Raw genomic sequence first — 114965 nt, forward strand, 5'->3', positions numbered from 1 at the left:
ACGCGACGGTGTCCAGCGCCGGCGGCAGCCCCATCCGTACCCCGAGCCTGGGCAGCGGCAGGTCCCAGTCGCCCTCCGGCGTCACCTGGACGTCCAGCCGCAGCCGGTCACCGGTCGCCGACCACGAGTAGACGGTAAGCAGCCCCAGCCCGGAGGCGGCGGGCGCGACGCGGGTGGCCACGGTCAAAGTATCCCCGCCGAAACCGACCCGCGCGATCCGGTGCCGCATCCGGTGCAGCCCCGACTCCCGCCACCGCCGGTCGAGTTGACCGTCCGGATGGATGTCCCGGCCGCGGTCGTTGTCGATCGGCGCCCGCCACACGTCCAGCACCGGACCCTGCACCGGAAGGCCGGCCAGCCGCGTCAGCCTGCCGCTCGCCGCGTCGAAGGCGCCGGGCCCCAGCACGATCACCCCGTCCCCGGCCCGCCGCGGGGTGTGCGGTCCGCCCCGGCCGGCCGTGGTCCGCCTGACGGGCGCAGGCCGGGGGGCCGCTTCGAACTGCGTCCAGGCCACCTCGTGCCCGGCGGGCGCCCACGCGGTGTCCTCCGCGAGCACCGCCCGTACCGTCCACCACGCCTCCGACGCGTCATCGGCGCCCGGTAGCCCTGACAGCCCCGGCAGCCCCAACTCCGCGCTCCCGCCCGGCCCGAGCGGTGGCACGGTCAGCCGCCCGCCGTCGCGGGCCACGCCGTCCTCCTCGTACACCCATCGGAACGCCAGCCCCGAAAGATCGGCGAAGTCATGGCGGTTGGTGACCGTCACGGTGCCGCGCCCGCAGTCCCCGGTCAGCCGTACCGGCTCGATCACCTTCTTGTACTCGACCAGCCTCGGCGAGGGCGTCCGGTCGGGGAAGACCAGGCCGTCGCAGACGAAGTTCCCGTCGTGCACCTCCTCGCCGAAGTCCCCGCCGTAGGCGTAGTACGCCGTCCCGTCCGCGGCCCTGCGCCGCAGCCCGTGGTCGATCCACTCCCAGACGAAGCCGCCCTGGCAGCGCTCGTAGGTCTCGAAGATCCGCTGATACTCCGTCAGACCGCCGGGCCCGTTGCCCATCGCGTGCGCGTACTCGCACAGCAGGAACGGCATGCCGCGCCGCCGCCGGTCCAACTCCGCGTCCGCCAGGGGTGGTTCGGCCCGCTGCCCGATCAACTCGGTCTCGGCGTGGTCGGTGTACATCCGCGAGTAGACGTCCACGTCGGCGCAGGACCAGTCCCCCTCGTAGTGGATCGGCCGGTCCGCGTCCCGCCCGCGGATCCACGACGCCATCGCGGCCAGCCCCCGCCCGGTGCCGCACTCGTTGCCCAGCGACCACATGACCACCGACGGGTGGTTCTTGTCCCGCTCCACCATCCGGGCCGCCCGGTCCAGCAGCGCGGGCGTCCACCGCTCGTCGTCCACCGGGTTGCCGCGCCAGCCCACCTCCAGGAAGCCGTGCGTCTCCAGGTCGCACTCGTCGACCACCCACATCCCGAGCTCGTCGCACAGGTCGAGGAAGGCCGGATGCGGCGGATAGTGGCTGGTACGGACCGCGTTGACGTTGTGCTGCTTCATCAGCAGCAGGTCGCGGCGCATCGTCTCCAGGTCCACCACCCGGCCGTGATCGGGGTCGAACTCGTGCCGGTTCACCCCGCGGAACAGGATCCGCCGCCCGTTGACCTTCAGTACCCCGTCCTGGACCGCCACGGTACGGAAGCCGATCCGCAGCGGAATCCGCTCGCCCTCGGTCGCCAACTCCGCGTCGTACAGCCGTGGCAGCTCCGCCGACCACGGCTCGACGGGCACCGTCACCGGCTCACCGGTCGGGATGTCCAGGCCCAACTCCGGTACGGTAACCGTCCCCCGGGGCTCGCAGTCGACCCGCAGCGTGCCGGTGCCGGTGGTGTGGTCGTAGTCGCAGTGCACGAAGAAGTCGGTGACCGAGCCCTCGGGCCGCTCGATCAGCGTCACGTCCCGGAAGATGCCCGGCAGCCACCACATGTCCTGGTCCTCCAGATAACTGCCCGACGACCACTGGTGCACCCGGACCGCCAGTACGTTGCCGCGCGGCCGCAGCTGCTCGCCCACCGCGAACTCCACCGGCAGCCGGCTGCCCTTGAACGTCCCCAACTCCACGCCGTTGAGCCAGACCCGGGCGCAGGAGTCCACCCCGTCGAACCGCAGCACCGCCGCCCCGCCCGGCCAGTCGTCCGGCAGGTCGAACATCCGCAGGTGGTCGCCGGTCGGGTTCTCCGTCGGCACCCGCGGCGGCTCGACCGGGAAGGGATAGCGCACATTGGTGTACGCGGGCCGCCCGTACCCCTGGAGCGGCCAGTGCGCTGGCACCGTCAGCACGTCCCAGCGCGAGGCGTCGTACCCGGGCCGCGCGAAGGAGTCGTCCTCGGCGGTCGCGGTCGCCGACAGCCGGAACCGCCAGGTCCCGCCGAGGTTCACCCGCCGCGCGTCCGACACCGACCACCAGGCCCGCGCGGGCACCGCTCCCGTGCCGGGCGACACGTCCTCGTAGTAGGGAAGTGTCCCGTCCGGCGGCGCCTGCTGCATCGTGCTGCTCCTCGGGTCCGCGGCCCCCGCGGCCTGCGGCTGCGCCGGCTCGGGGTGCCTTCTTGGGGAATTCTGGTGGTTCACGTCCGATTTTGCTCGGCTCCGCCCCGGATGGCCAGGCCGACGATCGGCGAATCGGCCCGCCGTCCGTACATTCTTTCGCAGGACGAAGGGGGAGGGGCGCACGGACCGGGTCCGCCGTTCGTGTGGGTGTGGGTGTGGGTGTGGGTGCGGGTGCGGCGAGCGGCGTGCGGGGTGGCGGGCGCGCGGCTGCCGCGGTTCGGGACGGGGCGGCGGTACGGCGCGAGGTCCGGCGCCTGTACGGTCCGGCGGGCGGCGGTCACCGCGGCTCGGAGCGCTCCGCACCTTGCGGGAGCCGAACCGCCCCGCCGGGCCGGGTACTTGACCCGCTGACCGGCCCGCTGGGACCATGCCCGCCCTGGAGCTTTCGGGGGGATTCCGAGATGGCGCACACTCTTGTCCACGGCGTGGCGACGACCGCCGCCGGACCGATCTCCGGCCTCGGCGGCCGGTCGTCCTTCGTACTGATCGCGGCCGTGGTGGTGATCGTCGCCGGCATCGCCGTCCTCCCGCTGATCCTGGACATCCGCCAGGCCACCGCCTGGCGGCGGCAGATCACCGACCGGCTGATCGACCAGGCCGCCGCCGACCAGGACGTCCGGGACTTCCTGCGGGACCTGCGGGAGCCGCGCGGTGTCCGCGGCCTGACCCGCAGCGTCATCGCCCTGCTCATCCTGGCACTGGTCGGCTTCGCGCTCGCCGTGACGATGCTGTCCTCCGGCTCGGACTCGGGCGACCTGCGCAAGACCATCGTGACCTCGCTCATGACCGTGCTCGCCACCGTGGCCGGCTTCTACTTCGGCAGCCTCGGCGCCCAGAACAGCGCGGAGGACGCCCGTCGCCACACCGCGTCCCGCAGCGTGGCGACGGTGACCGGCGTCCCGGGCGCCCAGGGTGAGGCGTCCACGGTCTCCGCCGGCGCGGGCACGGACCCGTCGGGCGACACGATGGCCGGCGCTTCCCTGGACCCGTCCACCCTGCCATCGCCACCCGCAGCGGACCCGGACTGAGCGCGGCGGGCGAGCGGGGTGGGGGAGCGGGGGAGGCTGGCGGGCGGACCGCCGACCAGGGGCGAGCTGCCGCCAGGGGCGGCCGGAGCAGGGGCCGCGTGAACGGCGCCGTGAGCGGGGCCCCGCGAACCGGAGTCTGTGCGGGGCCCCGCGAACCGGAGCCGCGAGCGGGACGGCGTGAACCGGAGCCGCGTGGCGGAGCCGCGCGGCACGGTCTCGGGGCGCCGAGCACACTCCTGCGGGCCCTCGGCGCGGGCGATGGCGCGATCCTGGAACCGGACCCTTCCCGTATCGGATCAGCCCCACCGTCGCCGGATCGCACCCGTCCCGAAGCATCCCGCCGACGGGACCCCACACCCCACATCCCACATCACACACCCCACCCACGGCCCGGCCGCGGACGGGGCCCCGGACGCGGCCCCGAAGCCGCGCACGGACCCGAGCTCGGGTCTCCCCGCCAAGGGGGCGCGGACCGGGGGCCGGGGGCCGAACCCGGACGCGGCCCCGAGCGGGTCTTTCCGCCGGGGCCGCGTCCGGGCCGCCCGGGATCAGAGCCCGTCCACCTTGAACGGATCATGCTCCGTGAGCAGCTTGTCCAGCCGGGCCTGGTCTACCCGGCTCACCACCTGCCCGACCTCCTGCCGGTCCCGCACCACCTTCGCCAGCGTGAACGCGGCTGTCACCACGTACAGCAACCCCACCCCCAAGAACGCCCGGACCCATCCCTCCACGGGCAGATAGGCCACCCCCACCACCATCGCCCCGAGCGCCAGCCCGAACGAGATCGCGGCCTGCGCGGCATACGCCGCCGTCGTCTGCTGCTGAGCAATCACCTTCGACATAGCCCCACGATCCCCCGCCCGGCCCGCCCCCACATGAGTACCCCTACTCATCCCCTCTGAGCCCCCGGCCTCTGAGCCCCCGGCCCACCCCCGCGCCCCGCGAGCAACCACCCCTCGAGGTGCGCTACTCTTCTCATGCACGGTCACCCGGACCCACCACCCCGGGCCGACCAAGCACCGGGACGTGGCGCAGTTTGGTAGCGCACTTGACTGGGGGTCAAGGGGTCGCAGGTTCAAATCCTGTCGTCCCGACGGTGCACGAAGCCCGCTGGCGGAGATCGTATCTCCAGCTCAGCGGGCTTCTTCACGTCTGGGGACGCCTTCAGCGGACGACTCGCAGGTGCCGTCTCGGTGCCTCGCTTGGGACCACTTTGGGACCACTGGGAGCCATCTGGGAGTGGATCTTGTCACCGCTGAGGTGCGCGGAGAGCGCGGCGCCGGCAAGGTCGATCGAGCGCCGGCTCGGGTGAAGGTACCGCTGTGTGGTGGTGAGCGAGCCGTGTCCGGCGATCTTCCGCAGGACGTGCACGGGGACTCCCGCGTCAGCCATCCAGGTCAGGCCCGTGTGCCGTAGATCGTGCCGGCGTAGGTGCTCATATCCGAGCCGCGACACCACGTCGTCCCAGTGCGTGGCGTCACGGAGTACCGCCGTGCTGATACGCCCGCCGCGGGGGCCGGTGAAAAGTCGGGCCATAGGATCGCGGCCGGCCGCGTCGAGCCGCCGGGCGACCATGGGGCGGATCTCCGGGATGATTGGCACGGTGCGGCGCCGCTTGCCCTTGGTGCCCTTGTCGATCAGTCCACCGGGCCCGGGGGTGGTCTGCCGGCAGACTTCCCAGGTCCATTCCTCGCGGTTGATGTCGCCCGCCCGGACCCCGGAGACTTCGCCGATCCGAGTAGCCGTACAAGCCTCGAACCGCACCACATCGGCCCAGCCCTCGAACTCGCCGGCCGACCGTGCGACAAGAGCCACGGCGAGCCGATCCAGCGCGTCCCAGTCCGGCAGGGCGAGCGATCGCGGGTCGTCCAACTCGTCTTCGGCCCGCTTGTACTCCTGTTGCCAGCCGACGACCCGGGCCGGGTTGAGGTCGATGATCCCGTCTCGCACCGCCTGTTCCATCACCCGGACCAGCACGGCAAGGCTGTTCTTGACAGTCGAGCGGCTGCACTCGTCGGCGATCCAGGCGTACACCGCGCGGTCCACCACGCCGTTGGTGATTACCTGCACGGGGATGTGTCCGAGCGACGGCACGACGCGCAGGCGCCAGCCGGCCCGGTAGGGGTCCATGGTCTTGGCCTCCAGCCCGCGCATGGCCAGGTCCCATTCCTCATCTCCGTACTCGGCCAGCGTCATGGTGGCGGTTGCCGGCGTGATGCCACGGTTAGCGGCCCGCTCCATCCGGTCGATCCAGGCTTGGGCGGCTTTCTCGTCCGGCAGCATCTCCGACCGCGACAGGCGCCTCTTGGTCTGGGGGTCGAACCAGCGCACACGCGCGCGGTGGGGATTGGGATTGCCGGGCCGGTACTCGATGTCCGTCGAGAGCTTCACGCCCTGCGGAGGCGTCTGCGCGGCCATCAGGCAGCCGTCCCGGGAACGACCCGGCGGGAGGACAGCCACGCTTCCACGTCCGGCACGCTGTACATGGTCACGCGGGAAGTCAGCCGCACGAACGGCGGTCCCTGCAAGGGCGTCGAGGTGCGCCAGCGCCGCAGCGTCGAGGGGTCCACACCGATCAGGTCCGCTACGTCCTCCGTGGTGTACCACCCGCCGTGCAGCAGGTCCGGAGCGGCGTCACCGGCAACCTGTGTGCCCGGCAGCACTCGCAGCAGGCCGGAAACCTGAGTGGTCGTCAGAAGTCGCTTCACGTCCAGTCCCCCTCTTCGCTGATCTCGGCGCGTGCTTGGCGTGCGGTTTCGCGTGCTTGGGTGATGTCGCGGTGGATCTGTTCGGCGAGCCAGGATTCGCCGGGGGTGTGGCCGTGTCCGGCGTAGGCCCAGTGGGCTATGACGAGCGTGGAGGCGTCCGGATCGGCGTCGAGGTCGGGCAGTCCGCGTTCGTGTCGTTCCTGGTCGGCGCGGTAGTCGGCGCGGGCTTGGCGGAGTGCTCCGAGGGTGGTGGAGTACCGACGCGCCTTGGTCGAGAAGTGGCCGCGGAAGCCGAGCATGTGGGCCCAGGCCCATAGCCGCCTGTCGGGGTACAGGGCGTCGAGGTCGAAGCAGGCTTGGATGAGCCGGCGGGTGTGGTCGGGCAGGTCGGGGAGCTTGTCGAGTTCGGCGGGTTCCCCGATGCGGCGGTCTACGGTGCCGGTGGTCTCGGCGGCTTTGGTGGCGTACTTGGCGACGTAGGATGCGACGGCCTGCTCGGTGAGGTCTTCGCCGTGCCCGAAGGCTCCGATGGGCTGGACATCGAGCTGTGTGCCCCAGCGCAGGACGCGGGGCGGCTGGTCGCCGGCGGCGGGAACGGTGACCGTGGCGCGGGCGGCGGCGCGTAAGGCGTCTTCGAGCAGCGTGGTGGTGGCCCATGCCGGGGGCGGGGTGTCGGGTCCGTCGGGTCCGTCGAAGCGGATGACGGCGTGGAAGTGGATGGCGCCGCGCTTCTGGTACTCGGCGACCTTCCCGTAGGAGACGCGCAGCCGGTTGCGGAGTTCCTTCTGGGTGAGGCCGGCGCGGGCCGCCAGCTCACGGGGCAGGTAGATGGTGACGTAGCGCCACAGGTTCGAGGCGTGGTTGTTCCACAGGACCGCGCCGGCGTAGTCGTAGGTGTCGGGGTCGAGCGGTGTGCCGAGTTCGGGGGCGTTGTCGGGGTGGGTGGTTCCGCAGCGGCAGCGGCCGGTATGGGGCCGTTGTGGACGGGGCCGAAGCTGGGTGCGGTGAGGGTGGCGAAGACCCGGGGGTGGTCGGCCACGGTGGTGGGGACGCCTTTGCCGCCGGTCAGGCCGGAGAGGATGAGCTGGTAGGTGTCGCCGGCGTAGGTCCAGGCGCAGGCGGGGCAGCGCGAGGCGCGGCGGTTGCCGCACGCGACGCGGAGTCGGCCGCCGGGTTCACCGGTCGTGTCGTAGGAGTAGAGGACTTGACCGGTTGCCGGGTCGAGGGTGGTGGTCGAGCCGACGAGGTGGATCGGGTCGGCGCAGCCTCCGGTGCGGGTGATCTGGTCTTGCCAGCGGTCGAAGCCCGGTTGCCCGGCCACATCCGCAGGAGGTCCTGCCAGGCGACCGGGTCCAGGCCCGCCGGAAGGTCGGCGGTCAGGGTCACGGGCGTTCCTCCCCGTTGACCGGATGAGCGTCGATCCAGTTCTCTGCGCAGACCTTGTGGACGGGCTTGCCCCGGTCGGAGCGGAGCAAGGTGGGCTTGTCGCAGATGACGCAGGGCTTGTCGGCGGTGTGGTCGAAGTGCTGGCTGCCGCGCCAGTCGAGGAGGGCCACGGCCGTCACCGGCTGGTGGTGGTGAGGATGCGGCGGGCCGGGGTGGTGGTGCCAGTGCCCTTGCAGGCGGGGCAGGCCACCGTGATCGTGCGGCGGGTGCCGTCGGGGTTGCGGCTGCCGGTGGTGATGGCGGCCGACGGGAAGCCGTCGCAGTGGGCGCAGACGTGTCCTGGGGCGTGGCGGTGCTGGGGCATGATGGTGAGTCCCTTTCGGGTCCGTTGGATCTCGGATGGGGTGAGGCGCCCGGGGCGGCGGAAACTTGGCGGTAGAAGCCGCCCCGGAGGCCGGTCAGCGCTTGCGCGCGAGGTTGAGCGAGATGCTGGCGCCGCCCACGGTCGGGACGGCAGCGGCGAAGGCGGCGGCGGCCGCCTGGAGCGCGTAGGCCAGGACGACGATGACGAAGGCCGTGCCGGCGGTGATCGTGATGGTGAGCAGGATGCGGCCGGCGACCGGGGTAGCCGGGGCCTGGATGACGACAACCTGTCCGGGGTGGACGCCGGGCGGGATCAGTTCGGCCGGGCGGTGGTTGGCCCGGAGCTGAGCGTCGGGGTACTGGATGAGGTTCACCCCCCTTCGCGGGGTCAGGTGGTGCAGGTGTGGGTGCGGGCGGCGAGTTCGGCGGCGGAGCGGGTGGCGTAGTCGTTGGACCAGCCGCAGCGCGGGGCGGTGCAGGCGGCGATGGTGGCGTTGCGGCCGTGCCGGTCGCGGTGGTCGGCGACCTTGACGGGGCCGATCCGGGCGACGTTGCGGAAGCGCTCGAAGCGGGCCACCGGTCAGCTCTCCGGGTCGCGCAGGAAGTCGTCGGCGTGGTCGTGAAGCCACTGGGTGACTTCGGGTGCCTCGTTGTCGGTGGCGCCGGTAATGGCGCGTTCTCCGGTTTCCAGACCTTCGACCAGGCGGTCGGATCGGGTGAGTTCGGCGGACCGTTCCAGAGCGGCGCGGGTGGACGGACGCATGATGGTTCCTCCAGTTCAGGCGAGTTGTGCGGCGATGGCGTCGGCGAGAGCCGGGGGGACGCCGAGGCGGGTGCGCAGGGTGTCGGTGTCGATCGGGTGGCCGGTCGCGGTGTGGTGGGCGTCGGCGAGCTTGCGGGCGTGAGCGACCAGGGCGGCCGGCACGGTCACGGCAGGGGCCGCGGGCGGTGGGGCCGGTTGTGCGGCGGGCAGTTCGGGAACAGGCGCCGGGTCCGCGTCGGGCAGGCGTTCCACGGTGACCTGCTCAGGGGGCTGCACGGCTTGTGCCTGTGCTGGGGTGCTGGTGAGCGAGGGTTCCGCATCGGGGATGAGTCCGTGGACCTGTCGCATGAGGGCGCCGAAGGCGAGCAGGGCGGCGAAGGGTGGTACGGCGGCGACGACGTAATGCAGGAGGGGCTGCCCGTTGCCGACGCCGGCGACGTTGAGGCCGATGGAGCCGAGCGAGCCGGTGACGGTCAGGCCGATGGCCCACCAGTCGGTACGCGAGCGCAGCGCGGCGAGGAACATGAGGACTTCGCCGGCGACGATGAACAGGTCGAGCGTGGCGGGCCAGGCCCAGCGGCGTTCGGGTGATGCGGCAAGGCCGTTGTGCCGGGCGACATCGGCGAGGTGGGCGTAGGACAGCCAGAACGCGGCGGTGGTCAGGATGACGATCACCACCCCGGCGACGATCACGGCGGTGCGTTCGGCTTCCGGCTTGGTCATGGCGTTTGCTCCCTTCTCGGTTCAGGCGGTGCCGGTGCCGAAGCAGGCCAGGCACATGCCTTCCTGGCTTCCGACAACGCGGTGGCGGCGGCCGACACGGACGGTCACGGCGACCTGGCCGGTGCCGTCGCAGGGCTCACACGGCGGCGGTGTGGCCGGCGCGGCGGGTTTGGCGGTGCGGGTGGTGGGTTTGCGTGCGGCCATCGGACCGGGCTCCTTTCAGGCATGGGGCGGGTAGGGACCTGGCGCGTGGCGTGGTCGCGCCGACCAGAGGTGCGGGGAGGGTTCAGGCGGTGGCGGGGACCGGCTTGGTCACGGTCGCGCCGGGGGCCAGGGGTGCCAGGTGCGGGCGGAAGTTGGCGAGCGCGGGCACGAGTGGCGTGAGGCCGGCGTGTTCGGTGCAGACGCTTACCGCGTCGCGCAGGGTGGTGTTGGGTGTGCGGATGCGGGACCAGCCGCCGGAGGTGTCGGCGGCGACCGCTACCCCGGGCTGATCGGGGACGATCGCGAGCACGGAGGACAGGGCTTCGGGAGAGATGTCGCCGAACGCCATCTTCGCGGAGGCTTCATCGTTGACGCGGTGACAGACACGGCCGGTGAGCTGCGCCCGCAGCGCGGTCACGCCGTCGCCGAGTTCGGAGCCGAAACGCTGCCCGCAGATCTCCAGATAGATGCCGGCGGCTCGCGCGAGCTGACCCAGCCGGATCAGGCTGGTGATGATCCGCTCCCGCCGCTTCTTCTGCGCGGCGGACGAGATCAGCAGCAGTTCGGCAACCTCATCGACCACCACCACGATCGGCACGGGCCGTATCGCTTCGGGCAGGCCCCAGATGTCGGAGGTGATCTCCGCGTCGGGGGTGTCCGCGCTGACCCGCTGGGCGGCCCGGATGACCTGGAACCGGTCGGTCATCTCCGTCACCAACGCGTCCAGGAGATCAGCGGCGGTGTCGGGGTTGTCGGCCATGGCGGTAAACCGGCGGGCCAGCGGGGCCAGTTCAACCCCCTTGCAGTCGATGCCCACCAGCGCGACCGGCTGCGAGGCCAGTTCCTTGACCAGGCCGCGCTGATAGACCGACTTGCCTGACTCGGTGGCGCCCACGGTCAGGCAGTGCGGAACCTTCCGGAAGTCCCGGTAATGCAGCGTGCCGTCTTCCCGCATCGCCACCGGGACCCGCAGCGCCGAACGCTTCGCACGGGCCGGCACCCGCACCCGAGCCAGCACGTCATACCCGGTCATGGTCAGTTCCAGGATGCCGGAGCGCAGCTCCTTGACCGTGACCTGGTGCAGGTGCCAGGAGTGCCGCAGCCGGTCGGCGGCCGAGGCCACATCGAACGCGTCCTGCCCCGCCTGCAACCGAATCCGGGCCACCAGACCGGTCCGGGTGGTGCGCAGCCGCAGCAGCTTGGGCGGACGGTTCGCCGGCATCTCCCGACGTAACGCCTTGGCGACCGCGATCCGGGCACGGGACGGAGGAACCGCCAACCCGCACGCGTCCATCACCGACCCGTACGACCAACCCACCCGCACCCGGGCCACCGGACCCCCGACCAGCATCCAGTACAGATTCGGCCGGACCCGGCGCAGGATCAGCACACCCGCGACCCCCGCACCGGTCAGCACCAGAACCGTCACCACGGCGATCAGCCCCGGCCGTTCGAAGCAGCCGCCGGCATCAGCGAGGTGACCGCGACCGCGCGGAAGCTAATCCCGTGGCGCTTCTGCCCGTTGAACTCGTTCTCCCAGTCCCGCGCCCGCAGCCCCGTCACCGCGACCGGCGTGCCCGGGGTCAGCGTCGCATCGACACCCGTGTTCGGCACGGTCACCTGGTACAGGTCGCCCTGCCCCTCATCCGACACCAGCAGACCCACGGTCATCAGCGGGGCACCGGTCTCCCGGTCCATCGCCACCTCACCGGTCTGCTTGTTGACCAGCTTGGACACCGGCGGCGTCGCCACGAACACCGTGGCCGTCGAAAGATCGATCTTGAACGAAGCCATTTGGGTTCCCCTTGAGCGAGGCATCCCCCACTGGGACGACCTCTCTAGAGATGACTCCAGTGAACGCCACATCTCTAGAGATGTCAACACGTCTCTAGAGATGACTGCTGGGCCAGGTCGGGGACACGTGTTCTTCCCGCGGGACGTACCTGCGTTCCGCGGGAAGAACAAAGCCCCTAGGCTGTCTAGAGAAGAAGAGGAGAGATCATTCATGGGCACCCCTGACGCTGGGCGTCAGCCGAAGTACCAGCGGATCGCCGACGCGCTGCGCGACGCGATCCAATCGGGCGAGTACGGCCCGGGTGACCGGTTGCCTGGAGAGAACGACCTCATGGCTACCTACGAGGTCGCCCGGATGACGGCCCGGCAGGCGCTTGGCGTGCTCCAGACCGAAGGCGTGGCCGAATCCCGTAAGGGAGCCGGCGTCTTTGTGCGATCTTTCCGCCCGCTTCGCCGACGTGGCATCCAGCGGCTTGCTCGGTCGCAGTGGGGCGAAGGGCGTTCGATCTGGGAAATCGACACCGAAGACCGAACGCTGGTGGTTGATCAGCTCAAGGTGACGGAGGAAGAGTCGCCGGAGCGCATTGCCGAAGTGCTCGGCATGATGACGGGTGACCCGATGTGCGTACGGAGCCGACGGTTCGTCTTGGACGGGAAGCCCATTCTGCTGGCGAAGTCCTACCTGTCCGCGAGCTTGGTAGCAGGCTCGGCCATTACCCAAGAAGACACTGGACCAGGCGGAATGTATGCGCGACTCGCCGAACTTGGCTTCAAGCCAGTGCACTTCCGCGAAGAGATCCGCAGCCGCATGCCGTCCTCTGACGAGGCGCAGCGACTCGGCCTGGCCATGGGTACACCGGTCATCCTGATCGTGCGTACCGCCTTCGCCGACGAGGGCCGCGCAGTCGAGGTGAACGAGATGACGCTCGACTCCGCGTCGTACATCTTGGAGTACGACTTCGACGCGTAGCGGCTCAAGCGGTCTCCCACGATCGGCGGTCGCGAGCCACTGCGTACGCCGTCTCAATCTGCGCGGCGGTCAGCACGCCGGTCATCGGAGTCATCGCGGCCAACTCGCGGTCGCGCAAGACGCCTACGTCGTGAAGCGTCGGAACCTTCGTGAGAGTCGCCGGCGCGACGAAGACCAAGAGCGCGTTCGCCTGGACAGGGAACGGGCAACGCTCAGAGAGCACGTGGCTCACGCGGGCCGCCTCCCGGCGGATCTTTCGAACGTAGGGATGCGGGTCACCGCCGTTCACCCGCGCCGAGTCGTCCCCCACCCACACCTTCGCTCCTCGGTGGTTCTTGGTGTTGATCGTGAAGACGCCGCCAGGGCCGATCAGGAGATGATCTATGTCCGCGTCGAGGCGGGGTAGTGGTATCGAGTGCAGAGTGCGCCACCCGTGGCGCGAGAGCTGACCGAGTTCCTTGCCGACGATCCGTTCACCGACCAGCCCGGCCCGCCAGGGATCTGCCTCCGTGCGACGGTGCAGCAGGTGTGCGAGCACTCGGCCCAAGGCGCCGGGCGACAACTCTCGTACCTTGACGCGCAGAGCTTCGCCGGGCCGGTTCGAGGCTAGATCGAACTCAGGGGAAAGTGTGGAGGGCCCGCCGAGCGAAGCCCTCGGCGGATGGAGCGCCGAGGGTGGTGGGGAGGCTGGCGAAGCGGCGACATGCGGGGCCAGGGCGTCCAGTGCAGCGTCCCGATAGCCGTCGACCAGGACTTCGAGGTGCCCTATCCGCCGGTCGAACCAGGCGACAGCCTCTCCGTCTGCCCGGTTCACGTAAAGCCGGTCCTGCCCGTACCGCTTCCACTCCGACACCTGTAAGTCGCTCATGTCCGCTCCCAACAGCCGCGATCCCGTTTCGCCGCCTATCGGAGCAGTCCGCAGGCCAGCCGCACAAGAACGCGTCTTCAGTCGACAGCGCCGGTTGTTACAGGTTTCCCTACCTCATCAAGCTCCGCCCGTGCCGGGCGGAGGAGGGGAGAGGGGGACCGCTGTGGGGTCCACCAGGAGGGACCGCAGCAGAGCGGGGCGGCCGTTCGGCCGGCCACAGACGTACAGCACGGCAGGAACACAGGGCACGGGGTCAGGCCCGTGGGGCAACGCCGCCGGATTGCCAGAGTACGAGGGACAGTTGACCGGTCGGCCGGGGGTGTTCTCACCCAGCCCGTGCCGGGGTCGCAGTCCGATGGGCCAGGGTGGGTCTGCCCTTCCGGGCATCCGGCAGCGGTGGGGCAATCGGCCCCAAGGCCGTCGCTACGTAAACCACCAGTCGGCCGGCCAATGCCGGCCACCCGGGGCTCGGGGGCTCGGGCGACGCTCCTGCCTCCGGCCCGCTCCGCCCGGCCCCCGGCCCCATGCCCGCAGAGCAGACACGGGATCCCCGCTACACGCTTTGCCCTGCCCTCCACCTACCGGATCCTGGACCAATTCCACCCGCCCAGAACACGAACCCCCAGCCAGGCAGCACCACAACCCGGACACCAGCACACTCCCCGAACCCCGCCACCACAGCCAGCACCCACGACGAACCCAGGCCAGCACCCCCGACCACGCCAGGGCAACAACCCACGCGCGGTCGGAACGGGAGGAAGAAGAAAGCGGCAGGTGAGTGGTGGGTGGTGCCTCCGGCGGGGGCGCTCAGGCTCCGAGATGGAGGGGGGACCGCCGGCGGGTGCACGTTCGTGGGGGTGCAGGAGGTGGCTTCCATCCCACCTGCCATCGACCCGGGCAAGCCGAGCAGTCGCGGCCCAGGGCGTCAAGGTCGTACGTCCAGCAGGGCGCTCCACCTTGACGCCCTGAACCACGCCCGCTCCACAGAAGTGCGGGCCGACGGCAGACGGGATGGAAGCGGGGGAGGGTGGTGGAGGTGATAGCGGACGCGCGGCTTACCCCCTGGCCCGGCTTGAACGCGGCTGGCCCCCTCCACAACGGGTGGGTGCTGTGGGGTCGCAACACCCACCGACCCAGGGCGTGCTCAGCCTATGCGGCACATTGGCAGTGCGAAAAGCTGATTGTCAGTGCGCGGTGGCAGGCTATGGCCATGATTGGCGAGATACCCAACGTCGAGGTCGGTCAACTGTACGAGAGTCGCCGACTTGCCCACGAGGCCGGCGTTCATCGGCCGCTTCAGGCCGGGATCTGCGGGACGAAGAAGACCGGCGCCGAGTCGATCGTCGTGTCTGGTGGCTACAAAGATGACGACGACTACGGCAAAGTCATCATCTACACCGGGCACGGCGGCCAGGACGGCTCAAGGAACCAGGTCAGCGATCAGACCCTTGACGACCCAGGCAACGCAGCCCTGGTAACGAGCCACTTGGAGGGCCTGCCCGTCCGCGTGATCCGCGGAGCACATAGCGGCTCCAGTTACGCTCCCACCAGCGGGTACCGGTACGACGGGCTGTACCGGGTCACCAGTTACGGCAGCAAGCCAGGCATAGACGGCTTCCTCATCTGGCAATTCAGGCTCGAAGCTTATGACGACACCCCACCTCCCGAAGCGGTGCAGCAGGAGCTACGTGAGCCATCCGAACCGCGCCCCGGGCCTGTGCCGGAGCAGCCATCCCCGGGGACAGAGGTCCCCGAGCGCGTGACCACGAGCGTGCAGCGCATCGTTCGCAGCACAGCAGTAACTCGGCAGGTAAAGAGCTGGTACGACGGCGCCTGCCAGATCTGTGCCACAACGGTTCAGCTCCCCGGGGGGAACTACAGCGAGGGAGCGCACGTACAGGCCCTTGGTAGCCCGCACAACGGGCCGGACATCACCGGCAACGTGCTCTGCCTATGCCCCACTTGTCACGTCATGTTCGACGGAGGAGCAATCGTCCTGCTGGACGACCTCACGATCGTTCGGCACGGTGAGCCCGCCGGCCGGCTCCGCACTCACCCGAAGCACGTCATCAACTTTGCCTGCGTAGCGAAGCACCGCGATCGGTGGCGTCAGTAACCCTCGGATCCGGTCCTGCGCTTGGGACCACTTTGGGACCACACGCTATACGCGCAGCCGAACAACACCAGCTCAGGTGCGCGGCTGATTGTGACCCATGATGGGTCTGACCTGCGAAAACCCTTGAACCTATAATCTGGGGGTCAAGGGGTCGCAGGTTCAAATCCTGTCGTCCCGACGGTGTGGAAGGGCCCGCTGACTGGCATTCGGCCAGGTCAGCGGGCCCTTCGCTGTTGTCAGGAATGATATTCATCTGATGACGCGTCAGTACCCGGGGACCGCGCAGGGACGGTTACTCAAGAAAAGCCGCAGGTCAGCGGTCGTTTTCCTGGGGACCAGGATCACTGCTCCGTGGTACGGATTGTGCACTCCCTACAACTGCCTGAGGGCTGCGGACAGAGCCGGCGGTGGCGGGGGAGGTGCGCGGACTCCGGTGAGGTGGGTGCTGAGGTCGTGTCCGGCGCGGACGACGCTTTGCAGGTCGGGGTGGAGGTAGCGCTGGGTGGTCTGCAGTGATCCGTGGCCGGCGATCATTCGCAGGACGTGCAGGGGTACTCCGGCGTCGGCCAGCCAGGTCAGGCCGGTGTGGCGCAGGTCATGGCGGCCCAGGTGCTCGTAGCCGAGCTTGTTGACCACCTCGTCCCAGTGGGTGGCGTCGCGCAGGACGGCGGTGGTGATGCGTCCGCCGCGGGGTCCGGTGAACAGCCGGGCGTCGGGGTTGTCGCCGACAACGAGCAGGCGCCGGGCGATCATTGGGCGGACTTCTTCGATAGGGAGTGTCTAAGCTTGATCTTTATGGTCGACGGCCGTAGTGCTGGTCGAGCGTTTCGGCGTGTTTGGCGGTCTTTCCCGGCGTGTGGCGGGGTGCTTGAGGTGCCCCGAAGCTTCCGGACAGGGACCCAATAGGGTTGTCCTGTGAAGGAAACGAGGAAGCACGAAGTGGCGCCACCCGGTAAGTACACCCCGGAGTTCCGTGAGGAAGCTGTCCGGGTCGCACTCCAGTCCAGTAGGACCATCTCTGAGACGGCCCGCGAGCTCGAATTGAACCCGGAGGCGCTCCGGGGCTGGGTGAAGAAGTACCAGAAGCAGAACGAGCCAGCGGCAGGTTCGCCGTTGACGCTGGATGAGCGGGCACGCCTGAAGGAACAGGACCGGCGTATCCGTGAACTGGAGATGGAGAACGTTTTCCTGAAAAAATGCGCGGCGTACTTCGCGAAGGATCCCCGGTAGTGAGCAGGTACGGGTTCATCGAGACGATGCGGCTCGACACCACGGAGTACGCGCATCCCGTCGAGTTCATGTGTGAACGGCTCGACGTGTCCAAGTCCGGCTATTACGAATGGCGGAACCGCCCGGATTCTGCCACAGCCCATCGGCGTGAGGAATTGAAACTGCTCATCAAGAAGGCATTCGACATGTCGGACAGCACCTACGGATACCGGCGCGTCCACGCCCAGCTCGTCCGCTGGGGCTGCCCCGCCGGCCTGGAGCTGGTCCGCCTGCTGATGCGTGAGCTGGCTCTGGTGCCCTGCCAGCCCGAGCCGAAGCGGTGGTCGCTCACCCAGGCCGCAGCCAGCGGCGTGCCGGACCTTGTCAGCCGGAACTTCACTGCCGACGCGCCCGGCGAAAAACTCGTCGGCGACATAACCTACGTAAAAACCGGAGAAGGATGGCTTTATCTCGCGACCGTCATCGACTGCTGCACGAAGGAAGTCATCGGCTACGCGATGGACGACCACTACCAAACTCCTCTCATATCCCAGGCCATCCGCAACGCGGCGCGGAACAGGAAACTCGCCGACGGTGCAATATTCCACTCCGATCGCGGATCGAACTACATGTCCGCCGAGTTCGCGGCGACGCTGAAACAGTTCGGGCTCCGCCGGTCATCCGGACGTACCGGCGTCTGCTGGGATAACGCGATGGCGGAATCATTCTTCGGCGCTCTGAAGAACGAGCGGGTTTCCCGCGTGACGTACCCGACCCGAGAGGACGCCCGACAGGACATCACCCGATACATCGAACTCTGGTACAATCACAAACGCCTCCACTCGGCTGTCGGATACCGCCCACCGCGAGAAGTTCACGCCGAATACATGGAGTTTCGTATAGCCGCGTGAAATAAACTGTCAGATCACTGTCCGGAAAATGCGAGGCCCCTCAGCTCTCACACGGTTGTTCGATCCGAGGGGGCGTCCGGGGTTGGGGCGGGAGGGTTTCGGCGCAGCCGCGGGGCGGGCAGTCTTCGCGCGGATGTTGCGAAACCCCCGCCGGACCCGGGCGGGTGTCAACTTGCGGGAGGGAAGTGGGCGTTCCCATGGGCGGCGCAGGTCCTGCGCGGCTGGTCTGGCGAGCCACGGCTGGGTATGTGCGGCGATGATGAGCGTCGTCCACAGGTCCGCGCTGGTCGGGTCCCGGAGCTTGGGCACGGTCCAGCCCAATGTCTGCTTCATCAGCCGGAAGGTGTGTTCCAGGTCGAATCTGCGCAGGTAGGTGCGCCACAGTTGGTCGACGTGGCCAGGGTCGGCTCCGGGGCGTGAGGACCACAGCCACACGGGGTCAGGATCCCGTCCGCCGGGCAGGCGCTCGACGGTGAGGCGGACTACGAGGCCGTGCAGGACGGGAAGTTCGGCGTTCTGGTCGGTGATCCAGGCTGAGCGGCGGGTGAGTCGGGGGTGGAGCCGGTCCCATGCCTGGGCGGTTGCGGTGCCATAGCGGGTGGTGTCGGTAAGGGTCTCGGTCTGCGGATCGCCCCAGGTGGTGGCCCTGGCCAGTGCGAACGGAGCACCGTGCATGCGCGGGCGGCCCGATCGTGGCCGGGCATTGTGCGGGGCCGGGTCGCGGGCCATCACGCGGTCCGAGCGCAGTCGGCCGCATACCTCCACCGGCAGGTCGGCGAGCAGATGGGCCAGACGTGCCAGGTCGTAGCCGGCGTCGGCGACGATCAGCAGTTCGGGGGCACCCTCGCTCCAGTGGCCCGCGGCGATGATCCGCTCGATGACGTCGCGCAGTTGGGCAGCGGTGACGGCCGCGGCGTCATCGGCCGGGCCGAGACGCAGTGCGTCCAGCAGGCGGCACCAGGAGGTCCGGCCCGATTCCAGAACGGCCACGAAGGAGTAGGGCCAGCCGGGGATGAACTGGTCCTTGCTGCGGCCGCGTCCGTAGACGTGGCAGAACAGCCGGTCGGGGCTGGTCTCGGCATCGGGGCGCAACCAGGTGGAGACGTCCACGGCCAGCACGATCCGGCCGTCGACCGCACGCGGCACGGGCAGCAAGGCCAGCAGGCTCCGCAGCCGTGCCGGCTCGGCCCAGCCGGTGTTCAGCGCCTGGTAGAGGGCGCCGTGCCCGCGTCGGTGCTCGGCCTTTAGACTCAGGTCGACCAAGGTCTGCACGGGCCCGTCCTTGCACAGGATCGCGTCGGTGAGCTCGAAGAGAGAGTCGGCGCGGGCGTACAGACACTCGTAGAACTCGACCCGAAAGCGGGACAGGACTCCCAACGCATCACCGACGGCCCCGGGGACAGGCAGACTCATATGCAGCGGCCGTTCTCTCGTGCTTCGTGACTCGACATCTCGAAGCGTGGAGAACGGCCGCCCCTGTTGTCCCGGAAAGATCCGCAGATCAGCAGGTCGGGTGACGTGCGAGGTTAAACACCAAGCTGAGCGCCGCCACCAGGAGCAACCCGCGACCGTGTTCGGCGTCTTCGTCCGGGACTTGGAGCGCCGGCTGTTCGGCGGCGCTGTCCTGCACGGCGATGTGCAGGACGCCCTCGTTCAGGAGAAGTGCAAGGCTCACCGGGGTGGGGCTGGCAAGCCTGCCTGTGTCCTGGCTGCTTCGCAGGGTGGCTTTGACGGCGTTGGTGACCAGCTCGCTCACGACGGCCTCGGCCTGCTCAATGAGGGCCTGCCGTCCCCGCGCCCGCAAGGTGACCCGGGCAAAGGCGCGGGCGGCGCGGGGCGTGCAGGCGACGGAGGCGAAGGCGGCGCGAGTGCTTTGCGGGGGTGTGGTTTGTTCAGGCGTCACCATGGGCCGCCATTTCGCTGGTCGCCGCGGTCTCGGTCACCAGGCGAACCGTGCCCTGGATGGTGGTGGCCAGCTCTTCACGCATTGAGCTTGTTCCGCTTTGACGGGCACCATTGGTGTGGTGGTCAGGCTGCGTGTGTGGTCTCGTAGTCGGCGGGGCTGAGGTAGCCGAGGCTGCTGTGCAGGCGGTGCAAGTTGTACCAGCCCTCGATGAAGTCGAAGATCGCGATGCGTGCGGCTGCCCGGGTGGGCCAGGTGCGCGTGTCGAGCAGTTCCCGTTTGATGGTGGCGAAGAACGATTCGGCCAGTGCATTGTCCCGGCATTGCCCGGTGCGGCCGACCGACAGACGAACCCCGAACTGGTCTGCCAGGGCGGCGAATTGCCGGCTGGTGTACTGGCTTCCGCGGTCCGAGTGAAAGATCACCGGTCGCATCGGGCGACGCTGCCGGCAGGCGGCGGTCAGGGCGTCGGCCACAAGATCGGTGCGCATGTGGTCGGCGGTCTCCCAGCCGACGATTCGGCGTGAGGCGATGTCGATGACGGTGGCCAGATAGAGCCAGCCCTCGTCGGTCGGGAGGTAGGTGATGTCACCGCACCAGCGTGTATCCAGCCCAGTGGGGTCGGGCTGGAAGCCCCGGGCGATGAGGTCGGGACGGGCGGCGGCCCGCGGATCGGGAACGGTGGTCAGGTGCCGTCGTCGGCGATGCACGCCTGCCAGCCCGGCCGCCCGCATCAGCCGGGCGGCACGGCGACGCCCGCACACGGCACCGTCGTGCTGCAGCGCGGCGTGGACCCGCGGGGCACCGTAAGTTCCCCGCGACCTCGTGTGGACGGCGGTGATCTGCCCGGTCAGTCCGGCGTCGCGGACGGCGCGGGGACCGGGTGCCGCGGTACGGCGGGCGTAGTAGGTGGCTCGGGAGACCTTCAAGAGCTCACAGGCGCGTTTGACGCTGTGACCTGCGTGTTTCTCCGCCTCGATGAACGGGTGAACCGTCACCGGGTCTCCTTCGCGAAGAAAGCCGTGGCCCGCTTGAGGATGTCGACGTCCTCGCGCGGTCGGCGGTTCTCCCGCCGCGGTGCGGCCAGTTCCCCGCGTTCGCCGCTGGTCAGGCCGTCCCGCTCGCCGGCGTCGACCTCAGCCTGCTTGACCCAGTCACGCACCGCGGTCTCGGTCAGATCGAAGTCCTTCGCGATCTGACCCATCGAGCGGTCACCGCGCTGGCAAAGCTCGACGATCTCGGCCTTGAACTGCGGCGTGAACGAGCGGCGAGAGCGAGGCTTCTTCTTCCCCATGCTCTCCATGATGGACATCCTCCCGGGGCAGAACCCCTGATCTCGAATGTCCGTCAAAGCGGATCAAGCGCAGTCCAGCGGAACGGGCGGGCGTGTTCGTTCCGCTGGATCATCCAGGTGTCCATCTTTGCGATCAGGTCGTCCCGGCTGGTGAAGTCGCCGTAGCGCAGGACCGCGCGGGTCAGCGCGGAGAAGACGAGTTCGGCCTGGTTGAGCCAGGAGGCATGGGGCGGGGTCCAGTGGACGTGCCAGCGCGGGTGGGCGGCGAGCCACTCCTTGGTGTGTTTGGCGGTGTGCGAGGAGCCGTTGTCGAGGACGACGTGGACGTCCTTGTCACGGGGCAGGAGCCGGTCGAGCCGGTTCAGGAACGCGGTGAAGGTCGCGGCGTTGTTGCGCTGGATCGTCTCGATCAGGGTCTGCCCGGTGGTGACGTCGAGGGCGGCGACGATCGAGGCGGTGCCGTGCCGGCGGTATTCAAATTCGCGGCGGGGGGTTCGGCCCGGTGCCGGTGGCTGGGAGGGATAGCGGCGTTCGCGGGCCTGGATGGCGGTCTTCTCATCGATGGACAGCACGACCGCCCCGCTCGGCGGGTCGCGGTAGAGGCCGCAGATGTCTGTGACGCGTTCCCAGAAGTCGGGGGTGTCGCGGCGGGTGAGCCAGCCGGTGACTTTGTGCGGCTTGAGGTCCAGGTCGGCCAGGATCCGGCCGACCTGGGATGCGGAGATCGGCGCGAACACGGTGCCCGCGACCTGGTCGGCGATCGCCGCGTGGGTCCAGGCCGCGGCCGGGCCGGCGGGGCGCTGGTGGCCGCGGCGACCACTGCGACACGCACCATGTCGTCGTAGATACGGGGGCGGCCCGATCGGGCGGTGTCCTCCAGGCCGTCCAGACCCTGCTCGGCGAACCGACCACGCCACTTGCGGACGGTGTTCACACTCGCCGTCAGGCGGCGGGCGATCATCGCGTTGCCCGTCCCGTCGCCGGCCGCGAGCACTATTCGTGCCCGAAGTACCTGTCTGACCTGGGACTTCGGGGAAGATACCGTCCGCTGCAACACTCCGCGCGTCTGTTCGTCGATGTCCACGGCCACTGCCGCACTCCGCCCCGCGTCCTCCGCCATGATCCGTGATCATGGCGGAGGACCCGCCCGGGCGGCAGGATAAGGGCTGTGCCGAAGAACCCTCCCGAGTCCATGCAGCACCACCTGCGCGAACGGCTGAACACCCGCGCCGGCGAGCGCTGGCCGCAGCTGGCCAAGGTTCACGTCCGCTTCCGGGCCGGATTCGCCTATGTGGATGGCGAGCTGAAAGACGGCGAACGTCTTCCGCTGTGCCGCCTGCGCTTCACCGGAGTCCTGCACACCTGGGGCTTCGCGCTCTACCTCGCCAGCCGAGACGGCTACCAGGACAACGTGCTGCCCAGCGGGCTTCCCGCAGCCAGCCCCGAAGACTGCCTGGACTGCGCGTGCGGCCTCTACCTCGGCCCCTCAGCGATCTGACCCCTCCACGAACTTCCGCGGCGCAGCACTAACCCCTACAAAAACTGGATCAGCCGTCTTCTGGACACACCCGAACCGCACTGGGGTCGGGTTACCTCCGCTCGCGCAGAGAGCACTCCGGGCCGCGTCCCGCGAACCACCCCGGTCCAGGGTTACCTCCGCTCGCGCAGAGAGCACGGCACCAACGCCCAGGCGTGGCCGTACCCCAGCGGGTTACCTCCGCTCGCGCAGAGAGCACCGCTCGGCGATGATCCGACCGGCGAACTGCGCCGGGTTACCTCCGCTCGCGCAGAGAGCACCGCCGCACCCTCGGCCGGACCGGACGCCGCGCCGGGTTACCTCCGCTCGCGCAGAGAGCACTGTTCGGCGACCGGTTGGCCTTCACCGGCCATCGGGTTACCTCCGCTCGCGCAGAGAGCACTCTGCGACCACTGCGCCGGCGCCTTGCCGATCCGGGTTACCTCCGCTCGCGCAGAGAGCACCGAGGAGCCCACCCCGTGACCGCCGTCCCGTACGGGTTACCTCCGCTCGCGCAGAGAGCACGCCGTTCGGCGAACCATCGCGGTCGCAGACGACGGGTTACCTCCGCTCGCGCAGAGAGCACACCCCCAGCGCCACCGGCAAGCGACTGCTGATCGGGTTACCTCCGCTCGCGCAGAGAGCACGGCATTCACCAAGTCGCCCGAGGCTTCGGCGACGGGTTACCTCCGCTCGCGCAGAGAGCACCGCGTCGATGTGGCGGAGGAACCGTGTATCGACGGGTTACCTCCGCTCGCGCAGAGAGCACGGCCAGATCTTCGCAGTCGGAGCAGCCGACGGCGGGTTACCTCCGCTCGCGCAGAGAGCACAGGCCCGCCGCAGGGGTCCCTGCCGCGAACACCGGGTTACCTCCGCTCGCGCAGAGAGCACACCGCCAGCGCACCTCCGGCGACCCACGTCCCCGGGTTACCTCCGCTCGCGCAGAGAGCACACAGTGGGCTCCCGCGCGAAGGTCGGGCAGACCGGGTTACCTCCGCTCGCGCAGAGAGCACGCACTGACCTCGCCGCCCGCCTCGCTGATGACCGGGTTACCTCCGCTCGCGCAGAGAGCACCCTTCCTGATCTGGCCCTCTAGAGGGGCTTTGCTCTTTCTTGACCGTCTCCGCGGAAGCCGATGAGTGTCATCCCGTCGAAGTCGAGGGGTTCGCGGCGTTGGGGGCCGGCGGTTTGGAGGGTGAAGCCTTGTTCGTTGTCGGTGGGGTAGATGAGGACGGCTGTGCCGTGGCCGGTGGAGGCGGCTACGGAGGTCCAGAGTTCATCGCGGACTTTGGCGGAGACGGTGCCGACGTAGAGGTCGGGGGTCACTTCGAGGAGCCAGCGGGTGAGGGCGCCGCGGAGGTGGTCGGGGACGGCGGTTGCGGAGATGGCAATCATTGAAGGCACGGGGGGCTCCGGCACTGGGGGTTAGGGTGTGGCGTGGTTGGTGCCGCCGGGGATGGCGCCGGCTACGGGGTCCCAGAGGTCGACGAGTTGTTCGTCGGGGTCAGGAATTTGGAGGTCGGTGTCGGGGTCGAGGAGGTGCTGGATGTCGGTGACGATGCGCGGGAGGAGTTTGAACAGGCGCAGGCCGTCGCGGAATGAGCGGCGGGCTTCGGCTTCGGGGTTGGTGGAGGCGTGGAGGGAGAAGGCGAGCGGGATGGTGAGCTGGGCTTTGTAGAGGTCGGCGATGTCGTAGACGAAAGCCTGCTGGTTTCCGCTGTGGACGTAGCCGAGGGCGGGTGAGCAGCCGAGGGCGAGGATCGCGGCGTGGACGATGCCGTAAAGGCAGGTGTTGGCTGCGGACAGGGCGAGGTTGACGGGATCCTGGGTGTCCCAGGAGGCGGGGTCGTAGGAGCGGCGGAAGCGGCCGATCTTGTACTGGCGGGCGAGGAGTTGGTAGTGGGCCTTGACGCGTTGGCCTTCGAATCCGCGCAGTTGCTGGAGGTTCGCGCCGGTCGGGGCGGTGCTCGGGCCGAAGCGTTTTTCGTACATCGCGGTGGCGACGGCAAGGCGCCCGTCGTCGTCGGCCCATGCGCGGGCCTGGCGTTCGAGCCAGCCGGTGGTGAGGGAGTCGGGGAGGGTGGCGGCGTAGCACCGGACTCCGCCGGAGCCGGTGATGAGGACGGTGGTGCCGTGGCGGGCGAAGGTGGCCAGGGCGCGGGCGGTGATGGAGGTGCCGGGGCCGAGCAGGACGCAGGCGAGTGCGGCAGTGGGGAGGTAGACGGTCTCGGGGCCGCGGCGTTCGCTGGTGATTTCGGCGCAGATTCCGGTGTCGTCTTGGTGGATGCGGACGATGTCGAGGTAGAGGAAGGACAGGGAGTCGGCGATGCGCGGGAGCATCGCGACGGTGGGGGCGGCGAGTCGCCGCCGGGCGTCGGCCGGGGTGCGTTCTTTGCGTGGTGGTGGCGGCGGTGGGGTCATTCGGTGTTCCGTGCGGGGGCGATGCTGAGCAGGCCGCAGCCGTACGCCTTGCCCCGGCCGATGCCCTCGGTGATCTTCGTCCGGAGCAGGTCGGGGTCGATGATGGCGGCGGTGCCGTCGAACTGGGTTCGGGCGTGGCGGAGTTGCTGTTCGGCGGCGGGGCCGTGAGTGCCGCGGCGGCCGCGGACGGCGTCGAGCGGCTGGGATCGGACGTGGAGGGGTTTGAGGCCGGCGGATTCGGCCTGGCGGGACCACCACTCGTCGGCCGGCGCGCCGCGGAGCGCGACGACGGCGGGCAGGTCGTACAGCTCCCGTGTGGTGGCGCCGGGTTTGCGGACGGCGCTGGCCACGCAGCGGTAGCGGATGGTGAGTCCGGCTGCCAGGGCGTCGAGGAGCTGGTCGAGCGGGCGGGTGACGGCGGTGCCGTATCCGGCCGGAAGGCGGTCCGGGTCGGGCTGGTGGCTGCTCTGGAGAAGGATCTGGGTTCCGGTGGGGGTGTCCTCCGTACGGAAGAGGACGCCGAGCTGGGCGCGTGAGTCGGCGCCGATGCCGTCAGGGAAGAGGGACATCAGGCGGCGGTGCAGGTTGATGGCCCCCCCGGGGCCTTGGGTGTCGTGGCGGGCGTCGTGGGAGCGCGGGTCGGGGACGATGCGGGTCAGCCAGACGGTCAACTCAGGCTCCCTTCCTCATTGTTCAAATACGTGCTGAGCCGTGTGAGGGCGTCGGTGCCGAGTCCGGCGTACTGAACCGGGGATAGATGCACGGAGCGGCGGTACAGCGGCCGGGCGCGGTGGCTGCGGCGGCGTGGGTGGAAGGAGACCGGGTCGTCTTTGACGTCGCCGGTGGTGTGGGTGCCGTCGTCGCTGTTCACGGCGTTAAGGTGTACGGGCACCGGCAGCCGGTCGAGCGGCCGGTCGGAGAGGAACTCCACCGGCTGCGGCGCGCCGCGCGGCGGCCACCCGGTGAGAGGAAGGTGCACCAGGTGGTGCAGGGCGTCACGGCTCGCGCCGAGCAGCACCGGGCCTTCGGGCGGGCATGAGCGTCTGCCGAGGAACAAGGGCCACTGCGGTGACCGCAGCGCCTGTGCGTACCGTCTCAGCAGGGCTGCACTGTCGGCTGCTTGGGCATCGGCGGGGATGGTGAGCGCAACGGTGAAGGTGGCGTCGGCGAGGTAGTAGCGGTGGGTGAGCAGCGTGCCGGTGTCGCCGGTGCGCTTCTTGCCCTCGGCTGTGGTGACGGTGGCTTTGGCAGGCAGTCCGCCGCCGACGGTGTGCAGGTCACGCAAGATCACGCCGGGCCGGTCCGTTCGGACGGTCAGTGACAGCCGGGTCAGGTCGTCCACGGGCTCGTCGCGCCCTCGGCCGAGTCCGGCGGCCAGCAGGCCCAGCACCCCGGAGCGGGTGGGGAATCCGGCGGTGTCCCGCTCGTTGAAGTGGCTGTGCTCGCCCCAGGACTGCAAGGGTCCGGCCAGCCGGAGCAGCAGGCCGGGTTCGGCGGCAACAGCGTCCGGGGCAGGGAGAGTTGCTGTGCTCATACGGTGGCCCCGGCGTGCTCCTGGCCGAGAGCGGTGTCCAGTGCTTCGGTGATCAGTTCGCCGAAGGAATCGCGCCGCGTGCCGAGGCCGGTCAGCTTCTGGGCTTCGACGGCAGCCCAGCCGGAGGCCAGGGTGCGGCCGGCGCCGAGCAGCTTGTTGGCGGCCTGGGCGTAGGTGTCGAGCTGACGGATGGAGCCGTCGACGAAACCGCCTTCGGTGGCGCCCCGGACGGGCTTTTCGAAGGCGGCGGCGTAGGAAAGGGGGCGGTCGCTGCGGACCGACAGGTGCACAAGGTCGGGGATGGTGTGCGGGGCGGTGGAGTTCATTTTGGCCTGCGGCAGCGACTCGATGAACGCGGCGAGGAACGCGGTCAGCAATTCCCTTGCGGCGGCGGGCTCGTCGCCGATGTTCGCGGCGAGGTCGCGCAGGTCGACGGTGGCGTAGCGGTAGAAGGTGCCGGCGCTGTACTCGGTGTGGCCCATGTGTCCGCTGCCGGTGGAGTCCCGCCAGGCGGCGGTGATGTCGTCGACGGCGGAGAAGTAGTCGAGTTCGACGTCCGTCTCGTGGGTGGTGAGAGCGTGCGCGACCTGCACGGAGCCGTCCACCCCCGCGTCGTCCACCTCGGCCAGCATCCGCCCGAACAGGTTGATCACCCCGTTGCGGGAGCGCAGCACCCGTTCGATGGCGTCCTTGGGCAGGACGCTCTTGTCGGCCGGCTTCTTGATCTCCCCGGCCGCTTCCAGCGCAGCGCGGTGCTCATCGGCCAGGTCGGCGAGCTCGGTGACGGCCGCCTCGGGGACGTAGACCATCGCGTTGGTGAGAACCTTGTTGGGGACGGTCTGCGCCGGGTCGTCCTTCTTCTTGGCGAGCTCGAACTTGATGCTGCTGCCCGCGGCGATGTGCCCGCCGGCCCGCCGGGCGAGCGCGGCGGGCCAGCCCCGCCCCTCCAGTTCGAGGGTGACCCGCTCCCCGATCCGCCGGGTCCGCAGCGCGGCCTGGCCGATACGCTCCTGGAAGACCTCGCGCACCGCGCGCTTCCACGACTGGCTGCTCACCCGAGTCCGCAGCACATTGCCGTATTGCACGGTTTTAACAGAATTTGTGTCATCGCGATTGAGATTGGCGAAGGGGACGGACTGAATAACGTGGATGTCGATGAAGCGAGCAGGCGTGATGGTCACGAGGGTTTCTCCGTACGGGGTGCGGTCAGCGGTAAGCGGTAAGCGGGAGGGTGGTAGGCGCGCGGCCGACGGGCGAGGTCAGCAGGCGAGCGTTGATCACGGGGGCGGTGATCACGTAAGTACGCGTCAGATGAGCTTCACGACAGGCGTCCTACAGTGAGCGGCGGTCATTCCGGCGGGCCGGCTGCCTCCTCGGCAGCCGCCTCCTCACCGTCTGCCTTGGCCGCCTTATCCCGGTCCGACTGGGCGCACGACCAGTAGAAGTCCTGGAGCCAGCGGCGCGAGATCCGCCCCGACCCGGCCTGCCACCCGATCAGGTCCCCCAGCAGCCGCGCCCAGTCCACCGGTACGTCGAGGCCGCGCAAGTAGCCGACGCTGGCGGGCAGATGCCGGTGCAGACCGTTGACGCTCTGCCGGGTGAGCAGGTTCAGCCGGCTCTCCGCAGTGGACAGCCGCATCTCCCGCTCCCGGCCCGGCGCCTCAGCGACGGCACGTGCGAAAGCGATACCGAGACTGCTCCCGGAGGATCTGCGCCGAGCCTGGGCCGACCCGGGGGGAGATGCCGCCGGGTCGATGACGGCCGCCGCCGGTTCGGACTCACCGTCGGCATCCTGGCCCGGATCATTCTGAGGCTCTGCGGCGGGCTGGTTCCCGGCCTCCGCGGCAGGCTCATCCTCGGGCCCGTCGGCGGCGAAGCTGTAGCGGGGCTGGGCGGCGATCAGCGCGGCGATCGTGTAATACGCCCGCTGCTCGGTCTCCGGAGTCTCCGCGCCCTGAGGCAGCCAGGGCGTGATCAGCCGGTGCATGCCGCGGGTGTGGGCCCCATCGTCCAGGGCGCGCCGCAGCCCTTTGCGCAAGGCGATGCGGGCGCCCGGGTCGGTGCGGCAGAGGTTCTCGATCCGCCGCACGTATTTCTGATGCAGAGTGAGACGAAGGGCGGGGCGGTCTGGCTCGGTCTGGGTGGTCATACGGAGGCTCTCTGCCGATCGGAAATGAGGAGACGGCTGGTCCGGCAAGTCGGCGGGAACTGTGGGATCGGCTAACGGGTGCGGTGGCGCCCGCCGTAGAGCTCGATCCGCGCCTCAGACACCGCCTTCGCACCGCGCAGGGTCCGCGTCACCGAAGTGGTGACCGTGTCGTACGACGCTTCGGCCAGCCGCAGGAACGCCGAGCGGGTCGCATCCAAGTTGAGACCCCCGCCCAGCGCCCTGCCCGTACGGTCCAGCCGCCGGAAACGCGCCCAGAACTCGGTCTCCGCACCCGGCCAGTAACGGGCCGCCGCCTCGGCCGACCACGTGCCGGTGTCGGCCTTCGCGTCGTCGACGTATGCCGCCCACGCCCGCTTCACCGCACGGTCCAGCCGCCGTCCGTACACCTCGCCGTACTGCCGCAGCCGCGCCACCGCCGGCCGGGAGGATGCCGCCAGTTCCTCAGCAAGCCCCAGCACAGGCGGTGTGGACCCCTCCATGAACTGGGTGTCCTTCGCCTGGCCCTCCTGCTCGAAACCCAGCGCCCGCACCCGCAGCGGCAACTTCCCCAGATCCTCGGCCGACTCGAAGACCAGCGGACGCTGTGGACCGTCACCCTCATTCACCCGGTGCAGCAGCAGCGCGTCCAGATCCCGCCACAGTGCGCGCTGGGAATCGGCGGGACGCGGGTAGCGGTTGCCCTGCTTGCTGATCTGCCAGATCAGATAGTCGTCGTCGCGGGCGACACGGCCGCTGCGGTACGCCCAGGTGATGAAGGCATCCTCGACCAATTCGCCGTGCTCACCGCCCGGTTTGAGCAGCAGCGCATGCTGCGAGCACGCCGTCAGCCGGGCGCAGGGGCCGACCGGCGGCGCGGGAAGCTTCTCCGGATCGGGCAACTCGTTCCATTCCCACGGGCACAAGTCCTCGGTACGGCGCACCGCCACCTTGGGCGGAACCAGACCGGCGAGCAGCGTCTCGAACAGCGAAGCACCCTCGGGGTGGTACGACAGCGCGGTACGCAGCGGACCCGCCGTCGTACTGGCACTCTTCACGCCGTTCACCTCACGGGCCGAACAGCGCCCGGACGGACCGTAGTAGTGCCACACCAAAAGATTCAGCACAGCCTCAGGCGCCTCCGGCAGGTCGGGCCGGGCATCGCTGCCATGCCGGAACCAGGCGTGATTATTTCCCGAAGGGCGGGTCACGATCAGCTTGTTGACACCCGCAGTGTTGTCCGGGTCGCACTGTTCGGCCAGCCGGATATCCTGCATCCACGGACGTCCGCCGTCAGGGTCGTAGAGGAAGAACCGGTCGGCGTACCGGGCGAAGTACGCCTCGACCCCGCTTTCGGGAAGCCGGCCCGCCTCCGCGATCGCCTCCCGACGCCGGTACCAATTGCCGGGGCCTGCTTCGTCCAGGCCCGTCCCTCGGGCGGTGAGGGCATACAGGATTCTCAACAGGGCTGCGTGGGCCGGAGGTTCGGGGACGGCCAGGCCGGCGATGTCCTGGCTGCGGAGCAGAGCCTCGCGTAAGCCGACGCGGTCGGGCAGCTTGTCGCCGTGGGAACCGGGGGCCCACCGCACGGGTATCCACGCTTCGTTGAGCAGGTTGTACATGCTGGGCACTGAGGGTGGCTTCCTTCGATGGGACACAATGGGGGTGAGGTCTCCGCGCGAGCGGAGGTGACCCGCATGTCACGTCGGAGGACAGGACAGGTCTCTCCTCATGCCCGTTGGTGCGGGCGAGCCCAGCGTGGCCGCTTGGGGCCTCCCAAGCAACCTTGCGGCCACGGTGGGTGACGGGGCAGGGGTCATTCCATGCTCCAAAGCATGTCACGTCAGAGGTAATGACATGACGCCTTGTCAGTCCGTCAGGTACAGCGTACTCGACCGGAGGCTCAGGCAACCTCCAAACCGACAGCCGAGATCGTGATCGTCCGCCCGCCGTGCCGCCCCCGCCACACACCCGGACCGTCAGGCTGCATTCGCAGCGGGACCACGTCCCGCAGCATCGAACGCTCCTCCCAGCTCTGCGGTACGAGACCGGCCTCGCCCTCCCCCAGCAGCCACTTGCCGGGCACAGGCGCCACGCGGGTCATGATCTGGGCGAGTTCGGCACGAGACGGGCCGTGTGCGCGGTCCTTCGGTAGGCCCTCCTTGCCGTCCTCGTCGAGGGTCAACTTGCCGTCGGGCTGTTCGTACAGGCAGAGAAGCCGGCCGGTGTCCGCGCCGAGCCGGGTGGTCAGCAGTTCCTCGGTGACACCGGCCTCGCGGCGGCTGAGCCGGTGCAGATCATCGGCCACGTCCGCGGGGGCGTCGATGCCGACCATGGTGGCGAGGTGTTCCTGGACCATCTCGTCCGCCTGGCGTTCGGAGTCCATCTGTCGGAGTTCGCGCTGGGATGCGGCGTCGAGCAGGTCGACGAAGTCCTCGGCGTAGACGAAGTCGACCAGTTCCTGGACGTCACCGGGTACGGCGATCCCGGCTGCGGGGGTCGCGTGCAGGAGACCGGCGGTACGGGTGAGCAGGCCGGCGTCGTAAACTGATCCCCAGGTGCGCGGGCGATCCGTCCTGCCTTGTGCGTCCACAGGTTCGAGGACCACCAGCTGGGGCCGATCTTCCGACCGGGCCCAGGCCGGGCGTCCTTGAGGGCCGCGGGCATGCCGGCGGGCGCGGCCGGCACGCTGGAGCAACTGGGCCAGCGGGGCGAGATCGCTGACAATCAGGTCGAAGTCAAAATCGAGCGATTGTTCCACTACTTGGGTGGCGACGAGGATGGATGCAGACCGCGGCCTGGACGCGTCCTCCGGCGTCCGCGACTTCCCGTACGCCGCCTGGCATTCGTCGGTGATGCGCTGTCTGATGTCGGCCCGATAGCGGGAGTGGAGCAGCCGCAACCCGCCTTCTGTCGCGGCCAGTTCCGGGTACCCCGTGCACAGGTCCCGGTAGGTGGCCTGTGCTTCGGCAACCGTGGTGCAGCACACCAGCGCGGTACCGCCGTCCTCGGCGAGTGGGCTCAGCGCCTCCCGCAGGGCGCGGCGCCGGCCGCCGGTACGCGGTGGGGTCTGCGGAGCGTCGCCAATGTCCCAGGTGACCTGTCGTACCGTCACTTCGAGAGCGCGGGCACGTTCGCTGTCCGTGGCCCGGGGCTTGGAGACCTCGCCCGTCGCGCCGTCGACGAAGAGCCAGCTTGGATAGCACGGTTCGACAGCTGACGGTTCCAGGAAGCCCGCGCCGCGCCGGTAGGCGTCCACCAGCGAGCCGGCCGTACGGCCCGAGAGCGTCGCCGACAGCAGGACGACCGGGGCACGGAAGGCGCCCAGCCACTCCAGCAGGATGGTAAGCAGTTTGTGCATCCACGGCCCGTACGCGTGCGCCTCGTCGACGACGAAGACCTTGTCGGACAGGGCGAACAGGCGAAGGGCATTGTACGTGAGGGGCAGGACCGCGGCGAGTGCCTGGTCGATGGTGCCGACCCCGAGCGGGGCGAGCAGCCCCCGTTTCGCGCCACGCAGCCATGCCTCGGCCTCCAGCGCGGTGGTGTGCGCGGCGCTGATCTCGCCGCCCGTCTCTTCGCCGCCCCCGCTTTCACCTGTGTAGAGGGGGCTAAGCCAGGCCATGGAGTGCAGGAGCGTCAGGGCCCGTTCACCGGTCAGCGCGTTTTCCGCGAACTCCCGCACCCGGGGGTACATGCCGTTGGCGGTCGCCATGGTGGGCAGCGCGAAGTACAGCCCGCGGGCCCCCGCGGCCCGGCCCAGCAACGAGGCCGCGAACAGGGCCGCTTCGGTCTTGCCGTCACCGGTCGGCGCGGTGACGAGCACCAGGCCCGTGCCGCGCCCGGCGACCAGCTCCGGGAGATGGCCGACGAGGTCGCGCTGCAAAGCATTGGGGGTGAAGGGGAACATCGCGCCGAACTCGTCGGCTTGGAACGTGGCGCGCCCGAGGCGGGCGCCTGTCACCCGGCCTGCGGCCGTCGCCCGGGTGCGCCGCCAGTGGGCATCGATCTCCCCGGGAGTTCCCTGCCAGTCCGCCGGGGGCATCAGCGGCACAATCGCATCCGTCTGGCTGGCCAGCCAGTCGGCCACAACCACCAAACCGCTGACCACGACGGCCAGTTCGGCAGGCAGCCCCGCCTCCGGTACGGCGTCGCCGCCCGTCACCCGGCGCAGCTCCGCGAAGTGCGCGCGGCGCTGCCTCGCCCACCCCCCCTCCCCCAGCCCCGCCTGGTACTCACTCGCCCGCGCCAGCTCCCGGGCTTTGAGCACATCGCCGTACCGGCCGTGGTGACCGCCCAGGAGCTGTGCGATCTGATGGCTCACCGCCCCCCGCAGCGACCTGCCGCCTCCTCCCGGATAACCCGCCTCGGCAAACAGGCTGGCCAGTGCCCAATGTGTCCCCCTCTCATGCCGGAACTGCCACTCCTTATCCGCCCCCGGCACAAACCAGTACACCTCTTCCGCCCGCACCCCGGCGAACGCCGCGGGCACCTGCGCCTGGAATGGCGGCGTGATCTTCCCCAGATCGTGCAGCCCGGCCCAGAACGACAACACCGCCCGCGCCTCGGCCGCCCCCAGCCCCAGCGCGCCACCGACGCGTTCCCGGGTCCCCTCCCCCACCAGCCCATCCCACAAAGCCAGGAACACAGCAGCCGTATCAAGCATGTGGCAGACCACCGGGTACACCCTGGGCAGCCCCTTCTTTTTCCCCCACATCCGGCAGTCCACTCGACCCACCGGCCACGCCCCACCAGCGCCACTCATCATGCTCAAGGGATAGCAGGCCCCACTGACAACCACCCCCAGCCCCGGCGATCCCCGCCTCCCCCAACCCACGGGCCCTACAATCCCGTTCATGCGCCCGACAGGTACGGCCCGAGGCTCCGCCGTAGGCAGTCACCCACAAGGGTAAAGAAATTACAAGGCCCCTCTAGGGCCGCAGGTCAGGGAGCCTGCTCTCCGCGCCAGCGGAGGTGACCCGGCCGCGCACCGGTGGCTGAGCGAGCACGGCTACTGCTCTCCGCGCCAGCGGAGGTGACCCGCGACCGGACTGCTTGCCGCCTACCGCGCCGAGCTGCTCTCCGCGCCAGCGGAGGTGACCCGGGCCTGGGCCTGGTCGACCAGCCGCTCGTGCACTGCTCTCCGCGCCAGCGGAGGTGACCCGCTGGTCGAGGAGGCCGGAGAGGTCGCGTCCGCCTGCTCTCCGCGCCAGCGGAGGTGACCCGCCCGCACCGCCGCCCATCACCGCGTGCCTGCTCTGCTCTCCGCGCCAGCGGAGGTGACCCGCTCGGCCTGCTCGGCAAGGGCGAGTGGAAGAACTGCTCTCCGCGCCAGCGGAGGTGACCCGCCACGATGACGTGCGACGCCTTGATACTGCGCCTGCTCTCCGCGCCAGCGGAGGTGACCCGTCGTCGGTCCAGTCCCGGACGGTCGGTGTCCGCTGCTCTCCGCGCCAGCGGAGGTGACCCGCTGGGACTGGCCCGTCTCCGAGGACCTCCGGACTGCTCTCCGCGCCAGCGGAGGTGACCCGGCACAGCGGGGGCTGGCAGGTGACGGAGCCAGCTGCTCTCCGCGCCAGCGGAGGTGACCCGCGGTCCAGGAGGAAGTTCAGATCGCTGAGGTCCTGCTCTCCGCGCCAGCGGAGGTGACCCGTTGACCATGGCCCAGGGCTGGCCGGCCGCCTCCTGCTCTCCGCGCCAGCGGAGGTGACCCGCTCCGTCTCAGCGCGCTCGGACTCTTCCCAGGCTGCTCTCCGCGCCAGCGGAGGTGACCCGTCGCCGCAGTCCTCGTCGTCGTGTCCGGGCGGCAGCGTGCACTGCTCTCCGCGCCAGCGGAGGTGACCCGGCGTGACCGAAGACGAATCGTTGGAGGCGGTGCTGCTCTCCGCGCCAGCGGAGGTGACCCGCCGCACGACTGCAAAGAGTACGGCCACGCGAACTGCTCTCCGCGCCAGCGGAGGTGACCCGTACAGCTGCGCCGTGCTCAGCCGGTCCCGTTCCTGCTCTCCGCGCCAGCGGAGGTGACCCGCCCCTCCCCGACGCGCTGGGTGGTGCGGCGTGCTGCTCTCCGCGCCAGCGGAGGTGACCCCCCTGCGGCATGGCCGAGGTCAGGGGCGCGATCCTGCTCTCCGCGCCAGCGGAGGTGACCCGGCGAGATGCCCGAGCTGGCCGACGACCCGTGCCTGCTCTCCGCGCCAGCGGAGGTGACCCGACCGGCCTTGCCCGGCCGGTATCCGGGGTCTGCTGCTCTCCGCGCCAGCGGAGGTGACCCGGCGACGGATCAGGTCGCCTGGCCGTTGGTGGCCTGCTCTCCGCGCCAGCGGAGGTGACCCGGAGAGTGTTAACGATCATGAGGGAAAGGCACCCTGCTCTCCGCGCCAGCGGAGGTGACCCGCGCTCCAGCAGGGCACCCCGGTTGAGGAGGCACTGCTCTCCGCGCCAGCGGAGGTGACCCGTCGCTCAAGCGGTGCGTGGCGAGGACCTGGATCTGCTCTCCGCGCCAGCGGAGGTGACCCGTGGTGGACCGAAGAGCGAGGCCGTAAGCCGGTCTGCTATCCGCGCCAGCGGAGGTGACCCGTGGCGCCCACGGTCTGCGACTCGAAATTGGGACTGCTCTCCGCCCCAGCGGAGGTGACCCGTTGGAACGCGGCGGCACCGGGCGCCTCGACACCTGCTCTCCGCGCCAGCGGAGGTGACCCGTGGTGGACCGAAGAGCGAGGCCGTAAGCCGGTCTGCTATCCGCGCCAGCGGAGGTGACCCGTGGCGCCCACGGTCTGCGACTCGAAATTGGGACTGCTCTCCGCGCCAGCGGAGGTGACCCGTTGGAACGCGGCGGCACCGGGCGCCTCGACACCTGCTCTCCGCGCCAGCGGAGGTGACCCGTAACCCGCCTCCGCCGGCCGACGACGGCCGTGCTGCTCTCCGCGCCAGCGGAGGTGACCCGGCCGTCTGACCACATCGCACAGCACAACGCCCCTGCTCTCCGCGCCAGCGGAGGTGACCCACTCCAAGCCCGACTGTGCCGTGCTGTCATCTTCTGCCCTCCGCGCCAGCGGAGGTGACCCGCGGCAGGCCGCCGGAGACGCCGATGTAGACGCCTGCTCTCCGCGCCAGCGGAGGTGACCCCTTGAGCCCGTTCGGCCGCTGCCAGTGGTGGGGCTGCTCTCCGCGCCAGCGGAGGTGACCCGTATTCCGGCCAGGCTCGTCGTACGCCAGCCCACTGCTCTCCGCGCCAGCGGAGGTGACCCGGAAGGCCACGTCTTCCTGCTCCGCACCGCGTCCTGCTCTCCGCGCCAGCGGAGGTGACCCGATCGCCGGTCTGATCGGTGACGTGGAGCCAGCCTGCTCTCCGCGCCAGCGGAGGTGACCCGCACAGCGCCCAGGCCAGGGCCAGGAACATGCCCTGCTCTCCGCGCCAGCGGAGGTGACCCATACAGGCAGGCGCGGTACCAGCCGCTGACCTGCTGCTCTCCTACCCGCACTGGATTTTCCCCGGCGAGTGCCCGCTGCCGGTCCTGGACCAGATCGCCGACCATCCGCACCGCGCCCACTGCAGCCGGATCGGACCCTTCGGGATACGGGTCATGGACCAGGTCCCGCACGCCGTTCTGCGTAGCGCGGGCGTGGTCGACATCGGATCCCACCTCGCGCAGACCACCGGTGACACGGGCGCGGCGGCACCCACGATGCTCGCCTACCCCACGCACGGTCCCGATGCCCGGGTCGACTGGCTCGTGGCCTGCCATCACCTCCTGCCCGTCTTCCACCACGTGGAGGTCATCGACGCCCAAAACATCTCCGACCAGAACATCGTCCTGGCCCGGACCTCCCGCGGCAGGCTCAAGGCCCTGCTCTCCGGTGCCTTCGACTCCACCGCATCCGCGGCCTGAGCTTGTTTTTTAACCGGATCGGGTCGCTGGTACGGCTCGCTGCCGGTGAGGACTCGTCCCACGTCGTGGCGGCCTGCGGGTCGCCGGTTCTTCAAGCCCGGCGGGCGTCCGGGGCCGGGTGCGGTGGGTTTCGGTGCACCAGCCGGTGAGCCGGTCGTCGTGCGCAGGTTCCTGAACCCGCGCCGGACGCGGGCGGGGGTGAGTTTGTGCGGGGGCGCCGGCTTCTCCCACGGCCAGCGCCGGTCGGCTGCGAGGGGCCGGGCGAGGCGGAGTTGGGTGCGGGCGGCGAGGATCAGCCAGGTCAGGCAGTCGGCGGCTGCGGAGTCTCGCAGGCGAGGCCGGGTCCAGCCGAGGGTCTGCTTGAGCATGCGGAAGGTGTGCTCGATGTCGAAACGCCGGAGGAACGCCTGCCAGCAGCATGCCCGTCACCGACGAGGTGATCCGCCTGAACCTCCACAAGGCAGGTCTGCTGATCCGGCGGACGTTCGAGACAGTCTGCACCACGCGAAGCATCGGGAGCTGGCCTCGGAGCCCTTGCGTGCTCCCGGCCGGGGAGTGGGACTGCCGTTCCTACCGACGGATGTTCCCTGGTCGCGGCGGCCACATACCTACGGTCGGGCCGTGAGCATTTCCTTCCGCGGCAGCCCCGTTATGTTTTTCGCGGTCCTGTAAGAGGGCCGCTGGCCTCCGGGCCCGGTATGACTTTTGCCCCCTGTCGATCGGATGACCTGGGGGGTGGTGTCACCGGGCCCGAGGGATGCCGTCGGAGACGCTGATGAGAGGTCCGGCCATCGCCCGACCGGGCGCGATGCCCGGCCATCTGCGGGCGGCAGGTCTGCATAACGTGGACGCGCGAGAACAACACCCCCACCCAGGCCGGCACCTGTTGAGCGAGTGGGGACACGATGATCGACACAGGCAGCGTGAGCGTCTTCCTCGGGTTGGACGTCGGGAAAAGCACCCACCACGGCCACGGGCCGACCCCGGCCGGAAAGAAGGTCCTCGACAAGCAGCTGCCGAACAGCGAGCCCAAGCTGCGGGCCGTCTTCCAGAAACTGGCCGCGAGGTTCGGCACCGTCCTGGTGGTCGTTGACCAGGCCTTCTCCGCCGCGATGAACCGGTAGACCTCGCTCACCGGTCGCTCTCCCGCGCGAAGAAGGCCGTCGCTCTTTTCAGGACCTCGATGGTCTTCTGCTGTTGGAGGTTCTGTCGGCGCAGACGACGCAGTTCCTCGTGCCCGGCACTCCCAGTCTCCAGGTGTCCAGGTTTACGGAGAAGCTTCACCGCACCGGTCGTGGAGACACTCGGATCACATCATGAAAAAGTAGTGCCCCCGCTCCCAAACCTGAGCCCGGATCCACGGGCTTGATGCTGGTGGATGGTTCACCCAGAAACGAAGAAGTGCCTTGCGACCTGCGATGATGGGGTTTGTCTAGGACCACATCAGGCACGATCGACAAGGCACTTCCGAGATGCAGTCTTCCCATGCCGCGGCGGCAGTCTCATCCGCGTTCGATGATCCGAACCTGATCGCGTACGGCGGGCTGGAGCCGGTGGTGCGGCTGGCCGAGCGGTGCGGTCTGCCCAAGCTGGCCGGCGAGCACGTCCGGCTGCCCGATTCGAAGGACGGCACCGGCGCCCTCCCAGCGGCGAAACTGATGTCGCTGGTGGGCGGCATGGCCGCGGGCGCCGACAGCATCGACGACATGGACCGGCTGCGGCACGGCGCCATGGGCCGCCTGTTCTCCGGAGTGCGGGCCCCGTCTACGCTGGGGTCGTTCCTGCGCTCCTTCACCCACGGGCATGTGAAGCAACCGCACGCCGTGGCCCGCCGGTTCCTGCACGAACTGGCCCGTCACACCCCGCTGTTGCCCGGCGCGGACCAGGCCGCCTACGTGGACATCGACGACACCGTCCGCCGCACCCACGGCTACGCCAAACAGGGCGCCGGATACGGATACAGCAAGGTCAAGGGCCTGAATGCACTGCTCGGCGTCGTCTCCACACCCCTGTCCGCCCCCGTGACCGCCGCCACCAGGCTGCGCAAGGGCCCCTCGAACTCCGCGCGCGGGGCGGCAGCGTTCGTCGCTGAGACCATCCGCACCGCACGCGCCTGCGGCGCCAGCGGCCTGCTGGTGCTGCGGGCGGACTCCGCGTTCTACGGCGCCGACGTTGTCAACGCCTGCCGGGCCCTGGGTGCCCGCTTCTCCATCACCATGCGGATGAACGCCTCCGTAAAAGCCACCATCGCCCGCATCGACGAGGACGCCTGGACACCGATCAAATATCCCCAAGCGGTCTGGGACGAGGAGGGCCAGTGCCCGATCTCCGACGCCGAGATAGCCGAGATCCGCTACACCGCTTTCACTTCCAAGCCGAAGAAACAGCAGGTTACCGCCCGACTGATCACGCGCCGCGTCAAGCGCCTGAGCGCCGGTACCGTCCCCGCCGGGCAGGGCACGCTCTTCGATACCCGGCGCTACCACGCCGCGTTCACCGACTCCCCGCTCGCCTTGAGGGATGCCGAGCGTGATCACCGCCGGCACGCTGTCGTCGAGCAGGTGATCGCCGATGTCAAGAACAGCGGCTTCGCCCACGCGCCGTCCGGTCATTTCCAGGCCAATGCCGCGTGGCTCGCCCTGGCGGCCCTGGCACACAACCTGACCCGCGCCGCTGGCGCCCCGGCCTCCGCGTTCCATGCCAGGGCGACCACCGCCACCATCCGTGATCGCCTGATCAACGTGCCCGCCCGCCTGGCCCGCTCCGCCCGCCGCTTCACCCTGCACCTGCCTGAGCGCTGGCCCTGGAGCGAGGACTTCACCCAGCTGTTCAGCACGGTGCATGCACCACCGGCCCTCTGACGCTCCCCGACCGACCTGCCCGAAAGGGCCCGAGACCTGTGGACAGAGTGGAAGAGCTGGACAGACCAGCGGCCACCCCATGCCCGAATCCGCAACTCAGCCCCAACACGGCCGGCACGACCCCGAAACAATCAACCGGGAATCAAGCCGGTGGATCCGGGCTGAGCGAGGGCACTTTGTCGTTTGTCTGGCGGGCCATAGGGCCTAAGTGCGTTGTGGCAAACCGAATTTCGTTCGAGGTGGCGGCAGGGGGTGATCCTCTGGACGGAGGTTCGAGTGCGGCCACGGGCATGAAAGAACGGGCCCCTTGGTAGTGACGCGGTTACGACACCAGCACGACCAAGGGAGCCCGTTGCCTGACCAGTTGAGCAGGGCTGCCGGGCTTGCGTCCACCTCGCTCACTCCTGGGTGTGACTGCTACGTTCACCGGTTCGGTTCGATCGCGGCGGGGCGGCGGGCAGGCTGTTATCCCAGTGACATGACAGATGTGGAATGGGCCGAGGTCAGCTCCGCGATGCCGGTGCCGGCCTGGCTCCTCAAGCGAGGCGGGCGCCCGGAGGCGTATTGCCACCGCGAGATACTCGACGCGGTGCGCTACCTCGTCGACAACGGCGTGAAGTGGATGGCGCTGCCGGTCGACTTCCCGCACTGGCGGGCGGTCTACGACTTCTTCCGCCGCTGGCGGTCCTACGACTACGCGCGTGAACTGTACGAACGCCTGCGCCGCACAGCGCGGGAACGCGCAGGCCGCAACGGCGAACCCAGTGCGGGGATCATCGACAGCCAGTCGGTGGACGCCTCCGAGACCGTCGGTGAGGACAGTCGCGGATACGACGGCGGCAAGTCACGCGACGGGCGCAAGCGTCACATCCTGACCGACACCGAGGGCCTCCTCCTGGAGGTCACCGTGACCACGGCTGATGTGCACGACTCCAAGGCCGCTCCCGCACTGCTGGAGACGTTCATGGACGAGCCGGGCCGACTGCTGAAACTGGTGTGGGTCGACAGCGCCTATCAGGGCCCGGCGCTCGCGGCGGCGTTCGCCCGCCACGGAGTGAGGATCGAGGTCGTACGCCGGTCCGACGGACAACGCGGATTTGTCGTACTGGCCCGCAGGTGGGTGGTGGAACGCACGCTGAGCTGGCTTTCCCGCTCCCGCCGCCTGAACCGTGACCACGAACGCCGCCCCGACCACCACCAGCAGATGGTGTGGTGGGCAGCCATGATCAGGCTGTCCCGGCGCCTGGCCGAAGACGCCCCGCGCTGGCCGGAGAAGCGCCCCGACCGACAGCCCCCGGCGCGGGCATGAACCGTCCGTCCTCCGCCCGTACCAGCCAGCCCCGCTTCTCCAGCACGTAGGCACGGTGACGGATCTTCTCCACCTCGTTCTTGATCTCCGCCTCCCGGCCCACCGCCCGTGTCAACTCCACCCCGTTCACCGGCCCCGAAGCGGCCACCGCAGCGGCGAACACCTCCCTATACACACCGCTGAGCACCTCCTCGCCCATGCCCGACCGCCACACCGGCGGCCGCTCACCGTGGCCCGCACCGGAGCCGCCCGATCCCCCAACCGCAGCGCCTCGCCACCGGACGGTACGGAAACCGGCGTATTCACCGTGCTCTCCTCGGCCAGCACCGACACGAGTTCCTCACGCCCCACCCGGGCCCGCTCGACCCGCTCCCGCGCAGCGTGAACCGTTCCGGGTTCTGTGGAGGCTCGATTCTTTGAGAGGATCGAGTCATGGCACGTCCCTCCCCTTATCCCGCTGAGCTGCGGCGTCGTGCGGTGCGCATGGTCGCCGAGGTGCGCCCGGACTACGAGACCGAGTGGGCCGCGATGAAGGCCGTCGCGAGCAAGCTCGGCATCGGCACGGCCGAGACGGTGCGCCAGTGGGTCCGCCGGGACCAGATCGACTCCGGGACCCGGCCCGGGACGACAACGGAGGAATCCGCCCAGGTCAAAGCCTTGAAGAAGGAAGTCGCCGAGCTCAAGCGGGCGAACGAGATCCTCAAGGCGGCCTCGGCTTTCTTCGCGGCCGAGCTCGACCGGCCACATCTTCGCTCGTGACCTTCATCGACGAGCACCGCGACCGCTTCAGCGGCGTCGAGCCGATATGCACCGTGCTCACCGAGCACGGTGTCAGCATCGCGCCCTCCACCTACTACGCCGCCAAGGCCCGCCCGCCTTCCGCCAGGGCGGTGCGGGACGCGGAACTGAAAGTCCTGGTCCAGGAGGTGTTCGAGGCCAACTACCGCGTCTATGGGGCCCGCAAGATCTGGCACCATCTTCGCCGGCAGGGCCACCAGGTCGCCCGCTGCACGGTCGAACGGCTGATGCGCGAACTCGGTATCACCGGCGCCGTCCGCGGGAAGAAGATCGTCACCACCGTCCAGGACCGTGCCGCCGAACGTGCCCCGGACCTGGTCGACCGTGACTTCGTCGCCCAGGCGCCGAACCGGACCTGGGTCGCGGACTTCACCCATGTCGCGGCCTGGGCCGGCACGGTCTACGTGGCGTTCGTCGTCGACACCTTCTCCCGCCGCATCGTCGGCTGGTCCGCGGCCACCACCAAACACACCGAACTCGTCCTTTCCGCAGTCGAGATGGGCCTGTGGCAGCGCGACCGCGAAGGCCACCGCCACCGGCCCGGCCAACTGGTCCATCACAGCGACGCCGGGTCGCAGTACACCTCCTTCGCCCTCGCGGAGCACCTTCAGCGGGAGGGCATCGCGGCCTCCATCGGATCCGTCGGCGACGCGTACGACAACGCGTTGATGGAATCCACGATCGGCCTGTTCAAGACCGAGCTGATCAAGCCCCGCCGACCCTGGCGAACCCTGTCCGACGTCGAACTGGCCACCGCCGAGTGGATCGACTGGTACAACCACCACCGCCTGCACGGTGAAATAGGCCACATCCCACCCGCAGAATACGAAGCCAACTACCACCTGACCGACAAGAAACCCCAGGTCACCGTCAAGATCTAGAGTCTCCACCAGAACCGGAACGGTTCAGCGTCCACCTCCGTCTGAGCCTGCTCCAGAACCTCCGTCCAGGACTCCAACTCCTGCCTCGCCCGCGCCTCACGCCGTTCCATCAACCCCAGCACCGACGTCATCGCACCCTCCTCGATCAACAACAGGCCGTCCGCTGCATGCCCCTACCCCTGCCCGGTCATGCCCGCCACACGAAGAAGCCCCTGCTCATCGAACAGGGACTCCCTTTGCCACAACGCACTAAGTCGCTGTTGTCGTTCCGAACTTGAGGGCGGCGTTTTCGCTGGTCAGGCATGGGTTCGGTGATTTCGTGGGAGTTGTGGCCTGTCGGGTTGTTACTCGCCGGGGAGGCCGGGATGCCGTCGGTTGTCGGACTGCTGGAACAGCACGAGCTCGCTGCTCGTCGTCGCGTTGGCCGGCTGCGGGAGGAGGCCGACCGGATCCAGGCCGAGCTGGCCGCGGCCGAGCTGGAATGGCAGGAGTGGACGATCGCCCGCAGGCGCGTCGATACGGTGCTGGCACCCGGCAGCGCCGAGACCATCAGCACGAAGACCACCCCGGATCCGCCGGGCGAGCACGTGCCGGCGGTGCCGGCGGATGCGGTGAAGCCGGGATCGCAGGTGCCGGTGTGGCGTGAGGGCCTCGGCTGGTCGGTTCTGTCGGTGGACTACCAGCGCATCGTGCAGCTCCTCGCGGACCGTGTCCGGCTTCATCAAGGGCCGCTGACCTGCCAGGAGATGGCCGCATCGTTCGGTATGGACGCGGTGCCGGCGCGGGTGGAGGGCTTGCGGGCGAAGGCGAAACGCCTGGTCGCCCGTGGCTGGCTGGCCGAGCCCGGCCCGGGCCGGTTCACGCCTGCTGCGGGTGTGTCCGGGCCAGGCGGCGGGTCATGAGCAGGGTCATCGACCAGTAGACCATCGCCTCGGCGGTGGTGGTGCGGCGCTCGTAGTCGCGGGCCAGCCGGCGGGTGCGCATCAGCCAGGCGTTCGTGCGCTCCACAATCCACCGTTTGGGCAGCACCACGAAGCCCTTCTGGTTGTCGCTGCGTTTGACGACCTGCAGGACCAGGGCGAGTACGGCCAGGCAGTGCTCGACGAGGCTTCCGGTGTAGCCGCTGTCGGCCCAGACCAGGGCCAGGCGGTGGTGCGCGTCGGCCACCCGCTGGAGCAGGACCGTCGCGGCGGTGCGATCGCCGATATCCGCGGCGGTGACCATCACGCCAAGCAGCAGGCCGAGCGTGTCGACGACGATGTGCCGCTTTCGGCCGTTGATCAGCTTGCCGCCGTCGAAGCCGCGGCTGTCGGTGCCGACGACGGCATCGGCCTTGACCGACTGTGAGTCGATCACCCCGGCCGTCGGCTCGCTGTCCCGGCCGACACGGGTACGGACCTGCCCGCGCAGCCGGTCGTGGAACTCCCGGGCCAGGCCATGGTCGCGCCAGCGGCGGAAGAACGCGTAGACCCGGTCCCACGGCGGGAAATCAGCCGGCATCGCACGCCACTTGATTCCGTTGTTGACCAGATAGCGGACCGCGTCCAGTATTGCCCGGTGGCAGTACGCCTCCGGCTGCCCGCCCCGCCCGCGCATCCAGCCCGGTACCGGCAGCAGTGGCCGAACAGCAGCCCACTCGGCGTCCGTCATGTCCGACGGATAACACTGCTGACGCGTTCCGTTGTCGGCGGCGTTTCCGAACCGGTGAGCCAGACAGTCACACTCCCGGGCGACCCAACTGGACTGTGCTGCCGTCGAGACGGAACACTGCGGCACCGGGGCCTCCTGATGTTGCTCGGTGATTCGACACCAACGAGCTGTTCAGGAGGCCCCACCTCTATGCGCCCAAGCCTCCGAGACCACCCAATCGGGACTCCCGTTCGACACGCATCTCTCAGGACCGGAACGACAACAGCGACTAATACTCCAGCAGCACTTCGCTATTCCTGCTGGTCAGGTGCCTGATTGTGAGTGTAGTGGGGTGGCGTTTCGCCGGGTGCGGGATCGGTGGATCCCTGTAGTGTTTGGGTTCGGCTCCGGTAATGGCAGTGGCGGGCGACGGCTTGGTGGTGGCGTCGCCATCTCGACCATCTCAGCGCGTGAACAGCCCTCTGGTGTTGGGGTGTTGGGTGGGGATGGCAAGTTGCCAGCAATTTCCGGACTTCTGCCACGGTGAAGGGCGCGAGGGTGCAGTGATCGTTTCTTCGGTCCCCCTTTCGATGGCCGCTGCGGCCATCGCGGCGAGGAAGGCGTGGGCGAGCATTGCCAGGGTGATGTGGCGGTACCAGCCCGGATACCGACGGACTTCGTACTCGTCCAGGCCGCACTCGTTCTTCGCGGCCTGGAAGCACTCCTCGATCGCCCAGCGCGATCCGGCGATCCGCACCAGCTCGGCGACCGTGACGGCGGTCGGCGCGTAGGCCAGGTAGTAGGCGATCTCCTGGGGCCGCTTGATGCTGCGGCGAGCCAGCACCCAGCGGCGATGCGTGGGCAGATCGCCGTCGAAGAAGTCGATGACCGGAAGTCTTGCCGAGGCCCAGTCGTAGACGCGAGGGCCCTTGGCGCCGTCGCCGGCTGACACGCGCTGCCAGGCATCCTCGGGGGCTTCGGTGATGAGCTGGTCGATGCGCCAGATCCCAGCCAGCGACTTGACCTGCTGTGATTTCGGAACGGCGAGGACATAGCCGACGCCGGCTTCCTCCAGGAAGCGCCGGAATCCCCATTCCTGACCGTAGGCGGAATCGGCGGTCACCCAGCCGATAGGGAGGTCTGAGGCGAGCGCCCGCAGCACCAGACGGCGGGCGAGTTCACCCTTCGTCGCGAACGCCCGGTCTTCGGGGATCTTGGCAGCGCGGCAGCGGTCCGCATCGGCCGTCCAGGACTTGGGCAAGTACAGCTCCCGGTCCACCAGCGCACGGCCTCTGGAGGAGGCATAGGCGGCGAATACCCCGATCTGACAGTTCTCGGTCCGCCCGGCCGTGCCGGAGTACTGCCGTTGCACCCCGGCCGAGGTGACGCCCTTCTTCAGGAACCCAGTGTCGTCGATGATCAGCACACCGTCTGGCCGGCCGAGCTTCTCAGCGACGTATTCCTGCAGGTCATCGCGGATCTCCTCGGGATCCCACCGGGCCCCGGCCAGGAGCCGCTGCAAGCCGTCGGGGTATTGTGGCCGGCGAACTCGGCGAGCTGCCACCCGTTCTTACGGCCGACCGGTCCCAGCAGGCCGCGAACATAGTCCCGCATCCGCCGCCGTGGCTCCACGCGCGAGAACCTGCCGCCCACACGCAGAAACAGATCCTCAAGTTCCGCTGCCCACAGGCCCGTTCCAAGATCCTCGATCACGCTCAGACCCTGCCCACCCCGGGCTGCCGATCAGCACAAACCCCTCCTTCGGATGAGACTCCCACCGATCCCGCACCCGGCGAAACGCCACCCCACTACACTCACAATCAGGCACCTGACCAGCAGGAATAGCGAAGTGCTGCTGGAGTACTAATACTGCAACGGCCTTTGTCGTGACGGGTGGGCAGGCCAGGGCGGCGTGTCCGAGAGGTTCTGCTTGGCGCGGCGGGTCCGTTCCTGGAAGGCGTCTTCCTCGGTCAGCAGGTCTCGGTCGCGGGTCTCGGGTGTGCACAGCGTGGCCACGAAGCTGATGCCCGCCATCGCCGCCATGTAGACGGCGATCGGCCACCAGGATCCCGAGGCCCAGGCCAGCAGCGACGACGCGATGAGCGGAGCGAACGCGCCTCCGAGGACGGCGGCGATCTCCCGCCCCATGGTCGTGCCGGCGTAACGGAACCGGGACCCGAAGATCTCGGGCAGGAACGCCGAGTGCAGGCCGTTGGTTCCGGTGACCGCGACGGCAGACCCGATGACCACAGCGACGTAGGTCAGGAATGTCGATCCGGTGGTGAGCAGCAGGAACGCGATCGGGGCGAACAACACCATGATGCCGGTCATGACCAGTCCGACCGGCCTCCGACCGATAACGTCGGACAGGCGGCCCACCAGCCATGGTGCGATGGACGCGGCGACGGCACCGGCGAACAGCACCCTCGTCACCAGGCCGGAGTCGGTGTCCAGGTGGTGGAGCAGGTACGAACCCAGGAAGGTGAGGAACACGTATGCGTTCGTCATCTGTCCGATGACGATCAGAGCCACGCTGACCAGGGGTTTGCGGCCCACTGTCACGAGACCTCTCAACGGGGCGTCCTGTGCTGCCGTCCGCTGCTGTCTCAGAGCGGTGAAGACGGGGGACTCCCTGAGCTTGCGGCGCACGACGAAGCCGGTCAGGGTGACGAACACGCTGCTCAGGAAGACCACGCGCCAGCCCCAGTCGAGCACCTGCTGGTGGGTGAGCAGCAGATCGATCAGTGCCCACACGGCCGAGGCGAGCACGATGCCGAGCCCGGAGCCGACGGGCACGCTGGAGGCGTAGCGGCCGCGCTGCCCCAGTGGTGCGGTCTCGGCAAGGAGGGTCATGCCGCCGCTCTGCTCCGCGCCGGCCCCCAGTCCCTGCAGCAGGCGCAGAAGCACCAGCAGGATCGGCGAGAGGATTCCGGCCTGCGCGTAGGTCGGCAGCAGTCCCATGCAGGCAGTCGCGGTGCCCATGACGAACAGCGTCATCATCATGACCCACTTGCGGCCGAGACGCTCACCGAGGGCCGAGAAGAAGAGCCCCCCGAAGGGGCGGGCGAGGAAGCCGACGCCGTAGACGCCGAACGACGCGATCACTCCGAGAGTGGGGCTGGCCTTGGGAAAGATCAGAGTGCTGAAGACGAGTGACGACGCAGTTCCGAAGATCACCAGATCGAACTGTTCGAGCGTCGTGCCGACGACGGACCCCCAGACGGCCCGGCGCAGTGAGTGCCGGTCGACAGGCAACACCTCGTCGGCCGTACTCCCGCCGCGGTGAGGACGTTCGTTCTCGTGCATGGCAGTCTCCTTTGAATGTCAGCAGTGAGAGTGGCCGCTCCCGCCGCATGGGCGGAACGGGTATCGGTGTGCGGGGTTGACCGGGACAGTGGGGAAGCGTGCTGGTCGCACGGCTGTTCCTCGGCCGGTGGGAAACGGCGCGTACTGGGGTGTCCGGACGCCGGTTTGCAGGTCAGTGGGAACTATGTGCGGAAGCAGGGGCGGTGCTCCCGCCGAGGTGGTCACGTTCCAGGGCGAAGTCGAGACGGTACTGGCCCACCAGAGCGTTAGGAGCCGCTCCGGCTCGTTCGAGTGCCGGGGACGAAAGGGGTCCGTCGAGCTGAACGCCGACGGACCCGGCGTCGGACGTACTGACGACGACAACCCAGTCGGCCGTCTGGTCCGGCACTGTGCGCAGGTCGCGCTCAGTGCTGTGGATCATGGTCAGACCCGGGTCGCTCTCCCACAGTTGGGTACTCAGCACAGCCCTCCGGTCGTGCAGTTCCGGGAAGACTGTCTGGACGAGGTGGTTGCGTAGCTCGGCCTCGCGTCCCGGCAGAGGACGCAGCCGGACGGTACCCGCATAGGCGCCGTCCGGTCCGCAGGAGCGGTGGGTCACCCGGCAGGCCGAGCGGACGTTGCCGCGGAAGTGCCGCATCGTGCGACGCGTCCACTCGGTGGGTGAGTCGACCCGGCCGAGGTAGTCGGGTGACCCGAGGACCTCGGGCGACTCGGTCTCGTAGTAGATGAACAACTCGGGCTCACCGCTGAGCGCGCTGTGCCTGCGGGCACGGACGAAACCGGGGACGCGGACCCTTTCGGTGTGATGCTCGTGGTCGTACCACTGAAGCACCTCGGCACGGTGGCCCTGCTCGATGTCGTGCCAGATAGCCAGCACACCAGGATGCTGTGACATCTGCCTCCTCCTCGTCGAGATGGGATGACGAAACAGAGCCGTCATCCGGCAGTGATTTCCGGCAATGTAGCATCGCATCCCAAAATTGCGACAGCCTTGAGACGCTCCCTGTTGGCCCCTTGTCGCGGCCTCCTCGGGAGCCGTCCGATCGATCGTGTGCGGAGTCGGATGGCGCGGTCGGCGGTGGTGGTGACGGGGGGTATGCGGCCGCACCTGTCATGGACGGCTGGCACCCGTTGGTTCTCACCCTTGCCGAAGGCTCGTTCGACGGTGTCGCGTTTCCGCTGTGGTCTTCGTCAGACCCTGGCGGCAGACCATCCGGAGGTCCTTGCGCAGGTTGGCGACCCGCCGATCCACTCCGCGACGCCGGTGCGCCGCCTTTCACGGCCCGGCCCGCCACGGCGGCCCCAGCCGCCGCGCCCCGACCCGCGCCGGCCGCAGCCGTTCCCGTGCGGCATCCGGCAGTTCACCGTGCGGATTCCGCCCCGGTCCGGAGGTAGAGCCACGGGCGACGAGTCGTGTGACCGGCCAGGCCCCTCCCGGTGCGGACATCTTGACGTTACTTCCAGAGTCATGCATGCTCGAAATCCGGCATAGCCGGATCGCATGCCAAAAATAATCGACGCGACGGGAGCAGTAGCGTGAAACCCCTCCGCCTGGGCGTGGTCGGTACTGGCTACTTCAGCCAGTACCACTACGAGGCGTGGTCCCGGATGGAAGACGTGGAGTACGCCGGCCTTGCCTACGGCTCGAACGCGGACCGTGCTCGCGCGGTCGCCGAGGCGCACGGTGTACCGCAAATCTTCACGGACGTCGAGGACATGCTGGACAAGGGTGATGTCGACCTTCTCGACGTGATCTCGCCGCCCGAGACCCACCTGGCGATCATCGACGCGGCTGTTCGCCGGGGAGTCCCGGTGATCACGCAGAAGCCGGTCGCGACGAGCCTCGCCGAGGCCGTCTCCCTCGCGGATCGCGTCAGGGCGGCCGACGGGTTCGTCGTCGTTCACGACAACTGGCGGTTCAAGCCCTGGTTCAGGGAGGCCCGTCGGCTGATCACCGGGGGAGCCCTGGGCGAGGTGCACAACGTGCAGTTCCGGCTCCGGCCGGGTGACGGCCAGGGTGACTCGGCCTACGCGGACCGGCAGGCGTACTTCCGGGACATGCCGCGTTTCCTGATCCACGAGACCGGTATCCACCTCATCGACAGCTTCCGCTACCTGCTGGGAGAAGTCAGCGCTGTCAGCGCCCGTCTGCGACGGCTCAACCCCGGGATCGCCGGGGAGGACGCGGGACACGTGCTCGTCGAGTTCCTGTCGGGTGCGGCGGGCCTGATTGATGGCAACCGGCTGATCGACTTCCCGGCTGAGAGACCGCGGCTCACCATGGGCGAACTGCTGGTGGAGGGTACGGCCGGCCAGCTCCGGTTGACCGGTGACGGGCGACTGCACCTTCATTCGCACGGCGGTGAGCAGCGTGAGCACTCCTACCGCTGGACCGACCGCAACTACGGCGGCGACTGCGTGTACGCGTTGCAGCGTCACGTCGTCGACCATCTCCGCCACGACGGTCCGGTGGAGAACCCCATCTCCGACTATTTGCGCAACCTCGAAGTGGAGGAAGCAGTGTACGAATCCGACCGTACGGGATGCAGGATCGAACTCGACGCAGACCGCTCTCCGGCAGTCTCACCGACGTCCACCGGAGCACGGGCGTGACATTTCCCGCCAGAGTCGCCGTGACGGGCGGCAACGGCCGGCTCGGCCGATATGTCGTGCGGGAGATCCGTCCGCACGCGGAGGTGACCGTCGTCGACGTTGCGGGCAGCGCCCCCGACCAACTGCGGCAGATCTCCGCCAACACGCTCGACGAGGTGGCACTGACCGAAGCGTTCACGGACCAGCAGGCCGTGCTGCACCTCGCCGCGATACCCAATCCGCGGACCGCGCCGCCGGAGGTCACCTTCAGGACCAATGTGGAGGGCACCTGGCACGTGCTGCGTGCCGCGCAGCGAGCCGGGGTGCGGCGGGTCGTCCTTGCCTCCTCCGACTCGGTGCTCGGCCTGCACTTCAACCCGCCCGGCTGGCGCCCTCAGTACCTGCCCGTCGACGAGCACCACCCGGTGCGTCCCACCGAGGTCTACTCGCTGTCGAAGTTGCTCGCCGAGGACGTGGGCCGCTCTTTCGCCGACAGCGGCGAACTGGAGGTGATCGCGCTGCGTCCCACGCACATCGTCTTCCCGCCCGAGTGGCCCGAGCTGGAAGACCGGGGCCGCGACGTCAAGAACTATCATCTGTGGGCATACGTGCGGCCCGAGGACGTGGCGCAGGCGTTCCGGCTCGCTCTCGCCGCGCCGGCCGGGCCGTTCCGGAGCTATGTGATCTCCGCGCCCGACACGTTGTGCGCTGAGCCGACTCTGGACATGGTGCGTCGGCGCTGGGGCGCCGTGCCCGAGGTACGCGATCCGGCTGTGTACGAGGCGAACCCTTATGCCTCGCTTCTGGGCATCGCCGCAGCACGCACCGACCTTGGCTACGCGCCGGAGGAGAAGTGGAGCCGTCTGACATGGCGCTGAGCCTCACCGTTCCGACCGGGCGAGACGCGTCCGGACATCCGCGCAAGGGAGGGCGGGCGTGAAGGACGCCACGAAGTACATCGTCAACACCTACTCGTACACGATCCGCGGCGGCGTCGAGCCCTGTCTGGAGGAGCTGTCGGACGCCGGGTTCACCGCGATCGAGCTGATGACCCACCCCGGTCACGGCTGGCCCTCCGAACTCGACAGCGCCGGGCGCCGGAGGCTGGCGGCGGCTCTGCGCCGCACGGGAATCGAGGTCGCTTCGATCAGCCAGCCCAACATCGACCTCAACCTCACCGCGTCCGCTCCGGAGATGCGGGAGCACTCGCTGACCCGGCTGCTGCAGTTGGCCGAGTTGGGCGGCGAGATCGGCGCACCCGCGGTCCAGGTCGGGCCGGGCAAGATCAGCCCGCTGCTGCCCGACCCGCCGCAGGAGGTCCGCGGACGCCTGTTCCGCGCCCTGGACGCCCTCGTCGAGGCGGGCCGGAAGACAGGAGTGCGGGTCCTGCTGGAGAACATGCCGGTGTCGTTCCTGGCCAAGTGCGCGGACCTGCGCGCGATGATCGACGATTACGGCTCGGACGCCATCGGGATGACCTACGACATCGCCAACGCCGAGTTCGTCGGCGACGAGCACGCCGCGGCCATCCAGGTCTGCGGGGACCTGCTCGAGATGGTGCATATCAGCGACACCGGCCATCAGGAATACCGACACGACCCCGTCGGCCAGGGAGTCATCGACTTCCCGGCGGTCGGCGCCGCGCTCGCCGCCTCCTCCTGGGCCGGACGGCCGGTCATCGAAGTCATCGGACGGTCGGCGAACCCGCTGGCCGAGATCGTAGAAAGCATCGAACGCCTTGAGGCGATGGACTGGCTCGGCCGGTCCTTGCCCGGCACGAACCAGCAGGAGGTGCGGGGATGACCCGCCGCAAGGGCGCCGACGTCATCGCCCAGAGCCTGATCGACGAGCGTATTCCCTACGTCTTCGGGATCTGCGGGCACGGCAACGTGGGAATGCTCGACGCTCTCTACGAACGCGGGGACGAGATCAAGCTGATCTCCCCCCGGCACGAACAGATCGCCGGTCACATGGCCGACGCCTACTTCCGCGTCGCGCACCGGCCCGTCGCGACACTGACCTCCTGCGGTCCCGGATCCGCGAACCTTCCGATGTCCCTGGCGTGTGCCCAGGCGGATTCCTCGGCGTTTCTGGCGATCACCGCGAACGTACCGACCTCGCAGTGGAACAGAGCACCGTTTCAGGAGGCGTACCAGCACTACCAGGCCGACTTCCCGTCGGTGGTGCGGCCCTTCGTCAAGCGCTCCTTCCAGCCGAGCCGGGTGGACATGCTGCCCACGGCACTGCGGCAGTCGATGAACCTGATGACGACCGGCCGCCCCGGCCCCGTCAACCTGGACGTCCCGTACAACGTCTTCCAGGAGGAGGACGACGTCGCCGACACCGGGCCCGTGCCGCAGCGGTCGGTCACCCGGACCGGAGCGGACGCCGCCGTCGTTGAGGACATCACCCGGCTGCTGCTCGACGCCGAACGGCCGCTGTTGTTCATCGGGCACGGTGTGACCCTGTCGGAAGCCAGCACCGAACTGACTGCGCTGGTCGACCGGCTGGAGGTGCCGGTGGTCATGTCGCCGAACGGCATGGGCACCCTCGACATGACGCACGAGCTCAGCCTCGGTTTCATCGGCCGCAACGGCACCTACGCGGCGAACCAGGCCGGCCGCCGCTGCGACGTGCTGCTCACCCTGGGCGCCCGGTTCGACGACCGGTCGTCGAGTTCGTGGGTGCCCGGCTACTCGTGGAACATGCCGCCCACCAAGCTCGTGCAGGTGGACATCGACCCGGCGGAGCTGGGGCGCAACTACCAGCCGCACATCGGCGTCGCGGCCGACGTGCGCACGGTGCTGCGCCAACTGCTGGGCGAGTTGGAGCGGAGCGAGCAGGTCGCGGTCGCACGGGCGCGAAGCGGGAAGTGGCGCCAGGACATCGCCGGCTGGCGGCGGGAGTGGGAGGAGCACATTGCTCCGGCCTTCACCGACGAGTCCTCTCCGATGCGGCCCGAGCGTGTCGTCAAGGCCGTACAGGACGTAATGCCCGAGGACGGCATCCTGGTGTGCGACTCGGGACAGCACCACAACTGGTTCATGCAGTTCTGGAAGGCCCGCCGCCCCCAGCAGATGCTCAACACCTGGGGCTACTCCGCCATGGGCTTCGGGGTCAGCGGCGTGCTCGGCGCCAAGCTCGCCCGCCCGGAGAGTCCGGCCGTCGCCGTGGTGGGCGACGGGGGCTTCACCATGACGCCGTCCGTCCTGGCCACCGCGGTCGAGTACGACATCCCGGCCGTCTGGGTCGTCTGGAACAACTACGCCTGGGGAGCCATCCGGGACCTCCAGCACGGCTCTTTCGGCGGCAGGGAGATCGGCACGAGCTTCCTGCGTGGCGGTGAGCCCTACAACCCGGACTTCGCCGCGCTGGCCCGCAGCTACGGCGTCGGAGGCATCCGGGTTTCCAAGCCCGGCGAACTGTCCGCCGCTCTCGAAGAGGCGATCGCTGCGAACCGCCCCTTCGTCATCGACGCCGAGGTGGACGGTCATGTGCCGCCGACCTCGGTCGGCACCTGGGAACTGCCTCCCCTTCCCCGACCCGAACCGAAGTTTGGAGCACCGTGGCAACCGTGAATCCTGCCCAGAACACGCACTCGGCCGGTACGGGCACCCCGCACCCGTCTCCCCTTCGCGCCCGGCACCTGGTCAACGGCGAGTGGATCGACACCGCCGAGCACGACCAAACCGTCGACCCGTACCGGGGAGGGGTCGTCACCGAGGCCGCCGTCGGCAGCGCCGAAATCGTCGACCGCGCCGTCGCGGCAGCCGATGCGGCTGCGTCTGCCGTCGCCTCGCTGCCCGCGTACCGGCGCGCGGAGATACTGCGGACCGCCGCCGACCTGATCGAGGAACGGGCCGATGAGATCGGCCGGTTCATGTCCAGGGAGACCGGCAAGGCGCTCAAGGACTCCGTGGCCGAGGTCCGCCGTTCGCAGGACACCGTGCGGCTGTCGGCGGAGGAGGCCGTGCGTATCGAGGGCGAACACGTGCCGCTCGACAGCAGCGCGATGGGAGCTGGCAAGATCGCTTTCCTGCTGCGGGTGCCCGTCGGCGTCGTCGGCGCCATTACTCCCTTCAACGCCCCCTTCAACCTCGCCTGCCACAAGCTGGCCCCGGCGCTGGCCGCCGGGAACGCCGTCGTATGGAAGACCCCGCCGCAGGCGGCTGGCGTAGCGCACCTGCTGGCCGAACTGTTCGTCGACGCGGGAGTCCCCACCGGTGCGCTCAACGTCGTCCACGGCGGTGCCGAGGTGGGACGCGCGGTGGTCAGGGATCCGCGGGTCTCGTTTGTCAGCTTCACCGGGTCCAGCCGGGCCGGGGCCTCCATCAAGGCTGAGAGCGGCCTTCGGCGGGTGGCTCTCGAACTCGGCGGAAACGGGCAGACCATCGTCCACTGCGACGCCGACATCGAGGTGGCGGCGCCGCAGTGTGCCCGCAACGCGATGCGACTCGCCGGGCAGAGCTGCATTTCGGTGCAGTCAGTGCTCGTGCACCGCTCAATTTACGACCCCTTCCTCGAAAGGCTCACAGCCGAGGTGGCTGAGCTCCGTGTGGGCGATCCGCTCGATCCGTCTACGGACGTCGGAACTTTGATCGACGAGGACGCCGCGCGCCGGGTCGAGCGCTGGACCGCTGTCGCGACCTCCGCCGGAGCCCGGCTGATCAGCGGCGGCGGCCGGAACGGGGCACAGCTGACCCCGACGGTCCTCGCCGATGTCACCGCCGACATGCAGGTCTTCTGCGACGAGGTGTTCGGCCCCCTTGTCAACGTCGTCGCCTACGACACTCTCGACCAGGCGTTCGATCTGGTCAACAGCAGCGACTACGGGCTCCAGACGGGCATTTTCACCGCCGACAACGCGATCACGATGCGGGCGATCCGGGAGCTGCGCACAGGAGGAGTGGTGATCAACGGAACCTCCACCTGGCGGACAGACCAACTCGCCTACGGAGGCGTGAAGTCGAGCGGCATCGGCCGCGAGGGACCACGTTACGCGATCCGGGACATGACCGACCAGCGAATGGTGATCTTCAACATGTGAGGGCCGTTGAGGGACGACCGCCGACGACCGACAAGAAGGTGATCGCGTGACAGACAAGGCCGCGAAGAGGACCGCGACGATACGCCAGGGAGCCGAGGTCCTGTGGGAGCAGCCTCCCAACCATTTCGACGCGTTGTCGAAGATGCTGGTGCGCCCGGAGAACTCCGACTCCGTACTCTTCGACTTCAGGATCTCCACCTACCAGCCGAAGGGGTACGTTGCTCCTCACGTCCACCGTGCCCAGGAGCAGATCTACTACATTTTGGAGGGCGAGGGGCTGATGGAACTGGAGGGGGAGAGGACCGTGGTCGCGCCGTGGACCGTGGTGCACATCCCGCCCGGTGTGGAGCACGCCATCTACAACACTGGGATGATCGACCTGAAGTTCGTGGTCGTCACCACGCCGCCGGAGGACGGACCGCCCGAGTGACCAGGCAGTGACGAGCACGACGGCATGATTCTGAAGGACTCGAGGTGACCGGAGTGACTGTGAACGAAACCGCGGCCGAGGACACGGCATCGGACCGTGACCAGCGCAAGAGACGCGCTGGCAGCGGGGTCCAGTCGCTCCACCGCGCCACATCGATCCTCGACGCGGTCGGCCGGAGCCCCCAGGGCATGGGCCTGGCCGACCTGTGCCAGGTGATCGGCCTGCCGAGCAGCACAATCTTCCACCTGGCGAAGACCATGGTCGAGTTGGGCCTGCTCCGCCAGGAGGAGGAGACCAAGCGGTACCGGATCGGCCACCGGCTGTTCAGCCTGGCCGCCGGAGCACTCGACGAGCAGGAACTGCTGGCTGTCGCCACACCCGTGCTGGCCAACCTCTCCCAGCAGGTCGGCGAGACCAGCCACATCGGTGTCAGGACGGGCAACACGGCCGTCATCATCGGCCGCTGCGAAGGTCCGGGCGCCATCCGGGTCGCCGAGCGCATAGGAGCCCCGCGGCCTCTGCACGCGACGTCCGTCGGCAAGGTCCTTCTCGCCAGTCTCCCGGACGAAGAGCTCAACGAGTACCTGCGGTCCGGTCCGCTCACCCGGGTCACCCCTCGGACGACCACCGACCCCGAGACGCTGCTGGCCATGATCCGTGAGGTCCGCAGCTCAGGCGTCGCCTTCGACGACGGGGAATACATCCCGGACGGCAGATGCGTCGCCGCGCCGCTGCGGGATTTCAGGCATAGGGTCGTCGGCGCGATCGGCATCTCGGCTCCCGTCTGGCGCCTGGGCATCGAACGCGTCGCAGCGGTACAGCAAGCCGTCAAAACCTCGGCGGCCGAACTCAGTCAGGCTCTGGGGCACTCTCCCGCCGACGACGCCGAGGAAACGCCGCAGCCGGCCGACGGCGCGTCCTGACGACCGGTGTCTGACAGCGGGCATGGCAGAACACTCAGAACTCGTACGCGTGGAGAATGGCGACGGCCGCTGCCGCCTGAGCGACGCCCGGAGTTTTCGCTCACGCGCCTCATGATCCCGGGTCCGGGGACACCCGGGCACGGGGAGGACGGGCGATCCTGTCAGACCTGCCCTCCGTGACGTCCCGGCCAGGTGGGGGAACGGGCGGGGTGGGGGCGGGGCCGGTGCGGTCGCTGCGGGTCCTGGCCCCTGGCGCCTCAGCGGGCACGCAGTCCGCGGCCGCCCCTCCGGCACCGGCCCCGCTGCCGGAGGGTGTGGTGCGGACGCGGGAGAGGGCCGCGGCTCCCACCAGGGTGGATGGGCTTACGTCGGCAGGGGCAAGGTCGCCGAACAGCCCCGCTCCCGGCCGCTGCGACAGTGCGACGGACCTGTTCGTGGGTGAAGGTGGCGCCGCCGTCACCGCCGGCCATGCGCTGGAAGGCGCTCCTGAACGCCTTCCAGAACGCCTTCCAGGGCCGGCTCACCCCGGTCAGCAACTGAACCTCAACAATCAAGATCAGCCGTGAATGGACACACCCGGCGGCACGCCGAAAAGGCTCAGCTGGTCGGGGTGAGGGCCACCTCGTAGACCGACCGGGGGTTGGAGAACTCCCGGAAGCCCCACACGCCGTGGTAGCGGCCGTAGCCGGAGGAGTTGACACCCCCGAAGGGCAGATTCTCCTCGCGCCAGTGCACGTTGTGGGCGTTGACGGTCACGCCACCGGAGGTGGTGTTGTCCAGCACGCGCTCGACGAAGTCCTCGTCCTGACTGTAGATGTAGAGCCCGAGCGGTTTGCCGAGCGAGTCCGAGTGCGCGTAGATCTCGCTCTCGTCGGTGTAGGTGAGGACCGGCAGCAGAGGTCCGAAGATCTCCTCCTGGATGATGTCGCTGTCGACCGGCACGTCCAGCAGCACGGTTGGCTCGATGACCAGCGCGTCGGCGTCGGATGTGCCACCGAACGCGATCGTCGCGCCGGCCTCGACCGCCTGGTCGAGGTATCCCTTGACGCGCTCGAAGTTGCGCCTGTTGACGAACCGGCCGTCGCGCTCGTACCGGAACTCGCCGTTGTCGTAGTACTTGGCCCGCACGGCGGCGACGTACTTCTCCACGAACTCGTCACGCCGGTCTGCCGGCACCCACACGTAGTCGACCGACAGGCAGGTCTGGCCGTGATTAGGGATCTTGCCGATGACAATCTGCTGCGCGACGTAATCCAGGTCGGCGGTGCTGTCCACGATCGCCGGGGACTTGCCCCCGAGTTCGAGGGTGAACGAGGCGAGGTGCTTGGCCGCGGCGGCGACGATCAGCTTGCCCACGCGCGGGCTGCCGGTGAGAAAGATGTGGTCGACGGGCAGGTCGAGCAGGACGTCGTTGGTGCTGCGGACGCCGTCGGGAGTGTTGGTCTCGGTGTCGTCGAAAACCGACACCTCGTCCTCGGCGAAGGCTTCGGCGACGATCGTCGCGATGACCTTGCCGGTGGCCGGGGCGAGGGAGTTCGTCTTGCCGATGACGACGTTGCCGGCGGCGACGGCCTGCACGAGCGGCGAGAAGAACATGCCGATCGGAAAGTCCCACGTGCCGAACAGCAGGACGACTCCGCGCGGCTCGTACTTGATGAAGATCCGCTTGCCCTTGGGGGAAGGGATCGACTGCTCGACGTCGATCGGTGCCATCCAGTCGGCCAGCTCGGCGACGGCCTTGTCGATGTTGCCCATGACGGTCAGGAACTCGCCCCGATTGTCGGTCGGGCGGCCCAGGTCGGCCTTGATGGCCGTGCCGATGTCCTCGGCATGGGCGGTGAGGGCTGCGCGCAGCGCCTCCAGGCGCTCGATGCGCTCGGCGGAGGTGCGGGCGCGGACGGCGGCGCGGTTGGCGCGCGCAGCGGTGAAGACCCGTTGGATCTCGTTGTACTCGAGCACTGCTGATCCCTTTCCTGCTGGTGTGCCGGCCGTCGGACCGGTCAGGCCGGTCAGGCCGGTCAGACCTGGTCGGTGGGGCGGATGACGATCTCGTTGACAGCGCGCCGGCGCGGCCCGGTGACGACGGAGGCGTTTGCGTCAGCGATGCCTTCGGCGAGCGGCTTCTCGACGCCGCCGGAGAATGCGTCGAAGCTGCCCTGAGCGTGGTACCACGTGTGGCCGGAGGTTCGGTGTCGACGACGCCGGGCTTGATGACGGCGAGGCCGGCTGGCGCCGGTTTGTCTCAGAAGACGATGACCGAGCGGGCGACTCCGCCGTCGGCGAAGCGTTCCATGGCCTTCGGGACGTCGCCGAGTTCGATGCGGTCGGCGACGAGCTCGTCGAGGCGAAGCTGACCCTGCAGGTACATTTGTGCGAGCAGCGGAATATCACGCTTGAACCGGTTGGCGCCCATCGACACGCCGTGGATGTGCTTGGCGGTCAACACGAGCTCTCCGGCCGGGATGTCGAACGTGACGCCGGCCGTCGGCACGCCGACGAGGTAGACGCCGTGGCCGGGCTTGACCGCCCGCAGCGCGTCGAGCGCGGTCGACGCGAGCCCGGCGCACTCGAAGGCGTACTCGACCCCGCCGTCGGTGATGGCTCGCAGCGTGGCGCCGGCGTCGCCGGAGGCGGCGTTGACGGTGTGCGTGGCGCCGAAGGTGCGAGCGAGCTCAAGCTTGTCGTCGGTGATGTCGACCGCGACGACCTGCCGGGCCCCGGACAGCGCGGCAGCCTGAACGACGTTCAGCCCGACGCCGCCGACACCGAACACGGCGACGGCACTGCCGACCGAGGGGCGCGCGGCGTTGAGGATCGCCCCGGCGCCGGTGATGACCGCGCAGCCCAGCAGGGCGGCGCACTCGGCCGGCACCTCGTGCGGCACCTTGACCAGGGTGTCGGCGCCGGTCAGGACCATCTCGGCGAACCCGCCGAGCTGCCCGCTCTGGGTCACTTCCTTCCCGTCGACAGACAGCCGCGGGCGCGGTCGGTTGATCTTGGCGCGGTTCGCGCACAGGTAGCCCAGGCCCTCGTAGCACTGGGTGCAGTGCCCGCAGGACCGCGACAGGCAGCCGACGACCTGGTCGCCGGGGGCGAACTCGGTGACGGCAGAGCCGACCCGCTCGACGATGCCGGCGACCTCGTGCCCGAGGACGCGGGCCTCGTCGGTGATGCCGAACATGCCACCGTTGAGCTGGGTCAGGTCACTGTGACAGACGCCGGAGGCGCTGACGCGTACGAGAACCTCGTCCGGCTCGGGCTCGTCGACGTGCACGTCGAGAAGCTCCTGTACACCAAAACTGGTGCGGACCATCGCCTTCATACCGATCACCTTTCAGAGGACAGCGTGGGGCGCGCGGCGTTCACGGCGGCGACGGCGTCAGCGGCGGCGACGCGGCCGAAGATGACGGCCTTGGCCAGTGACGACCCGCTCATGTAGCCGTGGGCGTGGAAGCCGCCGACGAGCTCGCCGGCGGCCCACAAACCGTCGATGACACTGCCGTTCACGTGCCTGACCCGCATGTGGTCGTCGACGCGCACTCCGCCGTAGGTGCTCGTCACACCGGCGGTGCTGGGGTAGACGTAGTAGGGCGGGGAGTCGATCTTGGCCAGCTCGCCGTAACCGGAGCTCAGCGACGTGCGGCCGAAGTCGCTGTCGACCCCGGCTTCGGCGAATTCGTTGTAGCGGGCCACGGTCGCCACCAGCACGTCCACGTCGATGCCGGCGATCTCGGCGATCTCGGCGATCGTGTCGGCTTTGCGGACGTAGCCGTTGGCCAACCCGCCGCTGTAGTTGTTGACGAGCTTGTCCGGGATCGACTGCGCCATCGTCTTCTGGTCGAAGATCTGGTAGCCGACGCGGTCGGTCTCTTTCAGGCAGATCGAGCCGATGAGCTTGTAGGAGATGGACTCGTCGACGAATCGGCGGCCTTCCTTGTTCACGACGATCCCGCCGCGGTAGAGCCCGTTGAGCAGCGTCGGCTCGCTCGGGTAGCCCGGTAGTTCGGCGGACACGCCGTAGGTCGGTTTGATTTCGCCGACGTCGCACAGGTCCGCTCCGGCCGACATCGCCAGGTACAGCCCGTCGCCGGTGTTCCACTTCCCGCCCATCAAGCGGGCGCCGAGCAGCTCGGGGGCGAAGGTGGCGATGGGCCGCGCTCCGCGAGAGAACCCGCCGGTGGCCAGCAGGACCGCGCCCGTGGTCCAGGTGGTCTGCTTGCCGGCGCCGTCGCGGGTGACGACGCCGCGCACGGCACCGCCGTCGAGGACGAGGCTGACGGCCGGCTCCTCCAGCAGCGAGGTGAACGTTGGATAACTTTCGGCCCTGGCTTTGATGAGTTGGAACGCGGCGCGGATCTTCACGCCGTGCGAGCGCGGGCGGGACTGGCCACCGGAATGGCTGACCTGGTCGAAGCCGACGCCGAGCTCGCGCAGCCATCGGTAGCAGTCCATCTGCTCGCGCACGTACAGGTCGACCAGGGCCGGATCGACGGTATCTCCGCCGTCGTCGAGCAGATCCTGGCGCAGGATCGCCTCGGAGTCCTCGATGCCGGCCTCGGCTTGCATGTCGGTACCGGCGAAGGCGAACGAGCCGCCGCTGAGTACCGAGCTTCCGCCCGGCTCGGTTCCCTTCTCCGCGAGCACGACGCTCGCGCCGAGCGCGAGTGCCTCGACGGCGGCGGAGTACCCGGCGGCCCCTCCGCCGATGACGACGAGGTCCGCTGATTCAGAAGGCGCGCTCATGGTGTGAAGTCCCTTCAATATTAAACAATAGCCTGCGCGTGACCTGCACGGGCCGCTGCCGAGCCGCCGGCCCACATCCCGGTGATGAAGCAGGGTGCGAGGCCGCCGGCGTACCCGCCGCCGGAGATGCCGCCGACGTCCGCGCCACCGGCGTACAGCCCGTGCACCGGACTGCCGTCGTGGTCGAGGACGGCGCCGTCGGGGGAGACCTTGATCCCGCCGAAGGTGAAGGTGATGCCGGCGCGGACCTCGACAGCGTAGAACGGGGCCGTCTGCGGGGCGCGGGCGCGGGGTGAGACCGGGACGCCGGCGGCGAACGGCTTTTTGTCGGCCACGGCGGTGGAGTAGGCGTTGACGGTGCGCTCAAGGCGTTCGCGCTCGACGCCCCACGAGGCGACCTCGTCCAGCAGCGACGCAAGGCTGTCGGCTTCGGCGACGCGGGCCCCGTGCCCGCGGGCATAGGCGAAACGGTCGACGCGGCCGACGCCGGGCGCCGGCTCGGCGGTACCCGTCGTCTCGCGCACGTGCTGGTCGAAGACGATGACACCGGACGCGCCCGGCTGCCGGGAGATCGCCTGGGCAAGGACGGCGTCGCCGATGGTCTCGTCCATCACCCGGTCACCGAGGCGGTTGACCAGGATCGATTCGGCCGAGTGGTACTGCGTCAGCGGGCGGAAGTGCTCGGGGGTGAACACAGCGGCCGGGTGGGCGAGCAGGTGTCCGTAGAACCCGGACAGACCGCCGGAGCCGGACGCGCCGACACCGGTCGCCATCCGGAATCCGTCGCCGACGCTGCCGGGGTTGGAGCGGATCAGCAGCCGGTCGTACTCGCTGCCGAGGAATCGCGCGCGCAGCTCCGGCGATCCCTGGAACCCGCCGCTGGCGAGTACGACCGCGTCGGCGTTGACCCGCAGCCGCGTTCCGTCCGGGCGCACCGCTATGACACCGGTGACGGTGCGACCGTCGAAGATCAGCTGCTTCGCGGCGTGCTGGAACAGCACGCCCCCACCGCTGTCGCGCACAGCCTGCAACGCGTGGTCCAGCAGGTCCTGGATCTCGATCTTGTGGCTGATGCCATTGCCGACCTGCGTGATGTTGGGCTCGTCGGCGACCGAGATGCCGGTCGAGCGCAGGAACCGCACCGCGTCGGGGTAGCCGTCGAACAGCTTGCGCTGCATCGCCGGATCGCCTTCCGGGGCCAGGCGCCGGAAGATCTCATACGCGCGGAAGGTCCAGAACCCGCCGGCGGAGTACGACGCCGATCCGCCGTTGACCTCGCGCTTCTCCAGCACGGTGACCTTCGCGCCGGCCCGTACGGCGGCCAGCGCGGCGCCGCTGCCGGAGGCGCCGCTGCCGATCACGACGACGTCGGTCGTCAGTTCGCCGTCGGACTCGGCAGGCTCGTCATGCCCTGCGGGGTTGGTGGTCACGCCGCTTCTCCTTCGTGTCCCGCACTGTGCGCGCTGGTCCCGGTGGTCCGGCGCGTTGGCTGATGCCGGGTCGGTCAGCCCGCGAACAGCCGACCTCCGTCGACGGTGATCGTCTGACCGGAGACGAACGAGCTCAGCTCCGAGGCCAGGAACAGGACCGCACCGGCGATGTCCTCGGACCGGCCGAGCCGTCCCAGCGGGGTGTCGGCGCGGCGGGCCTCGATGAACGCCGGCGACAGCCGGGCCAGGTTGCCGTCGTGGACGACCAGGCCGGGGGCGACGGCGTTGACGCGGATGCCGTCGGGGCCCAGTTCGACCGCGGACTGCACCGTCATCGACCCGACGGCGCCCTTGATGCCGGAGTAGACGAACTGCCGGCGTGCCGGCCGGACGCCGGCGGAAGAGGAGATGTTGACGATCGAGCCGCCGCCGGCGTGCCGCATCAAGGGGATCGCCTGCTGGGTCGTCCACACGATCGACTTCAGCCCGGCCGTGATCATCCGGTCGATCGTCGGCTCGGCGATCTCGCCGATCAGCTCGTAGACGATCCAGGCAGCGCCGTTGACGAGCACGTCGAGGCGTCCCGCTCCGGCGCGCACGGTACCGAACAGCGACTCGACGGTGGCCTGGTCGCCGATGTCGCCGACCAGCGCGTGGGCCCGGCCGCCGGCGGAGTGCACGGCATCGACGACCTGGCCGCAGCGGTCGGGGTCGAGATCGCAGCAGTACACGATGGCGCCCTCGGCGGCCAGCGTCAGGCAGATCTGGCGGCCGATCGCGCCGGCGCCGCCGGTGACGACGGCGACCTTGCCCGGCAGCAGCGCGGCCCGGGTGGGGGATTCCGGCGTGCTCATCATTTCACCGCGGTTTCGGAGGTCCGGTCGGTGCCGCGCAGGCCGCAGACCGTCTCGACGATAGCCGCCGCGTCGGCGGCGTCGTCGCCGCGCCACGCCACCTGTCCGTCCGGGCGCACCAGTACCAGCGGCTTCTCGTACAGCGCGGCGGCCTCGGCGCTGTCGACGTCGACCAGGCGGATCGGCACCGAGCCGGCCTGTGCGGCCGCCAGTAGCGGGCCGGCGTCGGCTGCGGCGTCGAAGCGCAGAAGGGCGAACCGCAGGCCGAACTCGTCCAGGGTCGACCGCTGCGGTGACAGCCACACGTGCGGCGCTCGCGAACCGGGCCGCGCGGTCGGCGTATAGGTGGAGACCGTCAGCTCCGGTGCCGGGGTCCCGTCCGGGACGATCACCGGCGACCCCTCGTAGAGGTAGCCGAGATGGATCCCGATCGTGAACCACTCGCGGGCCATCATCTCGGTGTAGCGCTGGCCGTACTCTTTGCGGGCCTGCGTGGCTTCGGCGCTGTCGCCGGCGAAGACCGCGGCCTCGGGCTTCGCGACACGCGGCTGCAACATGCGCTTGAGGTTGTCACCGGCCTCGGTGACGTTGCGGATGGCGACCGGCCGCTGCTCGGTCTCGTAGGAGTCGAGCAGTGTCTCGCCGCCCCAGCCGTCAAGGACCGCCGCGAGCTTCCAGGACAGGTTGACGGCGTCGAGCAGGCCGGTGTTCATGCCGAACCCACCGGTGGGCGAGGTCAGGTGCGCTGAGTCGCCGGCGAGGAACACGCGCCCCGAGCGGTAGTGGTCGGCGACGAGCTGGCGGCGGACCCACGGCAGCATCGACAGGATCTCGAAGTCGAACTCGCGCCCGACCGCGCGCACGATCGCCGTGCGCATCTCCTCCTCCGACACCAGCCGCCTGTCCCCGTCGCCGATGAGCGAGAATCGCCACTGATCTTTGCCGTTGATCGCGACGAGCGTCGCCCAGGTGCCTTCTTCGCCGATGAAGATGTACCGGTAGGCGGCCTTGGTGTGGTGCAGCGACTCCAGGCCGTCGCAACGGAACACGGCGTTGGTCGTGTAGGTGAGCACGCCGTCGCCGGTCATCTCGATGCCGAGCTTGTCCCGCACCCGGCTGCCGCCGCCGTCGGTCCCGATCAGGTACTGGCACTCGATCTCGCTGGTCGTGCCGTCTGCGTCACGCACGACGGCGACGACCCGGTCGCCGAGGTCGGTGAAGTCGACGAGCTCGGTGTTGTAGCGGATGTCGCTCCCGTTCTCAACGGCGAAACGGGTCAGGACCGGGTCGAAGAAGTTCTGTGGGCAGCGTTCGCGGTGCTGCGGGCTGTGCGGCGGGGGCTTCTCGTCGGCGGGCGCCGGAAAGGGCTCGCGGCCGAACTCGTAGCCGTTGAGGTCGGTGACCCAGGCACAGTCCTGGGTGTAGTGGCGGTTGTAGCCGGCCGACTCGACCCAGTCCGTGATGCCCCACCGGCGACAGAACTCCATGGACCGTATCCCGACCATGTCCATCTTCGGCTGGGTGACCGCGCCGTCGGTGCGCTCGACGAGCAACGTGTTCACTCCGCGCCATCCGAGGTCCCCGGCCAACGCCAGTCCTACCGGCCCGGCGCCGACCACAAGAACGGGAACCTGCATATCGATCACCTTTCGACGGCCTCTGCGGCGACTCACGGGGGCGCCGTCCTGGGAAGCATCGGCAGCCTAATGAAATGGTTCGACCAAAACAAGGGCTGGTGCGGAACCGGCGACCAGGTCGTTGATCGGCGCCTCTCCTGGCTTCGTCACGGCCCCGAGTCGCCTAGGTACCCAAGGTGAGGGCCCTGCGTGGGCTCTCAGGGGGCGCAGATGGGGTGGGTCAGATCTCGACTCGGAATCGTCTGCCGAATTCTGCTACGTACCTTGTTCACGTCGGGGTTGATCGTATGGTAGAACCATCCGAACCTCGGGACAATCGACTCAAGGACGTAACGTGAGCGCAAGGGCGGCGTGACGCCGCTCTGCTCGCAGTGACGGGAGAGGTCATGACAATGACGACGCGCGTGACGGTGCCAGACGACCCAGCCGCCCAGCTCGGGACGATGGAGCGCTCGACGTGACAGGCGTCTCTATCCTCAACGCGCTCGCGATCAGCGGTCTGTACGTTCTCGTTGTCACCGGCTTGGCGATCATCTACGGGCTGCGCGGCGTCATGAACTTCAGCCACGGCGCCCTGTACATGGTCGGCGGCTACTTCGCCTACACCCTCACCAGTCACATGAACTTCTGGGTTGGACTCGTCGGGGCCACCGTGATCATGGGGCTGATCGGAATTCTGTTCGAGTTCGTCGTGCTCCGCCCGCTCATGGGCCGGCTCAATCCGACGCTCATGGCCCTGGTGACCTTCGGACTGTCGATCATCATCGACCAGGTCATCGTCAAGGTCTACGGCGGCGGCAGCCACACCACCGCACTGCCCAGCGGTTTGCAGGGAACGACCGCGCTGCTCGGCACGCACTATCCGACCTACCGGCTGTTCGTCATCGGCGTCGCCGTCGCGTTCTCCATCGGTCTGTTCTGCTGGCTGCGGTACTCCCGCACCGGCATGTACGTACGCGCCTTCAGCCAGGACCCGGGCACCTCGGAGATCCTGGGCGTCAACAGTGACCGCATCGGTCTGCTCATCGTCTCCCTGGGCATGGCATGTGCCGGCCTCGCCGGCGCCCTGGCCGGCCCGTACATCACCGTCTCGCCCTCAATGGGCGACTCCATGGTGATCACGGCGCTGATCATCGTGGTCGTCGGGGGTGTCGGCAGCCTCGGCGGCGCGTTCGTCATCGCCATCGTCTATGGCTTCGTCCAAACCTTCGGCGCGCAATGGGTGCCGAGCTTCTCCAGCACGATCCCCTATCTCGCCGCGTTCATCGCGCTGATCGCGGTCCCGCGTGGTCTCGGCCGAAGCCGGGAGGCTTGACATGTCCGACACCACAGCCTTCAAGCCCGTGGCTGAGAAGGTCCTGGCACCCCGACGCGGCGGCCCGACGGGCGGGCACCACGTCAGCCGCCGGCTGCTGATCGTCTCCGGCGTGTTCGTGCTGGTCGCCGTCGTCGGCTTCTTCGTCCCGTCGTTCGGGTTCGGTACGCAGACCGTCGACCTGCTCGGACAAGGACTGGTCCAGGGCGTCGCGGCGACCGGAGTCGGCCTGCTCATGCGGCAGACCGGGCTCATCAACTTCGGCGCCGGCGCACTCTACGGCAGCGGCGCGTACATGTTCGCCATCGCCTGCACTTCCCTCGACCTGTCCATGACGTCGGCTTTCGTCCTCGCCGTGGTCGCCACCACCGTGCTGTCGGCCATCGTCGGCATGCTGACCGTACGCTCGGGGCATCTGGGATTCGCGATCATGACGGTGGCGTTCAGCCAGCTGCTCATCCAGCTGGTCAATTCCCAGGGTCTGCGCTCGGTCACCCACGGTACCGACGGCCTGCTGATCACTGAGAAGAACACCCTGTTCGGAATCAACGGCCACGACCTGTTCTCCCCGTCGTCGTTCTGGCCGCTGGCCTGGATCTGCGCACTGCTGGCGGTGGTCGTCGCCTATGCCATCGAGCACTCCCGGTTCGGCCGTATCGCACGCTCGATCCAGGAGAACGAGGAGCGGATGCGGTTCGCCGGGTTCCAGACGTTCTGGCCGAAGGTTCTCATCTTCACCATCGCCGGAGCACTGGCCGGCATCGCCGGAGCGCTCAGCGCCGCCCACTACGCGTTCGCCTCCACCGACCTGCTCGGCCTTTCCTCCGGCGGCGACATCCTCTTCAGCTCCTTCCTCGGCGGCCCCAGCTTCCCGGCCGGGCCGATGGCCGGATCGGTGCTGTTCTCGTGGGCGCAAAGCGAGTTCGGACAGGCCGGGCAGCTGGAGCTCTACACCGGGATCGGCATCGTCGTGGCCATTGTGCTGCTGCGCCGCGGACTGCTCGGCGCGGTCGGAGACCTGTTCCGCCTCGCCCGCCGCACCGTCGGCAGCCACTCGAAGGAGACTCCCGATGCTTCGCACTGAGAACCTGAGCGTGTCCTTCGGCAAGGTCGCCGCGCTGAAGAACGTCACCGTGCAGATCGAGTCGGCAACCGTGCAGGGCGTTATCGGACCCAACGGGGCCGGCAAGTCCACCCTGATGGACGCGCTCAGCGGCCGGGTGAAGGCCACGACCGGACACGTGTACCTCGACGACGCGGACATCACAACCCGTTCTGTGACCTGGCGCCGCCGGCAGGGCATCTCCCGGTCCTTCCAACGCACCAGCATCTTCCCGACGCAGACCGTGCGCGAGCAGCTCGAACTCGTCGCCGGGCGCAGCAAGGCCACCGACGCCACCGAGATCGCCGACGCGCTCGGCCTGGGCGAGGTCCTGGACCGCGTCGCCGGCGAGATCGCCTACGGTGACCAGCGGCGCGTCGACATCGCCTTGGCCCTCGTCGGCAACCCGACGCTGCTGCTGCTCGACGAGCCCGGCGCCGGACTGTCCGCCGCCGAGACGCTGTCGCTGTTCGAGCATGTCGCCGCTCTCGTGAAGGACCGCGGCGTCACCGCGGCGATCGTCGAGCACGACGTCGACGCCGTCTTCGCCACCTGCGACACCGTCACCGTGCTCGACCTCGGCACCGTGCTCGCCAGCGGCAAACCCGAAGACGTGCGCCGCGACGACCGGGTCATCACCGCTTACCTCGGGAGCGCCGCATGACCGCATTGGAGTTCGACGCGCTCACCGCCGGTTACGGCGAAGGCATCGTGCTGCGCGAGGTCAGCCTCACCGTCGCGGCCGGGGAGTCGGTCGCCGTCATCGGCCGCAACGGCGCCGGCAAGTCGACGCTGCTGAACTCGGTGTTCGGTGTGCCGCGCATCCGCTCGGGCACGATCCGCATCGGCGGCAACGACCTGACCCGCTCGCGCGCCTACCGACCCGCGCGGGCAGGAGTGTCGATGTCACCGCAAGGGCGCCGCATCCTGCCGAATCTGACGATCGAGGAGAACCTCAAGCTCGGCGCCGCAGCCGACCGCGCCGGGCACTGGAGCATCGACACCGTCAACGACCTGTTCCCGATCCTGCGGGAGCGGCGCAGGAAACTCGGCACGGAGCTGTCCGGCGGTCAGCAGCAGATGCTCGCCATCGGCCGCGCGCTGATGGCCAACCCGCAGGTGCTGTTGCTCGACGAACCCTCCGAAGGGCTCGCGCCGGTCATCATCGACGAGCTGGCCGAGGCGCTGCGCGAAGTACAGCGCTCCGGCGTCGGCCTGCTGACCGTCGAGCAGCATCTCGGACTCGTCCGGCGGGTCGCCGACCGGTTCGTACTCCTGGAAAAGGGTGTCGCCACCCACGAGGAACCCATCGCAAACCTCGACAACGACGAAGTCAAGCAGTTGCTCGCGCTCTAGCCCAGCTGCCGTCGCCCGGCCATGTCCTCGGCCGGGCGATCCTCACCCGCGTACGTCCGAACCATCAGCAATGGAGCTCAGATGTTTTCTCGGAAGTCGACGCGCCGCGTCGGTGCCGCGCTGTCCGCTGTGGCGCTGGCCGCCATGGTCGCCGCCTGCTCGTCAAGCGGGTCCGGAGGTGGTGGTAAGAGCAGCGACGTCATCAAGGTCGGCGTGCTGTCCTCGAACAACCCGACGTTCGCCCTCGTGAGTTCGCAGACCATCTCGGCCGCCAAGGCCGCCGCCGCCAACATCAAGACCCCCGGCGGACAGAAGCTGGAGGTCGTCCCGATCGAGAACGACGGCACACCCGCGGACGCGGTGCAGACCGTCAGTCGCGCCGTCCGGGAGGACAACGTCCACTTCATCACCGGCTTCTTCACCTCCGCCATCGCCGCCGCGCTGAGCAAGCAGGCGTCGCAGCTCGGCGTCGTGGTCCTCGACGCCGACTCGAAGGACCCGAGCCTGACCGCGGCGAACTGTTCGAACAACTACTTCCGCATCGCGATGAGCAGCGTGACGTTCACGCGTGGCGCGATCAGCGTCGGCCTGACCAAGAACGCCAAGACGTGGGACATCGTCGCCGCCGACGACGCGACCGGACACGGGGCGGCCGAGGAGTTCGCCCGGCAGGCGAAGGCGGCCGGCATCACGATCGTCAAGCAGGTCTTCACGCCCAACGGCGCCAGCGACTACGCCCCCTACATCAGCAAGCTCAAAGCCAGTCCGGCCGACGCCCTGCTGGTGCCGTTGTCCGGTGAGGACGGCCAGACCTTCGCCAAACAGGCCAACTCCTTCGGCCTGTTCCCCTCCTACAAGCTGATCCTCGGCGAATCGCTGCTGTCGGCCTCCGACCTCGCCGAAGGCAGTGCGCTCAAGGGCGTCCAGGAGGTGCTCACGTGGAACCCGGACTCCGCCTCGGCTGAGGCCGCGACCTTCCTGAAGGAGTTCCCGCCCCAGAACAAGGGCGTTGCGGCCTGGTGGCTGCCCGCGGACGTGTACTCGACGTTCGAGGTCATCGGGCAGGCCGTGAACACGGCTGGTTCGACCGACTCGGACAAGATCATCAAGGCGCTGGCCGGGTCCACGCACAACACGCTGTCCGGGCCCATCCAGATTCGTGCCGCCGACCACCAGTCGCTGCGCCCGCTGGTGCTGGTGCAGGTCAGCATCGTCAACGGCAAGCCCGAGCTGAAGACGGTGCGCCAAATCCCGGTCGGCGACGTGTCGCCGGCCGCGGACAGCGCCTGCAAGCTCTGACCGGACCGGCCGGCCCGGGAAACCCCGGACCGGCCGGCCGCCCTGAGGGGGCTTGGCCGGGACCCGCAAACAGGCCGACCCCGTCGCGAACGGGCCGCCCACCTGGTGCCGGCCCGGCCGGCCACCGTCATTGCCCCTGTTGCCGTCCACGCGGTCGCCTCCGACCGCGTCCCACCGCTTTCGCGGGAGGCGTCATCGTGACCGAGAACGGAACCGCCGCGCTGGTGCGCGGCGCCTGGCACGAATCGTTGGCCTGGGCCTGGGCCTGGGCCTGGGCCGGCGCCGAGGCGCCGCCGGCTCGGGCCGGTGTCCGGGTGCCGGTGCCGGAGGTTCCAGGCCGGGGCAGCGACGGCTAGGGCCGCGGTGGCGGGCCGGATGACCTCGCGGTTCAGGCCGTCAGCGGTGGGGGTCCAGCAGCGACTTGCCCTGCTGACGGCGTCCTTCGAGCGCCGCGTGCGCCTCGGCGACCCGGTCGAAGGAGTAGACCGGGCCGGGCTCGACCGACAGGGTGCCGCGGGCCAGCGCGGTGAACACGCTGGCCGCACGCGATCGGAAGGTCTCCAGGTCACGTACATGATCGGCGAGCCGAGGTCTGGTCAGGAACAGCGACCCTGCCTCGCCGAGTTCGATCGGGCTCAGATCATCGACGTTGCCGGCGACCGAGCCGTAGTTGACAACCAGCCCGCGCACGGCGGTGGCCCTGATGCTCTCGCGCAGCGTCGGCGAACCGATCGCGTCGTAGACCACGTCGGCACCGGCGCCGCCGGTCAACGCCCGCACCTGGTCGGCGAGGTTGGGCTGGTCGTAGCGCAGGACGTGGTCCGCGCCGAGGTTACGGACGATCTCGGCCTTGGCCGGCGAGCTCGTCGAGGCGATCACCGTCGCGCCCAGCGCATGGGCGTACTGCACCAACAGCCGTCCCACAGCGCCGGATGCGGCGTGCACCAGACAGGTGCTGCGTGGACTGAGACGGCCGACATCGTGGGCGAGATAGTGAGCGGTGAGGCCCTGGAAGATCGACGCGGCTGCCTGGGAGAGTTCCAGCTCCGGCGGGACCGGTGCGAGGCGCCGCGCCGGCACGATCGCGTAGTCGGCGTAGCTCCCCCACGACAGACACCACGCGACGCGGGCCCCGGCGTCGAAACCGCTCACGCCGTCGCCGGCCTCGACGACGATCCCCGCGCCCTCCATCCCCAGGCCGGTCGGCAGCCGCACCGGATAGGTGTGCGAGGTCGCGTACTTGCCCTGCCGGGTGTGGACGTCCATGAAGTTGATCCCGGCGAACTCGACGCGAACCAGCACCTCACCCGGTCCCGGGCGGGTGAGGGGCCGGTCCCACTGCTCCAGGACGCTCGCGTCGCCGTAACGGCTGATCCCTATCGCACGTACCACTGCGCTCCGCCTTTTCCTCGTGGCCAACCTGCCCTGAAACCAGCTCTTCACGGCCCCATCGGGAGGGGTTGCTTCGACCAAGTGACCCGCTTTAGTCTAAACGGTAGAACCATTCGAGCAAAGAGAGGTGTAGTCGCTTGACCTCCACAACGCATGACACCACTGACACGAGCACAACGGACTTCACCGAGCGCCTCGCCGCGGTCGGTCTTCGGATTCAGCAGCCCGGCGACGTACCGATCTTCACACCTGAGCCGAAGCCGACGATGGTGCCGATGCACTGGAAGTGGTCACAGCTGTCGGGCCTGATCGACGAGCTGAGCGAGCATCTGTCGCTGGCCCCGGGCAGCGGACGTCGCACTCTCAAGCTCACCAACCCCGGCCTGGAGTTCGGCACGACACCGACGTTCTGGGCCTCGATTCAGTACATCCTCCCGGGCGAGGTCGCCACCGCGCACCGGCACACGCCCGAGGCGTTCCGGTTTGTCATGTCCGGGCACGGCTGCCGCACGACGGTCAACGGTGAGAACTACGAGATGCACGCCGGCGACCTCGTGCTGACCCCGAGCTGGGACTGGCACGACCATGTGCATCACGGCGAGGAGCCGATGATCTGGCTCGACGTCCTCGACATCTCGCTCGTGCGCTTCTTCGACTCGATCTTCTTCGAGAACTACTCGGCCGACGTGCAGCCGGTCGACGAGGTCCCCGACGCGGGCTACCGCAGGTTCGGATCAGGCCTGCTGCGCCCGGTCGGCGCCGTCGCGACCGGCAACGACAACCCGCTGCTGGCCTACCCCAAGGCCCAGGCGGATGCCGCCGTCGCGCAGGCCGCCGGACTGCCGGCCGACCCGGTCGACGATGTCATCCTCGAATACCAGGACCCGACCACCGGCAACCCGGTCATGAAGACGCTGTCGATGAAGACACAGTTGCTGCGCAACGGCTTCCGAGGCCGGTCGGTCCAGCACACGGGGAGCAAGGTCTACTGGGTGATCGACGGTTCCGGCACGACCGAGGTGGCCGGCCGGCGATTCGAGTGGAGCAAGGGCGACTTCTTCGCGATCCCGTCCTGGGCCCCGCACCGGCACGAGAACGCCTCCGGTGCCGACGCGCGGCTGTTCCGCGTCGACGACTCCCCGTTGCTGCGCGCGGCCGGCCTCTACGTCGAGCGCCCGGTGCAGGACGAGACGATCAGCCGGTGAAACTGGCCGTCTTCAACGACTACCGCGTCGGAGTCGTCGTCGGTGACGAGGTCGTCGACGTCAGCGCCGTTCTGCCCGAGTTGTTCGAACGGTGGCCGATTCAGCGGATCAACTGGCTCATCGAGCACTGGGACGAGCTCGGGCCGCAGGTCCGCGCCGCAGCCGAGGACCACGCGCAGGCGCACCGTGTGGCCGACGTGACCCTCCGTGCCGCGAGCCCGGCCCCGAGGCAGTTGTTCGCCCTGCCCGCGAACTTCCACAAGCACCTGACCGAGCTCGGTACGCGCTCGGTGTCGAAGGGGCGCACCGCCCGCGAACAGGGCTTTTTCCTCAAGAGCGCCGGCTCCGTCATCGGCGCTGGCGAGGAGATCGTTCTGCCGCACGGGTCCGCACGCCGTTTCGATCACGAGTGCGAGCTCGCGGTCGTCATCGGCAAGTCCGGCCGCGACGTGCCGCGAGCCGATGCGATGGATCTCGTGTTCGGGTTCTCGACGCTGATCGACCTCACGATGCGGATAGAGCCGGGGGAGTTCGAAGAAGAGCGCTCCATGCGCAAGTCCTTCGAGAGCTTCACGCCGGTCGGCCCGTACCTGGTGACCGCCGCCGAGGTCGGCCCGCTGGAGGGGCTCGTGAGTCGGCTTTCGGTCAACGGCGAGCTGCGCCAACGCGCCCCGCTGCGCGATCTCATCGTCGACGTGCCGGAGGCGATCGAACTGATCACGTCGGTTGTGCCGGTGTTCCCGGGAGACGTCATCGCGATGGGCACGCCGCAAGGCGTCGGCCCGGTCGGGCCCGGAGACTCGGTGACCATCGGCATCGACGACGTCGGGCAGATGACACTGCCGGTCCGCGCCCGCGCGGCCGCGTCACCGAGGCCGTACTGATGATGAGCGAAGACCGCGGCTATCGCGCCGCCTTCTATCGCGGAGGCACCAGTAAAGCTCTGGTGTTCAACCGCGCGGACCTGCCCGCACGCGAGGAGTGGGCGTCGATCTTCCTCCGCGCGATGGGCAGCCCCGACCCGACCGGGCGCCAGCTCGACGGCATGGGCGGCGGACTGTCCTCGCTGTCGAAGGTCTGCATCGTCGAACCGTCCGATCACCCCGACGCCGACGTCGACTTCACCTTCGCGCAGGTGCAGATCCGTGAGTCGGTCGTCGACTTCGCCGGCAACTGCGGCAACATGTCGGCGGCCATCGGCCCGTTCGCGGTCGACGAAGCCCTGGTCGTCGTCGAGGACGGGACGGCGACGGTCCGGATCCGCAACGTCAACACCGACAAGATCATGCACGCGACGTTCGAGGTCCGGCAGGGTCGGGCAGTCAGCGCCGGGAAACTCGCCATTCCCGGCGTAGCCGGCACGGGGGCACCGGTGAAGCTCGACTTTCTCGCGCCCGGCGGGGCCACCACGGGCACCCTCTTGCCCGCCGGGGCCGCGACCGTCGAACTGTCCACGCCTGAGCACGGGACCTTCGCTGTGTCGATGGTCGACGCGGCCAACGCCTGCGCGTTCGTGTCCGCGGAGGCGGTGGGCCTCACCGGCGTGGAGATGCCCGAAGACCTCGAACGCCGCGGCGACGTGCTGGAGACGCTGATGTCGATCCGGCTCAGCGCATCGGTGGCGATGGGGATCGCGCCCGACCGGTACACGGCCGCGGCGAGGCCGGTGGTGCCGTTCATCGCCGTCGTCGCGCCGGGCCGGGCTTTCGTCACGCTCGACGGGGTCGCCGTGACGGGCGACGAGTCCGATCTGGCGATACGGATGATGTCCAGCGGCCAGCCGCATCGCGCGATACCGATGACCGGTGCGATCTGCGCCGCGGCGGCGGCCGCGATCCCGGGGACGATCCTGCACGACATCGCCGGCGCGAGGCCGACTCTGCGGCTGGGAACCCCGTCCGGAGTCATCACGGTCGCGGCGGAGCCCGACACCGATCACGGTGGGGGCTCGGCCGTTGCCGGGGTGAGGTCGGCTTCGATCTTCCGTACGTGGCGGCGTCTGTTCGACGGCACGGTCTATCCGCGGTGACCGGCGGTCGTGCACGGTAGCGACGGGTCCGGGTCGGGGGCGTGTGGTGAGGGCTCGTGAGCGGCTCGAAAGACCGTCTGGCAGCCGGCTGTCGGGACTCAGCCGGCTGCCAGCGGGCTGGCAGATCGGGGCCGGTCGCGCTTCTGGTCACGCTCCTGCTCGGACATGTAGGCCTCCAGGCGCTCAAGATGCGCGACGAGCTCCTCGATCGCGCCCTCGGCGTCCCGCTCGCGGATGAGTTCCAGAATGCGGCGTCGGGTGGCGACCACGGAGTGCTGCGGACCGTGGCCGACGACAGCGAGGCGAGCGGCGACGATGTCGGTGAGCGCGTCGATGAGCAGTGCGTAGACCTCGTTGTGCGTCGACCGTCCGAGGATCCGGTAGAAGTTCACGATCTGCTTTGCCCGGCGCTCCATGTCGGCCGGAGCGGTGAGCGTCTCGGTCTCGTCGATGTCGGCATCAAGCTCCTCGAAGTCCCGTTCGGTCCCGCGCTCGCACGCCAGCCGCACGGCCTCGCTCGTGATGAGGATCCTGGTCTCCAGGAGGCTGGCAGGCGACAGCTGACCGAAGAACGCGAGGTCATGTATCCCGCGGGTGACGACGGAGGTGTCGCCCTTGGCGATGAACACCCCGCCGGTGACGCCGGTGCTGACGGTGACCAGGCCGGCCTGCTCCAGCACCCTGGTGGCCTCACGGACACTCTGCCGGGCGACGCCGAAGATCTGCGCCATATCGCGCTCGTTGGGCAGCTTGTCGCCAGGGCGCAAGTTGCCGGCGGCGATCTCTGCGCGAACCTGGTTGACGATCTCCTGGAACCCGCGGCGGGCCTTGACTCGCGTGAACCCGGTTCGCGCGCTGGTCAGGTCGGTCGGAGCACTCGGGAGGCTCTCATCGGAAGTCATCGCTGCATTCACGTCCGCATCATCGACACCAAAGGTTCGTTCATTTACACCGAGAATTGTAGCGTTCGACGCGGCAAACACTAGAGATCCGAGCGTATCGGTTCTACCATTCGTCCGTAGCGGTTCACGTGCTGCCGCTCGTGAGCCGGGGCGACCGTTCTGGGTGGTGTGACCCGCGAGGCTGTCACGGTTGCCGACCAGCCGCAACGAGGAGGCCCCATGTTGTACGCACAAAGCACCGCCGCCGCGAAGCGGCAGGCGCTTCGGGAGCGCCTGGCCGAGAACCGCATCCTGCGGATGCCGGGAGCGTTCAACCCGCTGTCGGCGCGGCTCATCGAGCAGCGCGGGTTCGACGGGGTGTACGTCTCGGGGGCCGTCCTGTCGGCAGACCTCGGCCTGCCCGACATCGGCTTGACGACCCTGACCGAGGTGGCCGGCCGTTCGGCCCAGATCGCACGCACGACCGAGCTGCCGGTACTGGTCGACGCGGACACCGGATTCGGCGAGCCGATGAACGTCGCCCGCAGCGTGCAGGAGCTGGAGAACGCCGGCGTCGCCGCGCTGCACATCGAAGACCAGGTGAACCCGAAGCGGTGCGGGCATCTGGACGGCAAGCAAGTCGTCGACGAGCAGACCGCGCTCAAGCGCATCCGTGCCGCGGTGGAAGCCCGCCGTGACGAGAACCTGCTGATCATGGCTCGCACGGACGTTCGGGCCGTTGAGGGGCTTGCGGCCGCGGCCGATCGCGCCAGAGCGCTCGTCGACGCCGGCGCTGACGCGATCTTCCCGGAGGCGATGCGCGACCTCGACGAGTTTGCGGCCATCCGTAAAGCCGTGGACGTGCCGGTCCTGGCGAACATGACCGAGTTCGGCAAGTCGGAGCTGTTCACGGTCGCCCAGTTGCAAGACGTTGGCGTGAACATGGTGATCTGGCCGGTGTCGTTGCTGCGCTTGGCGATGGGTGCGGCAGGCCGCGCGCTCGACGAGCTCACCGCCACCGGCTCGCTGGAGAGCCAACTGGGTCGGATGCAGCATCGTGCCGACCTGTACGACCTGCTCGATTACGAGGGATACGGGAAGTTCGACGGTGACATTTTCAACTTCACCGTGGCCCGCTGACGGCAAAGACCTGCCGAGCGCGGTCGTGGACCGGCCCGACGTGAGTCAGCCCGCCGGCTCGGCGTCAGTATGGCGACGATCGCGTGCGGGGAGAGCGCGCGCCGGAAATTCCCCTGCTCGCGTCCGCTGGTCCCGGCGGCGGCTGGAGGAGGCGGGGTCGTCGAAGATCGTGGTGCGTGCGGCGGCCCGGCTGGGCCAGGTGGTCGTGTCGAGCCGTTCGCGTTCGACGGCGGCGGAGAACGCTTCGGCGGGTGCGTTGTCCCAGCACTGCCCGGTGCGGCCGACCGACAGACGGACCCCGAACCGGTCTGCCGGGGCGGCGAATCGCCGGCCGGTGTAGTGGCCAGACTCAACCCGTCAGCGCAACGGGGGGTGCGCGACAGTGGATCGTGGACGATGAGTTGTGGGCTCTGATCGAGCCGTTGCTGCCGTTGCTGCCGTTGCTGCCGCGGCGGCCGGAGCGGTCACCGGGACCGCAGCCGGTGCCGGACCGGCTCTGCCTCCAGGGCGGCCTGTACGTCCTCTGCAACGACACGTCACGCGTGTGCGTGGACGGTTCTCACATCCGCGCGAAACAGGGGGACCGACACCGGTCCGTCGCCGGTCGACCGGCGGAAAACGGGCGGCGAACACCACGTGATCCACTGCAAACACCCCGCCGTCCGCGCCGTCGCGGTGACCCTGCCGCACTGCGCCCCGCCCGAGACCGGACGGGGACGCCCGGTTGCGCGCCGCACCTGAGGCCCGGCCATGCCCGGCACGGGAGCCCGGTTCCGCGTCGGCACCCACACGGCTATGGCTCCGCGCTGACCTGGGATTCTGCCGGGAAGTGGGATGGCACACACTCCCATGTCAACGAAAGGCGATGCGTTGACATGGGCTGATACCTGTACACATACTTCGGGATATGACCACCGCTGGTGACTTCCTGTCGCGGCGCCGGTACCTGGACTTCTGTCTTCACAACGGCTCCGTCTGTCGCTGAACGAGCACGCCCGGCCCTCGTCTCCTGGCCCGGTGCTCTCTGTGGCTGTCTCCCGCCGGCCCCTGCGCCGGGCGGCTTTCCCACGGTCGGCCAGGACAGCGCCGGCCAACGCCCGCCCCATCGCGAAGATCAGGGCAGCCGGCCACCCTTCGTCGGCCCCCTCACCTTCTCGCCCTTCTCCCTCCGTTTGACGGCTCGGCGCGATCCGGACGCCGGTCGCCGTGCGGGCTCCCGACTCGGCGGGGCGATCGACCCAGCTCCGCCCGTCCCGCGGACCCCGACGCGCACGGTCGGATGACCCGCACCACCCAGCGTTGCGCGATGCGAAAAGCCTTTCCGCATCGCGTTGACAGACGGAGGGGGGTCACCTATCCTGAATCACGCCCAAGCCGGACAGGCGGCATGTTTGGGATTTTCTCCACGAAAGGGGTCAAGTCGTTGACCACGAAAGTTCAAGCCGAGGCAGTAAGCAACATCTTCTCCCTCCCCTATCTGGTCGCCCGCGACAAGGGCTACTTCACGGATGAGGATCTCGACGTCGAATTCATTTCGGACAAGCGGGCGGCCCCGGCAGGAATAGTCCCGGTCGAAGACCACCGCCTGGTCGACGCGTTCGGGGCGGTCTCACCCTTCGAAAGCGGAAAGGCCGAGATATACCGGGCCTGCGAATGGGGTCAGGTGCGCCGCTCACACGATTCGCGCCGCGGCGGCAAGGTGGTCTCGAAGCGTGCGGCAGTGGCGAGCCAGGCGATCTTCGTCCTTCCCGGCTCCGAGGTGAGCCACCCGCAGGATCTGGCGAACCTGACCGTCGGCGTACAGTTCCACCACGGGTCGCACTACATCGCCCTGCAGATGCTGGAGGGGTTCCTGCCGCGTGAAGAGATCAAGGTGGTGCACGCGGGCTCCCCGTACGATCGCTTCCAGGCGCTGCGGGACGGGACGATCGACGCGGTCGCGCTGATGGAGCCGTGGATCACCGTCTCGGAGAAGCTCGGCTTCAAGCGCATCGCCGAGGCCCATTATGTGGGCGCCGAGATCGCGGCGCCGAGCGTCACAGAGGAGACCTTCGGGGCCATCAACCGCGCCATCAACCGCGCCGTCGAGGACCTCCGCACGGACCCGCTCGCCTGGGTCCACTACCTGATCGAGGCCCTTCCGGCCGAAATTCAGGCCGAAGTGAGCCTGACGCCACAGGACTTCGCACCCGACCGGCTCCGCTTCGTCCCTCCGCAGCCCTACGGGCAGGAACAGTTCCGGCGCACGTACGACTGGATGGTCTCCTGGGACCTCATCCCGGATGACTCGGCATACTCGAATATCGTGGAGAACCGGATCACCGCAATCGCCTGACGGCGGGCCGCGGGGACGAAACGAGGGAGACATCCGCCATGACGGCACCACTGCGAGACAGCGCGGCGGCAGCGGTCGCTGAACCGCGCAGCGGCGAGGTGCAGTCGGTGATGCGGGCCGCAGCCTTGCTCCGGGTCGTGGCCCAGTCTTCCGACGGCATGGGGCTGAGCGACCTCGCGCGCGAGACCGGTCTGAACACCACCACGGCGTACCGCCTCCTGAAGACTCTGTGCAATGCGAATCTGCTGTGCCGGAACGCCGCGGCCGACAAGTACCTTCCCGGAAACCTGCTGCTCGACCTGGCGAGGAGTTCCTTCGCCTCAAGCGCCTCCGCCCGGGTGATGGAGACGCTTCAGACCCTCGCCAGGCGGACGGGCGAGACGGCCGCGTTCGGGGTGCGCGGGCGTACGGGCGTCACCGTGGCGTTCTCGGTTCCGTCCGACGCACCGCTGCGGTTCACCGGCGGGATCGGACGCACCGAGAGTTTCGAGGGCAGCGCGATGGGGCATTGCCTGCTGGCATTCGACCCGGAACTCCGCCAGGAGGTCATCAACAGCGGTACCCACGATCCGGGCCGATGTTCGGATGGCGCCGATTCCCCTCACGCGCACGCCGAACTCGTGGGATTCAACCGGTTTGCTGTGTATGACGGGCCGCCTGCGGCCGGGCTGCGTCAAGTGGCTTGCCCCGTATTCGACATGGAAGGCCGGCCGATGGCCGCCCTCGAAATCCAGGGTCCGCTTTCCCGGCTCTCCGACGAGGCCGTCGAAGCGGCGGCCATCGAGTTGAAGGCCGCCGCCGAGTCTCTGCGCGGCATTCCGGATCCTATCTTCCTCTCCCAGTTGTAACCGGCCTTCCCCAGCGGGGCGGCCGCTGACCCGTGGTCCCATCACCGCCCCCGCACCGCCGTGGGCTCTCACGCACATCAGGAGATGACCCATGTCCTCATCCATGTTCAAGCCGCGTCGTACGCGTCACCGTCTCTGGCTGTTGACAGCGGGCGTGGCCATGATGGCCGTCACCGCCGCCGGTTGCTCCGGGTCCGATTCCGGGTCCGATTCCGGGTCCGGGACAGCCAAAGCGTCCGGCGACGGCAACGCCGCGGTGACGCTCAAGGTGGGTGCCGTCCCCACAACCTCCGCGCTGGCCCTGTTCGCCGCACTCGACCAGGGCTACTTCACAGCGGAGGAACTGAATGTCAAGCTCAACTTCCTGGCCAACGGATCGGCCAACGTCTCCGCCACCGTCGGTGGTTCTCAGGACATGTTCTACGGCGACCTGTTCGCTTGGGCCTCGGCTGTGGAGAACGGCTTCTCGCTGAAGCTGCTGGCCGGCGCCAACTCGAACACATGGAAGACGGCGGACGGCACAGAAGCCCGCGGAGCCTCGTCCTTCCTGGTGCCCAAGGACTCGTCCGTCAAGGACGCGAAGGCGCTCGCCGGGAAGAAGATCGGAGTCAACGGGACGCCCCAGACCCGCCTGTTCGTGGCGAAGTGGCTGACGGACGCCGGAGTCGACCCTACCTCGGTCAAGTTCGTCACCGTGGCCGGCGGCCCCGCGGCGCTCCAAGCGCTGTCGGGCAAGTCGGTGGACGCCATTCTCACGCCGCCGCCCTACGACGCGGAGGGCGTGAGCAAGTACGGCTTCAAGGAGATCGGCTCCACCCAGGGCCTGCTACCGCCGAACGCGCTCATCGCCGGGTTCTTTTCCACCTCGAAGTACGCCTCGGCCCATCCGGAGACGGTGAAGAAGTTCGTCAGCGCCGTTCGCAAGGGCGCCGCGTACGCCAACAGCGCCAGCCCCGCCAAGCGGGCCGCGATCCTCAAGGCGTACGCACACTTCGACATTCCCGCGCTGGCCACCACCACGGGGGTGAACGACCTCGTACAGAAGATGCCGTACCCCGTATTCCTCGACAGCGCCCTCGATGTCGGCCAGACACAGCAGGGCCTGGACCTCGCCACGAAGCTCGGCGTGCTCGACAAGCCGCTGCAACTCGCGGCGAACACCGACCCCACGGCAACGGAGAAGTAGTGGATACCCACCGGGTACCCGGCGGCGATGCGAACTCCGGGCTGCGCCTTGACAGCGTCGGGGTGTACTACGCCCCGGCACGGGGTGTCGGCCGCTGGGCCGTCCGAGACATCTCCCTCCAGGTGCGGCGCGGTGAGTTCGTGTCACTCGTCGGCAGGTCCGGTTCGGGAAAGTCGACGCTCCTCAAGGTCGTCGCCGGCCTGATCAGGCCGAGCGAGGGCACGGTTGCGCTGGGGTCCGCGCAGATCACCGGTCCGACGCCCTCGATCCGTTATGTCTTTCAGGACGCCGCCCAGTCGCTGTTCCCCTGGAAGTCGGTGGAGTCCCACATCAGATGGGGGCACAGGCACGGTGCACGCGGGTCCGCGCGCCGAGCCGCACTGGACGTGGACGAGAGCCTCGACCAGGTAGGCCTGCTCAGCGCGCGGGACAAGCACGTCTGGGAGCTGTCCGGCGGCATGAAACAGCGGCTGGCCATCGCCAGGGCACTCGCCTCGCGCCCCGACGTGCTGCTTCTGGACGAGCCGTTCAGCGCGATCGACGCCCTGAGCAGATCCCAACTGCAGGATGTCCTGCTCCAACTGTGGGCGGAGACGGGGATCACCGTACTGTTCGTCACCCACGACGTGGACGAAGCCGTCTATCTGTCGGAGCGCGTCGTGACCGTGCGCGCGGACGGCGGCGCCGGCGTGCAGCGGGAACTGGCCGTCGATCTGCCGTTCCCCCGTGACCAGTTGGAAACCCGGGAATCGGCCCAGTTCCTGCGCCTCAGGCGGGATTTGACGGCCCAGGTGATGTCCGACGGCGGTGGGGACCACCCGCCGGCCACCGTGCGGAGGGCGAAGGCATGAACCTGACCGAGACATCCGACCAGGACACCGCAGCCCGCGCGGCGGAGCCGGCCGTGTCCGGGCCCTTGCCAGGCCCGACGGCCGGCGCGCGGCTGCTGCGGCTGGCGACGTCGCGTCTGCTCGGCATCGTGCTGGTCGTGCTGGCCGTCCTGTGGTGGCAGGTCGCCGTGTCCCGGGGCTGGATCGACTCACCGATCGTCCCGTCCCCCGCGGACGTGCTGGACAAAGGCGTCGGGTCGCTCGAAGACGGAACACTCCTGCCGGCTCTGGGCGCCACGCTGGCCAACGTGGGCATCGGATACGGAATCGCCGTCGTCCTCGGCGTGCTGATCGGCGCGCTGATGGCCTTGATACGCCCGGTCCACTCCGCTCTGGAGCCGATCGTGGAACTCGTACGCCCGGTGCCGGTCCTGGCCTACGTCCCGCTGCTCATCCTTTCCCTGGGAATCGGCACGGAGATGAAGGCCACCGGCATCCTGCTGTCCGCCTTCTTCCCCATCCTCATCAGCACGGTCAACGGCGTTCAGGGAGTGCCGGCGACGATGCGCCAGACCGGTGAAACCTTCGGCCTGAACCGCTGGCGCCAGACCGTCGAGATCATCCTCCCCTGTGCCGCGCCGGTGATCTTCGTAGGACTCAGAACCAGCCTGGCGCTCGCCATCAGCGTCGCGACCGCCGTTGACATGATCACCGGCAACAGCGGAATCGGCTACTACATCGTGAACACGCAGCAGAACCTCCAGATAGCGCAGATGTACGCGGGCATCGTGGCACTGGCCGTGGTCGGCTACCTGATCAACGCGCTGAGCGTGGCGGTCGAGCGGTATCTGCTGCGCTGGCACTTTCGCGGCATGGGAGGCAGCCATGGGTGAGCGCATCCCGTACGAGGTCATCGCCGTCCGGTACGCCACCCAGACCGGCACCAAGCAGCGCTGGTACTACCGGTATCCGACCTATGGCGAGCCGGACAGCCCGTCCGACCTCGACTACTTTTTCTGGGTGATCCGTGGTGGTGGCCGGACGATCCTGTTCGACACCGGCTTCGCCGAAGCGGTCGGCGCAAGGCGCGGCATCACCCGGTTCGCCGGGCCACGGGAGGCACTGTGGCGCGTCGGAATCGACCCCGCCACCGTCTCAACCATCGTTCTCTCGCACTACCACTACGACCACATCGGAAACGTCCGGCACTTTCCCGACGCGGAACTCGTGGTCGACGAAACCGAACACGACTTCTGGCGCAGTACGTACGGCAGACGCAGGCCGCTTTCGGTGTCGGTGGAGACCGATGACATCGCGGTCATCGAACAGGCGGTCCGCGAGGAGCGCGTCAGCTTCGTCGGCGAGCACCACACGGTCGCCGACGGCGTCGAAGGACTCCGTCTGCCCGGCCACACCCCTGGCCAGCAGATCCTCAGCGTCACCACCCCCGGCGGCGTGGTGGTGCTGGCGGCGGACGCGGCCCACCTCTACGAAGAGCTGGACCGGGACCGTCCGTTCTCGATCTTCACCGATCTGGTCGGCATGTACCGGACCTACGACGCACTACGTGACCTCGCGGAGCGCAAGGACCACATCCTGGTTCCCGGCCACGACCCTGAGGTGATGCGCCGTTTCCGGGCGCTGCCGGGCGAATCGGCGGGGTGGGGCGTCCACATCGGGCTCTGAGCCGGCCCGGATCCCATGGTCGTGACTGATCGGCCGGGCGGACGGCAGCGCGGGCGGTGACACCGGCCGGGACGACGCGGAACGTCCGCCCGCGACGCGCGTCGCCCTCCTTCGGACACAGGTGCGGCCTCCCCCGGCGGAGTGGATCTGACACGTTGAGCTGCACTGATCTTCGCGGAGTCCCTGAAGCCTGGGTGACGATCCAGGCGCAAGGAGAACCGCAGCGGTGTCGGCGGGCAGGTGGTCGATCACTCGCGTGGCACAGGTCTCGGGGTCGGTCCCGCCCGCCGGGGACTTGAGCTGTCGCCATCGACCGTCGAGCCGTTGCCGCCTTCGCCGCGGACGGGTGTCAAGGGCGGGCGGCGGGAGAAGCACCCGCGTCGGCGGATCGTGGACGCGGTCTTGTACGTGGCCTGGACCGGCTGCCAGTGGCGCTACCTGCCCAACGACTTCCCGCCCTGGCAGACGGTCTACTGGTACTTCACCTGGTGGCACGAGGACGGCCCTGTGGACAGGGTCCGCGACGCGCTGCGCGTCAGGGTCCGTCCGGCCGGGGGCCAGCGCGATCCGGTCGAGTTCGTCGGGCCGAGCTCCCCCTGCCGGGCGTCCGTACGCCGACGGCATCCGAGAGTCGAGGTCGCCACACCCCGTCGCTCTGCCTCGGGCGCCCCGACCCTCACAGGGCAACACAGCTAGCCGTTCGGGGGCGTTCCCTTGTGGCAGGTGATCCAGCGGTTGGTGCTGAGGGGGTCGTGGGGGTCGGGGTGGGGGAGGCGGGGAGTGGGGTGGTCGAAGGGGGTGCGGGTGGTGGTGGCCCAGCCGAGAGTGGTGAGGGTGGCGGCGGTCTGGGGGCGGGGGCCGGGGGCGAAGAGGGCGAGGAGGTCGATGGCGAGGCGGTCGCGGGTGGCGGTGTAGATGGGGTGGGCGCGGACGGCCGGCGACTCCAGTCCGGTCTTGATCTCGTAGGCGAGGGTGCTGCCGGCAGCGCTGAGAGAGTCGAGGGCGGTGGCGACGCGGAGTTCGGTCTCGGCGGGCAGGTAGAGGAAGACTCCTTCGGCGAGCCAGGCGGTGGGCTGGGCGGTGTCGAGGCCGGCTCGGCGGAGGGCGGTGGTCCAGTCGGCGCGCAGGTCGGCGGGGACGGTGCGGCGGTCGGCCAGGGGGGCGGCGGACAGCTCGTTCAGGACGTGCTGCTTGAAGGCGAGGACGTCGGGGCGGTCGAGTTCCCAGACGGTGGTGCCGGGAGGCCAGGGAAGGCGGTGGGCGCGGGAGTCGAGCCCGGCGCCGAGCAGGACGACCTGGCGTGCGCCGGCCTCGGCGGCGTCGAGCAGGTGGGCGTCCAGGACACGGGTGCGCAGTGCGAAATAGCCGGCCAGGCGGTCCCACACCGGGTCGCCGGGGACGACCTGCGAGGGGTCGCGGGGCCAGTCGGCGCTGCCGGGCGCGGCGCGGACGAAGTGCTCGGCGTACGGGTCGACGACGAGCGGGTCGGGGCGGCGGGCCTCCAGGGCGCGGGCGTGGGCGACCAGCAGGGCGGTGCGGCCGACGCCGGCGGTGACGCCGGGTCCGGCCACCGCGGTCACCGCTGCCCCGTGGGTACGGGGGAGTGGGGCGCGGACGGTGAGGTGAAGGGGAGCTCGGCGAGGTCGGCGACGCGGGCCCCGTACACCCGGGCCATGAAGTGCAGGATGTCCGCGTCGGCGAGGTGCAGGGCGGTGGTGCAGTCGCGCAGGACGGTGAGGTGGAAGCCGCGCTGGAAGGCGGTACGGGCTGTGGAGTCGACGCAGACGTCGGTGAACAGGCCGGCCAGGACCAGGTGGTCGATGCCGCGCCGGCGCAGGTGCGGTTCGAGCCGTTCGTCGAGGAACGCGTCGAAGCCGGCGCGTTTGGTGAACACCTCCTCGCCGGGCCCAGGCCGCACGCCGTGGAACTCCGCGCCCCAACCGCCCTCCAGGCACTTGGGGCGCTTGCCGAGCAGGGCGTCGCGCCGCCGCCAGGCCGGCCCCTGGTGGGCGGGGTCGCCGAGGAAGCGGACGAACAGTACGTCGATGCCCGCCGTCCGGGCCAGCTCGACGGCGCGGGCGCTGTTCGCGGCGACACGGGCGAGCCGTTCGGGGTCGCCGGGGAAGCGGGCGGCAGCGACCGGGCCGGCGCAGAAGTCGTTCTGCAGGTCGATCACGAGCAGTGCGGTGCGGGGCGCGTCGGTCACCGGGAACCGGCCTTGGAGGCGCCGGGAGTGGCGACCGGCGCGGGAGCGAACACTCCTGCGCGCGCACCGAGTTCGGCGAGGACGGCGTCCACCACCGCGGTGGTGCCGGACTCACCGCCGAGGTCGGGGGTGCGGATACCGCGGGCCTGGACGCCGACCAGCGCGGCTTCGACGGCGGCCTCGGCGCCGGGGCAGCCGGCGTGCCGTTCGGCGATCCGGGCGGCGGCCCGGATCGTGGCGACCGGGTTGACCGTGTCGCGCCCGGCCAGGTCGTCGGCCGAGCCGTGCACCGTCTGGTACTCCGTCAACTCGTGCAGTTCCGGGGCCAGGTGGACGTTCTCGGTGCAGCGGTTCTCCTGCCGCTCCGCGCCGTACCGGTCGAGCAGCACCACGTGCATGATGTCCGCCCACTCGTTGCCGGCGACCAGCACGGTGCGGTCTTCGGGGCCGTGAGCGATCAGGTTGCGGTTGACCGTGTCGGGCTGGAACAGCTCGAAGGCGACACCGAGTCGGGCGGAGAGGTCGTCCGTCCAGTCGTCGAGCGTCCCGTCCAGCAGGTGGTACTTGTAGGCCATCAGGACCCGGGACGGCCCGTCCGGCCAGAGCGCGCGGGCGCGGCGCACGGCGTAGCGCAGGACCTGTTCGGTGACGGCCCGGCTGAACTCCATGGTGCGCACCACCTTGCCGGGGGTGTGCCGGTTCACGCCGGTGTAAAAGCCCTGCGCCTGGTCGCGGACCAGCAGCATCCGGGCCGTACCGGCGGTGAGCGGTTCGACCTTGACGGCGGCCAGCCGCTGCCGGACCAGGTACAGCGACTGGGCGTTGATCGCGGTGCGGAACACCGCCCGGACGCCGGAGGCGGCCTGCTCGCGGCAGAACCGCTCGTAGTGCGCGGCGTCCCGCGCGGTGAGCCGGGCGATCTCCGCGGTGCCGGCGGCCTCGGCGCGCAGCGAGACGTAGGAATGGTAGAGCTGCGGCGACCGCACCACCTCGACCCGCGTACCGTGCGTCCGGGTGATCCGGTACAGCACCCGTTCGAAGACGGGGGCGAGATCCGGGCCGGTGCCGCGGCCGACGGCGAGGGCGATGCGCGGTGCGGTCATGCGGGAGCTCCTTCGGCGGTGGGGGAAGAACGTCAGACGGAGGTCGGGACGAGGCGGTCGCCCGGGATCCCTACCTTCTCCGGGGAGTAGTAGTCGCGGATACCGTCGGCCCAGGTGGCGACGGCGATCCGGTCGTCGGCGTCCGGCCCGAAGACGTCGAACAGCGCCTCGGTGTTGGGCTTCTCGAAGCCGATCGCGGTCATCAGGGCGAGGAACCGGGGCCGTTCGATCAGCCCGTTGCCGTCGGGGTCGCCGAGCGCTGCCAGGGCGTCGGCGAAGGCGGCGGCGGCGGCGCCGAAGAGTTCGGGGCTCAGTACGGTGCCGCGGAACTCCTCGGGGCTGATCACCCCGTCGCCGTTCGAGTCCAGGGCGGTGAGCAGCACCTCCCAGTAGTGGCGCAGGCTGTCGGCCAGCGCCTGCCGGGCGGTCTCGGGTGAGTCCTCCGCGACCGCCAGGACGCGCTCGGTCATGAGGTCGAAGTCGTGGGCGTCGAGCACCCCGTTGCCGTTGGCGTCGAACAGGGTGAAGACCAGCGCGGCTCGCCGGTGGGCCTCGTAAACCATGGTGTTCCCTTTCTCGCAGCGGCCCGGCCTCGGACGGCGGGGCATTGGGCCCGGCGGCAGCCCTTGGGCACGGCCGGGACCTCTACTGTGCGGGCCGCGCCCGAGATTCCGGCGAGAAAGCTGACGCGTCACCCGAAGGGGTGATGAACGGACCTGATGCGGTTGACGGTCAACGGCTGTGAGTTCTCTCCACCGGCGGCCCGAGGCGGCGCGGGTCCACATCCCGCCGTCCCGACGGTGCGAGCACGCCCCGGCGTACGCAGTCCCGTCAGCACGGGCGCGCTTTCCCGACCGACGCTGCGAACGCCGGCCCGGCCCGGCGACCGACCGATCGATCCGTCAGGAAGGCGGGGCGGTACGCCTCCTGTTGGCAGGCCGCGCGACGGGTGTCCGGCGCTGCTCTCGGAGCGGGCCGGGCCGCGGCGGTCGGAGCCCGCCCGTGCGTCCTGGCGCCGGCCGATGCGAGCCCGCGGGCAGGGTGTTGACCCCGGGGCGCTCACTTACGGCGGCCGTGAGAGCCCGTCTTGACCTTCGCGCAGTGCCGGCGAGACACGTCGGAAACGATCCGTCGGGATGGTGACACCACCCGCCGAACCTCTCTTCGGCTTCTCCCGCCCCTCGACGGCCGGGTCCTCACCATGCCAGGAGTCCCCATGAAACGCCCCACGAATCCCACTAGTCGGCGCACCCTGCTGACCGCCGGCCTGGCGGTGCCGATCGCCGCCGGGCTGACGGGCGCCGTCGCGTCGTCCGCGGCCGCCACCCCCGCCAACGCGCGCAGGTTCGTCCCGGAGAGATGGGACCACCACCTGAAGTCGACGCCGGGCAACCTGCACTGGGGCGGCTTCCCGATCGACGCCAAACCGGGCGTGACCATGAGGTCCGGCGAGACCGTACGTGTCGACGCACTGTCGCAGCAGGGCCTGACCGGCTCCGTCAGCCCGGTCGACTACATGGCCCAGTTCGGGATCAAGCCGAGCGAGGTGCTGGCCGACGCTACGGCGTTCTGGGAGAGTCTGCCGGCCCGGCGCGCGGCCAACCAGAACTACGGCGGCGGCCACGTCATGACCGGCCCGGTCTACGTGAAGGGCGCCATGCCCGGTGACACCCTGGCCATCGAGTACCTCGCGCTGGACACCCGCGTCGACTACGGCTTCAACGGCACCTCACCGACCAGCGGCGTGATGGCGACGTCGTACCCGGGTTGGCGGCAGGGCGACGTCCCGCTGAACATCCCGTCGGACCTGTTGTCGCGCACCCACATGTACCGCAGCGGCATCTGGCACGGGAAGGAGGTCATCCACTTCTCCGACTCGATCAAGATCCCGACGCACAAGTTCATGGGCACGATCGCCGTCGCCCCGCCCACCGGCGAGTTCGTCGGCTCGACGCCCGACGCTTCGCCGCCGGCGACCGGCGTCCAGTCCTCGACCGAGCCCGGCAAGTACGGCGGGAACATGGACAACCGCGACCTGACCGTCGGGACGACGCTCTACCTGCCGGTCTGGCAGCCGGGCGGCCAGCTGTTCATGGGCGACTCCCACAGCGTCCAGGGCGACGGCGAGGTCAGCCAGACCGCCGTCGAGCACTCGCTGTCGGGGACGTTCCGCATCACCGTCCTCAAGAACACCCCGAGCGAGCTGCCGTGGGCCGAGACCGACACCGACTGGCTGATCATGGGCATCGACTGGGACCTCGACCGCGCCATCAAGATCGCGGTGCAGAAGACCATCGACTTCCTCGGCCGTACGCAGGGGATGACCATCGCGGAGGCGTACTCGTTCGCCTCGCTCGCGGTGAACTACCACGTCTCCGAGGTGGTCGACAAAACGCAGGTCGTGACCGGCTACATCCCGAAGTCCGTGTTCCTGCGCAAGCCCTCCCACTCGCCGCACTCCTGGTGAACCGCCCCGTGCCGGGGGACCGCTGTACCGTCGCGGGTGTCCGGGGCCGGGCCTGATCCGCTGTGGCGGACCTGCGGGATGAGGGTTTCCGCCCCGGGGAGCGGATTCGCCGGTCCGCTTGCCCCGGCCGGCAGAGCCGACCGGGCGGACCGGGCCGAAGCCGTCGCCACCGCAACAGCGGCGGCGACGGCTTCGGCCCGTCGCCGGGCGGAGCCGGGCGCGCGTCACCGGACGGTGGTGAAGGCGAGCGGTGTCCGCTCGCCGCGGACGGCGGCGGAGCCCGCCCCGCCCGCCGCGGGGGCCGCGGCCCGGTGGGCTGCGTGGCGCGCAACGCAGCCGTGACGAGTGCGGCGAGCAGCAGCAGATGTCCGCGTGACCGGGGGCCGGTCGGCCGCCCGTGGAGCCTGGAACCGGTCATCCGTCTCTCCTTTGCGATGGCCCGGGGCTACAGGACGTGGACCTTGACCGCGGCGAACACGATCGCGAAGACGACCAGCACCGTCGCCAGGGCCTCCGGATCGTTCGGATGAGCACAAATGAGGGCCGCGGGCTCTGTTTCTCGACGTACTCCGTCACCACGGCCGGCCACCACGCGCTGTCGATCCTGACCGCCTGGTCCGGCCAGCGCACGCGGGCGAGGACCGGGTGCCCGGTGTTCGCCGCCTGCCGGGCGCGTTCCCGGTACCGGCCTTCGACCGCGGCCGAGGGGGGCTGTTCGAAGCAGCGCAGGACCGTGCTCCCGGTGTCCGTACGCAGCAGGCACGCGGTGGCGTTGGCCCCCTCGAAGGGGTCGCCGGGATCGGCGGCGGGGCCGGGTGCGGGCTCGTCCGCGGTTCTTCTCCTTCACCGATGAGCCCCGCGCGCGCTGTGCGGGAAGCGTACGGGCGGGCCGGGACTCACGTCCGGTCCGCGCCGGCGACGCGGCCGCCGCCGCTCCCGCCGCTCCCGCCGGGTCCGCCCGGCCGCGCGGGGTTCCGACCTGTTTCGGCCCGGCCCGGCTGTCTCACCGCGACCGGGCCGTCGACCGTGTCGTACGCCGCTGCGCGGAGGGGAGGCGGCGTCCTGCCGGTAGTGGACGGTCGGCCTGCCGTGGCGGGCCGAGACCGTTCTGAGCCGCTGTCACCCACAGGGTGCGAATCGGTCATTTGCGGCGTAAATTGGTCATTTGTCGGCCGGGGAACATCTCCGGCTGCACAACTGAAAGGCGTACCCGCATGCGCTTCCCGCGCGTCATCGCCAGCCGCCGGACCCTCCTGATCACCGTGATCGCCGTAGCCGGCCTCGCGTCCACCTCCACACCCGCCTTCGCGGGGTCGCAAACCGCCACCCCCGGCGTCCCGTCGCACATCGGCCTCGGCGTCCCCGGTGGCAACGGTCCCAACGGTCTGGGGGTCAAGGGCGGTATCGGCGGCCTCGGCGGCATCGGTGGTGCCGCCGGCGCCAACGGCAACGGCGGCATCGGCGGCGCCGGCGGGAACGCCAACGGCATCGGGAGCACCGGCGGCGGGGGTGGCGGGGGCGGTGCGGGCGGCGCGGGCGGCAACGGCGGCCCCGGCGGCAACGGGGGTGCCGCGACTCTCGGCGGCACCGGTGGCAAGGGCGGCGTAGGCGGGGTCGGTGACGCCGGTACCGGGATCGTCGGCGGGAGAGGCGGCAACGGCGGCGCCTCCACGGCCGGCGGCGGCCACAAGGGCGGCACCGGCGGGGCCGGCGGTGCCGCCAGCCCGGTGTGCCCCGGCAAGCCCGGCGGCAACGGCACCGACGCCACGGCCACCGCGGACGGCGTCACCGGCGCCACGGGCGCTGCCGGCCGCACCGCTCTTCCCTGCTGACGGCGCGCCGGGCGAGAACGCAGGTAGGTCCGCTTCCCACCCCCGGGGCCGGGAAGCGGACCTGTGCGCGACAGGACGGCCCCCGGGACGAGTTGCCTGCGCTGTGTACCGTGATCACCGACGCGTGGTCAGTGGCGTCCGGGCGGCACCCGGGTCGCCCTTGGCGGCGAGCCGGGTGCGCACCCCCGGCGGGGCCCAGCGGATCTCACACCGCGCGCAGTCCGTGGGACCGGAACTGTGCCCGCACCCGGTCCACCAGAGCCCCGTCGGGTACGGGGGTGTCCCGCAGCGGGAAGGGCAAACCGAGGGCTTCGTACTTCGCGGCCCCGAGTTTGTGGAAGGGGAGCACGTCGATCTGCTGCACGTTCCCGAGGCCCGCCGCGAAGGACGCGAGGCCGTCCACGGCCGCCTCGTCGTCGGTCCGGCCGGGCACCAGGACGTAGCGGATGCGGACCGGGACCCCGAGCCGGTCCAGGCGCGTGGCGAAGCTCAGGGTGGGGGCGAGCTCGCCGCCGGTGAGCGCGCGGTAGGCCGGTACGTCGAAGGACTTGACGTCGAGCAGGACCAGGTCGGTGTCGGCGAGCAGTTCGTCGCTCGCGCGGGCGCCCAGGAACCCGGACGTGTCCAGGGCGGTGTGCAGACCGGCCGCACGGCACCGGCGCAGGATCTCCGCGGTGAAGGCGGGCTGGAGCAGCGGCTCTCCTCCCGTGAGGGTGACGCCGCCGCCGGCAGCGCCGATGAAGGCCGCGTACCGGCCGATCTCCGCCATCACGTCGTCGGCGGTCGCCCGCCGCCCGTCCCGCATGTGCCAGGTGTCGGGGTTGGCGCAGTACAGGCAGCGCAGCGGGCAGCCGCTGAGGAAGAGGACGAACCGGGTGCCGGGCCCGTCCACGCCGGTCGACAGGTCCCAGGAGTGGATCCGGCCGGCAGGCGCCGGGTCGGGGGCCGACGGCCCCGGAGCGGCCGCGTGCCGGGTGTTCACCGGGCACCGTGGAAGGTGCGGCTGATCACGTCGAGCTGCTGCTCGCGGGTCAGGCGGACGAAGTTGACGGCGTAGCCGGAGACCCTGATGGTCAGCTCGGGGTACTTCTCGGGGCAGGCCATGGCGTCCTCGAGGGTGGCCCGGTCCAGGACGTTGACGTTGAGGTGGAATCCGCCACCGGCCGTGTAGGCGTCCAGGATGCCCACCAGGTTCGCGGCCCGCTCGTCCGGGTCGTGGCCGAGACCCTCGGGGGTGACCGTCGAGGTCAGCGAGATGCCGTCGCGGGCCTGGGCGTACGGGATCTTGGCGACGGACAGCGCGGACGCGATCATGCCGTGCCGGTCGCGGCCGTTCATCGGGTTGGCGCCCGGGGCGAAGGGCGTGCCGGCTGGGCGCCCGTCGGGCGTGGCGCCGGTGTGCAGGCCGTAGACGACGTTGGAGGTGATGGTGAGCACCGACTGCGTGTGCTCGGCGTCCCGGTACGCCGGGTGGCGGGCGATCTTCGCCATGAACGACTCGACCAGACCGGTCGCCAGCGCGTCCGCGCGGTCGTCGTTGTTGCCGTACGCGGGCCAGTCGCCCTCGGTCTCGTAGTCCACCGCGAGACCGGTGGCGTCCCTGACCACCTTCACCCGGCCGTACCTGACGGCCGAGAGGCTGTCGGCGGCGACGGACAGTCCGGCGATGCCGCAGGCCATGAAGCGGTGCACGGGATGGTCGTGCAGCGCCATCTCCAACCGCTCGTAGGCGTACTTGTCGTGCATGAAGTGGATGACGTTGAGGGCGTTGACGTACGTCGCCGCGAGCCAGTCCAGCGTGCGGTCGTACGCGGCGGACAGCTCGTCGTAGTCGAGGTACTCGCCGGTCAGGGGCGGCGCCGGCGGGGCGATCTGGTCGCCGGTCAGCTCGTCCCGGCCGCCGTTGACGGCGTAGAGCAGGGCCTTGGCGAGGTTGACGCGGGCGCCGAAGAACTGCATCTGCCGCCCGACCGCCATGGCGGAGACGCAGCAGGCGATGGCGGTGTCGTCGCCGGTGCGGGGCCGCGTCAGGTCGTCGTTCTCGTACTGGATGGCGCTGGTGTCGACCGACACCTGGGCGCAGAACCGTTTGAAGCCGTCGGGGAGCCGGGGCGACCACAGCACGGTGAGGTTCGGCTCGGGCGCGGTGCCGAGGTTGTAGAGGGTCTGGAGGAAGCGGAAGGAGGTGCGGGTGACCAGGGTGCGGCCGTCGGTACCCATCCCACCGAGGGACTCGGTCACCCATGTCGGGTCACCGGAGAACAGCGCGTCGTACTCCGGCGTGCGCAGGAAGCGGACGATGCGCAGCTTGATCACGAAGTCGTCGATCAGCTCCTGGGCGCGGTGCTCGTCGATGAGTCCGGCGTCGAGGTCCCGCTGGAGGTAGACGTCCAGGAACGTCGAGGTCCGGCCCAGCGACATCGCGGCGCCGTTCTGTTCCTTCACCGCGGCGAGATAGCCCAGGTACAGCCACTGGACGGCCTCGTGGGCGGTGGCGGCCGGGCGGGTCACGTCGCAGCCGTAGGCGGCGGCCATCGCGGCCAGTTCACCGAGCGCGCGGATCTGCTCCGCCAGCTCCTCCCGGTCCCGGATCACCTCTGCCGTGGAGGGCTCCCGGTCCAGCCGGGCGCGCTCGGCGTGCTTGGCCTCGGCCAGGCGCGCGGTGCCGTACAGGGCGACCCGGCGGTAGTCGCCGATGATCCGCCCGCGGCCGTACGCGTCGGGCAGGCCGGTGATGACGCCCGCCTTGCGGGCGCGGCGCATCTCCGGCGTGTAGGCGTCGAAGACTCCCGCGTTGTGCGTCTTGCGGTACGTGCCGAAGACCTTCGCGACGAACGGGTCGAGTTCGCGTCCGTACGCCCGCAGGCCGTTCTCCACCATCCGCAGCCCGCCGTTCGGCATGATCGCCCGCTTCAGCGGCGCGTCGGTCTGCAGGCCGACGATCAGTTCGCGGTCGCGGTCGATGTACCCCGGGGCGTGCGAGGTGATGGTGGACGGGATGGCGGTGTCGACGTCGAGGATTCCCCGGCGGCGCTCCTCGGGCAGCAGCGCGGTGATCCGCGACCACACGGCGAGAGTGCGCTCGGTCGGCCCGGCCAGGAATCCGGGGCCGCCCTCGTAAGGCGTGTAGTTGGCCTGGATGAAGTCGCGCACCGCGATGTGCTCCCGCCACATCTGCCCGGCGAAGCCGGCCCAGGGGCCGGTCGCCGCCGTCCGGGGTGTGGCCTCGGTGATCGCCGTCATGGTGACAGCCCCCTCGCTTCGTCGTCGTCCGGTGTCCTCCTCTCCGATGGTCGCCGGGCGGCCGGAGAGCGTGCAGGGCCGACCGGGCCCTTCGCCGTCGCCGTCCGGCCTCCGGCACGGTGGCGCGCCCGCCCGGGACGCAAGGAGAACGCTCCGGCCGCCCGGCCGCCCGGCCGCCCGGCCGCCCGGCCGCCCGGCCGCCCGTGCCGTGGCGCCCGGCGGGTGCGGCGCCCGCTCAGCGGACGGAGTCCGGCATCGCCCGGACGAGGTGGACCCGGCAGCGGCACCGCGGCGCCGAACGCGCCGCCCTCGCCCGGACGGCGATGACGCCGAGGCGCCGACCGCCCTGACCGCCGGCGGACAGCCCGCAACGAAGCAGCAGCCCGCAACGAAGCAGCAGCCGGCACGCCGTCGGGGGCGTACCGGGCGGCTGGTGAGGTTCGACGAGGTCAGCATGTAGATGCCCTCGGGCTGGGAGCCGGTCGGCACGTTCCTGGCGTTCTGGATCCGGTATCCCATGCCCTGGGCGTTGAACAGCGCCCCGTACGCCGGCCGGCCGCCGGCCGTCACCGGCAGCGCCATGGCGTTCACGCCGATGTCCGACCCGTTCGGTCCGGGACCGGGGATGCCGTGCGAGCAGCCCGAGCAGCCCGAGCAGGACGTGCCCGCCGAGACGGGCATGTGGTTGGCGTTGGGCGTCTGGTCGTACAGCTCGGTGATGGTGCAGGTCGTCCCGGAGCAGAAGGACACCTGGGGCGCGGAGTCGACCACCCCGCCGGCGGACGCCGGGGTGATGTTCAGCCGGCCGCCGTCGGAGGCGCGCTGGATCTGGTAGAGCGGCCCGTTGTACGAGGTGTACAGCGCCCGGGTGGTGCGGTACGCCGCCACGCACGGCGTACCGCCGGAAGCGTAGACGTCACACGGAAGCGGCGCCGCCGCGGCGGGGGCGGCGGCTGCGGGCTGGGTGGAAGCGGTGGTCGCCGCGGTGGCCACGGTGGCCGCGGTGGTGGTCGCGGCCGTGGTGGAGGCGGCCACGGCGAGCACGGCCACCAGCAGGCAGGCGGCGATCCGCTACGACCGCCGCCGGACCGCGGATGGAAAGGGCATGCGTTCCTCCGTCGTTGCAGGAGTGTCGGGTACGTGGCGGCGGAACGGGCGAGCGGGTCCGCCGTCGTCGGGGAGGGGCGCCGGCAGCGGTCACGAGGCGATGAGGTCGAACTGCCCCCACGTCCCGACGGCCGTCCGGTCGGCGATCAGGGGGGACGCTCCGGCGTTGTCCGCCGTGACGTACAGGTTGTTGGCCAGGGCCTTCAGGCTGACGGTGCCGTTGCCGTTGTGCACGAGCTGGAAGGTCTCCCACGGGCCCGCCGTGCGTGTCGACCGTGCTCTGGTCGTAGGAGGAGAACAGGGTCGCGGCCCCGCCGCCGTTGAAGTCGCCGTACGCCGTCGGATACGTCCTGCCGTACCCGCGCGTGCCGGCCACGCCTTGACGGCGTTGTTCGACGGCGAGGGCGCCTGCCCCCAGTTCCGGCTCCGGTGCCACCTGCCGTTGATCGGGGCGCCGTCGCCCGCGCAGGCGAACCACCCCTGGTAGCCGACGCTGATCTTGCCGACCACGTCGCCCGGCGCGCTGGCCAGCGCCGCGGCCGGGGCTGTGGCGACGGCAGCGCGGGTACCCACACCCAGGGCCGCGGCGCCGGCGGCGGCCGATCCGCCGGCACGTGTGGTGGGGAAGGTACGACGGGACACCCATGGGAGATCACTCCAGTGCGCGTATGCGGTGGGGGGAGGCATGCGGTGTCGGAAGCGCACCGTGCCGAGTCCGCAGGAGACTCTCAGCGCGCGGCGATTCAACTCTCATGCCCAGAGGGCGTCAAGGGGTCCGACGTCCGATGTTTCTCTTAACTACCGGGCGATGAGGCCGTAGTTGACGCGTGATCACGCTATATCCAGTGCGACTTGTCCCTGATCTCTCCTTTGTTCCTCAGTGATTGATCATGTTTGAGAGGAAGGGGGCCTCGGAGGTGGGCGGTTCGGACCGTCTCGGGCCGCGGTGACGGCAGGCCCCGGCACGGGCCGCGGTGCTTGTGCCCAAGGGCGCGGACCGCCCTTGCGCCCCTTTGCCGCCGGGACGCGGAAGGCCGATCGGGGCATCGGAGCGGCCGGACGGCGCCCGTCCCGCCGGCCCGGAAAGGTCGGAGCGATGGGGAGCACGTCCGGCAGGGACGACGCGGCGCCGTCTTTCTGCCGGAGGGGCCGTGCGCCGCGACGACGGCCGCCGTCCCGGTTTTTCGCGGAAAGGCGTACGCCGTGGGCGCCGGCCCTCCGCGCGCCTTTCCGGCCCGGTGGCGCCCTGTGTCCGCCGCGGATGACGGGCGTCCCCCGTACGTGGAAACGGGTGGCGCGGGCGAGCTGCTTCTGTCAGGGTGTCGCGATAAAGAGTTACCGCGTTTCGCGGAGCCCGAGCCTATGGGGGGTCATGCAGACCGGCGATGCCCAGAACACGCGGGAGCACTGGGACCCTGCACATCCCGTCCTGGAGATTCTCCGCGCCCGCCGGGATGAGGGAAGCTTACCGGGACAGCGTACCGACGGTGCAACCGTGGCCCTTGCCGTCGAAGGCGGCGGTATGCGCGGCGTGATCTCCGCGGCCATGCTGACCCAACTCGAGGACTACGGCTTCAAGAACGCCTTCGACATCGTCTACGGATGCTCCTCCGGGGGAATCAACGGCGCGTACTTCCTTGCCGGGGAGACCTGGTATCCGCTGTCGATCTACTACGACGATCTGACGACCAAGAAGTTCGTGGACTTCGGCCGGGCACTGCGCCGACTGCCGATCCTCGATCTCGACTACGCCTTCGAATACGTCATGGAACTGCTCAAGCCCCTCGACTACGACGCGGTCCTCAGTTCCGACATTCCATTGGTCACTCCGATCACCGATGTCGACGCCGTGGAGACCGTGGTACTGCGGGACTTCTCCTCGCGCGACGACCTCAAGGCCGCGCTGCGCGCCTCCGCCTGGCTACCCATCGCCGTGCCCGGTACGTTCACCATGGCCGACGGGCGCCGGGCCCTGGACGGCGGGGTGCTCACCGCCCTGCCGTTCCGGCTGGCGGTCAACGACGGCTGCACGCACGTCCTCTCCCTCAGTACGCGGCCGATGAGGCCGGGGAGCAGCGGGTTGTCGCCGCTGCACCGCTACACCTACCTCTATCTCGAACGCCTGCGCCGCGGCCTCGGCAGCGGCTACCTGGCGGCGATTCGCCAGAAGCACCGGGACCAGGACTGGCTGCACGCAATGCGCACCGCCCCCAGTCCCGACGCTCCCTATGTGCTCGATCTCGCGCCGCTGCCGTGGATGACGGAACTCAAGCGGCACGACATCGATCACCACCGGCTCCTCGAAAACGCGCGGACGGCCTACGAGATAGCCTTCTGCGCCACCGAGGGCAGGTCCCCCGAGCTGATCCGCCAGGGAGGCGTTCGTGCCATGCCGAGATTGATGATGGTGGACACGACCCATGGAAAACCGCAGCGCGACGCTCGATCTGCTGCTCGCCGAGTTGAACGGTCTGACGGGGTATAGCGACCCGCACGTGGTGCGGTTGGCGCGACTGCTGGAGTTGTCTTCCACCGGGCCGGCGGAAGCCCCCCGGGACCAGACCCGACGGCTCCGATTATGGCGGAGAATGCTCCAGGACATCCCGGTGGACGAGCGGTCGTTCGACGACCGGTTCGGAATCGCCAGCAGAACGGACGTCATCGACGTCCTGACCCGTTGGTGCCTCGGCTACCCCGCCCAGAGCGACGATCGTCGGGCAGCCCTGTCGGGGCTCTTCGGCTTCGCCAGTCTGTTCCTGCTGACACTGCTCAGCCTGGCGGAGTCGGAGGCACAGCGCTCTAACTCGCACACGTCGGCCGTTCCGGACGGCGGCGACCGGGCGCTGACGCATGACTGCGAGGGCACCTGCCGAGTGCTGGTCGCGGAGGCCGCGGTGGCCGAGGCCATCGCCGGCGTCTACAGCCCGCAGTCGCTCCCGGGCCGGCGCCACCCTGCCTGGCCCGCCGAGCCGGAGTGGCGGGCCGTGCAGCGGGAGGCGCTGCGCTTCCACCGGCACGGCAGCACCTCGGTGATCCTGCGCGGCACCACCGCGACGTCCGTGCACGGGACCCGCCCGCAGTTCGCGCTGAAGCTGATCCTGTACCCCTTCACCAAGATCCGGACCATCGCGCAGGCCACGCGCGAGTACGCCGCCAGGTACGACACCTCGGCCTTCGACTCCCGGCACCTGGTCCGCGTCTGGGCCAGTTACGACAGCTGGATCCTGATGGACTTCGTCGAGGGCCGGACCCTCGCGGAGACGGTCCGCGAGGAGTCGGTCGTCGAGGCGAACGGCGCCGGGGACTTCAGGCGCCTGCGGCTGGACCGGCTGGAGGAGAAGGGGGTCCTGCTCTTCGACGCGCTCGACGAACTCCAGCGGATCGCACGGGACAACCGTTCGCGCGACCAGTTCACCGGGGTGCACGCGGACCTCTCGCCGTCCAACATCATCGTGTCGGACGGCGACGGCACCTTCAAGCTCATCGATCTGGGCCGGAACTACCTCTACACCCACACCATCACCGGAACCACCGGCGTCGACTACTCGTACATCGCGCCGGAGGTCAAGGCCGGCGGCAACGAGATCGCGCGGGCCGACCTGTACTCGCTCGGCCAGCTGCTCATCCTCATCGGCTGCGGGCGGACGAGCACCGACAGCGTGGTACCGGACATCTTCTATATGCGGGCCATGCTGCTGGCCCGCTTCATCGAGGACCTGATAGACGCCGATCCGGCCCGCCGACTGCTCATCTTCGACACCGCCGCAGGGCCGGACTTCTCCTTCGGCCGGCTGAAGAGCGTCTTCCTGGCGGAGCTGGAGATGGTGCGGGCCGCCGAAGGGGGCAGCACCGAGCTGCGGGTCAGGTCCGGTTGGCGGGCACTGGGCGAGCTGCTCCGCCCGCTGGCCGGGGACCCGGGCAGGGAGTGGCGGCTGTGGCGCATGCGCAGGCGCCAGAGCGCCCACCACATCCCGAACCGCGCGCTGTTCACCCACTGGCTGCTCGCCTGGTCGTTCATCGCGGCGGTGATCTGGACGATCACCAACTCCGTCGTCATCACCTGGCTGCTGCGGGACCTGGACCTGTCCTGGGGCAACCGCCTGGTGGAACTGGTCCAGCACCTCAGCCACGATCCCACCGGTCTGCCCGTCGTCGACACCTGGCGGCACGGCGACTACCGGCTCCCCGACTGGAAGGCGAACCTGCCGGAGCGGCTGGTCGGGTTCTCCTACGCGCTGGCAGCACCGAAGTACTACGAGATGCTCTTCTCCGGCCTGACGCCACTGGTCCTCGGCCGGCGGTCGGGCGCCACCAGCTGGCTCGCCCTGGCCGCCGAAGCCGTGATGCGGATGATGGCCGTCGTACCGTGCGGGCTGGTCCTGGCGGCCACGCTGATCGAACCCCGTTGGTGGCCGATCAACTCCGCGCTCGGGCAGACGGTGCTGTGCGCGGCGAACTACCTGGCGCTGGCGTTCATCCGCGCCGTGATCGCGCGCTCGCGGAAACTCGGGCTCAGCACGGTCCCCGGCGACGACAGCAAGATCACCGGCCTGTCCTCGTTCGCCCAGTGGGCGCCCACGTCGCTCTTCTACGCGGTGGTCGTGTGGACCATCGGCATTCTCATCTACCTGCGGCTCCTGCACGACGTCTACGTCTACGCGCTCGCGGTCACCGCGACCAACATCTTCCTCTTCTACGTCATCAAGTGCGGCATCGGCGGTCCGATGATCCGGGTGGCGATGGTCCGAACGTGCCTGGCCGCCGAGCGCGTCGGCAGGTGCCGGTAGCCGGCGCCCGGCGCTGGGCGGCGAGGGCTTTCATCGGCAATGCGCCGGACCGCGTATTGGCTGTTCCCCCCGGATTCCGGACTTCTCCGGTGGCCCGGGTAAAATACTGCGGCAGCGCCGAGACGGTACCGGCCGGTTTCATGAACCGCTGACGAAATTGCGCGGGAGCCGACCGGTGCCGGCGTAACCGCGGGGACACGCGGAGCGGGAACTGGCCGGGTGTCTTCGTGATAGAATCGTGGTCAATTCACAGGACGCCTAAAAAAGGGAGTGGCGTGAATACCGAGAAGGTTGCGGCTCGACGTCTTACGGCGGAGGAGGTCGCGGAGTTGGGCCCCCAGGACAGCATCTTCGTGTCCGCGGGGACAGATGACCTTCCTCTTGACTGCTATGCTCCGGCCAATCTCACGAAGCCGGGGAAAAATTTCGAGGGAGGGTCCTTCACGGCAAGGACGGTATTTGGTGACGAAATCCAGCTCCTCCCGGACAATGTGGAGGAGGCAGGGATCTGGATTGCCGACGCGGCGGGTGAGGAAATCGAGGTCCTGGAGACCGCCGGTGTCCTCCTAAATCTCGCCCTCTTCGTTCCCGGCGGGAACAAGGAATCCCTGGATTCGCTTTACTCCGCCGCGCGGGACGCGTTCGGCGCGGGGATCGTCCAGCGCTGGAGCGAGGAAGTCGTGGCGGTGCCGGAGGTCAAGGTCGACCTCTTCGAGGAGCCGGTGCGCGGCCGGAAGGGCACCGGCGGCCAGAACCGCGACCGCCGCGCCCTGGACATCTACCCCACCCGAGTGCGCTTCCTGGAACCCAGTGACGGCTGGAAGTTCGTCGTGGAACCCCACAAAGAGGTCGTCGACGAGACACCGACGATCTGACCCGACGCCGGCCTGAAGGTCGCGTCGGCCCCACGGCGTCCCCTCGCCTGCGGCGAAGCCGAGGGGGCGGGGCGACCGGCCGGTCCGGCGGCCGGAAAGGCCGCTCGGCCGGGGGTCTCCCGGCCGAGCGGCCTGCGTGGGCGGCCGACCCGGCCGCCGGGTTCCACTGACGGGTGTCGTGCGGCCGGCCGGAGACGGGCCGTGCCCGCGTCCGGGAGATCACCGCCGGGCGCGCCCGGCCGCCGGCTCCGGCGCCCGCTGCCGCCGGGTCCGGTACGCGGGGCCGGTGCGGTCAGCGGCCGGCGGCCACGTCGGGCGTCCGGTCCGGTACGGTTTCGGCGTCAGCTCCGGTTCCGGCGTCAGCTCCGGTTCCGGCGTCAGCTCCGGTTCCGGCGTCGGCGTCGGTCACGAAGCGGACCGACTCGGCGAGTTCGAGCGCCAGTCGGCGGGCCTCGGCGGGGCCGTCCGCGCCGACCACGACGACCCCCACGCGGTCGCCCGACTTGTGGACCGGCCCGATCCGGTCGCCCGGCGCGGCGTTCAGCTCGGCGTAGAGCACGGCCGGATGCGCGCGTACCTCGTCCCAGCCGTCGACTGCCAGCAGCCGGCCGGGCGGTGGGACCAGGTAGCGCACCGCCGCGCCGCGCACGGCCTCCAGCGCGGGCCGGTTCGTCGGGAGCCCCAGCATGTCGTCGAAGACGAGGCCGAACAGCTCGAGCCCGGGGATGGCGTGGGCGAGCATCCGGTGGATCCAGTCGCCCCCGAACCGGGCGTGCACCTCACCGAGCACGATCCCCGCCGGGGTCGTCCAGAGCTCCACGTGGAAGCCCCCGGTCCGCAGGCCCAGTGTCGTCAGTGCCGAGCGGACCTGCCGCTCGATCTCCTCCCGGCGCTCCGGCGGCAGTTCGGCGGGCAGCACGTGGCCGAGCTCGACGAAGAACGGCGGCGCCGTCTTCTCCTTGGCGGTGACCGCCAGCACCGTGGGGACCCCGTCCAGGAAGACGCCTTCCACGCTGAACTCGGGTCCCTCGACGAACTCCTCGACCAGGAAGGGCCCCGAGCCGGGCAGCAGCGCGAGGGCGGCCGGCAGCTCGGCGGGGCCGGAGATCTGGCTGACCCCGGTGCTTCCCATCGCGTCGCGCGGTTTGACGATCCACGGGCCCGCGGACTCCCGCAGGTAGGCCGCCGCCTCCGCCGCGTCGGCGCACAGCCGGAACCCGGGCTGCGGGAAGCCGGCGGCGGCGAGTGCGGCGCGGCAGACGTCCTTGGTGCGCACCCGGCGCACCGCGTCGGGCGGGTTGCCGGGAGCCCCGACGGCCCGCGCGGTCTCCGCGACCGCCACCTGGGCCATCTCCTGGAGCGCGTAGACCGCGTCGAAGCCCTCGCCGTCGGCGGCCCGCCGCGCGGCCCACTCGACGGTCTCCCGCGGCGGGGCGAACCCCAGCGCCGAGACCTCGTGCGCCGCCGCGGCGACCGCGGGTGTGGCGGCCAGCGCGGACGCCGGGGCGGTGACATGGGTGCGGATGCCGCGGGATCCCGCCTGGCTCAGGGCCTGGAGGGCCATGTCGAGGCTGAACGGTATCGGCCGCGCCCCGCCGACCAGAAGCAGGGCGGGGGAGGCGGGTTGTTCGACCATGGGTGGTTTCCCTTCGCAGTGGTCATGGGAGACGGCGGCCGCAGGGAAGATACGGCCGGGTGGCCGTCCCGCCCTCGCGGGACGGCGTGTACGGCGCGGGCACCGGTCGTCATCCGGGTTCCGGCGACAGCACCACGAGGGACTGGCCGGCGGTGACCACGCCGTCGAGGACGCAGGTGATCTCCTCGACGACACCGGAGAACGGCGCCGTCACACGGGTCTCCATCTTCATCGCCTCGATGATCACCAGGACGTCGCCGGCCTCGACCGTGTCCCCGACGGCTCGGGGCAGCCCGACGACGGTGCCCGGCATGGCCGAGGTGACGGTGCCGTCCGCGGCGCTGGAGGACTCCTCCGCGAACGTCCTGAAGGACAGCGCCGTCCGGTACCCCCCGACCACCAGTTCCGCACCGTCCGCCGTCCGCAGCCCGGCCCACGGCACGTCCGCGACGGTGCCGCTGAACAGTCCGTCGCGCAGGGACGCCGTGACGTCGTACCGCCGGCCGTCCAGCTCGACCTGTGCCGTGCCGCCGCCGCGGCCCGTCAACGCGGCCGTCCACTCGCGGTCGTCCGCCCGCGCGACGACGCGGCCGAAGGGCGCGTCCGGATCCAGGTCCCGGCGATCGAGCGGGCCGACGCCGCCGGTCCACGGGGAGGGCGCGCCGCCGTCGGCCGGGATCTCCATCGCCGCCGCGCAGGCCACGGCCCGCGCGGTGTGGTCCCGGCGCGGGGCGCGGGCGACGAGCCCGTCGACCAGATGGGTGTCCGTCCGGCCGGCGACCACGCGCGGCTCCCGCAGGAGGTCGGCCAGGAAGCCCAGGTTGGTGGTCAGACCCAGGACGGAGGTGTGGCGCACCGCGTCGGACAGCCGCCGCAGCGCCTGTGGCCTGTCGTGGCCGCGGGCCACCAGTTTGGCGATCATGGGGTCGTAGAAGGGCGGTACGTCCCCGGCGGTGTCGAAGGCCGCCTCGACCCGGACGTCCCGCGGCCACACGACGGCCTCGGCGCGTCCGGGGGCCGGCCGGAACCCGGCCAGCGGGTCCTCGGCGTAGACCCGGCACTCCATGGCGTGTCCGGTCGCGGTGATCTCGTCCTGGGCCAGCGGCAGGCGCTCCCCGGCGGCCACCAGCAACTGCCACTCCACGATGTCCACTCCGGTGATCGCCTCGGTCACGGGGTGCTCCACCTGGAGCCGGGTGTTGACCTCAAGGAAGAAGAACCGCTCCTCGGCGTCGACGATGAACTCGAAGGTACCCGCATTCACGTACCCCAGTGCCCGGGCGCCGCGTACCGCCGCCCGGAGCAGTGCCTCGCGCACCGCGCCGGACAGGCCCGGCGCCGGGGCCTCCTCGACGATCTTCTGGTGGCGGCGCTGGAGGGAGCACTCCCGCTCGAACAGGTGCACCACCTCGCCGTGGGTGTCGCCGAAGACCTGCACCTCGATGTGGCGCGGGCGCTCGACGTACCGCTCCACCAGCAGCCTTCCGTCGCCGAAGCTGCTGCGGCCCAGCCGGACGGCGGCGGCGACCGCCGCGGCCAGGTCGGCCGCGGAGTCCACCACCCGCATGCCCTTGCCGCCACCGCCCGCAACGGGCTTGAGGATCACCGGGTAGCCGATCCGCCGGGCGTCCGCCGCCAGCCGCGCGGCGGACGTGGTCGCCTGCTCGGAGCCCGGCAGGACCGGCACCCCGGCCTCGGCCATCAGCGCGCGGGCGGTGGCCTTGTCGCCCATGGCCGCGATCGTCGCGGCCCCGGGACCCACGTAGCGCAGACCCGCTTCGGTGACCGCCTCGGCGAGGCGGGGGTTCTCCGACAGGAACCCGTATCCGGGGTGGACGGCGTCGCAGCCGGTGCGCAGGGCGGCGTCGACGACGGCGTCGATCCGCAGGTAGCTGTCGGCGGCGGACGCCCCGCCGATCCGCACCCGGCCGACGGCCCCCTCCAGATGGGCCGCCGACCGGTCGGCGTCGGAGTGGACGGCGACGTACTCCACGCCGAGCCGCCGGCAGGTGCGGGCGACGCGCCGGGCGACCTCGCCGCGGTTGGCGATCAGGACACGCTTGAGCATTTCCCTCACATCCTGAACACGCCGAAGCGTGTTTCCTCGGCCGGGGCGGACCCGGCGAGCGCCAGGCACAGGGTCAGCCACTCACGGGTGTCCGTCGGGTCCACCACCGCGTCCACCCACATCCGTGCCGCGTAGTACAGCGGCTGCGACTGGCGTTCGTAGCTCTCGACGATGGGCTCTCTGATCGACCGCTCCTCCTCGGGGGACAGGGTCCGGCCCTCCTTGCGGAGCCGGTCGCCGCGGATGAGCGCCATCACGGTCGCGGTCTGCTCGCCCCCGACGACGGTGGACCTGGCACTGGGCCACATGGCCATCAGCCGCGGTCCCATGGCTCTGCCGCACATCGCGAAGTTACCGGCGCCGAAGCTGGCGCCGATCACCAGGCTGAACTTGGGCACCCTGGCGGTGGCGACGGCGTTGACCAGTTTCGCCCCGTGCTTGGTGATGCCGCCGGCCTCGTACTGCGCGCCGACCATGAAGCCGTTGATGTTGTGCAGGAACAGCAGCGGCAGGCCGCGCTGGGCGCACAGCTCGATGAAGTTGGCGGCCTTCTGCGCGCTCTCCGAGAACAGGACGCCGTCGTTGACCAGCACCCCGACCGGATACCCGCCGACGTGCCCGGTCCCGCACACCATGGTGGGACCGAACCGGGCGCGGTACTCGGTCAGTTCGCTGCCGTCCAGCAACCGGGCCAGGATCTCCCGGGCGGGGATGTGCTCACGCAGCCCGGCGCTGACGATGCCGGGCAGTTCCGCGGGGTCGAACAGCGGCGGACGGGGTCTTTCGGGGGGCGAGGCGACAACCGGCGCGCTGCTGCGCGCCACGATCCCGCGGACCAGCGCCAGGGCGTGGTCGTCGCTCTCGGCCAGGTGGTCGGCGACGCCGGTGACCCGGGTGTGCAGGTCGGCGCCGCCGAGGGTCTCCGCGTCGACCACCTCGCCGGTGGCGGCGCGCACCAGCTGCGGGCCGCCGAGGAAGACCGCGCCGGTGCCGCGGACCATGACCGTCTCGTCGCACATCGCCGGGATGTAGGCCGCGCCCGCGGTGCAGGACCCCATGACGGCGGCGATTTGCGGCAGCCCGAGCGCGGACATCTCCGCGATGTTGCGGAAGATCCGGCCCAGGTGGTGCTCGTCGGGGAAGAGGTCCTCCTGCAGCGGGAGGTAGACGCCGCCGGAGTCGACCAGGTAGACGCACGGCAGCCGGTTCTCGCGGGCGATCGCCTGGGCGCGGACGTGCTTCTTGACGGTGAGCGGGAAGTAGGTCCCGCCCTTGACCGTGGCGTCGTTGGCGAAGATCATGGCCGGCCGGCCGCCGACCACGCCGACGCCGGTGACCAGCCCCGCCGAGGGGACCGGCTGGTCGTAGACGCCGTGCGCGGCGAGCTGCCCGATCTCCAAAAACGGAGTACCGGGGTCGAGCAGTTGGTGGACGCGCCCGCGCGCGGGGAGCTTGCCGCGCTCCGCGTGGCGCCGACGGGCCTGTTCGCCGCCACCGCCGAGGGCTGACGTCCTGGCCTCGGCGATGACCTGGCGCTTGTGGTCGAACGCTTCGGCGTTGTGCCGGAAGATCTCTGAGGAGGTGTCGACCTGTGAGCGAAGGGGCATCCTGGCACACCCTGCCGGTAGTGGGCGGACGGTCGGATCGGGGCCGCGCACCGCGGTGGGGGCGCCGACGGCCCCGTACGGGCGGCGCGGTCCCGTGGCGCGCGCCGGCCGGCGGGAATCAGGCGTCCTGGTCCCGCAGGTCCTTGAGCAGCGAACCGAAGTCCTCGATCTCGCCCTTGCTCATGTTCGCCCGGAACATCAGCCGCAGGCCGGCCTTGCCCCGGCCGATGATGGGGAAGAAGATCGGCGAGGCGTAGAAGCCGTGCTCCAGCAGCCGCTGAGCCAGTCGGACGGTCGCGTCCTCCGAGCCGACGCCCACGAACCGGATGGGCAGTCCGTCGCCCCGCTGCTCGGTGTCGACCAGGCTGTCGAACAGGTCGATGTTCTCCTGGAGCCGCCGCTGGAGCTCGCCGAGTTCGGCGGAGCGGTGCAGGTCGACCGACGCCAGCACCGCGCCGAGCCCGGCCGTGTTGATGCGCTGTGACCACATCAGCGGCCCCCCGTTGCGCAGCGCGACGTCGTGCCGGGTCCTGGACCCCTTGGGACCCAGGAAGACGGCGCCTCCGGACGCGCCGAAGCCCTTGTTGAGGGAGGTGATGATCAGCGTCCTGTCGTTGATCTGCCCCATGGTCTCCAGTACCAGGCCGCGCCCGTTCTCCCCGAGGGTCGATATGCCGTGCGCCTCGTCGAAGAACAGGAAGAGGCCGTACTTCTCCTGCAGCCGCAGCAGTTCGGCGACCGGGGCCTGGCCACCGGTGCTGTAGACGCCGTCGGCCACGTAGGCGACCTGCGGGTGGGTGCGGCACAGCTTCTCCAGCGCCTCGACGTCGTTGTGCCCGACGGTGGTGACCTCCGCCTCGTCGGCGACGTTCGGCTTCATCGCGTTGAGGCAGAAGTGCGCGTTCTTGTCGAAGACCATCAGCGGCGGCGTGCCGTCGGTGAATATTCCCGACGCGACCAGCGGGAGGCTCGCCCAGGCCGCGGCGGCGCAGGAGTTGACGGTCACCGCCTCCACGTCGAACAGGTCGGACAGCGCGTCCTCCGCGTCCCGCAGCGCGCCGAAGCGCAGGCGCATCCGCGAGGTGGAGGTGTTGAGCGCCCCCTCGGCCAGGACGGCGTCGGCCGCGGCCCGGACGATCGCCGGGTGGGTGTCGAGCCCCAGGTAGGAGTACGACGACATGTTCACGAATTCGCGGCCGTCCGCGACGGCGCGGTGCCGCCCCTCGCCCAGACCGGCCACGACGATGTCGAACAGCCCGGCCCGGTCCGTGACATCCCAGAACTCCCTGCTGATCTCCGCGGACTTCTTGATGTTCATGAACGAGTGCATACCAAACTCCTCAACGGATGCGGATCTGCGGGGGCCGGGCTACGCGTAGGCGTAGAAGCCACGGCCCGACTTCCGGCCCAGAATTCCGGACTCGACCATGCGTGACAGCAGGGGCGGCGGCGCGTAGAGCGGTTCCTTGAACTCGTCGTACAGGGCGGAGGCGATGGCGGAGACCACATCGAGACCGATGAAGTCGCAGAGCCGGAGCGGGCCCATCGGGTGGGCGCACCCCAATTCCATTCCGCGGTCGACGGCTTCGGCCGAGGAGAAACCTGACTCGACCATCCGTACGGCCGACAACAGGTAGGGGACCAGCAGGGCGTTCACGACGAATCCGCTGCGGTCGGCGGCGCGGATCGGTTGCTTGCCGAGGACATCGGTGACGAAGGACGCCACCCGCCGCTCGACGTCGCCGTCCGTCAGCAACGCCGGAACCAGCTCCACCAGCGGCAGTCTGACCACCGGGTTGAAGAAGTGGACTCCGATCACCCGGCCCGGCCGGCCGGTGGCCCGCGCCAGCCGGGTGATGGAGACGGCCGAGGTGGTGGAGGCCAGCACCGCGTCGGGCTCGACCACTTTGTCCAGCAGCGCGAACACCCCGAGCTTGACCTCCTCGTCCTCCCGGACGGCCTCGACCACCAGGTCCCGGTCGGCCAGGTCGGCCGGATCGGCGACGACCAGGATGCGGTCCAGCGCCGCGTCCCGCTCGGCCGCGGTCAGCCGTCCCTTGGCCACCCCGCGGTCCAGTGACGCCGCGATGCGGCGCGGCGCGGACGCCAGCGACGACTCCCGGGACACCGCCACCCGCACGTCGAGTCCGCGCAGGGCGCAGAGTTCGGCGATACCGGCGCCCATCGTGCCCGAGCCGACCACGCCGACCCGGCGTATTCCTCCGGTCCCCGAATTCGTTGACATGGTCCCGGCCATCACCGCGCCAACCGGCCGACTGCTGTGCTTTCGGCGTCCCGACAGATTCCGGGAAAAGCCTTCGCGGCTGCTCCGATGATGCCGTACGAGCCGCGGGCGATGAGATTTTCCTGTTCCGCTGATGCGTGCAACGTTGTTCTCCGGATTCTCTCGTCGGAGCTGTACGTAGCGTTCGGCGAATCGAGAGACTTTCAAGCCGGTGACCCGCTGTCAAGCGGCAATAACTTGCCTGCTCCCGAAAGCGGCGAAAACCGCACAGGTGCGCCGACCGGCAGATCTTTGCCGGTCGGCACACCTTGAGGAAACCCTTGTTCCTGCCTGTACTCGATTGATCAGGTGATGGTGACTAATCGCAGGTTCTGGGATCTGGCAGGTATCAGAACCTGCGAGACCACGTCGAAGACCGCGGGGGCGACATGCGGCAGACGCAGGCGGGCGCGGTGGCCGTCCCGGCTGGCCACCACACACGTCCGTCCTCGCCACAGCTCCTGGCAGGCGGGGTCGAGCAGCACCCGGTCGAGCAGTGCCGCCAGCCTGGAGTCGTCGGGATGCTGCGCCATCGCGTAGCGGATCATGGCCAGGTACATCCGTGCGTGCCACGGCCAGTCGATCAGCTGCTCGCGCGCCTCCCCGGTGGTGAGCGCCCATTCGAGGACGCTGGCTCCCGGTTCCCGCACCCAGGGAAACCACTCGGCCATGGCCTGGTTGTAGCCGGCGATGTTCCAGGAGCTGTCGGCCAGATACGCCGGCCGCGGCATCTGGAAATTCACCAGGCCCTGCAGCGCGGACCGCCCGTCGGCGTCCTCCGGGCGCGGGCTCGTCGCGTACGGGTTGCCGCCCAGGGCGTAGAAGTACAAGGTGGCGCGCTCGTCCGCGTCCAGCCCCAGGGTGTCCGCCAGCAGGCCCAGGACCCGCGGGTCGAGACGCAGCACCGCGCCGCGCTCCAGGTCGCGGTACCACCGTTCGCTCATGCCGACCCGGAGCGCGACCTCGGCCTGGGTGAGCGGCTTGCCGAGAGGGGCGTCGGCGCGAGCACGCCAACCGCGGAGCAGTACGGGCAGCCCGGGTGCTTCGTCCGGGGCGGAATCGTGAGGAACGAGCGCTGCACCGGATTGCCATCTTGGCATCAGAAGTTGTCCTCGTCTTCGATCTGCTCTTGGATTCCCTGGCTGAATCTTTGCGATTTGAGCTGATATGCGAGGATCCTGCACTATGTGTATCTCATGTGCAATACCTGAAATTCAGACCCGCGGCCGTCTCGACGGGTGACCGGAACGACCCCCTGCATTTACGGAGGGGGAGCCGATGTCTGCTTTGCGGTGAAAGCCGCGCGGCGGCGCGGCAGCGCCCGACCGGCCAGTCCCGCCCGACCAGTACGCCGACCGAACGTCCACCCCTTAGAACAGGGAAGAAGACATGCATTCCATCGGCATCCTCAGCACCGGCTCCTACCTTCCTGAACGCGTGGTCCGGAACGCGGAGATCGCGGAACAGGCCGGGGTGGACCCCGCCTGGATCGAACGCAAGACGGGCATCCGCGAGCGGCGCCGAGCGGCACCGGAACAGGCCACCTCCGACCTCGCGGCCGTCGCCGCGGACCGGGCGCTGCTGGCCGCCGGCCTCCGCGCGGGCGACATCGACCTCATCGTGGTCGCCACCTCCACGCCGGACCACCCGCAACCGGCGACCGCCAGCATCGTGCAGCACCTGACAGGGGCCGAACGGGCCGCCGCCGTCGACGTCAACGCCGTGTGCAGCGGTTTCGTCTACGCTCTCGCCATGGCCGAGGGCCTACTGCGGTCCCGGGGCGGCGACGGGCACGCGCTGGTGATCGGCGCCGACATCTACTCGCGCATCCTCGACCACCGCGACCGCAGGACCGCGGTCCTGTTCGGCGACGGAGCCGGGGCGGTGGTCGTCGGCCCCGTCGCCGGAGCGGACGGCTTCATCGGGACACGGCTGCGCGGACACGGTGACGGGCACCGGCTGATCAGCGTGCCGGCCGGCGGAAGCCGCAAGCCGCCCTCGGAGCAGACGGTCCGCGACGGTGAGCACTACTTCACGATGGACGGCCGCGGCGTGCGCGACTTCGTCACCGGCGAAGTCCCCGAAGCCGTGGCTCAGTTGCTGAGGGACTGCGGACTCGGCACCGACGAGGTCGACCATCTGGTCCCGCACCAGGCCAACGGCGTACTGCTGCGCGAACTTTGGCCGGCCCTGAAGCTGCCACGTGCCGCCCTGCACCTCACGGTGGAGCACTGCGCCAACACAGGCTCCGCATCCGTGCCGGTCACCCTGGACGCCGCGCACCGGGCCGGGGACCTCAGGAAGGGCGACACGGTCCTGCTCGCCGGCTTCGGCGGGGGGATGAACACCGGTCTGGCGCTGTGCCGATGGACGGCGACGGCCGCCGCCGACCCGGTGCGCGACGCGGATCCGCGCGCCGGCGGACCGGGCGAGCGGCCGACCTCGCGCGTCTGAGACGGCACCGGCCGCGCACGGCCCGCCGGACACCGGGCCCGGAGACCGGCGCGCAAGGGCTCCGCGGCCGGGGCCCGTCGCACGGGGCGAAAGGAGTGCCGCCGAACCCCCTACCGCGTAAGGTGAGCCATGCCCAGTTTACTTCCCGACCGCGGTCCACGCCGTCTTCTCGCGGTCGCCACGCTGATCAACATGACCGGCTACGGGGTCTATCTGACCGCGGGCGTCCTGTACTTCACCAGCATCGTGCGACTGCCCGCCGCCCAGGTCGGCATCGGCCTGAGCGTCGCCGGCGCGGTGGCGCTGGTTACGGGGATTCCGGCCGGCCACCTGGCCGACCGGCGGGGAGCGCGCGGGACCTACGCGGTGACGCTGCTGCTCGGGGCCGCCGCCATGGCCGGGCTCTGCCTGGCCCACGGATTCTGGACCTTCCTGGTCTTCGCCTCGCTGGGGAGTATCGCCCAGGCGGCCGGTCCGGCGGCCCGCAGCCCGCTGGTCCGGGAGTACGGCGGCGAGCGGCCGGCCGAGTACCGCGCCTACCTGCGGTCCGTCACCAATATCGGCATCTCGGTGGGCGCCCTGCTCGCGGGCTGGGGTGTCCAGGTCGACAGCAAGAGCGCCTACCTGCTGCTCATCGCCGGCAGTGCCGTCGCCTCCGCGGCCTGCGCCGGGGTGGTGCTGCTGATGCCGCCGGTGGAGCCCGGTCCCGCGGGGACCGGGCCGCGGTGGATCGCGCTGCGCGACCGCCCGTACCTGCTGCTGACCGTCCTTGACGGTGTGATGGCCGTCCAGTACCGGGTGCTCACCGCCGCCGTGCCGCTCTGGCTGATCGGCGAGACCTCGGCCCCGCGCTGGTCGGTCTCCGGGGTGATGCTGGTGAACACCGCGATCGTGGTGCTGTTCCAGGTCCGGGCGAGCCGCAGTATCGACACGCCCCGGGCCGGCGGTGTCGCCTTCCGGCGCGCCGGGCTGGCCTTCCTGATCTCCTGCGCGCTGATCTCGCTGCTGCCCGGGGCACCCACCTGGCTGGTGATGGCGCTTCTGCTGGCCGCGGTCGCCGTCCACACGGTCGGCGAGATCTGGCAGGCCGCCGGCGGCTTCGAGGTCTCCTTCGCGCTCGCCCCGGCCCACGCGGTGGGCCAGTACCAGGGACTGTTCGGGATGGGCCTCGGACTCGGTACGACCATCGGACCGGTGCTGTTGATATCGCTGTGCATCGACTGGGGAAGGCCCGGCTGGTGGGTCGTCGGCGCGCTCTTCGCCGTCACCGGCCTCGCCGTTCCGGCCACGGTGCGGTGGGCCGAGCGCGCCCGGCCGCTGCCGGCGGACCGGACCGACCCGGCCGAGGCGCTCGCCTGATCTCCGGCGTCGCCGGTCTCCGGGCCGCGGGTCCGGCCGGGGACCGCGCGGGCGCCGGCACCGGACCGCCCGCCACCGCGGACGCCGCCCGCCAGCGACCCCGTGCGCCGCGGATGTGGCCTCTCGCGGAGTGCGCCCTGCCTGCCGGGACCGGTGCGACGGTCTGCCGGTGCGCGGTGCGCGGTGCGCGGTGCGCGGTGCGCGGTGCGCGGTGCGCGGTGCGCGGTGCGCGGTGCGCGGTGCGCGGTGCGCGGAAGGCGCCTTCGGCGCCGGCGGGGGATGAGGGGTGTGGGCCTGCGGTGAGGCGCCTCACCGCAGGCCCACACCCCTCATCCCCCGCCGCGCTGCCGGCAGGGACCCCGCGAGCGCCCCCGGCCGATCGCCTGCCGACAGCTTCCTAGATGTCACGGGTTTTGCCTAAAGGGATTAGGTGTGTGCATAATCTATTCAGGCAAGGGTGAGGGGGACGGCATGGCGGCGCGCGCGGGGCTGACCGTGGAGCGGCTGGTCCGGGCGGGAGCCGAGCTCGCGGACGAGGTCGGCTTCGAGCAGGTGACCGTCTCGGCGGTGGCCAGGCGGTTCGACGTGAAGGTCGCGAGCCTGTACTCGCATCTGGAGAACTCGCAGGACCTCAAGACCGGGATCGCCCTGTTGGCCCTGGAGGAACTCGCCGACCGGGCCGCCGACGCGCTGGCCGGGCGGGCCGGGAAGGACGCCCTGGCCGCCTTCGCCAACGCCTACCGCGACTACGCCCGCGAGCACCCCGGCCGCTACGCCGCGACCCGGTTCCGGCTCGGCCCGCAGGTCGCCGCCGCCAGCGCCGGCGGGCGGCACGCGCAGATGACGCGGGCGATCCTGCGCGGTTACGACCTGGCGGAGCCGGACCAGACGCACGCGGTCCGGATGCTGGGCAGCTTCTTCCACGGTTTCGTCGGCCTGGAGTTGGGCGGCGGCTTCAGCCACAGCGCCCCCGACGCGCAGGAGACCTGGTCACGGATGCTGGACGTCCTCGACGAACTGCTGCGGAACTGGCCCGCGCCCTGACCGGCGTCCGTCACCACCCCGTATCCGAGCCGTCCCACGACGCCGAGCGACAGGTTGAGGCCATGCGCACCGACGAACACCACTGGACCACCACGCCCGTCACCACCCCCATCACCGCGGACCTCGTGCGCGGCGCCCTCGAACTCGAACGCACCGAGGACGGCGTCCTGCCGCACCGGCTGCCGGCCCGTGCCCGAGCCCAGTGCGCCGATCCGCAGCTGGCCCAGGCCGAGTCGCAGCCCTCCGGCGTACGGCTCGCCTTCCGTACCCGGGCCACCGCCGTCGAGCTGGACACGCGGCCCACCAAGCGGGTCTACACCGGTGCCCCGCCGCGCCCGGACGGCGTGTACGACCTGCTCGTCGACGGCCGGCCGGCCGGGCAGGGCAGTGTGGCCGGCGGCAACACCCTGACCATCGACATGGCCGCCGGGACCACCGAGCTGACGGCCGGTCCGATCGGCACCCTCAGCTTCACCGGGCTGCCCGGCGGCGAGAAGGACGTCGAGATCTGGCTGCCGCACAACGAGACCACCGAGCTCGTCGCCCTGCGCACCGACGCCCCCGTCCGGCCCGCGCCGCAGCGGGGCCGCAAGGTGTGGCTGCACCACGGCAGTTCGATCAGCCACGGCTCCGACGCCGCCGGTCCCACCACCACCTGGCCCGCCCGCGCGGCCGCCCTCGGCGGCGTGGAGCTGATCAACCTGGGGCTGGGCGGCAGCGCCCTGCTTGACCCGTTCACCGCCCGCACCCTGCGCGACACCCCCGCCGACCTGATCAGCGTCAAGATCGGCATCAACCTGGTCAACGCCGACCTGATGCGGATGCGCGCCTTCGGCCCGGCCGTCCACGGCTTCCTCGACACCGTCCGCGAGGGGCATCCCACCGTGCCGCTGCTGGTCGTCTCGCCCATCCTGTGCCCCATCCACGAAGACACCCCGGGCCCCGGCGCCATCGATCTCGACGCGTTCAGCGCCGGAAAGCTGGTGCTCCGGGCCACGGGCGATCCGGCCGAACGCGCGAGCGGGAAACTGACCCTCACCACCATCCGGGAGGAGCTGGCCCGGATCGTCGGGCAGCGCCGGGCCGAGGACCCGAACCTGCACTACCTTGACGGGCGCGACCTCTACGGCCAGGCCGACTTCGCCGAACTGCCGCTGCCCGACCAGCTCCACCCGGATGCCGCCACCCACCACCGCATCGGCGAACGCTTCGCCCGACTGGCCTTCGCCGCCGACGGCCCCCTCGACCCCCACCGCACCTGACGCGCCACGGGGCCCGCACCGCGGACGCCGGCGGGGAAGAAGACGCCCCGGTTCGACGGGAACGGCCGGCCGGCGAACCCCGGTCGGGCCCCGCACGCGGTACCGGCACGCCGCCCCGGGCCGTGCGGCGCGGGTCCGGGGAGGGGGAGTTCCCGGGCCGGGCGGCGGAGCCGGCCCAGCTGTTCGCGGTGTGTTCAGCCGCTTGACGCCGGTATGGCGGAAGCTTCGCCGGGAGCGTGACG

97 protein-coding genes, 1 tRNA gene, 7 pseudogenes and 2 CRISPR repeat arrays (1 of these 107 only partly in view) are annotated in these 114965 nt (G+C 69.9%); of the genes and pseudogenes, 47 read left to right on the forward strand and 58 right to left on the reverse strand.

Going from position 1 to position 114965, the window contains the following annotated elements; all coding sequences use genetic code 11:
• Nucleotides 1-2536 carry the 5' portion of a glycoside hydrolase family 2 TIM barrel-domain containing protein gene (locus RLT57_RS26315; protein ID WP_311299731.1) on the reverse strand. It extends 479 nt beyond the left edge of the window, so only the first 2536 of its 3015 coding nucleotides appear in the window; its start codon is at nucleotides 2534-2536; its stop codon lies off the left edge, out of view.
• A gap of 464 nt (nucleotides 2537-3000) precedes the next feature.
• Here RLT57_RS26315 and RLT57_RS26320 point away from each other — a divergent pair, with 464 nt between their 5' ends.
• The gene (locus RLT57_RS26320; RefSeq protein ID WP_311299732.1) at nucleotides 3001-3627 is read left to right on the forward strand and encodes a hypothetical protein; all 627 of its coding nucleotides are present in this window, start codon (nucleotides 3001-3003) and stop codon (nucleotides 3625-3627) included.
• A 548-nt stretch (nucleotides 3628-4175) separates the two neighbouring features.
• Here RLT57_RS26320 and RLT57_RS26325 read toward each other — a convergent pair.
• Nucleotides 4176-4469, reverse strand: a complete 294-nt coding sequence (locus tag RLT57_RS26325; RefSeq protein ID WP_311299733.1) for a YiaA/YiaB family inner membrane protein — start codon at nucleotides 4467-4469, stop codon at nucleotides 4176-4178.
• Nucleotides 4470-4647: 178 nt separating this feature from the next.
• Between RLT57_RS26325 and RLT57_RS26330 the strand changes: the two genes are divergently transcribed.
• Nucleotides 4648-4721: transfer RNA gene (locus RLT57_RS26330), tRNA-Pro, on the forward strand.
• Nucleotides 4722-4791: 70 nt separating this feature from the next.
• Here the strand turns inward: RLT57_RS26330 and RLT57_RS26335 are convergent.
• The 12 genes and pseudogenes from RLT57_RS26335 to RLT57_RS26390 form a co-directional block, all read right to left on the reverse strand.
• On the reverse strand, nucleotides 4792-6045 hold the full coding sequence (locus tag RLT57_RS26335; RefSeq protein ID WP_311299734.1) for a tyrosine-type recombinase/integrase: 1254 nt from the start codon (nucleotides 6043-6045) through the stop codon (nucleotides 4792-4794).
• Entirely contained in the window at nucleotides 6045-6335 is a 291-nt protein-coding gene (locus tag RLT57_RS26340; RefSeq protein WP_311299735.1) for a helix-turn-helix transcriptional regulator, read from the reverse strand. The genes RLT57_RS26335 and RLT57_RS26340 overlap by 1 nt, the downstream gene beginning before the upstream one ends.
• Nucleotides 6332-7656, reverse strand: a pseudogene (locus RLT57_RS26345) (replication initiator). The gene RLT57_RS26340 and the pseudogene RLT57_RS26345 overlap by 4 nt, the downstream one beginning before the upstream one ends.
• Nucleotides 7657-7717: 61 nt before the next feature.
• Entirely contained in the window at nucleotides 7718-7900 is a 183-nt protein-coding gene (locus tag RLT57_RS26350) for a hypothetical protein (protein WP_311300931.1), read from the reverse strand.
• Nucleotides 7897-8085: a hypothetical protein gene (locus tag RLT57_RS26355; protein WP_311299736.1), complete on the reverse strand. Its 189-nt coding sequence runs from the start codon at nucleotides 8083-8085 to the stop codon at nucleotides 7897-7899. Before RLT57_RS26355 ends, RLT57_RS26350 begins: the two co-directional genes overlap by 4 nt.
• Nucleotides 8086-8179: 94 nt before the next feature.
• A complete protein-coding gene (locus RLT57_RS26360; RefSeq protein WP_311299737.1) occupies nucleotides 8180-8458 on the reverse strand; it encodes a hypothetical protein in 279 nt (92 codons plus the stop codon).
• Nucleotides 8459-8472: 14 nt separating this feature from the next.
• Nucleotides 8473-8661 (reverse strand): mobile element transfer protein, encoded by a 189-nt coding sequence (locus RLT57_RS26365; RefSeq protein ID WP_311299738.1) that lies wholly within the window; start codon nucleotides 8659-8661, stop codon nucleotides 8473-8475.
• A gap of 3 nt (nucleotides 8662-8664) precedes the next feature.
• Nucleotides 8665-8847: a hypothetical protein gene (locus RLT57_RS26370; protein ID WP_311299739.1), complete on the reverse strand. Its 183-nt coding sequence runs from the start codon at nucleotides 8845-8847 to the stop codon at nucleotides 8665-8667.
• A 15-nt stretch (nucleotides 8848-8862) separates the two neighbouring features.
• On the reverse strand, nucleotides 8863-9570 hold the full coding sequence (locus RLT57_RS26375) for a DUF2637 domain-containing protein (protein WP_311299740.1): 708 nt from the start codon (nucleotides 9568-9570) through the stop codon (nucleotides 8863-8865).
• Nucleotides 9571-9591: 21 nt separating this feature from the next.
• Nucleotides 9592-9774 carry a hypothetical protein gene (locus tag RLT57_RS26380; RefSeq protein WP_311299741.1) on the reverse strand — a complete coding sequence of 61 codons (183 nt, stop codon included), beginning with the start codon at nucleotides 9772-9774 and terminating at the stop codon, nucleotides 9592-9594.
• 82 nt (nucleotides 9775-9856) lie between these two features.
• Nucleotides 9857-11212: an FtsK/SpoIIIE domain-containing protein gene (locus RLT57_RS26385; protein ID WP_311300880.1), complete on the reverse strand. Its 1356-nt coding sequence runs from the start codon at nucleotides 11210-11212 to the stop codon at nucleotides 9857-9859.
• A complete protein-coding gene (locus tag RLT57_RS26390; protein WP_311299742.1) occupies nucleotides 11212-11568 on the reverse strand; it encodes a hypothetical protein in 357 nt (118 codons plus the stop codon). The genes RLT57_RS26385 and RLT57_RS26390 overlap by 1 nt, the downstream gene beginning before the upstream one ends.
• Nucleotides 11569-11779: 211 nt before the next feature.
• On the opposite strand from RLT57_RS26390, the gene RLT57_RS26395 reads away from it, so the two are divergent.
• Entirely contained in the window at nucleotides 11780-12538 is a 759-nt protein-coding gene (locus RLT57_RS26395; RefSeq protein ID WP_311299743.1) for a GntR family transcriptional regulator, read from the forward strand.
• A gap of 4 nt (nucleotides 12539-12542) precedes the next feature.
• On the opposite strand, the gene RLT57_RS26400 is transcribed toward RLT57_RS26395, so the two are convergent.
• Nucleotides 12543-13406 (reverse strand): nuclease-related domain-containing protein, encoded by an 864-nt coding sequence (locus RLT57_RS26400; RefSeq protein WP_311299744.1) that lies wholly within the window; start codon nucleotides 13404-13406, stop codon nucleotides 12543-12545.
• A gap of 1210 nt (nucleotides 13407-14616) precedes the next feature.
• On the opposite strand from RLT57_RS26400, the gene RLT57_RS26405 reads away from it, so the two are divergent.
• Nucleotides 14617-15522, forward strand: coding sequence for a YDG/SRA domain-containing protein (locus RLT57_RS26405; protein WP_311299745.1), 906 nt, complete (start codon nucleotides 14617-14619; stop codon nucleotides 15520-15522).
• Nucleotides 15523-15894: 372 nt separating this feature from the next.
• Here the strand turns inward: RLT57_RS26405 and RLT57_RS26410 are convergent, their stop codons facing one another.
• Nucleotides 15895-16275, reverse strand: coding sequence for a tyrosine-type recombinase/integrase (locus RLT57_RS26410; protein WP_399129444.1), 381 nt, complete (start codon nucleotides 16273-16275; stop codon nucleotides 15895-15897).
• A 162-nt stretch (nucleotides 16276-16437) separates the two neighbouring features.
• On the opposite strand from RLT57_RS26410, the gene RLT57_RS26415 reads away from it, so the two are divergent.
• Together RLT57_RS26415 and RLT57_RS26420 are read left to right on the forward strand one after the other, a co-directional pair.
• Nucleotides 16438-16752, forward strand: coding sequence for a transposase (locus tag RLT57_RS26415; RefSeq protein ID WP_311299746.1), 315 nt, complete (start codon nucleotides 16438-16440; stop codon nucleotides 16750-16752).
• The gene (locus RLT57_RS26420; RefSeq protein WP_311299747.1) at nucleotides 16752-17642 is read left to right on the forward strand and encodes an IS3 family transposase; all 891 of its coding nucleotides are present in this window, start codon (nucleotides 16752-16754) and stop codon (nucleotides 17640-17642) included. Before RLT57_RS26415 ends, RLT57_RS26420 begins: the two co-directional genes overlap by 1 nt.
• Nucleotides 17643-17651: 9 nt before the next feature.
• Here the strand turns inward: RLT57_RS26420 and RLT57_RS26425 are convergent, their stop codons facing one another.
• The 6 genes and pseudogenes from RLT57_RS26425 to RLT57_RS33500 all read right to left on the reverse strand — a co-directional run.
• The gene (locus RLT57_RS26425) at nucleotides 17652-19055 is read right to left on the reverse strand and encodes an NF041680 family putative transposase (RefSeq protein ID WP_311299748.1); all 1404 of its coding nucleotides are present in this window, start codon (nucleotides 19053-19055) and stop codon (nucleotides 17652-17654) included.
• 88 nt (nucleotides 19056-19143) lie between these two features.
• Nucleotides 19144-19548, reverse strand: coding sequence for an ATP-binding protein (locus tag RLT57_RS26430; RefSeq protein ID WP_311299749.1), 405 nt, complete (start codon nucleotides 19546-19548; stop codon nucleotides 19144-19146).
• A gap of 122 nt (nucleotides 19549-19670) precedes the next feature.
• Nucleotides 19671-20543: an IS3 family transposase gene (locus tag RLT57_RS26435; protein WP_311299750.1), complete on the reverse strand. Its 873-nt coding sequence runs from the start codon at nucleotides 20541-20543 to the stop codon at nucleotides 19671-19673.
• Nucleotides 20540-20848: a transposase gene (locus RLT57_RS26440; protein ID WP_311299185.1), complete on the reverse strand. Its 309-nt coding sequence runs from the start codon at nucleotides 20846-20848 to the stop codon at nucleotides 20540-20542. The genes RLT57_RS26435 and RLT57_RS26440 overlap by 4 nt, the downstream gene beginning before the upstream one ends.
• Nucleotides 20849-20892: 44 nt before the next feature.
• Nucleotides 20893-21702 (reverse strand): IS630 family transposase, encoded by an 810-nt coding sequence (locus RLT57_RS26445; protein ID WP_399129946.1) that lies wholly within the window; start codon nucleotides 21700-21702, stop codon nucleotides 20893-20895.
• Nucleotides 21615-21959: pseudogene (locus RLT57_RS33500) on the reverse strand (helix-turn-helix domain-containing protein); the annotation flags it as partial. The pseudogene RLT57_RS33500 and the gene RLT57_RS26445, both read right to left, overlap by 88 nt.
• A gap of 48 nt (nucleotides 21960-22007) precedes the next feature.
• On the opposite strand from RLT57_RS33500, the gene RLT57_RS26450 reads away from it, so the two are divergent.
• Entirely contained in the window at nucleotides 22008-22337 is a 330-nt protein-coding gene (locus RLT57_RS26450; RefSeq protein ID WP_311299752.1) for a hypothetical protein, read from the forward strand.
• Between the two features lie 87 nt (nucleotides 22338-22424).
• A CRISPR array of direct repeats spans nucleotides 22425-23429; the repeat unit is 29 nt; unit sequence CGGGTTACCTCCGCTCGCGCAGAGAGCAC.
• Nucleotides 23430-23447: 18 nt separating this feature from the next.
• On the opposite strand, the gene cas2e is transcribed toward RLT57_RS26450, so the two are convergent.
• The 8 genes from cas2e to cas3 all read right to left on the reverse strand — a co-directional run bounded on the left by cas2e (nucleotide 23448) and on the right by cas3 (nucleotide 33224).
• Nucleotides 23448-23759 (reverse strand): type I-E CRISPR-associated endoribonuclease Cas2e, encoded by a 312-nt coding sequence (cas2e, locus tag RLT57_RS26455; RefSeq protein WP_311299753.1) that lies wholly within the window; start codon nucleotides 23757-23759, stop codon nucleotides 23448-23450.
• A gap of 21 nt (nucleotides 23760-23780) precedes the next feature.
• On the reverse strand, nucleotides 23781-24776 hold the full coding sequence (cas1e, locus tag RLT57_RS26460) for a type I-E CRISPR-associated endonuclease Cas1e (protein ID WP_399129448.1): 996 nt from the start codon (nucleotides 24774-24776) through the stop codon (nucleotides 23781-23783).
• Complete coding sequence (cas6e, locus tag RLT57_RS26465; protein ID WP_311299754.1) at nucleotides 24773-25447, reverse strand: type I-E CRISPR-associated protein Cas6/Cse3/CasE; 675 nt, start codon at nucleotides 25445-25447, stop codon at nucleotides 24773-24775. The genes cas1e and cas6e overlap by 4 nt, the downstream gene beginning before the upstream one ends.
• Nucleotides 25444-26310 carry a type I-E CRISPR-associated protein Cas5/CasD gene (cas5e, locus tag RLT57_RS26470; protein ID WP_311299755.1) on the reverse strand — a complete coding sequence of 289 codons (867 nt, stop codon included), beginning with the start codon at nucleotides 26308-26310 and terminating at the stop codon, nucleotides 25444-25446. The genes cas6e and cas5e overlap by 4 nt, the downstream gene beginning before the upstream one ends.
• Nucleotides 26307-27491, reverse strand: coding sequence for a type I-E CRISPR-associated protein Cas7/Cse4/CasC (cas7e, locus tag RLT57_RS26475; RefSeq protein WP_311299756.1), 1185 nt, complete (start codon nucleotides 27489-27491; stop codon nucleotides 26307-26309). Before cas7e ends, cas5e begins: the two co-directional genes overlap by 4 nt.
• 167 nt (nucleotides 27492-27658) lie before the next feature.
• A complete protein-coding gene (gene casB, locus RLT57_RS26480; protein ID WP_311299757.1) occupies nucleotides 27659-28459 on the reverse strand; it encodes a type I-E CRISPR-associated protein Cse2/CasB in 801 nt (266 codons plus the stop codon).
• A gap of 71 nt (nucleotides 28460-28530) precedes the next feature.
• A complete protein-coding gene (gene casA, locus RLT57_RS26485; RefSeq protein WP_311300882.1) occupies nucleotides 28531-30078 on the reverse strand; it encodes a type I-E CRISPR-associated protein Cse1/CasA in 1548 nt (515 codons plus the stop codon).
• A gap of 281 nt (nucleotides 30079-30359) precedes the next feature.
• Nucleotides 30360-33224, reverse strand: a complete 2865-nt coding sequence (cas3, locus tag RLT57_RS26490) for a CRISPR-associated helicase Cas3' (RefSeq protein ID WP_311299758.1) — start codon at nucleotides 33222-33224, stop codon at nucleotides 30360-30362.
• Between the two features lie 185 nt (nucleotides 33225-33409).
• A CRISPR array of direct repeats spans nucleotides 33410-35887; the repeat unit is 29 nt; unit sequence CTGCTCTCCGCGCCAGCGGAGGTGACCCG.
• A 152-nt stretch (nucleotides 35888-36039) separates the two neighbouring features.
• On the opposite strand from cas3, the gene RLT57_RS26495 reads away from it, so the two are divergent.
• Nucleotides 36040-36345: a hypothetical protein gene (locus RLT57_RS26495; RefSeq protein WP_311299759.1), complete on the forward strand. Its 306-nt coding sequence runs from the start codon at nucleotides 36040-36042 to the stop codon at nucleotides 36343-36345.
• Nucleotides 36346-36395: 50 nt separating this feature from the next.
• Here RLT57_RS26495 and RLT57_RS26500 read toward each other — a convergent pair.
• Nucleotides 36396-36758 (reverse strand): annotated as a pseudogene (locus tag RLT57_RS26500) (NF041680 family putative transposase); the annotation flags it as partial.
• Between the two features lie 492 nt (nucleotides 36759-37250).
• Between RLT57_RS26500 and RLT57_RS26505 the strand changes: the two are divergent.
• Nucleotides 37251-37451, forward strand: a pseudogene (locus tag RLT57_RS26505) (IS110 family transposase); the annotation flags it as partial.
• A 25-nt stretch (nucleotides 37452-37476) separates the two neighbouring features.
• On the opposite strand, the gene RLT57_RS26510 reads toward RLT57_RS26505, so the two are convergent.
• Nucleotides 37477-37629: a hypothetical protein gene (locus RLT57_RS26510; protein ID WP_311299760.1), complete on the reverse strand. Its 153-nt coding sequence runs from the start codon at nucleotides 37627-37629 to the stop codon at nucleotides 37477-37479.
• Nucleotides 37630-37817: 188 nt separating this feature from the next.
• Between RLT57_RS26510 and RLT57_RS26515 the strand changes: the two genes are divergently transcribed.
• The 4 genes from RLT57_RS26515 to RLT57_RS26530 all read left to right on the forward strand — a co-directional run bounded on the left by RLT57_RS26515 (nucleotide 37818) and on the right by RLT57_RS26530 (nucleotide 43096).
• Nucleotides 37818-39206 carry an IS1380 family transposase gene (locus tag RLT57_RS26515; RefSeq protein ID WP_311299761.1) on the forward strand — a complete coding sequence of 463 codons (1389 nt, stop codon included), beginning with the start codon at nucleotides 37818-37820 and terminating at the stop codon, nucleotides 39204-39206.
• Between the two features lie 478 nt (nucleotides 39207-39684).
• Nucleotides 39685-40515: an IS5 family transposase gene (locus RLT57_RS26520; protein ID WP_311299762.1), complete on the forward strand. Its 831-nt coding sequence runs from the start codon at nucleotides 39685-39687 to the stop codon at nucleotides 40513-40515.
• Nucleotides 40516-40947: 432 nt separating this feature from the next.
• A protein-coding gene (locus RLT57_RS26525; protein ID WP_311297418.1) for an IS3 family transposase occupies nucleotides 40948-42194 on the forward strand; the annotation gives its coding sequence in 2 pieces (ribosomal slippage) (nucleotides 40948-41230 and nucleotides 41230-42194; 1248 coding nt in all).
• 365 nt (nucleotides 42195-42559) lie between these two features.
• Nucleotides 42560-43096 carry a hypothetical protein gene (locus RLT57_RS26530; protein ID WP_311299763.1) on the forward strand — a complete coding sequence of 179 codons (537 nt, stop codon included), beginning with the start codon at nucleotides 42560-42562 and terminating at the stop codon, nucleotides 43094-43096.
• On the opposite strand, the gene RLT57_RS26535 is transcribed toward RLT57_RS26530, so the two are convergent.
• The 4 genes and pseudogenes from RLT57_RS26535 to RLT57_RS26550 form a co-directional block, all read right to left on the reverse strand.
• Nucleotides 43053-43844, reverse strand: coding sequence for an IS5 family transposase (locus RLT57_RS26535; protein ID WP_311299764.1), 792 nt, complete (start codon nucleotides 43842-43844; stop codon nucleotides 43053-43055). The two genes, RLT57_RS26530 and RLT57_RS26535, sit on opposite strands and share 44 nt — an antisense overlap.
• Nucleotides 43845-44286: 442 nt before the next feature.
• Nucleotides 44287-45533, reverse strand: a pseudogene (locus RLT57_RS26540) (IS701 family transposase).
• 153 nt (nucleotides 45534-45686) lie between these two features.
• Nucleotides 45687-47129, reverse strand: coding sequence for an MFS transporter (locus RLT57_RS26545; protein WP_311299765.1), 1443 nt, complete (start codon nucleotides 47127-47129; stop codon nucleotides 45687-45689).
• Nucleotides 47130-47301: 172 nt separating this feature from the next.
• A complete protein-coding gene (locus tag RLT57_RS26550; RefSeq protein WP_311299766.1) occupies nucleotides 47302-48024 on the reverse strand; it encodes a hypothetical protein in 723 nt (240 codons plus the stop codon).
• A 641-nt stretch (nucleotides 48025-48665) separates the two neighbouring features.
• Between RLT57_RS26550 and RLT57_RS26555 the strand changes: the two genes are divergently transcribed.
• Genes RLT57_RS26555 through RLT57_RS26585 form a run of 7 tightly spaced genes read left to right on the forward strand, consistent with a single transcriptional unit; the run spans nucleotide 48666 to nucleotide 56121 of the window.
• Entirely contained in the window at nucleotides 48666-49742 is a 1077-nt protein-coding gene (locus RLT57_RS26555) for a Gfo/Idh/MocA family protein (protein WP_311299767.1), read from the forward strand.
• Nucleotides 49739-50599 carry an NAD-dependent epimerase/dehydratase family protein gene (locus RLT57_RS26560; RefSeq protein WP_311299768.1) on the forward strand — a complete coding sequence of 287 codons (861 nt, stop codon included), beginning with the start codon at nucleotides 49739-49741 and terminating at the stop codon, nucleotides 50597-50599. Before RLT57_RS26555 ends, RLT57_RS26560 begins: the two co-directional genes overlap by 4 nt.
• A 58-nt stretch (nucleotides 50600-50657) precedes the next feature.
• Nucleotides 50658-51524 carry a sugar phosphate isomerase/epimerase family protein gene (locus RLT57_RS26565; protein ID WP_311299769.1) on the forward strand — a complete coding sequence of 289 codons (867 nt, stop codon included), beginning with the start codon at nucleotides 50658-50660 and terminating at the stop codon, nucleotides 51522-51524.
• Entirely contained in the window at nucleotides 51521-53299 is a 1779-nt protein-coding gene (locus RLT57_RS26570; RefSeq protein WP_311299770.1) for a thiamine pyrophosphate-binding protein, read from the forward strand. The genes RLT57_RS26565 and RLT57_RS26570 overlap by 4 nt, the downstream gene beginning before the upstream one ends.
• On the forward strand, nucleotides 53296-54768 hold the full coding sequence (locus RLT57_RS26575; RefSeq protein WP_311299771.1) for an aldehyde dehydrogenase family protein: 1473 nt from the start codon (nucleotides 53296-53298) through the stop codon (nucleotides 54766-54768). The genes RLT57_RS26570 and RLT57_RS26575 overlap by 4 nt, the downstream gene beginning before the upstream one ends.
• Before the next feature lie 46 nt (nucleotides 54769-54814).
• Nucleotides 54815-55198, forward strand: a complete 384-nt coding sequence (locus RLT57_RS26580) for a cupin domain-containing protein (protein WP_311299772.1) — start codon at nucleotides 54815-54817, stop codon at nucleotides 55196-55198.
• Between the two features lie 53 nt (nucleotides 55199-55251).
• Nucleotides 55252-56121, forward strand: coding sequence for an IclR family transcriptional regulator (locus RLT57_RS26585; protein WP_311299773.1), 870 nt, complete (start codon nucleotides 55252-55254; stop codon nucleotides 56119-56121).
• A 597-nt stretch (nucleotides 56122-56718) separates the two neighbouring features.
• Here RLT57_RS26585 and RLT57_RS26590 read toward each other — a convergent pair.
• The 6 genes from RLT57_RS26590 to RLT57_RS26615 all read right to left on the reverse strand — a co-directional run bounded on the left by RLT57_RS26590 (nucleotide 56719) and on the right by RLT57_RS26615 (nucleotide 64785).
• Nucleotides 56719-58080, reverse strand: a complete 1362-nt coding sequence (locus RLT57_RS26590; RefSeq protein ID WP_311299774.1) for an aldehyde dehydrogenase family protein — start codon at nucleotides 58078-58080, stop codon at nucleotides 56719-56721.
• Nucleotides 58081-58363: 283 nt separating this feature from the next.
• Complete coding sequence (locus RLT57_RS26595; RefSeq protein ID WP_311299775.1) at nucleotides 58364-59443, reverse strand: zinc-binding dehydrogenase; 1080 nt, start codon at nucleotides 59441-59443, stop codon at nucleotides 58364-58366.
• A gap of 5 nt (nucleotides 59444-59448) precedes the next feature.
• Nucleotides 59449-60864 carry an FAD-dependent oxidoreductase gene (locus RLT57_RS26600; RefSeq protein ID WP_311299776.1) on the reverse strand — a complete coding sequence of 472 codons (1416 nt, stop codon included), beginning with the start codon at nucleotides 60862-60864 and terminating at the stop codon, nucleotides 59449-59451.
• A gap of 20 nt (nucleotides 60865-60884) precedes the next feature.
• The gene (locus RLT57_RS26605) at nucleotides 60885-62294 is read right to left on the reverse strand and encodes an FAD-dependent oxidoreductase (protein WP_311299777.1); all 1410 of its coding nucleotides are present in this window, start codon (nucleotides 62292-62294) and stop codon (nucleotides 60885-60887) included.
• 74 nt (nucleotides 62295-62368) lie between these two features.
• Nucleotides 62369-63148 carry an SDR family NAD(P)-dependent oxidoreductase gene (locus tag RLT57_RS26610; protein WP_311299778.1) on the reverse strand — a complete coding sequence of 260 codons (780 nt, stop codon included), beginning with the start codon at nucleotides 63146-63148 and terminating at the stop codon, nucleotides 62369-62371.
• Nucleotides 63148-64785 (reverse strand): FAD-dependent monooxygenase, encoded by a 1638-nt coding sequence (locus RLT57_RS26615; RefSeq protein ID WP_311299779.1) that lies wholly within the window; start codon nucleotides 64783-64785, stop codon nucleotides 63148-63150. The genes RLT57_RS26610 and RLT57_RS26615 overlap by 1 nt, the downstream gene beginning before the upstream one ends.
• A gap of 457 nt (nucleotides 64786-65242) precedes the next feature.
• Here RLT57_RS26615 and RLT57_RS26620 point away from each other — a divergent pair, with 457 nt between their 5' ends.
• From RLT57_RS26620 to RLT57_RS26645, 6 genes are all read left to right on the forward strand, one after another.
• Nucleotides 65243-66100, forward strand: coding sequence for a branched-chain amino acid ABC transporter permease (locus RLT57_RS26620; protein ID WP_311299780.1), 858 nt, complete (start codon nucleotides 65243-65245; stop codon nucleotides 66098-66100).
• Between the two features lies 1 nt (nucleotide 66101).
• On the forward strand, nucleotides 66102-67184 hold the full coding sequence (locus RLT57_RS26625; RefSeq protein WP_311299781.1) for a branched-chain amino acid ABC transporter permease: 1083 nt from the start codon (nucleotides 66102-66104) through the stop codon (nucleotides 67182-67184).
• On the forward strand, nucleotides 67171-67866 hold the full coding sequence (locus RLT57_RS26630) for an ABC transporter ATP-binding protein (protein WP_311299782.1): 696 nt from the start codon (nucleotides 67171-67173) through the stop codon (nucleotides 67864-67866). The genes RLT57_RS26625 and RLT57_RS26630 overlap by 14 nt, the downstream gene beginning before the upstream one ends.
• Complete coding sequence (locus RLT57_RS26635; RefSeq protein WP_311299783.1) at nucleotides 67863-68558, forward strand: ABC transporter ATP-binding protein; 696 nt, start codon at nucleotides 67863-67865, stop codon at nucleotides 68556-68558. The genes RLT57_RS26630 and RLT57_RS26635 overlap by 4 nt, the downstream gene beginning before the upstream one ends.
• Before the next feature lie 81 nt (nucleotides 68559-68639).
• The gene (locus tag RLT57_RS26640; RefSeq protein ID WP_311299784.1) at nucleotides 68640-69857 is read left to right on the forward strand and encodes an ABC transporter substrate-binding protein; all 1218 of its coding nucleotides are present in this window, start codon (nucleotides 68640-68642) and stop codon (nucleotides 69855-69857) included.
• A 197-nt stretch (nucleotides 69858-70054) separates the two neighbouring features.
• Nucleotides 70055-70213 (forward strand): hypothetical protein, encoded by a 159-nt coding sequence (locus tag RLT57_RS26645; protein ID WP_311299785.1) that lies wholly within the window; start codon nucleotides 70055-70057, stop codon nucleotides 70211-70213.
• Between the two features lie 40 nt (nucleotides 70214-70253).
• Here the strand turns inward: RLT57_RS26645 and RLT57_RS26650 are convergent, their stop codons facing one another.
• A complete protein-coding gene (locus RLT57_RS26650; RefSeq protein WP_311299786.1) occupies nucleotides 70254-71249 on the reverse strand; it encodes a quinone oxidoreductase family protein in 996 nt (331 codons plus the stop codon).
• 137 nt (nucleotides 71250-71386) lie between these two features.
• On the opposite strand from RLT57_RS26650, the gene RLT57_RS26655 reads away from it, so the two are divergent.
• The 3 genes from RLT57_RS26655 to RLT57_RS26665 are packed head-to-tail and all read left to right on the forward strand — an operon-like array spanning nucleotide 71387 to nucleotide 74483.
• A complete protein-coding gene (locus RLT57_RS26655) occupies nucleotides 71387-72454 on the forward strand; it encodes a cupin domain-containing protein (RefSeq protein WP_311299787.1) in 1068 nt (355 codons plus the stop codon).
• Nucleotides 72451-73338 (forward strand): fumarylacetoacetate hydrolase family protein, encoded by an 888-nt coding sequence (locus tag RLT57_RS26660; protein ID WP_311299788.1) that lies wholly within the window; start codon nucleotides 72451-72453, stop codon nucleotides 73336-73338. Before RLT57_RS26655 ends, RLT57_RS26660 begins: the two co-directional genes overlap by 4 nt.
• The gene (locus RLT57_RS26665) at nucleotides 73338-74483 is read left to right on the forward strand and encodes a PrpF domain-containing protein (protein ID WP_311299789.1); all 1146 of its coding nucleotides are present in this window, start codon (nucleotides 73338-73340) and stop codon (nucleotides 74481-74483) included. The genes RLT57_RS26660 and RLT57_RS26665 overlap by 1 nt, the downstream gene beginning before the upstream one ends.
• Before the next feature lie 98 nt (nucleotides 74484-74581).
• On the opposite strand, the gene RLT57_RS26670 is transcribed toward RLT57_RS26665, so the two are convergent.
• On the reverse strand, nucleotides 74582-75385 hold the full coding sequence (locus RLT57_RS26670) for a FadR/GntR family transcriptional regulator (RefSeq protein ID WP_311299790.1): 804 nt from the start codon (nucleotides 75383-75385) through the stop codon (nucleotides 74582-74584).
• Between the two features lie 219 nt (nucleotides 75386-75604).
• Here RLT57_RS26670 and prpB point away from each other — a divergent pair, with 219 nt between their 5' ends.
• The 9 genes and pseudogenes from prpB (at nucleotide 75605) to RLT57_RS33510 (ending at nucleotide 84085) form a co-directional block, all read left to right on the forward strand.
• Nucleotides 75605-76504 (forward strand): methylisocitrate lyase, encoded by a 900-nt coding sequence (gene prpB, locus RLT57_RS26675; protein ID WP_311299791.1) that lies wholly within the window; start codon nucleotides 75605-75607, stop codon nucleotides 76502-76504.
• 548 nt (nucleotides 76505-77052) lie between these two features.
• A pseudogene (locus RLT57_RS33505) lies at nucleotides 77053-77146 on the forward strand (IS5/IS1182 family transposase); the annotation flags it as partial.
• Nucleotides 77147-77927: 781 nt separating this feature from the next.
• On the forward strand, nucleotides 77928-78839 hold the full coding sequence (locus RLT57_RS26685; protein ID WP_311299792.1) for an ABC transporter substrate-binding protein: 912 nt from the start codon (nucleotides 77928-77930) through the stop codon (nucleotides 78837-78839).
• Between the two features lie 38 nt (nucleotides 78840-78877).
• A complete protein-coding gene (locus RLT57_RS26690) occupies nucleotides 78878-79687 on the forward strand; it encodes an IclR family transcriptional regulator (RefSeq protein WP_311299793.1) in 810 nt (269 codons plus the stop codon).
• Nucleotides 79688-79778: 91 nt separating this feature from the next.
• Complete coding sequence (locus RLT57_RS26695; RefSeq protein WP_311299794.1) at nucleotides 79779-80873, forward strand: ABC transporter substrate-binding protein; 1095 nt, start codon at nucleotides 79779-79781, stop codon at nucleotides 80871-80873.
• On the forward strand, nucleotides 80873-81724 hold the full coding sequence (locus RLT57_RS26700) for an ABC transporter ATP-binding protein (protein WP_311299795.1): 852 nt from the start codon (nucleotides 80873-80875) through the stop codon (nucleotides 81722-81724). The genes RLT57_RS26695 and RLT57_RS26700 overlap by 1 nt, the downstream gene beginning before the upstream one ends.
• Nucleotides 81721-82596 carry an ABC transporter permease gene (locus RLT57_RS26705; RefSeq protein ID WP_311299796.1) on the forward strand — a complete coding sequence of 292 codons (876 nt, stop codon included), beginning with the start codon at nucleotides 81721-81723 and terminating at the stop codon, nucleotides 82594-82596. The genes RLT57_RS26700 and RLT57_RS26705 overlap by 4 nt, the downstream gene beginning before the upstream one ends.
• The gene (locus RLT57_RS26710; protein ID WP_311299797.1) at nucleotides 82589-83389 is read left to right on the forward strand and encodes an N-acyl homoserine lactonase family protein; all 801 of its coding nucleotides are present in this window, start codon (nucleotides 82589-82591) and stop codon (nucleotides 83387-83389) included. Before RLT57_RS26705 ends, RLT57_RS26710 begins: the two co-directional genes overlap by 8 nt.
• Before the next feature lie 324 nt (nucleotides 83390-83713).
• Nucleotides 83714-84085: a transposase gene (locus RLT57_RS33510; RefSeq protein WP_399129464.1), complete on the forward strand. Its 372-nt coding sequence runs from the start codon at nucleotides 83714-83716 to the stop codon at nucleotides 84083-84085.
• On the opposite strand, the gene RLT57_RS26720 is transcribed toward RLT57_RS33510, so the two are convergent.
• From RLT57_RS26720 to RLT57_RS26735, 4 genes are read right to left on the reverse strand one after another with little or no spacing between them, the layout of a single operon-like run.
• The gene (locus tag RLT57_RS26720) at nucleotides 84082-84960 is read right to left on the reverse strand and encodes an SAM-dependent methyltransferase (RefSeq protein WP_311299798.1); all 879 of its coding nucleotides are present in this window, start codon (nucleotides 84958-84960) and stop codon (nucleotides 84082-84084) included. The genes RLT57_RS33510 and RLT57_RS26720 overlap by 4 nt on opposite strands.
• Nucleotides 84961-84965: 5 nt before the next feature.
• Nucleotides 84966-85595, reverse strand: coding sequence for a cysteine hydrolase family protein (locus tag RLT57_RS26725; RefSeq protein WP_311299799.1), 630 nt, complete (start codon nucleotides 85593-85595; stop codon nucleotides 84966-84968).
• Complete coding sequence (locus RLT57_RS26730) at nucleotides 85592-86698, reverse strand: isocitrate/isopropylmalate family dehydrogenase (protein WP_311299800.1); 1107 nt, start codon at nucleotides 86696-86698, stop codon at nucleotides 85592-85594. The genes RLT57_RS26725 and RLT57_RS26730 overlap by 4 nt, the downstream gene beginning before the upstream one ends.
• Nucleotides 86699-86730: 32 nt before the next feature.
• Complete coding sequence (locus RLT57_RS26735; RefSeq protein ID WP_311299801.1) at nucleotides 86731-87261, reverse strand: EF-hand domain-containing protein; 531 nt, start codon at nucleotides 87259-87261, stop codon at nucleotides 86731-86733.
• Between the two features lie 653 nt (nucleotides 87262-87914).
• On the opposite strand from RLT57_RS26735, the gene RLT57_RS26740 reads away from it, so the two are divergent.
• Together RLT57_RS26740 and RLT57_RS26745 are read left to right on the forward strand one after the other, a co-directional pair.
• Nucleotides 87915-89165 (forward strand): acetamidase/formamidase family protein, encoded by a 1251-nt coding sequence (locus RLT57_RS26740; protein WP_311299802.1) that lies wholly within the window; start codon nucleotides 87915-87917, stop codon nucleotides 89163-89165.
• A 1214-nt stretch (nucleotides 89166-90379) separates the two neighbouring features.
• Nucleotides 90380-90997: a hypothetical protein gene (locus RLT57_RS26745; protein WP_311299803.1), complete on the forward strand. Its 618-nt coding sequence runs from the start codon at nucleotides 90380-90382 to the stop codon at nucleotides 90995-90997.
• A 205-nt stretch (nucleotides 90998-91202) separates the two neighbouring features.
• Here the strand turns inward: RLT57_RS26745 and pflA are convergent, their stop codons facing one another.
• From pflA to RLT57_RS33515, 4 genes and pseudogenes are all read right to left on the reverse strand, one after another.
• The gene (gene pflA / locus RLT57_RS26750) at nucleotides 91203-91979 is read right to left on the reverse strand and encodes a pyruvate formate-lyase-activating protein (RefSeq protein ID WP_311299804.1); all 777 of its coding nucleotides are present in this window, start codon (nucleotides 91977-91979) and stop codon (nucleotides 91203-91205) included.
• A complete protein-coding gene (gene pflB, locus RLT57_RS26755; RefSeq protein ID WP_311300883.1) occupies nucleotides 91976-94240 on the reverse strand; it encodes a formate C-acetyltransferase in 2265 nt (754 codons plus the stop codon). Before pflB ends, pflA begins: the two co-directional genes overlap by 4 nt.
• A 441-nt stretch (nucleotides 94241-94681) precedes the next feature.
• Nucleotides 94682-95290, reverse strand: a pseudogene (locus RLT57_RS26760) (arabinofuranosidase catalytic domain-containing protein); the annotation flags it as partial.
• 147 nt (nucleotides 95291-95437) lie between these two features.
• Entirely contained in the window at nucleotides 95438-95989 is a 552-nt protein-coding gene (locus tag RLT57_RS33515; RefSeq protein WP_399129468.1) for a fascin domain-containing protein, read from the reverse strand.
• A gap of 730 nt (nucleotides 95990-96719) precedes the next feature.
• Here RLT57_RS33515 and RLT57_RS26770 point away from each other — a divergent pair.
• The 3 genes from RLT57_RS26770 to RLT57_RS26780 all read left to right on the forward strand — a co-directional run bounded on the left by RLT57_RS26770 (nucleotide 96720) and on the right by RLT57_RS26780 (nucleotide 101009).
• Nucleotides 96720-97832 carry a patatin-like phospholipase family protein gene (locus RLT57_RS26770; protein ID WP_311299805.1) on the forward strand — a complete coding sequence of 371 codons (1113 nt, stop codon included), beginning with the start codon at nucleotides 96720-96722 and terminating at the stop codon, nucleotides 97830-97832.
• Nucleotides 97768-100134, forward strand: coding sequence for a hypothetical protein (locus tag RLT57_RS26775; RefSeq protein WP_311299806.1), 2367 nt, complete (start codon nucleotides 97768-97770; stop codon nucleotides 100132-100134). Before RLT57_RS26770 ends, RLT57_RS26775 begins: the two co-directional genes overlap by 65 nt.
• Before the next feature lie 275 nt (nucleotides 100135-100409).
• A complete protein-coding gene (locus tag RLT57_RS26780) occupies nucleotides 100410-101009 on the forward strand; it encodes a hypothetical protein (protein WP_311299807.1) in 600 nt (199 codons plus the stop codon).
• A gap of 292 nt (nucleotides 101010-101301) precedes the next feature.
• On the opposite strand, the gene RLT57_RS26785 is transcribed toward RLT57_RS26780, so the two are convergent.
• From RLT57_RS26785 to RLT57_RS26810, 6 genes are all read right to left on the reverse strand, one after another.
• Entirely contained in the window at nucleotides 101302-102645 is a 1344-nt protein-coding gene (locus RLT57_RS26785) for an ATP-grasp domain-containing protein (protein WP_311299808.1), read from the reverse strand.
• A 109-nt stretch (nucleotides 102646-102754) separates the two neighbouring features.
• A complete protein-coding gene (locus RLT57_RS26790) occupies nucleotides 102755-104713 on the reverse strand; it encodes a biotin carboxylase N-terminal domain-containing protein (RefSeq protein WP_311299809.1) in 1959 nt (652 codons plus the stop codon).
• Between the two features lie 5 nt (nucleotides 104714-104718).
• A complete protein-coding gene (locus RLT57_RS26795) occupies nucleotides 104719-106320 on the reverse strand; it encodes a carboxyl transferase domain-containing protein (protein ID WP_311299810.1) in 1602 nt (533 codons plus the stop codon).
• Nucleotides 106321-106438: 118 nt separating this feature from the next.
• Entirely contained in the window at nucleotides 106439-107650 is a 1212-nt protein-coding gene (locus tag RLT57_RS26800; protein WP_311299811.1) for an aminotransferase class I/II-fold pyridoxal phosphate-dependent enzyme, read from the reverse strand.
• Between the two features lie 39 nt (nucleotides 107651-107689).
• Nucleotides 107690-108565 (reverse strand): 3-hydroxybutyryl-CoA dehydrogenase, encoded by an 876-nt coding sequence (locus RLT57_RS26805; RefSeq protein WP_311299812.1) that lies wholly within the window; start codon nucleotides 108563-108565, stop codon nucleotides 107690-107692.
• A 344-nt stretch (nucleotides 108566-108909) separates the two neighbouring features.
• Entirely contained in the window at nucleotides 108910-109704 is a 795-nt protein-coding gene (locus RLT57_RS26810; protein WP_311299813.1) for a helix-turn-helix transcriptional regulator, read from the reverse strand.
• 289 nt (nucleotides 109705-109993) lie between these two features.
• Between RLT57_RS26810 and RLT57_RS26815 the strand changes: the two genes are divergently transcribed.
• The 4 genes from RLT57_RS26815 to RLT57_RS26830 all read left to right on the forward strand — a co-directional run bounded on the left by RLT57_RS26815 (nucleotide 109994) and on the right by RLT57_RS26830 (nucleotide 114723).
• Nucleotides 109994-111058, forward strand: coding sequence for a 3-oxoacyl-ACP synthase III family protein (locus RLT57_RS26815; RefSeq protein ID WP_311299814.1), 1065 nt, complete (start codon nucleotides 109994-109996; stop codon nucleotides 111056-111058).
• A 129-nt stretch (nucleotides 111059-111187) separates the two neighbouring features.
• Nucleotides 111188-112417: an MFS transporter gene (locus tag RLT57_RS26820; RefSeq protein WP_311299815.1), complete on the forward strand. Its 1230-nt coding sequence runs from the start codon at nucleotides 111188-111190 to the stop codon at nucleotides 112415-112417.
• A 471-nt stretch (nucleotides 112418-112888) separates the two neighbouring features.
• Nucleotides 112889-113461 (forward strand): TetR/AcrR family transcriptional regulator, encoded by a 573-nt coding sequence (locus RLT57_RS26825; protein ID WP_311299816.1) that lies wholly within the window; start codon nucleotides 112889-112891, stop codon nucleotides 113459-113461.
• Nucleotides 113462-113523: 62 nt separating this feature from the next.
• The gene (locus RLT57_RS26830; RefSeq protein ID WP_311299817.1) at nucleotides 113524-114723 is read left to right on the forward strand and encodes a GDSL-type esterase/lipase family protein; all 1200 of its coding nucleotides are present in this window, start codon (nucleotides 113524-113526) and stop codon (nucleotides 114721-114723) included.
• Nucleotides 114724-114965: the final 242 nt, after the last annotated feature.

Source organism: Streptomyces sp. ITFR-21, from assembly GCF_031844685.1.
Taxonomy (GTDB): Bacteria; Actinomycetota; Actinomycetes; order Streptomycetales; family Streptomycetaceae; genus Actinacidiphila.

Excerpts from the sequence above, each read along its gene's own strand:
- pflB (WP_311300883.1), bottom strand. The coding sequence starts at position 94,240 with ATGACGGCGATCACCGAGGCCACACCCCGGACGGCGGCGACCGGCCCC.
- RLT57_RS26615 (WP_311299779.1), bottom strand. The coding sequence starts at position 64,785 with ATGCAGGTTCCCGTTCTTGTGGTCGGCGCCGGGCCGGTAGGACTGGCG.
- RLT57_RS26740 (WP_311299802.1), top strand. The coding sequence starts at position 87,915 with ATGAAACGCCCCACGAATCCCACTAGTCGGCGCACCCTGCTGACCGCC.
- RLT57_RS26430 (WP_311299749.1), bottom strand. The coding sequence starts at position 19,548 with ATGGTGACGCCTGAACAAACCACACCCCCGCAAAGCACTCGCGCCGCC.
- prpB (WP_311299791.1), top strand. The coding sequence starts at position 75,605 with ATGTTGTACGCACAAAGCACCGCCGCCGCGAAGCGGCAGGCGCTTCGG.
- RLT57_RS26550 (WP_311299766.1), bottom strand. The coding sequence starts at position 48,024 with ATGTCACAGCATCCTGGTGTGCTGGCTATCTGGCACGACATCGAGCAG.
- RLT57_RS26830 (WP_311299817.1), top strand. The coding sequence starts at position 113,524 with ATGCGCACCGACGAACACCACTGGACCACCACGCCCGTCACCACCCCC.
- RLT57_RS26665 (WP_311299789.1), top strand. The coding sequence starts at position 73,338 with ATGATGAGCGAAGACCGCGGCTATCGCGCCGCCTTCTATCGCGGAGGC.
- RLT57_RS26815 (WP_311299814.1), top strand. The coding sequence starts at position 109,994 with ATGCATTCCATCGGCATCCTCAGCACCGGCTCCTACCTTCCTGAACGC.
- RLT57_RS26570 (WP_311299770.1), top strand. The coding sequence starts at position 51,521 with ATGACCCGCCGCAAGGGCGCCGACGTCATCGCCCAGAGCCTGATCGAC.
- RLT57_RS26795 (WP_311299810.1), bottom strand. The coding sequence starts at position 106,320 with ATGCCCCTTCGCTCACAGGTCGACACCTCCTCAGAGATCTTCCGGCAC.
- RLT57_RS26825 (WP_311299816.1), top strand. The coding sequence starts at position 112,889 with ATGGCGGCGCGCGCGGGGCTGACCGTGGAGCGGCTGGTCCGGGCGGGA.
- RLT57_RS26710 (WP_311299797.1), top strand. The coding sequence starts at position 82,589 with ATGGGTGAGCGCATCCCGTACGAGGTCATCGCCGTCCGGTACGCCACC.
- RLT57_RS26810 (WP_311299813.1), bottom strand. The coding sequence starts at position 109,704 with ATGCCAAGATGGCAATCCGGTGCAGCGCTCGTTCCTCACGATTCCGCC.
- RLT57_RS26335 (WP_311299734.1), bottom strand. The coding sequence starts at position 6,045 with ATGGCCGCGCAGACGCCTCCGCAGGGCGTGAAGCTCTCGACGGACATC.
- RLT57_RS26440 (WP_311299185.1), bottom strand. The coding sequence starts at position 20,848 with ATGGAGAGCATGGGGAAGAAGAAGCCTCGCTCTCGCCGCTCGTTCACG.
- cas1e (WP_399129448.1), bottom strand. The coding sequence starts at position 24,776 with ATGACCCCACCGCCGCCACCACCACGCAAAGAACGCACCCCGGCCGAC.
- cas3 (WP_311299758.1), bottom strand. The coding sequence starts at position 33,224 with ATGATGAGTGGCGCTGGTGGGGCGTGGCCGGTGGGTCGAGTGGACTGC.
- RLT57_RS26380 (WP_311299741.1), bottom strand. The coding sequence starts at position 9,774 with ATGGCCGCACGCAAACCCACCACCCGCACCGCCAAACCCGCCGCGCCG.
- RLT57_RS26390 (WP_311299742.1), bottom strand. The coding sequence starts at position 11,568 with ATGGCTTCGTTCAAGATCGATCTTTCGACGGCCACGGTGTTCGTGGCG.
- RLT57_RS26545 (WP_311299765.1), bottom strand. The coding sequence starts at position 47,129 with ATGCACGAGAACGAACGTCCTCACCGCGGCGGGAGTACGGCCGACGAG.
- RLT57_RS26410 (WP_399129444.1), bottom strand. The coding sequence starts at position 16,275 with ATGATCGCCCGGCGCCTGCTCGTTGTCGGCGACAACCCCGACGCCCGG.
- RLT57_RS26400 (WP_311299744.1), bottom strand. The coding sequence starts at position 13,406 with ATGAGCGACTTACAGGTGTCGGAGTGGAAGCGGTACGGGCAGGACCGG.
- RLT57_RS26695 (WP_311299794.1), top strand. The coding sequence starts at position 79,779 with ATGTCCTCATCCATGTTCAAGCCGCGTCGTACGCGTCACCGTCTCTGG.
- RLT57_RS26600 (WP_311299776.1), bottom strand. The coding sequence starts at position 60,864 with ATGAGCGCGCCTTCTGAATCAGCGGACCTCGTCGTCATCGGCGGAGGG.
- RLT57_RS26790 (WP_311299809.1), bottom strand. The coding sequence starts at position 104,713 with ATGCTCAAGCGTGTCCTGATCGCCAACCGCGGCGAGGTCGCCCGGCGC.
- RLT57_RS26800 (WP_311299811.1), bottom strand. The coding sequence starts at position 107,650 with ATGCACTCGTTCATGAACATCAAGAAGTCCGCGGAGATCAGCAGGGAG.
- RLT57_RS26495 (WP_311299759.1), top strand. The coding sequence starts at position 36,040 with ATGGACCAGGTCCCGCACGCCGTTCTGCGTAGCGCGGGCGTGGTCGAC.
- RLT57_RS26670 (WP_311299790.1), bottom strand. The coding sequence starts at position 75,385 with ATGACTTCCGATGAGAGCCTCCCGAGTGCTCCGACCGACCTGACCAGC.
- RLT57_RS26405 (WP_311299745.1), top strand. The coding sequence starts at position 14,617 with ATGATTGGCGAGATACCCAACGTCGAGGTCGGTCAACTGTACGAGAGT.
- RLT57_RS26785 (WP_311299808.1), bottom strand. The coding sequence starts at position 102,645 with ATGGTCGAACAACCCGCCTCCCCCGCCCTGCTTCTGGTCGGCGGGGCG.
- RLT57_RS26745 (WP_311299803.1), top strand. The coding sequence starts at position 90,380 with ATGCGCTTCCCGCGCGTCATCGCCAGCCGCCGGACCCTCCTGATCACC.
- casB (WP_311299757.1), bottom strand. The coding sequence starts at position 28,459 with ATGACCACCCAGACCGAGCCAGACCGCCCCGCCCTTCGTCTCACTCTG.
- RLT57_RS26820 (WP_311299815.1), top strand. The coding sequence starts at position 111,188 with ATGCCCAGTTTACTTCCCGACCGCGGTCCACGCCGTCTTCTCGCGGTC.
- RLT57_RS26705 (WP_311299796.1), top strand. The coding sequence starts at position 81,721 with ATGAACCTGACCGAGACATCCGACCAGGACACCGCAGCCCGCGCGGCG.
- RLT57_RS26520 (WP_311299762.1), top strand. The coding sequence starts at position 39,685 with ATGACAGATGTGGAATGGGCCGAGGTCAGCTCCGCGATGCCGGTGCCG.
- RLT57_RS26735 (WP_311299801.1), bottom strand. The coding sequence starts at position 87,261 with ATGGTTTACGAGGCCCACCGGCGAGCCGCGCTGGTCTTCACCCTGTTC.
- RLT57_RS26775 (WP_311299806.1), top strand. The coding sequence starts at position 97,768 with ATGGAAAACCGCAGCGCGACGCTCGATCTGCTGCTCGCCGAGTTGAAC.
- RLT57_RS26515 (WP_311299761.1), top strand. The coding sequence starts at position 37,818 with ATGCAGTCTTCCCATGCCGCGGCGGCAGTCTCATCCGCGTTCGATGAT.
- RLT57_RS26640 (WP_311299784.1), top strand. The coding sequence starts at position 68,640 with ATGTTTTCTCGGAAGTCGACGCGCCGCGTCGGTGCCGCGCTGTCCGCT.
- RLT57_RS26535 (WP_311299764.1), bottom strand. The coding sequence starts at position 43,844 with ATGACGGACGCCGAGTGGGCTGCTGTTCGGCCACTGCTGCCGGTACCG.
- RLT57_RS26370 (WP_311299739.1), bottom strand. The coding sequence starts at position 8,847 with ATGCGTCCGTCCACCCGCGCCGCTCTGGAACGGTCCGCCGAACTCACC.
- RLT57_RS26355 (WP_311299736.1), bottom strand. The coding sequence starts at position 8,085 with ATGCCCCAGCACCGCCACGCCCCAGGACACGTCTGCGCCCACTGCGAC.
- RLT57_RS26770 (WP_311299805.1), top strand. The coding sequence starts at position 96,720 with ATGCAGACCGGCGATGCCCAGAACACGCGGGAGCACTGGGACCCTGCA.
- RLT57_RS26595 (WP_311299775.1), bottom strand. The coding sequence starts at position 59,443 with ATGAAGGCGATGGTCCGCACCAGTTTTGGTGTACAGGAGCTTCTCGAC.
- casA (WP_311300882.1), bottom strand. The coding sequence starts at position 30,078 with ATGTACAACCTGCTCAACGAAGCGTGGATACCCGTGCGGTGGGCCCCC.
- RLT57_RS26690 (WP_311299793.1), top strand. The coding sequence starts at position 78,878 with ATGACGGCACCACTGCGAGACAGCGCGGCGGCAGCGGTCGCTGAACCG.
- RLT57_RS26610 (WP_311299778.1), bottom strand. The coding sequence starts at position 63,148 with ATGAGCACGCCGGAATCCCCCACCCGGGCCGCGCTGCTGCCGGGCAAG.
- RLT57_RS26530 (WP_311299763.1), top strand. The coding sequence starts at position 42,560 with ATGCCGTCGGTTGTCGGACTGCTGGAACAGCACGAGCTCGCTGCTCGT.
- cas5e (WP_311299755.1), bottom strand. The coding sequence starts at position 26,310 with ATGAGCACAGCAACTCTCCCTGCCCCGGACGCTGTTGCCGCCGAACCC.
- RLT57_RS26625 (WP_311299781.1), top strand. The coding sequence starts at position 66,102 with ATGTCCGACACCACAGCCTTCAAGCCCGTGGCTGAGAAGGTCCTGGCA.
- RLT57_RS26805 (WP_311299812.1), bottom strand. The coding sequence starts at position 108,565 with ATGTCAACGAATTCGGGGACCGGAGGAATACGCCGGGTCGGCGTGGTC.
- RLT57_RS26320 (WP_311299732.1), top strand. The coding sequence starts at position 3,001 with ATGGCGCACACTCTTGTCCACGGCGTGGCGACGACCGCCGCCGGACCG.
- RLT57_RS26630 (WP_311299782.1), top strand. The coding sequence starts at position 67,171 with ATGCTTCGCACTGAGAACCTGAGCGTGTCCTTCGGCAAGGTCGCCGCG.
- RLT57_RS26635 (WP_311299783.1), top strand. The coding sequence starts at position 67,863 with ATGACCGCATTGGAGTTCGACGCGCTCACCGCCGGTTACGGCGAAGGC.
- RLT57_RS26375 (WP_311299740.1), bottom strand. The coding sequence starts at position 9,570 with ATGACCAAGCCGGAAGCCGAACGCACCGCCGTGATCGTCGCCGGGGTG.
- RLT57_RS26425 (WP_311299748.1), bottom strand. The coding sequence starts at position 19,055 with ATGAGTCTGCCTGTCCCCGGGGCCGTCGGTGATGCGTTGGGAGTCCTG.
- RLT57_RS26395 (WP_311299743.1), top strand. The coding sequence starts at position 11,780 with ATGGGCACCCCTGACGCTGGGCGTCAGCCGAAGTACCAGCGGATCGCC.
- RLT57_RS26325 (WP_311299733.1), bottom strand. The coding sequence starts at position 4,469 with ATGTCGAAGGTGATTGCTCAGCAGCAGACGACGGCGGCGTATGCCGCG.
- RLT57_RS26730 (WP_311299800.1), bottom strand. The coding sequence starts at position 86,698 with ATGACCGCACCGCGCATCGCCCTCGCCGTCGGCCGCGGCACCGGCCCG.